Source organism: Vibrio hepatarius, from assembly GCF_001274785.1.
Classification (GTDB): domain Bacteria; phylum Pseudomonadota; class Gammaproteobacteria; order Enterobacterales; family Vibrionaceae; genus Vibrio; species Vibrio hepatarius.
In genome coordinates this window covers 1-82,459 of record NZ_LHPI01000005.1, presented here as the reverse complement: position 1 = coordinate 82,459, position 82,459 = coordinate 1, and the positions used below count along the sequence as shown (strand labels likewise).

The window sequence follows — 82,459 nt, the reverse complement described above, 5'->3', positions numbered from 1 at the left end:
CGACTCGTAAGTCGAGTAGATCACTTTAATTCCAGTCTCTTTGGTAAATTGTTCCAGAAGGCTGCTGTTGATGTACGGCCCCCAGTTCATAAATACCAATTCCTTATTTTCGTCCGCTGCCACTGAACCAGAGAACAGAGAAAGCGCACATGCACTACCAGCTAATAAAGTAGCCCATTTTTTCATTGACGTTAGCTCCAAACCAAACGTTGCTCATTACGAGCGTAGATAGAAAAACAGAATGGCTATTCTTGGCCATTCTGTTTGGTAATTCACGCGGATTCTACTTCACTTTTTCTCTTGCTAGCAACTGAGATATTACTACCAAAATCAAGGAGACAATCAGCATGACTGTTGCGAGAGCATTCACCTCTGGTGATATTCCCACTTTTACCATCGAGTAGATTTTTAATGGCAAAATTTCATATGTTGGTCCCGTCACGAATGAACTGATAATCACGTCATCCAGTGATAGGGTAAAGCTCAATAACCAGCCTGCAGCAACCGCAGGTTTGGCAAGTGGCAGGATGATCTGTTTCAAGATAACCCATTCACTCGCACCTAAATCTTTTGCCGCTTCTAGCATCTTCACATCGAAGCCATTCAATCGACTGTAAACCGTTACGACAACAAAAGGTAAACAGAAGGTGATATGTGCAATCAAGAGTGTAAAGAAGCCAAGCTGTGCGCCTAAAACGAGGAACAGGGCAAGCAACGAAATTGCCATCACAATATCTGGAGACATCATGACTACGAATAGCATGCCATTCACAGCGCCTTTACCTTTAAAGGTATAGCGGAATAGGGCAACAGCAGTAAAGCTACCGATAATTGTAGCGGCTGTTGCAGAAAATACCGCAACATTCAATGAGTGCCACGCAGCTTGCATTAAACTGTCGTTGTTTACTAAGGTTTCATACCACTTGGTGGTAAAGCCACCCCATTTCATACCAAATTTATTAGCATTAAATGAGTTCACAATCAGTACGACGATCGGTAGGTACAAAAATGCGTATACCAACGCCATAAAGCTAAATCTAACTGTACGTCCCATTAGTCTAGCTCCACTTTTTTATTCAAAAGTTTGCCTGCTCGATAGTAAGCGTAAAGCATAATTGCCATAGCAATCGTTAAGGCGATACTCGTTGCCGCGCCAAATGGCCAGTCACGTGCATTCAGTACCTGACTCTTAATCACGTTACCAATTAGGAGGTTCTTCGCGCCGCCTAATAGGTCCGAGATATAGAACATGCCGAGTGCCGGTAGCAATACCAATAAACAACCACCAATGATGCCAGGCATGGTTAAAGGCAGAGTCACTTTAGTGAAGATCTGGAACTTGTTCGCACCTAAATCTTTCGCCGCTTCTACGTAGGTATGGTCAAGTTTCTCAATCGCCGAGTACAAAGGAAGAATCATAAATGGCAATAGGATGTAGACCAGACCGATCATGACTGCGGTTTCTGTGTACATTAAACGAATCGGTTTATCGATGATTTCCATGGCAATTAGAGATTTATTCAAAATCCCTTGTGTACCTAAAACAATCTTCAGACCGTACGTACGAATTAGCGAGTTGGTCCAAAACGGTACAATCACCAAAAACAGCATGATTGGGCGCCATTTCTCGGGCATTTTCGCCACGATATACGCAAATGGATAGCCAATCACTAAACATAAAATCGTTGCTACGATCGCCATGTAGAAAGAGTGCAACAACACTTTTGCGTACAGTGGGTCAAGCAGTCTTAAATAGTTATCAAAGGTGAACGTCAACTCAATCAGATTGGCTTCATCACGAGTTAGGAAACTGGTTCCTATGATCATCACGTTTGGAATTAGGACGAATAGCGTCAACCAACCAACGATGAGAGCAATGATGGCGTTCTGAAGATTAAACTTCTTGCTGATCATTTAGGACGACCTCCCAGCTCTCAACCCAAGTGACCGCCACTTTTTGACCGATAGAGTGGTCTACATCTGGGTCATCTTCGTTGAAGAATTCGCTTACCATTACGCGCATGCCTGATTCGAGTTCAATAACGGAATCTAACGTCATGCCTTTATAGGTGCGCTCAGTCACGTGGCCAACGATACCTTTTTGCTCGGATTCTTTGATCTCTTCGATACGCAAATCTTCAGGACGAAGCAAAACTTGCAGCTTATCACCAGTCTGTGCTGGCTTGTCGTAATAGACGACAGACTCGACACCTTCGATCTCTGCGCGAATACGCTTCTCGTCAATACGTTCAAGCATTGTAGTATTGAAGACGTTGATCTCACCGATAAAGCGAGCAACGAAAAGGTTCTTTGGCTCTTCGTAAATTTCACGTGGCGTGCCGTCTTGTTCGATAACACCGTCTCGCATGACGATGATACGATCAGACATAGACAAAGCTTCTTCTTGGTCGTGAGTAACAAAGATAAATGTAATGCCAAGTTGACGTTGAAGTTGCTTCAGCTCAATTTGCATTTGTTTACGTAGTTTGTAATCCAGAGCAGAAAGAGATTCATCTAGCAGAAGGACTTTCGGTTTGTTCACAACCGCACGAGCGATAGCGATACGTTGTTGCTGGCCACCTGATAGCTGATGCGGTTTACGTTGCGCCATTTTTTCTAGGCGTACCATGCGTAAGGCTTCCATGACTCGCGGCTCGATGTCCGCCGAAGGCACTTTTTGCATACGCAGGCCAAATGCAACGTTTTCAAATACGGTCATGTGAGGGAAGAGTGCATAACTTTGGAATACAGTGTTGACGTGCCTTTGCTCAGCAGGGACTTCAGTAACGGTCTGACCATCAAGAATGATGTCGCCATTATCAGCGGCTTCGAAACCAGCAATCATCCTAAGAACGGTCGTTTTACCACAGCCGGAAGGACCAAGGATGGTTAGAAATTCACCATGGTTTACATCAAGGTTTAGGTTGGCGATGATTTCCTTGCCATCGAAACTTTTGCTGATGCCAGTTAGACGGATAACTGGTTGTCCTGCTTGTTGTTTAGCGTTCAACGTCTGTCTTTCTCCCACATTGGATATTTAACTCGTAAATATACCCGTAGTTATACAAAATAGAGGCGCGCATCATAATCACCAAAATGGTGAATTCAAAGCAATTTCTTAACTTGAAACACAAAAAATTTTGCAGGTAAAAGTAAACATTTCTTACCATACTGTTTCTATGCGATTTATATGCGCAAATAGGGCTTGAATTTCATATCTGAATCAAGAGCCTATACCTTACCAAGCACATGTTTTCGGTCAATTATTAATCATACAGATGAGAAAGCAAGTGATTGGTGGATATCTGATTTTAGACTTTCAAACGTTTAAGTATAATGTCACACAATTACAGCCTGACATTTAAACAACAAGCTAGCTTAGTGAATACTAAGTGCTGGATTCAATAATGAATAATGATATAGAGAAAGATTTTAATTTAGGCGGGAGTGTAGAGCGTGCACTTTCAGGAGACTACGAACTTAAAATAGGTGATGTGCTAAAAGAAGCATGGAACCTAACCATCAAGAACTTCCTTTCATTTTCACCAGCGATAGTTGCGCTGATCGTGATTCAATTTGCCATCTTTTACATCGCACTCAAGTTACAATTGGGTGACCCAGCGATGATCATCGACGCATTTACCAGCGCAGATGCGTTTGATCCTAATATCATCAACGCGATTATGGTGGCGAACTACAGCTACGAAGTCATTAGTGCGCCTATCTATGCTGGCATCAGCCTAATGGCAATGAGCCATGCCGCAGGACTGACGACAAAGTCTCGTCACATTGCGAAAGGTCTTCAATTTACTATCCCGGTGATTCTGGCAACCTTGTTCAGTTTAATGCTTCAAGGCATCGCCGGTTTACTACTGCCATTCATATCGTTATACCTTTCAATCGCGTTCAGCAATTCAATCTTGCTGATTTGTGAAAAGAAAGTGCCACCGATGCAATCGTTGTTGCTATCGCTAAGAGCAGCCAACAAAAAGATTTTTGTGTTAGCTGGTATCTACCTAGTTGTTTCTATCATGTTTGTAATCGGCATGATGTTTTACGGTTTAGGCTTGATCATCGTACTGCCTTTCTTCTTCCATGTTAAAGGTATTATCTACCGCAACATGTTTGGCATTAAATTAAGAATTATCGCTTCAGACCGTCCTAAAAATGATGATGACCATGACAAAAATTCACAAGTGTTCGATGCGTAAGGGCGAGTTCCTTGCAATTGCAGCCGCCGGGATTCTAGCGAGTTGCACAACTTATCAATATGAAAGTACTCAAGAGCGAAAGCAAATTGTCGCTTCTGAGGCTGCCGCGAAAGTCGGTGATGCACCAGATTTCACTGCGTTTACCGATACGCGAGCAAAAAAACAGGCGTTTTTCGATTATTTAAGACCGGGGATTGAGCTTGAAAACCAACGCGTCAAGAAAGAGCGTGAGCGCCTAGATAAAATTCAGACGAATTTACAGCAGAGAAAAGTTACAGAAGACGATCTTGAGACCGCCAAACGTTTAGGGAAACTCTACAATCTTGAATTGGATGAGGGAGAGGTCACCCAAGTTTGGATGGACGAGATGTTACATCGAGTCGATGTCTTGCCTAAGGCATTAGTCATGGTGCAGGGTGCGAACGAATCGGCTTGGGGAACATCGCGATTTGCTACCAAAGCCAATAACTACTTTGGTCAATGGTGCTACAGCAAGGGGTGTGGGCTGGTTCCGTTACAGCGAGTTGATGGGATGAGTCACGAAGTGGCCAAGTTTAGCTCTGTTCAACAGTCGATTAATGGTTACTTTATGAACGTTAACCGTAACGCTGCATACGAAGCGTTACGCGATATCCGTTATCAACGCCATAGCACTGGTCAAAGTTTGACGGACATCGACGCCGCTATCGCATTGACTAACGGTTTGCTTAAATACTCTGAAAGAGGTGAGGCATACGTCAACGACTTACAAACAATGATTCGTCATAATAAGCCGTTTTTTGAAAGCCAGACCACTCAACAATAAGATTATAAATTCAATGAAGAAAATATCGTTTGCCCTCTTGGCTGCTGCTTTGACGACTGTAGCAGCACCTTCATATGCTCAAGAATATATGTTCACTTATAGTAAGCTCTTTACTCACATGAAACAGAATGTGAAGGAAGGGCACGATGATGTGAAAATCGGCTTCTTTTTTCTCGATGCACAAAGCAAACAGCTCTGTCCTATCGATAAAGCTTGGATGGAAAAAGAAGAACATTACGAAGAGTTGAAATCTTCTCAATACAACGAACTGCTTGTACCAATCGATGACAACTTGCGCCAAGCTAACCCACTCGTGTTTGTGCAAACACCGCAAGACCGCCGTTGTGACTTCTCCATGGTTGTTATGACGAAAGAACCATTTGAAGGTAAAGTAGGCTACCAAGACGTTGAAAAACTTATGCCACAAATGCAGGCAATGTTGGAAGACTTAGGTGGTATGTTTGCAAGTTGGTTTACGCCAAATGTTGAAGGCGTCACGCTAGAGTTTGCTGACAAGCTCAACTCGACGATTCAGTTTTCCAACGGTGATGTTAAACCTATCGTTGATGGAAAAGTGCAGGTCGCGCTTTCCGAGATTGGAGAGGGTGGCTATATGACTCTCCCACAACAAACAGCGCGTGTGTTGCCTTATTTGCCAAACGCAAAATAGATATTTGACCCATATCGCTAAAATAGGGCGTCGTTTATATATGACACCCTATTTTTATAATCTCATTATTACTTGATGCTATAAACATTTGCGGTTTTATAATGCGTTTTAGCTAGCTCGATTGCTTCTCGTCGACAACTCACATTTAACTTTTTATACAATTTATATAGATGTGTCTTCACTGTGCTTTCAGCGATATATAAACTTTCCGCTATCTCTAAGTTTGAATTTCCACACACTAAATGATCGAGAATTTGTTTTTCTCGTTTGGTTAATTCGTTGATGCCATCTGGTGTGGATAATATATAAGGACGAATTTGGTTTAACATTTGTGCCATCAAACTCCTTGGTAACCATAGGCCACCATTGAGAATTGCATCGACACAACGAATGAGATGTTCAATTGGAGCATCCTCATAGATCATTCCCTTCACACCAAACCAAGTTGAAAGTTCCACACATTCAACGTGCTTCGGAATGCCGTAAACGACTAAACTCGTATTTAAACTATTCGCGTAGATATCGTTTAAGTATTGCCCCTCTTTAAGGCAGGTAAAAGATACAAGAACAATATCTACGTCGTTATTGTCAATGATTTGATTAACTTCGTCCGCATGGCCAATGATCACATTCAACTTTTCATTTTTACTTAGCTCTCGTTTGATAAGTTGCGAGTGAAAGTTGTTCTTTTCATCCAGTAGAACATTCCAGTGCTTTTTCTTGTCCAGCTTAACTCCCATAACGGACTCCAGCGTATGTATGCATTTATATGAATGTAGGAGCACGAGTATACACCGCACTCGATGCGCTATCGTGTTTCTAAACTGATACAATTCATAATAAATTTCATAAATTTCTAAAACTTCAGCCAAGAACACAGTTTTTATTCTGCAATAAAAACCACATTAATTTTAAGTGTGTTGTTCTACAGCTATTTAAATTCATATCCCCTACAACTTTTTCTACTACTTGTATTTCTAATCCGCCCTAGTTTCATACTTTTTATCTTATTGAAAGCGGTATATTTAATCACATCTCAGATAGAGCAAAGGCCTCTTATGAGGGAGTTAATTAAATATATTATTTTAGTTGTCTTTATATCGCCGAACCTAGCCTTTTTTTCATACTCTGCGAAAGCAGGCGATTTGTCTTTAGATCTGGTAGGACAGATTGAAAGTCGCTGTGAATTAAGTTTGATGGCTGACAACACGATAGATTTGTCAAATATACGCTCAAAAACGTTGCCGTTTAGTGTTTATTGCAACCAACCTTTAAGAATGAGTATTTCCTCACGAAATGGTGGTTTGTTAGCAAGCGATGGCAACCAAGAATTTGGGGTAAATCGGTATTTGTTAGAAATATCGATAGCCAAACTAGGCATAAAAAAACAGATATCCAGTAGTGACTTAACTTCTGAAAATTCTGTAGACAGTTCCGGTGTTATTCCGTTTTCAACGCAAGGGGAAATACGAGTAACCCTAGAAGATGACCTGCTATACGCGGGTAATTACCAAGATGTTATCGAAATTGATGTCTATCCATCAATCAATGACATCAAACAGTAAATCGCTTACTTCATGCGAGTGAGCACGTCAGTCGCAACCTGCCCAAACGTATCTGGGCTACGACATGTAAGTCAGTAAAAACCTTTCTAAGGAGCAATTATGAATAAGTTAACAGTTTGTGCAGTTGTTATTTCTGGTGCGTTTGCCACTCAAGCTCTAGCAGCGCCAACTGCGGTACAAGTTCAAGCAATCAACCCTTCAGTTTGTGAAATTTCTGCAAACCAATTAGTGCTAGATCTTAAGAACCCATCAGTTCAAAACACTGCTACAACTAACTTTACAATGAAATGTAATGACCGCAACGGCGCAACTGTGAAGATGGTAAGTGCTGAAGGTGGTCTTGAAGCAGATGACGCATTCCCAGATGATTTTGCACTTGCATATGAAGCAACATTTACTCCAGATGGCCTAGACCCACTAACTTTTACTCCTCCTGGCGGTACTGGTCCAAACAACTTCGAGTCTGAAGCTAAATCATATGCGGGCACAACAGACCTAGCTGGTGGCATTTCAGCAACTCTAGAAGTAACTAACACTCAAACAGCACCTTGGTCTGGTGGTTACTCAGATACGATCACAATTAGTATCACTTCAAACTAATTGTCTTACGTTAAGGGAGGCTATTCATAGCCTCCCGATTTTTATTTAAGGAGTGAATGAGTGTTTAGAAGCATCGTTACCGTCTTATCCATCATTGTAAGTTTTTCTGTTCAAGCATACCGAGTTGAACCTATGGTTTCTGAAATGGAGCCACTAGGTAAACGTGCACAAATGGTGATGCGCGTGGATAACACTGGCAGCCAACCACTTACCGTCGAGCTAATTCCTAAGTCTATGACTATGGATGAAATGGGCAACGAAACCACTCAACCAGCTGATGATGAGTTACTTGTTATTCCTGTTACGGCTGTAATAGAACCAGGGCGCTCCCAGTCAGTGATGATCCGCTATCTGGGCAATCCATCTATTTCTGAATCGAAAGCCTACCGCGTTACGGTGAAGCAAGTTCAAGTTGAACGCGCGAGTGGGGAAGCTGCGAATGTTGGTTTGCTACTTGAGTTCAATACATTAATCAACGTAAAACCGAAGAACTCTCGACCAGAACTATCAGTAACAAATGTCAAGAAAAATGGCGCCAATTGGCTACTTGAAGTCACCAACACTGGTACAAGTTACGCACGACTAAATAAAACTAACTGGCAAGTAGCAGATAAGGACCATAGTTCTTTTGTTACTGGAACAGAAATACGAGAACTTATTGCGGGTAGCTTAGTACTACCTAACTCAAAGCGTAGCTTTGTAATGAAACCACTTGAAGGTTTTGATGTAGATTCATTGTCGATAGATATTGAACTAGCGGAATAGCAAATAATGCGTTGTAACTACATTTTTGTTTATCTGCTTATGTTGTTTAGCTGGACATCACATGCCATTGTGATGTCCCCGTCGATCGTAGAATTTAACGTCCAAAAAAATAACTCTGCACAAATTGTGGTAACGAACAACACGACTAACAAGTTACCCCTTGAAGCCTCTTTGTTAGAACTTAGCTTTAAACAAGATGGTAGCTTCACTCCTCAACCAGTCAATGATTTAGACCTTTTGGTGTTCCCGCCAGCTGCAATCCTTAAGCCAGGCGCGAGCCAAGTATTTCGCATTCAATGGGTAAGCACTTCTACGCCTCTACAGTCGAGAAGTTATTTCGTTCGTTTTAGCCAACCACCGTTAGAAAGCAGTGATCAGTCAGGAATCGCATTGCAAGTTCACTACAACGCACTACTTCATATCTATGCAAACAACAATCGAGCAAGTGTTGTATTGAAAGTTGAAAAAGATGGTATCGCTACTTTGGTAAACCGTGGCAATAAATACACCTACAGTAGCTTACTGGCGTTTTCTCAACATGATCAAATAATCCAAAGTACCGTTGGCACACTATTTATACCACCTAATACAAGCATAAAAGCTCCATCTGTAGTTAATCTTCCGGCCGGTGAATATGATGGATATGAACGCTAAGAAAAGTCCGTTTTTGTTCCACACTAGGCTAATTGTGCTGGTTGCCTTGATTTACGTAATTGGCAATATTTCAGTTGTCCAAGCCGCCAAGATCAATCCAACAGGCAGAGATATTGAACTAACAACTTTGCTTAGAGTAAGTGATAGTGTACTAGGTGAAGCGTCGGTAACTATTACTGCTGATGATGAGGTATTGTTACCAAAAGAAAGTACTCTCGAGTTGCTTACGTCACTTTTGTCTGAAGAGACTATCGACGATCTTAGAAACACGAATAATAGTTCAGTACTTTCTCAGCAAGACTTCCAAGCCGTCGGCCTAGATATGCGTTTCGATTCATCGTCCTTTGAATGCATTATTTCTATTCCTGCTGATTTAGCTTTTACTCAGCAAATACGCTTTGCCAATCAGAATCCAAATCGGAATCATCTTGAGCCAAAGTTTTTTAGTGGATATATGAATCTCACACTGTCAGCAAATGAAACTCGAGCAGACGAAACAGAGACACAGAACAACTATTATCACCGATTAGAATCCGCGCTTAGTGTAGGGCCTGCAAACATCGAATATGAAGCATCGTATGATTCGAGCGCAGAAAGTAATGAACAATACGTACGTGAAGGAACAAGACTCAACTTAGATTTCCCGAGCCAAGGGACGAGATTAGTTTTAGGCGATATGTATAACAGCGGCAAACTGTTCCAAGATGGCACTGACATACTTGGGGTTGGGTTGACGCGAGATTTTACGCTTATTCCGACAAGAAACGTCAGACCCAAAGCCGCCCAATCTTTTACGTTACAACGAACCTCGAGTGTCGATGTTGTCATCGATGGGGCAGTTGTTCAACGCTTAACGTTAAGCGCAGGCAGTTACAATTTAAGCGATATTCCTCTTGCCCAAGGTAATAATGACGTTGAGCTCATCATTACCGACTCGGCAGGTAGAGAAGAGCGAATCAGGTTTTCAATCGCGACAGGTAATGGATTACTCGCACAAGGTGAGTTTGAATACAGTGTAATGGCTGGGGTGCCGAGTGAACTTCGCGATGGTGAGATAAAGTACCTATCTGAAGAACAAATTTTACACGGTTATTTAGATGTTGGTGTTACGCCGTCACTAACGTTAGGAGTTGATGCTCAAAGTAGAGAAGAACTCTACCAATATGGTGCCTCAATATTGCACGCTTCATCACTGGGTGTAACAGAACTCGTTGCTTCGCAAAGTCATCATCCAGAGCTAAAGGGCGGTGACGCATATCGTTTATCATTCGATGCCGAATTCGATGAGAGCAACGACTTAAAGCCTCAATTGAGTTTTATTTATGAGTACCAATCTGAAGATTTTGTTGGAATAAGCAGCTTTGATACAACTGACTCACCAATAAACACAACTCAACATTACGCATCTTTGTTTAGTTCTATCGCAATAACGCAACGGCTACGTACTGCACTCACTACCACATACAGCTCAGGTGTAGAGGAGAGTAATAATTATTGGTCTGTAAGTCCGAGCCTGTCAGGCCCACTATTTGGGACACCTGCGACGTGGAGTACGCGTCTAAACTATCGCGACTATCAAGATACCGAAAATGAATTTTCTGCCTCTTTCACCATTAGTTGGCCGTTTAGTCGGGAGTTGCGTGCAGTTGGTCAATACTCAAGCCAAAACCAACAAGGCTCATTAGATATGACATATCGTGATGGTATTGGCAGCACTGGTGGTGTATCGGCGTACGCATCGTTAGAAACAAACAAAGAGACCGACGGTAATTTCAATGCAGGCGTTAACTACACCGGTAACCGATTTGAAACGCTTGCAGACCACACAACGCGAGTTGAGAACTTTGATGATAGCAATTTAACGCACAATACCCGTGTCGAGGTTTCAAGCTCAATTGCGTTCGCTGGAAGCGCAATAACCATTGGTCGACCGGTCAAAGAAGCTTTTGCCGTTATCGAGAAGCACCCAAGTTTGGCTGAAAATCGTGTAGCGGTGGATCCAACTTTGAACAGTGATTACGCCCGCGTATTCAGCGAATCCTCCTATGATGTCTTGTTGCCAGATTTAGTAGCGTATAACTCACAGCTCATTGGCTACGATGTAGAAGATTTGCCGCCAGGATATGACTTAGGCGATGGTGCCTTTTCACTCTACCCAGGATACAACCGGGGTTATCGTCTGGTGATCGGCTCTGATGCCGTGTTAACTGCGATGGGTAAAATTTATGACCGGAAATCCGGTGATCCAATTACCTTAGTCGCTGGTAAAGCAATCTATCTAGGTGATAAAGACCAAGAGCCTGTCGAATTTTTCACTAACAGACAAGGGCTATTTGCACTCTCTGGCTTACGCCCTGGTGACTACAAGCTCGAGCTCGACAACAAAGAAAAGCAATCCGTTACCGTCAACCTACCTGAAGATAGTAACGTTTTAGTCATGTTAGGAGACTTATATGTGGATTAACTCATTAACTAGGTATCGGTTACTGCTGTTACCCGTTTCACTAACGTCGTTTTTCAGCTATTCAGCCTGTACTGTCACTTACTTAACAATCGAACCGATTAGTGCATCGAGAAGTTACAACGTTTTTGAATCCGGTACCAATGCGTTAGTGCAAAACTACCGATTGAAGTCTGACGTTATAGGCGAAGGCTGTGAAATTGAGGTTGAGCTCAGCGTTGAGAATGAACTCAACCATTTAGTCAGTGACAGCCTGCAAAACTTAATCTTCGATTGGCATAGTAGCAACGGTTATCAGAGATCTGGGCGTTGGTACACCAAGCTTTCTTCTACTGAGCCTGATGCAACATTTCAACTAAACTACCCAAGCCAGCAAAGAATCGATGCAGGGAGTTACTTTGGGCGACTGCAAGCGACTATTGGTGATCCAGACCTTAACGTGAAACAAGCGTCTTTGGATGTTTCAGTTTCGGTACCACCGACCGCAAAGATACAGTTTTATGGATTGTCCCAAAATCACTATGACCTTGATCTTGGAGTATTAACAACTAACAAAACGATTGGTTATGCACCAAAGTTATGGATTGAGAGCAACTCAGGATACCGAGTGTCTGTCGAGTCACTGAACCGAGGCTCACTTCGTCATCAATCAGAAGATATTCGTTGGGATATAGGATACAGAATGTACCTAGATAGCCAACAAATCGAAATAACAAGTCCAATCGCTTATTGGCGGAGTAGTCAGTCTACTTTTGGTAGACCTGTTTCGATGGAATTTGTCGTAGGTGATGTAGTCGATAAACCTGCAGGGCAGTACAGAGATACTCTGCAAATATCTATCGAGCCGGAGCTAACGGCTCTACCTTAATAACTTGAAGAAAAGGGTCGCTGACAAGCGACCCTTTATGATTTCTTTCAACTAGATATTAGTAACGTTGAGTTGAAGACTTGGGTCGAACTCTTGTACTCTATCATCTGCGTCCAACTCTACTTTTGGCATTTCTTCTTTATCAAAGCCAATATCACCACCGTTGATCACTCCTGAATCTTTGTTGATTGATTTAAAGTCGAACAATTCAAAATCAGCTAAGTGGCTAGGTACGACGTTTTGCATCGCGCGGAACATAGTCTCGATACGACCCGGGAAGCGTTTATCCCAATCATTCAGCATTTGCTTGATGTTTTGGCGCTGAAGGTTTGGTTGAGAACCACACAAGTTACAAGGGATGATAGGGTACTCACGCATTTCAGAATACTTGATGATGTCCTTTTCGCGGCAGTAAGCAAGAGGGCGGATAACTACGTGTTCGCCGTTATCAGAAACCAACTTAGGTGGCATGCCTTTCATTTTTCCGCCATGGAACATATTCAGGAACAGTGTTTCCAGAATGTCATCACGGTGGTGGCCAAGTGCAATTTTGGTCGCGCCCAGTTCTTTAGCCGTACGATACAAAATACCACGACGTAGTCGAGAACAAAGCGAACAAGTCGTTTTACCTTCTGGGATCTTATCTTGAACGATTGAGTAAGTGTCTTCTTCGACAATTTTGTACTCAACACCCAACGACTCTAAGTATTCAGGCAGAATATGTCCTGGGAAACCCGGCTGTTTTTGGTCTAGGTTGATTGCAATAAGAGAGAAAGAGATCGGCGCGCTCTTTTGCAAACTCATTAGGATATCAAGCATAGTAAAGCTGTCTTTACCGCCAGATAGACACACCATAATGCGATCACCATCTTCAATCATGTTGAAGTCTTGGATAGCTTGGCCTGTATTACGGCGAATGCGCTTTTGTAGCTTATTGAAATTGTATTGTTGAGCTTTGGTGCGCTCTTGAGTTTGCTCTGTCATCAGCTTGCGTTCTTTAATCAATCTTCAAAACAAAATGAAGTGCGTATGATACGGATAAATAGCGCAGATGCCAGATCTAATCACTCTCTGAAACAAAAAACCCCCTCGAACGAATCGAGAGGATTTGAGAGACGATACGCCAAATACGTAACGTTTTAGATAGCAGTTGCTGGGTCGAGTGGACTGATGTAACCGCTCGGCTTCAATGCCAATACGTCACAGTTGATCTTATCGATGACGTGCTCAGCTGTATTACCAATAAACACAGCAGACAACCCAGTACGTCCAGTGGTTCCGATGATCACCATGGCAGCATTTAAGCGCTCTGCAACCTCAGGAATTACATCTTCAGGTAGACCTTGCTCAACGATGGTTTGCTCATCATCATAACCGTGTTTCTGACGTAGCGCTTTCATCGCAGTTAAGTGATGTCCTCTGACTGCATCGGTGTAAGTCGCAGGATCAAATTCTGGCAGCTCAATGGTGATGTTTGCTGGAGTGACAGGATAAGCGTTAACGAGGTAAGGGGTAGCTCCCAAGCGTTCTGTCAGGCTCTTCATCTGATCGACCATACTATCGTTTAAGTCCAGATGAGTTTCGTTTTCCGAACCCACATGAACGGAGGCAATGATACTCGCATCCTCTGGCCAATCTTCATTTTTAACAAGCAGAACAGGGCAAGGGCATTTTCTTAACAAGTGCCAATCGGTCGGAGTAAAGATTACCGATTCCAATACATCGTGTTTACGTGTTCCCTTAATCAAGATGTCGTGACTGCCACCAAATACTTCAGCAATGATCGCTTCGTAAGGGCGGTTGTGCCAAACGACCTTCACTTCAAAGTTCACACCTTCAAGTAGGTATTCTTTGGCGACTCGGTGCATCCATTGTTCTCGTTGTCCGATTACGCCACGACGCATCGCATCGCGCTCATCGATAGACAGCATGGATGTCATGTCATAGGAGAAGTCATAAATAGAAAGGAAAAAAGTCACATGGCTAGGCGAGCGACTTTTAGCAGCAAGCTGCATTGCACGTGCTAAAGCGGGTTGGTCATCTTTATTGATGTCCGCCACAACTAAGATTTTATTATAGATGCTCATATCTACTCCTTAAACATGAGGAGGAACATATGATTACTGTAGCCTAGTTCAGGGGGAAATATTAGGAAAAGTTGAAGGAGAGTAGGAGAAGTATGATGTAGCTCAGCTTTGAGCTACACCATTGATGTTATTACGATTCTGCAGAAACGCCAGCCAGTTCCATCAGTGCATCGTGGTCTAAGATAGTGATGTATTTCCCTTTTACACTTAGCATTTCTGCTTTCTGGAAACGACCAAGTAGGCGAGAAATTGTCTCAACCGTAAGGCCTAGGTAATTACCAATATCACCACGAGTCATTGTTAGACGGAATTCGCGAGGACTAAAGCCGCGTTGTGAGAAGCGAGTTGAAAGATTGTAAAGGAACGCAGCTAGACGCTCTTCAGCATTCTTTTTCGAAAGCAGAAGAATCATTTCTTGGTCACCTTTGATTTCATTACTCATCAAACGCATGATTTGCTGACGTAACTTCGGCATTTTACCAGATAAGTCATCCAATGTTTCGTATGGGATTTCACAAACCATTGAAGTTTCAAGCGCTTGAGCGAAACTAGGGTGAGAGTCGCCAGTGATAGCATCGAAACCAACTAAATCACCAGCTAGGTGGAAAGCGGTAATCTGCTCATCACCTTGTTCTGTGATTGTGTAACTCTTAATCGTACCTGAACGAATAGCGTAGAGGGACTTAAGCTCATCACCAGCTTTGAAAAGCTCTTGGCCTTTTTGGATCGGCTTTTTACGCTCGATAATTTGATCAAGTTGATCTAATTCTGACTCATTAAGAGTAAATGGAATACAAAGCTGACTGATACTACAGTCTTGACAATGGATGGCACAACCACCTGATTGAATACGCTTTGTTGCAGGCTTTTCAGAAATCATAACAACCTTTCACTATTTGATATACATCAATATTTTAGCATCCCTTAACTCTAAAGGGTAGTGTAAAAAGACGCATAAAAACATTGGACTATTAAGTCATTGATAAGATGGTAAATGCACCATAGCCAGTGTAAATACCATAAGTTAAGAGCGCTAACGCAACAATGTGTCGAAATATGACATTATTTTTGAGCTTATTTAAAAAATTGGCAGAATGACCGACCAACAACATCGCGGGAAGCGTACCCAAACCAAATGCTAACATGACCAGCGCACCATTAGCTGCGCTGCCCGAGACTGCTGACCACGTAAGAGTAGAGTACACGAGTCCACAAGGTAGCCAACCCCATACAAAGCCGAATGGAATAGCATGAACGGGGGATTTAAGTGGAAGTAACGAATGCCCGGCAGGAGAGATAAACTTCCATAGTGTTTGACCAAGTTTCTCAATGTACACTAATCCATGCCACCAACGTCCGATATAACAAGCGAGAAGTATCATAAAGATCGCCGCCGCAATTCTCAGCCAGACTAAGACGTTGTTGAGTTGACCAACTTCCGAGATCGAAGATACTGCGCCGCCCACCAAAGCTCCGATGATGGCATAGCTAGTTAAGCGTCCAAGATTGTAAAACAGCGGAATAAGTTTAGAAGGTTGGGATTGGCCAATAGACAGCATCGAAGCGATACCACCACACATTCCCACGCAGTGACCGGCACCGACAAGTCCGATAACAAATGCACCAATCCAATCGGGGGTCATTGCTTATCGTTCTCTTTTTTATCTTCTTCATCAAACAGAATATTGTGACCTTGACGTTCAAGATCCTCAAACTGCTCGCTTTTTACCGCCCAAAGAAAGATAGCCACGGCGACACAAACCAAAACTATCGCGATAGGGATAAGAATATATATGCTTTCCATCTATTTACCCTGTTCCTTAAGCAAACGAAGGGAGTTAGATACTACAATAATTGAACTCGCAGACATACCCACAACCGCAAAATACGGTGCAACTAATCCCGCCACGGCAAGAGGCAAAATCAGTAAGTTATAGCCCAGTGACCACGCGAGGTTCTCACGAATGATCTTACGAGTTTGTAGCGCGAGTTTGCGAGCTTCTAAGATACGCTCAAGATGGTCGCCAAGCAGAACCATATCGGCAGAGGCTTTTGCCACGTCAGTACCACCGCCCATAGCGACTGAAAGATGCGCTCCTGCCAAGGTAGGAGCGTCATTGATGCCATCGCCGATCATCATAGTGATATCTTTGCTATCGACACTCTTCAGATAGTTGAGTTTATCTTGCGGTTTAGCACCAGAGACAACATGCTCAATGCCAATCTCTTTGGCAACACTCTCTGCGTTTGTTTGAGAGTCCCCGGTCAGCAGGGTGATTTTAATGCCCGCTTGTTTAAATCGTTTGATAAATGACTTCGCTTCCTTACGAACTGGATCTTGATAACGGAACGTCGCGATATGGACACCGTCCAAAGACATGTAAACGGAGTTAGGTTCTGCCGTTACCGCATCGCCTAAGACATACCTAGCACTACCAATTTTAGCCTCTTGGCCTTGGTACATACCTCGAATACCCGAGCCGATAATGTTTTCAACATCAGTAACTTCGATATCTTGATCGTTATATGTTTTGAATGCACGGGCAATAGGGTGGTTAGCGTGTGACTCCAATGCTGCGGCAATCGCTAAAGCTTGCTGTTCGGTATAGTTTGACGGTGTTGAGACAGAACTGATGACAATATCGCCATGTGTTAGCGTGCCTGTTTTATCGATAATCAGGTGGTTAACTTTGCACAGAGTTTCAAATACGTGGCTCTTGCGTAGCAAAATACCGTAGCTACCCATACGCGAAGTCGCACAAGTCAGCGCAGTGGGCGTTGCCAAAGAAAGTGCACAAGGGCAGGTCGCAACAAGCACAGATAACATAATCCAGAACGCGTCATCTGGACGAGCTTCATGCCAGAAGAACCAGGTGCCTGCAGCAATAATCAAAATGATACCGACGAAGTAACGTGCGACTACGTCGGCGATCTCAGCGATCTTGGGTTTACTTAATTGGGCTTCGTCTTGAAGGCGAACGATATTAGAAATCATCGAGTCAGCTTTCGATGACATGACTTCCAGCTCAAATGCTTCTTCACCGTTCAGTGTGCCTGCGTACACATAGTCATCGATAGTCTTTACTACCGGGACAGATTCGCCTGTTAACATCGATTCATCAATATGCACGCGACCAGAGATAATCTTACCGTCAGCGGGAACGTGTTCACCCGGCAAGACACGGATTCGGTCGCCAAGCACCAATGTCTTGACGGGTACTTGCTCGCCATCGAGCTTGGTCGCGATAGCGGGGATCAGTTTAAGCAAGTTTCCACTCGCAGCTGCGGCTTTACGGCGCGCTCGCATTTCCAGAAAACGTCCAACCAACAAGAAAAACGCAAACATAGAAATGGATTCAAAGAATACTTCGCCCTGTTCTGTAACGGTCGCAACTAAACTTGCGCAATACGCGAAGATCATTGCGATAGAAACTGGCACGTCCATACCAAGCGTGCGGCTACGAATGCTTCGCCAAGCGTTGATATAGAAAGGCAATGCGGAATAGAGCATCACCGGAGTAGCAAAGATTAAACTAACCCAGCGGAAATAATTCTTAAACTCAGGCTCAAGATCACCAAACACTTCAAGATAAAGCGCGACAGCCAACATCATGACTTGCATAGTCGCCAAACCAGCAATCCCCAAACGATAGAGATACTGTTTCATCTGTTGGTGGTAGGCGGCTTCTTGTTTGTCGGCTTCAAACGGTGCTGCGGTGTAACCCAACTTGTGGATAGAAGAAAGGAGTTCACTTAAACGTGTCTTGGTTTTATCCCAAGATAAAATCGCGCGGTTAGTTGTGGTATTGACGCGGATTGAGAGCACGCCATCTTTCTGCGAGACTTGTTTTTCTATCAACCATGCACACGCTGCGCACGATACGCCTTCAAGCGACAATGTGACTTCCGCTTTGTCATCAGAACTTCGTACAAACTCAGACTGGACTTGTTCATTGTCATAATGAATAAGCGCTTGCAGTTGCTCTGGCACCAAATCCGCTTTCTCGGCAGGCGCAGTGCGATATTGGTAGTAAGAGGTCAATCCGCTATCAACAATGGTTTGTGCGACCGTTTCACAGCCTGGACAACACATATCGCGGACTTCACCTAGGATTTCAACTTTAAAATCCGTGTTTACTGGTACTTCTTCACCACAGTGGTAACACGACTTACACATGATTTTGCTTAGTTATCCAATTGAACAGGAGATGACGATGGGAATGTAACGCGACCTTGAACCAACCATTGTTTGTCATGAGGAGTCAGCTCAATAAACCAAGGACCTTGAAGTTCTTTATCTAAGGTGAATCGATAAACACCTTTCGCATCGGAGGTGATCATCTGAGAGAAGTCTCTGTCAGGAAGAGTACGGTGAGCGAACATTGCTGTTATCGCTGGATAATGTTCCAACTGGCCTTTGTTGAACTTGATAACGACGCTATTGCCGTCTGAATAAACGGCCGCACTTAGGCCTAAGTCTTTTGCGACATTCTGTTTGCTAATGTCGACATTAATCCCTTTGCCTTTTTTATAGTAATCCTCAGTCACTAGTGAGACAGAATTTTGCGAGAAAACCACCACAGTGATAATCGTCCACACAACAACAGTAAGTGGCAAAATAATTAGAAACCACGGCCAAAACTGCTTATACCAAGGCTTTACCATAAAAAAGTTCTCAATTTGTAAGATGAAATTAGGGCTTTAACTTTAAAGGAAAGACAGCCCCTTTTTAAAGGGGCTGTTATTGAATAGTTACTTATTATCTGAGTTGCTCAAACTCCAAACGTAAGCAGCAACAAGCTGAACTTTGTCTTCGCCTAGAATATCTTTCCAAGCAGGCATTACGCCAGAACGACCGTTCATTACTGTTTCTGTTACGTCTGCACGAGAGCTACCAAACAACCAGTCTTGGTCAGTCAGGTCAGGTGCACCCACTGCTGGGTTACCTTTACCGTCTGTGCCGTGACACGCTGCACACACGACGAAACGTGCTTTACCTGCTTCTGCATCACGAGCGTTTACACTACGACCAGAAAGGCTAAGAGTGTAGCTAACTACTTCCTCAACGCCTTGCTCGCCAAGAGCATCTTTCCAAGATGGCATCTGACCGATACGACCGTGCATGATAGTCGTAACGATAGCTGCAGGTTCACCGCCGTATAGCCACGCATCGTCAGTTAGGTTAGGGAAACCTTTCTGACCACGAGCATCCGAACCGTGACACTGAGAACAGTTTTGTAGGAACAAACGTTGACCTACTTTAACTGCTTCAGAGTCTGCAGCGATTTCAGGAATCGGACGCAGTTCTGTTGAACCGTTCACATAAGCTAGGCTCTTGAATGCTTCACCAAAGTAAGTGTCTGCATCGTCTAGCTCTTTAGCGTATTGGTCCAGTTGCTTGTTGCTTTGCGCAGCTGCTACTGATGCCTTCGACTCTTCAAGAGAACGTACTGTTTGGTCTGAACTGGTCCAGCCTAGTACACCTTTGAAGTTACCAAGACCCGGGTAAAGAGTCAGGTAAGTCGCCGCGAAAAAGAACGTACCTACGAATAGGTAAGTCCACCATTTCGGCAGTGGGTTGTTTAGCTCGCGAATACCATCGTACTCGTGACCCATATCTGCACTTTCTTCCACGCCCATCTTGTCTTTAAGACACCAGATAAGCAGTGCAGCACAGCCGACAAGAGTACCGACTGTAATGATGATTATCCAAAGACTCCAAAATGTAGTCATTGCTTAGTCACTCCTTGTTCTTTTTCGGGCGTTTTTTCTTCATCAGCAAAAACAAGGTTTGCAGCCTCATCGAAACGTGCTTTGCGACGTTTACCGTAAGCCCACCAAACTACACCCAGAAAGCTAACGAACAGAACTATGGTCCAAATACTGTGAATAGTACCGATATCCATAATTTCACCCCTTTAATTACTTCATTGCGTGACCAAGAGACTGAAGGTAAGCAATGATGGCATCCATCTCTGTTTTACCTTCTACATCTTTAGACGCATTTGCGATTTGCTCATCAGTGTATGGAACACCAAATTGATCACGGAAAAGACGTAGTTTCTTTTCTGTATTCTTGCCGTCTAGAACATTGTCAGCCAACCAAGGGAAACCTGGCATGTTTGACTCAGGAACTAGTTCGCGAGGATCAAGAAGGTGAACACGGTGCCACTCATCAGAGTAACGACCGCCAACGCGCGCTAGGTCAGGACCAGTACGCTTAGAACCCCATAGGAATGGGTGTTCCCATACACTTTCACCAGCAACAGAGTAGTGACCGTAGCGTTCCGTTTCAGAACGGAATGGACGAATCATTTGGCTGTGACATACGTTACAACCTTCACGGGTGTAGATGTCACGACCTTCAAGCTCAAGAGCTGTGTAAGGACGTAGGTTTTCAACAGGTTCAGTTGTTTGCTTTTGGAAGATCAACGGAGTGATCTCAACCAACGCACCCAAACTGATTGCAAAAACAATAAGAATCGCTAGCAAACCGACATTGCGTTCAACAATTTCGTGGCGATTGTTAGAATTAGAACTCATTCTTTAAATCTCCTTATGCCGGTTGCTGGATTGCTTTTAAGCTAGCTTTTGGTGCTGAAAGAGTCTTGTACGTGTTGTATGCCATTAGGAACATACCGCTTAGGAAGATGAAACCACCTAGGAAACGTACAAAGTAGAACGGGTAAGACGCTTCTACTGATTCAACAAAGCTGTAAGTCAACGTACCGTCAGAGTTAACTGCGCGCCACATCAGACCTTGCATAACACCAGAAATCCACATCGCAACGATGTACAGAACTGTACCGATTGTCGCTAACCAGAAGTGAGCGTTAATCAGGCTTACAGAGTACATACGCTCTTGACCGAATAGGCGAGGGATCAAGTGGTATACCGAACCGATAGATACCATTGCAACCCAACCTAGAGCGCCAGAGTGTACGTGACCAACTGTCCAGTCTGTGTAGTGAGACAGCGCGTTAACTGTCTTAATAGACATCATTGGGCCTTCAAACGTAGACATACCGTAGAACGATAGTGATACGATTAGGAAACGAAGGATAGGGTCATAACGTAGTTTGTGCCAAGCACCTGAAAGCGTCATGATACCGTTGATCATACCACCCCAAGAAGGCGCAAACAGAACAAGAGACATAACCATACCTAGCGACTGCGTCCAATCTGGAAGTGCAGTGTAGTGTAGGTGGTGAGGACCTGCCCAAATGTATAGAGAGATAAGAGCCCAGAAGTGAACGATTGACAGACGGTAAGAGTAAACTGGACGCTCAGCTTGCTTAGGAACGAAGTAGTACATCATACCTAGGAAACCAGCTGTCAGTAGGAAACCTACCGCGTTGTGACCGTACCACCACTGTACCATCGCATCCACCGCACCAGCGTAAATCGAGTACGATTTACCCATAGATACTGGGATTGCCATGCTGTTTACGATATGAAGAACCGCAACAGTAATGATAAAGGCACCGAAGAACCAGTTTGCCACGTAGATGTGTGACGTCTTACGTTTCACAAGCGTTCCGAAGAACACGATAGCGTAAGAAACCCAAACAACCGCGATAGCAATATCGATTGGCCATTCAAGTTCAGCGTATTCTTTACCAGAGGTATAACCTAAAGGCAGAGTAATCGCTGCTGCGAGGATAATTGCTTGCCAGCCCCAGAAGGTGAAGGCGACAAGAGGGCCACCAAATAGACGAGTTTGACAGGTACGCTGCACAACATAGTAAGACGTTGCGAACAGAGCACTTGTACCAAACGCAAAAATAACCGCATTAGTATGCAGAGGACGTAAGCGACTGTACGTCAACCACGGCGTATCAAAGTTTAGCTGTGGCCAAACTAATTGAGCGGCAATCAAAACACCAACAGCCATACCGACAATACCCCAGAGAATAGTCACAAGGGTAAATTGACGGACGACTGTATAGTTGTAGTTTTGTTCAAGCTGCTTTTCTTGGCTCATTTGCATGCTTCCAATTTCTAATTAACTACACTTTACTTCCAACACGACACATGTCGTAATGCCACCCAAAACGTAAAGAATTTCATCCCGCGTTTCAGACGGTTAAATATTCTTATCGGTTTTTAAAAAAAGTGGCATTTTCAGCCGCCAACTATACTGCATTTAACAATTCAATGACAGCGTAGTAACCTTACACTTGGTCAGGTTTTGGCCTTTTATTTTAAAACTTTGAAGTTTGTTACACGGAGAAACACCCTTAATGGCAGCCCAAAAACTCACACGCGGTCGTTTTGTTCAAATAATCATCATGTTAACCCTACTGATTACAGCGTTTTTCTGGAGAACGGTCACGCATGAATCGACACTTGAACTGTCGTGTGAGGCAAAAAAAGAGTGTGTTTTTTACGCAGACAACACCCGCTTTTCTGTGCAATTAGGTGAAGGAGATATGTTAATTGAAACGGATAAGGAGGGGTGGATTCTTGAACCAACGTCACCTGAGTCCACGCTCGAAAAAAATGCACTTTCTTGGTCTATTTTCTTTCCAAAATACAATAACGAGATCACAATCAAATTAAGCTCGCCAGAAGGTGAACAAAAAGCAATCACAATTAGAAGAATCTAGATGGAATTTAAAACGCATATTTCTTATCAACTGAAAGAAAAAGATGCCGTCGCAGAAATCGTCAGTGAAATTAGTACCAAAAATCTAGCAAGCATTATTTGCTATTTTACGCAAAACTACGGCTCCGAAAAATTACGGGCGGCATTTAAGAAATCCTTGCCCGACGTATCCATTATTGGCTGCTCGACGTGTAAAGGAATAATGACCGAGCGTGGTGTGCACTTTGGCAATGTGATCGGCCTAATCGCCATCTACGATTCTAATTCACGAGCGTATGGCTCCAGTCTGGTTGAATATGACAACGAGCAAGATTCGAAAATTGCCGCCAGAAGAGCGATAGAAATCGCACTGGAAAAAGCCGACCGTGTCGGGGAAGTCCCCAGTTTTGCCATTATCCATACGACACCAGGCCTAGAAGAGACATTAATCAAATCGATTGATAACTTCTTCCAAACGCCAGTTCCGATAATAGGTGCCACAGCGGCAGACAATGCTGTAAAAGGACAGTGGTCAGTCTTTAACGAAGATGCATCAACACACCAAGGCTTAGCCATTCAACTCCTGTTTCCTTCCAAGCCCTTAGCCGCTGGGTTTAGTGCTGGTTATTCTCCGACGCAGTTCACAGGTAGGGTAACCAAAGCAAAAGGTAGAGAGTTGATGGAGATCGACCACAGACCCGCCCAACAAGTTTACCGAGAATGGTTAGAAAAACACGCCAATATCGACCTTCCAAGTCACTTTATATTTCAACTAGTTACGCAATATCCGCTTGGTAGAATTGCCGGATCACTTTACAATCAACCTTATTATAAATTGTCTCATCCTGTGAAGCTCACCGAAGATGAAGGCATTCTTCTTTTCACCAACATAGAAGAAAACGATAACGTTACGTTAATGTTTGGTGACAAATCGCAGTTGATTTTTAGACCAGCGCGAGTGATAAAAGAAGCAAATAGGCAATCGATTAATAGCTCTAAAATAGCCGGGGCCGTGTGCATTATCTGTGCGGGAGCTATGCTTTACTTAGACGAAGACATTCATAAAGTCTACGAAATAATAAAACAACAAATGGGGAACGTCCCCTTTATTTGCCCATTTACCTTTGGTGAACAAGGGCGCTTTGTTAACGGAGAAAATGGTCATGGTAATTTGATGATCTCTTCCGCTACATTTTACTCTGATTGATTCGACTTATGTGTTTAAAAACGAAAGAACAATTACATGAAGCACTCGTAGAGCTGAAACAAAGCCAAGAGCGCGAAGGGCGTTTAATGGCGGAAAACCGCGCTATTCTGGATGCAATCTCAAGTATTACCAGCGCGTCGAACAAACAACAAATTTTCCAAGAGCTCAAAAACGTACTTTCTCTCTATATAGACTTTTCTGATTTCATCGTACTGAGTAAGAAAAATTGCGAGTTGCACTTCAATACACTGCTTACCTCAAATAAAGAATTTGAAGGCGTTGAGTGGTGCAATGATGGTAAGTTTCCCAGAGTCTTAGAGGGAGACTGCATTCTATTGTTCGAACCCGCCAAACTGCAAGAGTTCGCCTGTTTGGATGATCAGCAAAAGAACACTATGAAGTGCGCTCTAGCTACTGGCGTAAAAGCGACTATTACCGATTCCATCATTTTATTGATAGGGAACAAAGTAGGGCAATTCACACTAGATTCGCGCGAGACACTGTCACGTTTCAGACCCCTTCTTGAACGCGCGTTGATTGATATCGAACACAAAGAGCAGCTTCAACACTTAGTTGATGTTCGCACGCAGCAGTTAAAGCTCGCCCAGATCAAAGCAGAGAAAGCCAACGAAGCAAAATCGCGATTTTTGGCCATGATGAGCCATGAATTAAGGACTCCATTGAATGCAGTCCTCGGCTACATTGATGTGCTGCTCGACGATCTAAGTGTTCCAGAACAACTTGAGATGCTCGAGAAGATGGAGTCGTCCGCAGAACTGTTGCTCGTTTTAATTAACGACATACTCGACTTATCTAGGATTGAAAGTGGCGAGTTCTCCACTAAATATCAGTGGGTTAAGTTAAGAAACGATCTATCTTCAATTCTTGAGCATTTCCAGACCCTCGCAAATGCAAAAGGATTGGACTTCACCGTCGACTTAGAATTTGAGCAGGACTTATTGCTGTGGATTGATCCAACCCGAGTGATGCAAATTGTATTCAATCTTGTTGGCAATGCTCTCAAGTTTACGGAACAAGGCTCAGTTTCTTTAAGTGCTACAATCTCAAACTCAGTACTGAAAATAGAAGTAAAAGATACTGGAATAGGTATCGAACGTTCACGTCTTAACGCAATATTCAGTCAGTTTAGGCAAGCCGATGATTCTATCACGAGAAAATACGGTGGGAGTGGACTTGGGTTAACGATCTCCAAGCACTTAGCTGAGTTGATGAGTGGTAGCATTTCCGTTGAAAGCGTGTTTGGTAAAGGTTCTGTGTTTACGATCAGTTTGCCCGTCAAAACCAAGCTACAAGTCAATCTAAACGAACACCCACATGATTTAACGGTTAACTTCGCTAAGAGCCTTAACATTCTCGTTGTAGAAGACACCGTAACTAATCAAATGGTGATTAAACTAATCCTAGAGAAGCTTGGACATAAAGTGGTAACCCAAAACAATGGTTTGGAAGCGGTGGATTACTTTAAGCAGAATTCAGAGCACATCGATCTTATTTTTATGGATATTTCAATGCCAGTTATGGATGGTTTAACCGCGACTAAACAGATACGACAGTTCTGTAGCGCTACACCCATTATCGCATTAACTGCTCACGCAATGGCTAAAGACAAACAAACATGTATCGATGCCGGTATGAATGCGTTTGTCTCAAAACCAATTCGTAGTAAAGAGATACAAAGAACGCTAAAAACCGTCATCAGTGTTTAAGTGACGGCCTCTAGCATGATTTGAAACTACGATGGCTGAATACGTTCGATCTCAGGATGTTTTAGCAACATAACGCGTATCCAATGGTGCACAACCCACATGACCATTGCTGTAAGCAAAACCGCGACAAAGATTGAACTAAAGCGATACAAGATCGAGAAGAACGCATCTTTTTGTTCTGGAACCAATGACGTAGTCAAAGGTACAGACAAAGCAGACATGGCAGAGAAAGCGATTGCCGCTTTAATTTGCCCTTTAGTCAGCCACAAACAAAATGGTCCCATGGCTATAACAAATGCCAACCAAAACAGTAGGCCGTGCCCGTACCAACTACCTAAAATAAGTTGAACCGACATACCCGCTAAGCACCCAAGAGCCGTACCTATAATACGAATCTTAGCCATCGCCATTGAGCCAGCGAGGGTCATTGGTGTCAGGATAATAAGAATCGAAGCTTGAGCAGATAAGGAATCATATAAGTCAGCTACCTGGAAGACAATAAACGCCGTCATTGCCACAACCCAGCCCATAGCAACTTGACTGATGTAATCTATATCGCTTTTGACCGGAGTCGAAATCTCCGCTTGCTCGCATTGAGATTCAGGCTCAGGAAAGATCCAATATGCTAGTGCGCAAACGAAAATGTTGCTGAACGCTATAACCCACAAGTTAACGTTAAACTCTTCGATATCCATGAAGTTGTAGCTAGCGAAATTCAATACAATCGAACCAACTAGCAGCCCCATATAACCAAATAGGTATGTCTTCTGGTTCATCATTGCAACACACTTAAACAACATCATAATGCCAACAGCAGCGATCATTAGAGTAGGGTGGAACTGTAAAAACTCTACGATATACGTTGCTTGAACGGTGCTCCAAACTGCAGAGAAGAACACCATTAGCAAGCTAGGTAAACTAAAGCGGTCCATTCGTCCAAGTATAAATAGCGGCATCATTATGGCGAAAAAACCATAAGACCAGCCAAATACCATGCTCAGCGCCAGTCCCATCGAGCAACCAAACCAAATACGTAACGTTTTCATTCTGGCACCTGCTAATAAATAAAGTGGAACCAGCTAGCGATATGAATTTGTACCTGCGCCATTAGATGCCAAAACATATTATCTTGTGGATAGACCACGATCGTCGCCCGCGATCCAACAAACAGTGATGATGGCATGTTGTCCTGGCTCGTTAGATTGACTCGCGTACGTTGTGCATCTCGAACCCAACGGTTATTTACTTCAACTTTCGTCAATGCTCCGTTTGGTGTTTGTTGCGCAGCGGCTACGCCATAGTCACGGCTAGAGATATCAAACTCGTATACGCCACCAGGGTTTGCATCAAATGCCACCAAAGCGTGGTAACTTTCGTTCAAGTTAGCGACTGATTTCTCACGAAAATCTGCAGCAACCCACATAGAGCCAGTAGGAACAAAAGTAAGTAGGGGCATATTAGTGTTCGCCATTGTACCGACTTCCAATTGTAGGTTGGTTACCACGCCATCGCTCGGTGCGAGTACTCGAGTATTGGTTAAATCTAGTTGTGCTTTCTCTAGCTTATTTCTCGCGATGCGTACCGCGGTGCTTTCACCTTTTTTATCACCCAGTTGCGCTTCAATGACTTTCAAGTTTTGCTGCTCCGCTTTCAATGTAGCGTGAGCGACTTGGTTTTGCGCAAAAGCGTTATCAACAGACGACTGTGAAATCACTTTTTGTCTCGACAACTTGAGTAAGCGATTGTATTCACGATGCGCGTTATCATAGGTCGCTTGCGCGCGTGCAATATTCGCGACTGCCGCTTCACGCTGAGAATACAAGGTTGCTTCTTTCTCATAGGCTGACTGAAGTGATAGTTCAGCTTGCTCCAGAGCGATGTCATACTTACGCTCATCGATAGTGAACAGCACATCACCTTTGTTAACTGACTGATTATTTACAACTGAAACACTAGTCACTTTTCCGGACACCTCTGGGGCGACTTGCACGACATACCCTTGAACGCGTCCTTCAGTTGTTAGTGGGGCGTGACGGTCAGCAATGATAATGTACAAAAATAGTACGATGAACAGGACAATCAACGTACGCATCCAATGTCTGAATTTTTGATCTGCGGTCATTAGAAGTTCCGAATAACAAATAAGATAGGAGATTATAGAGAACTTCGTCACAGTTAAGTAGAATGACATAAAGCACATGAATGAGCTAAAAGTAGGACAATGAACGTAAATCTCGATGACATTTATTTGTTTACCCAAACCGTTGTACATGGTGGAATCAGTGCCGCGGCCGATGCAAACAACTTGCAGCGCTCTAAAGTGAGCCGTCGGCTTCAAGAGCTTGAAAAAGCGCTGGGATTTCAGTTACTTATTCGAACAACCAGAACCATTGAGTTGACTGAGCATGGCAAACGCTTGTTCGAACTTGTTGGGCAATCAGTCGAGCATATCCAGCAAGGTTTGAACGTTATGTACGAATATCAACAAGAGTTGAGTGGTAGGGTGCGTTTAGCAATTCCTTCCGCATTGATGAGCTCTGCGGCTTTTAACGCCATTATTACTGAGTACACGACACGTTACCCAGATATATCGGTGGAGATTGAAAACCACCAAGAGAGCATCGATTTAAAGCGCCAAGCATTCGATATTCAGCTATTGCCCAGCGTCGTTAAAGTAACAGATGATAGCTACGTTCAGTTTAGTTTGCTTCCATATTGTAGTCATTTCGTCGCTTCTCAGGCGTATCTAGACAAGCATCCACCAATTGCGACAATAGAAGACTTACAACAACACCGACTGCTGACCAATCGATACAACGCAAATTTGCTCGGTCCTGAGTTGCATCTTGCACTCAAATCCGACGATTTGAACTTGTTGCGTTCAATGGCAATAGCAGGGAATGGAATCGCATTTATCCCACAGATACATTCGAAGCCCGCATTGAAAGACGGATTGTTAACAGAAGTCTTGCCTGAATTTACTCATCCTAAACAACACCTGACACTGATTTATCCGTCCTCGTTGTTTTTACCAAACAAGGTCAAGGCACTAATTGAGTTGTTTAGAGAGAAGTTTAAGTAAAACAACATCTGAACATTTGCAGAATGTAAGAAGACAAAACGGTTGTTCTAATAATCAGTTTGTTAATCTCTGATTATCAAACTGATTATTAGGTATTTTATGGTAAATCGATTATGTTCAATCTTTGAGGGAGCTTAAGAGCTAGAGGAGAGGTAAAGGAATATGGACATTAAGATATACGACACCGTATTTAACATAATATACATAATGCGCACTCAAGTATTGAATATAACCTAGGTGTCTTCTTCGTCATTTCTATTCCTGTAGATAAATCTTACTGATTTCTTACGCTAGCAAAACTTTGCATTCACTTTTACGGTGTTTGTACCTAACTCAAAGATGAACTTCCAACACTTATCAAATATCGGACTTGAAACTTACCTCTGTACTAGAGCGCTTGATTTAGCTTACGTGGTCGGTTTGTTTTCTCCAAGCCAAACTATCGATTCATTCGCGCGCGTTACTGATTTCTACTTAGTTACTCGTTGTTTTAATTGAACCAATGGCCAATTGATACAAGCTCATTCAAACTGTTACGTTGTCATTTTGAATGAGCTATATGACTATTACTCTTTTGGAGCGTATTGTTCAAAAACTTCTTGAGCGGTCATTTTGTGTGAGTTTGGATTTAACTCGTAATACTCTGGTTTTTCATCGACAAAAATTTCGCTAGCCAACGTAAAGTTCTCTTCAGGAAAAAGCCCTGCAGACAAAACGTATTCGCTAGCTGGAATCAAATAATAAAACAGATGAGTACCGCATTTAGAACAGAAACCGCGCTCTGCCCAATCAGATGACTGGAATCGCGTGATTTGTTCAACTCCATCAAACTTAATACCTTGTTTGGTGTGGATGGCATGCAATGGACCGCTAGACCACTTGCGACACATACTGCAATGGCAAAGGCCAACTTCATTGACCGATTCGGTTTCCACAGACACTGAACCGCACAAACATTTTCCTTTCATTGTGATTCCCTCTGTTTCTATTTTAAATTCAAAGACATGATGTGCTGAGGTCCAGCTGCACCGCCTAAGTAAAGCTCACCACCATCGACAAATCCTGCTTTTTCATAACACATTTTTGCGATTGGGTTCTTACAGTTTACGGTTAAGTAAATTTTGCACACGTCTGGAAACTGAGATTTAACGTAATCAGGCAATAACTTTACTGCTTGAACTCCGTGTCCTTTACCTTGTTGTCTCGCATCGATCAGGTATCCTCTAAGGCCAATACAAGGTTTGTCACACGCAAACTCATAAGAGTCAGAATAATTAAAATCCAGTAAAAAGAACCCAACGACTTCCTCTCCAAACTTAATGACATGAGCAATGCACGAACTAGGAAGTTCACTGAGTATTTCTTCTGTTGTCCCGACATACTTGAGCTGAGAGTCGTCAACAGATAATGCTAATACCTTTTCACGATCTGGTTCAGTTAGTTTTGCTAAAGATAACATTCTAATCCTTTAAAAATGCCACAGACCAAAAAGTTACACTGTAGCAATGCATTGATATCTTATTGAATCTATTATGTATCTTTCTAGGGAATAAAACCAAGCGACGCTCTCAAAAATTAATATCTTGTAAAATACATATAGTTATAGTGCATTAAAAATACATGCTAACTATTTTAGCTCGTTACATGAATTCGAATGTACTTTTCAGGTTGTTGATACTTAAAACGTTGGCCACGTTTGATGACTTTTTTACCGACTTTACAAACTTTATGGTCTCCAGTCCCGCGAACTTTCTTTACTTTTGCATAGCGATCATCGTGGCTGAGTTCAATAAATAGGTCGCAGTAACCTTCGAGTTCTTGTTTGGATAATTCTTTGACTACTCGTTGCTTAAGCTTTTTCGCAATGGAATTACGCTCTGCATCGTCTATAGCAACCGATGAAGCAGAAAAGAGAGTTAGAAAGATGAGTAAATGTGGTTTCATAGTATTGTCCTCCTATCCCAGAATATCAAAGGGATTTCAGGAGGAAATACATAAACCACATTGCGTCGAGGTAGGTAGAATCGCTAAGTAAGTGATATGTTTATCAGCCTGACTTTTTCGTGCCCTTGCTTTTAAAGCCTTGATGAGGAAAGACATTACGAATACGTTGTTGTACTTTTTTAGGCACTTGTTTAGAAAAGTTAAGCTTCGTCCCTGTTCGCTGTTGATACACCTTTAACTCACCTGAAAATGGTGTATGCTCGGCAATGTCCGTTACGTTGTGACGAAAAGATGGTGGAAAATGCCCTTTTTCAGATACGATTTTGCCATTCTCAAACTTTACCTTTAGTACTGGTCTGTCAACAGCGACGAGCCAAAAGATAACAATAGCGGCAACTAAAATAACGTAGAGCATGGCCTCTCCTTAATCTAACAACTTAGATAAATCTTCTTTTAAGCTACTAACTGTTTTACTGGCCTTCTCGCTACGAGAAGCTTCCGACAACAAGTACTCAATCGCATCTGAAAGCGTACATCCTAACTCATTTGCACGATGTGAAAGCTTCTCCCAAACGCGATAGTCTAGGTCGATGGATTTCTTTTTAGTATGAATTTGCTCAGCGTTAAAATGACGTTTACGCTTCGCTCGAATCGCTTGCTTGAGTTTGTTGTCTAACTCTTGAGCCATATGTTGCTCTATCCACTCAAGCACTTTGGTTGGTTCATGCTCAAGCTTTCTCAACTCAGCGATAGCCGCATCAGCTTCACTTGTATCGATGTGGCGAGTAATAGACTCTCCAGCTTTCCATTTATTTACCAGGTAAGTCCATTTCCAACCGCACTCTAAGTTTTCAAGCTGTTGATATTTCATGGCTATGCAATTTCCGTTGACGTTTAAGGTGACAGCGTAACCCTATCCACTGCAGGTTACAATCCCATTGTAATAGAAAATCGATCAAGATCATTAGAATAAATTACCGGTATCTCCCAATCCCCTTTTTCTATATAATTTCAGCCATTTTGTTATTAACGATTAAATTAAATGAATCAAGAAAACTGGCGTGCTGTCACCCCACAATATTCACAATATGACGAGATATTAAAGCAGTTCTCAACTCTCGAACCTGTCGATTTTCTTGGTATTCAACCTAGATTAAGCCAATCTTTAAAAACATTTTCGTCGCTGAAAGGTTTCACCCGCGCGCTGATTATCAATTCAATTGATAACGTCTTCTATCGCAACCTCATCAAGCAAGCGCTCGAATCACAAATCAGTGACAATGCAGTGTCAGTCACCGAATCTTTGTCAGCCAAGGCCTTGTTAGGCTCCTACATGTGTAATGATGAAGGACAAATCACGACATTCAATGAAGGTTTGTTGCACAAAGCGAATGGCGGATACCTGATCATTCCCGTGAATCTAATCTTAGCCAATCCCGTTAGTTGGCAAGCTTTGAAAACTGTTTTGCTTGGTGAAGCATGTAGCCCAATCAACGTTAACCCTCAAAAGATAGCCAAAGAAGAGCCAAGCCAGTCCTTTGACGTTAAAGTCATTATTGTCGGCGATCGAGACCAGATCTCTGATTTAGAGTGTATTGAACCTGAACTGTATAACGGTTTAGCGCTTTATACTGAGATCGAAAACGAATTGACCCTTAACGAGTCTACGATTACTTCTTACTTAGGCTATATTTCATGGCTGTTAAAGAGCTATGCACTACCCGACCTAACCTTCGATGCGCTTCACCGTTTGATGGTTGCAGGCGCGCGTTATACTGAAGACCAAGACTACATGCCGATCGAAGCTCTATGGTATTTGTCTTTGTTTCAAGAAGCGATGTTAACCAGTGATGGCTCTAACCTGACGGAATCAGATCTAGATACAGCAATCAATCAGAAATACTTCCGTGAGTCTTACCTGCCTGAACGTGCGATAGCCGATATTACAGAGGGACAAGTCGTCATTGAAACCGACGGTGAAATTGTCGGACAAGTCAATGGCTTAACTGTGATTGACGTTCCTGGCCATCCACTATCATATGGCGAACCAGCTCGAATCTCGTGTGTTATCCATTTTGGTGACGGGGATATTTCAGACGTTGAGCGCAAAGCTGAGCTAGGCGGTAATCTACACGCGAAAGGCATGATGATCATGCAAGCATTTGTGAGTAGCGCATTGCAACTAGACGAGCCGCTGCCTTACTCTGCATCCGTAGTATTTGAGCAATCTTACTGCGAAGTGGATGGAGACAGCGCTACGTTAGCTGAGCTTTGTTCATTCGTCAGCGCCCTATCCGAGTACCCTATCAACCAACAAGTCGCCGTGACGGGCGCAGTTGACCAGTTTGGTCGCGTTCAAGCAGTTGGTGGATTAAATGAGAAAATCGAAAGCTTCTATCATGTTTGTAAACATCAAGGTTTAACCGGTCACCAAGGTGTCATCTTGCCGAAAACAAACTTAAAGCATTTGTCGCTAAAACAAGAAGTTGTCGATAGTATCAAAAACGATGAGTTTCATATCTGGTCTGTATCGACCGTGGACGAAGCGATACCACTGATCATGGGTAAACCATTCCGTGGTGACGACGAAGAAAGCGTGATTAGCAAGATCGCTCAAAGAATAGAAAACTTTGAGCGACATGAACAACATCCACACGGAATTGTGGATCGAATCAAAAACTGGTTTTCTTAATCTAACTAATTGATAAAAATCAGACTGGTTGGAGTTGTTTAGCTTACACGTGTTCACTAAGATGCAGCTATCAAAAATTGGAGTAATTGATAATGCAAAACAAACGTGAATCTTACAACCGCGATGATCTTCTAGCCTCTAGCCAAGGTGAGCTATTTGGAGCTGGTTACCCTCAACTACCAGCTCCTAACATGCTGATGATGGATCGCATCACTAAGATGTCTGAGACAGAAGGTGATTTCGGCAAAGGTCTTATCCTAGCAGAACTCGATATTACTCCTGATCTATGGTTCTTTGACTGCCACTTCCCTGGTGACCCAGTAATGCCAGGCTGTCTTGGCCTAGATGCAATGTGGCAGCTTGTTGGCTTCTTCCTTGGTTGGGTTGGCGGCAAAGGTAAAGGCCGTGCACTGGGTGTTGGCGAAGTTAAATTTACAGGTCAAATCCTGCCAACAGCGAAAAAAGTGACTTACGAGATCCACATGAAGCGTGTTGTAAACCGTAAATTGGTTATGGGTCTAGCGGATGGCCGCGTACTAGTAGACGGTAAAGAGATTTACGTTGCTAAAGACCTTAAAGTGGGCCTTTTCCAAGATACTTCAGCTTTCTAAGTTACCTGTTTTCAAAAGCGACTCTCCGGAGTCGCTTTTTTGTATTCAACCTATTTAGTTATAGTGCATAAGGTAGACATTAAAAAGCCCCTTTCGGGGCTTAGTTCCTGACTGTATGTGGATTTGAGTCGTTATTTGTAGAGACCAGAGTGCTTGTCTTCCCTGGCGTCGCGCCAACCACCAAGCCAATAGGATCGAGCATCCATCTGTTGGTACGGACAGGCGTCCATTGAACGGCCATTTAAGCCCGCTTTATATCCTTGAGATTGCGCTCTTTCCAGGCGGTCACGCTTTTGTCTCTTCATAGTGTCGTCCTCATACAAAAAAGTGTTTCTAACGTACTACTATTAAATTTATATGGAGCTTTTGTGACTCCACAATTAAGAATCGATCAAAATCGCTCCGATCTCAAGGTATAAAAAAAGCACAGGCTCAAAAATGTGAGACTGTGCTCTTGTTTAAAATTTAGTCTATTTTCTACGGAACCCGAACAAAGCAAGAATGGTCAGAGCCCATACGCCAATCGAGCCGCCCTGCCTTTCAACTTTGTTTTGATCTACAGTTCGAGCAGAAATATCGCTTGCTGTTGCACCATTGATTGGGACTAGTTTGACCGCCACCAGCGATGCACCAGAAGAACAGCTTGCGTTGATTGCTGAGCTATCATACCCACCATCACAGTAATACGCGGTACCAGCAATAACGCCAGCATCATTGATGTCTGTTGCGTCAATAATACGGAACTGGTTGTTCGCAGCGATACCGTTAGTCAGATCATCTAAATACCACGCTTTGTTACCCAATGGCGCTTTAGCATCCGCTGATGACAATGGAGCAATAAATGCGCGTTGTGCACGAGGTTTACCACCGTTTGATTCTCGGTGACGCTCGTAATCTATTGCACCTACAACTTCATTGTTGTTATTGATTGCACCAGCTTTGCCGTTAGCACTCTTAAAGAATATATCCCCAGAGAAGCTCTTTGAGCTCAACGATGAAGCTGTTACGTCTGGCACGTAAAACAGGCTGTTAGAGTATGCACCGTCATTTGCTTCACGATACTTAGCCGTACCAATCGCAATGCCCTTATCGTTCACTGAAGTTAGTAACGAGTTTAGGTATTTATCATCATCGGTGTATTTAGAAACGAGTGTAGTACTTACACCAGTGACACCAGACAACACTCCAGATAAGTCTACTTTAAACACCGCAGCTACAGGGATTTCATCGCTATTTGCGTTGTAACCTACTGCATAGGCAGTACTTGCTACGCCGATGTCAGCAATATCTCGTGCACTGCCTTGAGGCATACTACGACTTGATTCTGCCGCGCCGACCCAATCAATTGAAGTCAGAGAGGTACCGTCCCAAATGGCTGCTTTAGAAGTATAGTCACTGCTGTAGTTGGTTGATTGGGTAGACACCGAACCAACGGTTAACGAGCCCAACTGCGCGAACGCTTGAGTTCTAACGCCATTTGTTGTGAATGTGGTCGCTCCAGCAAAACCACGTGTACGTTCAGAACTATCAACTTGATAACTGCCCACAAACTCATCAGTATCACTAAAACTATTTATAACGATACTATTCGAAGAGAAGGTTTCTTGATTACCTTCTTTGTATGCAGTCAAATTCTGAAAATCGCCAGACAGCTCTTTAGCATAGCCAGAGTTATATTGGCGGTAAGCCCACTTTTCACAGAGCGAGTCTGAATAGTCTAAATAGCGATTACAGTAATCTTCAAAGCCATCTCGGCCCTCATCTAAGTAATCGTAACCATTTTCGATCAAAAATGGCGCTTCATTGCGATATTCAAAACCCTGAAGGAATCTTTGCTCTTCGTAGCCGATTTGGTGATTTGATGTATGGGTTGTAGAACAATCAACTGTTCCCCAGCAGTCTTCACTAGAGTCCTGAATCGCAGAGCCAAAGGTCTGACTACTCGAGTCCACAGGGCCATACATATGCACGTTATATATTGCAGCGCTTGCACTGAATGACGCGGCAACTGTTGCTGCAATCATTGAAATCTTGAAAATCTTACTACTCATTCGATGTTAACTTTCCTGTTGCATTGCTTCGAGCTCTTCCCATCGCTCAAAAGCAACTTCCAGCTCCTGCTCTATTGCAGTGAGCTTGTCTAAAATCGGTTGTGTCTGTTCTACTGGTTTTGAGAAAAACTCTGGGCTGTTCACTTGCTCTTGCAAGCTTTCAATCTCAGCTTCTAATTCTTCTAGTTTTGCTGGCAGTGCTTCTAACTCACGCAGCAGTTTATAAGATAACTTCTTAGACTTACCCTTAACAGGTGCAGTTTTGGGAGTTTCTTCAACCTGCTCGCTCGACTTTGCTGGTTTTTCAACCGCTCGAGACTTATGAGTCTGCGCTCTTTGGTACTGAGCATCATGATAACCACCAACAAACTCTTCAATGACACCATCGCCTTCGAATATCCAGCTCGTCGTTACTGTATTATCAACGAACTCACGATCGTGGCTAACCAGTAATAAGGTACCCTGATAGTTGGCAAGTAAATCTTCTAAAAGTTCCAAAGTTTCGATATCTAAATCGTTGGTTGGTTCATCAAGCACCAACAAGTTGTTTGGTCGAAGGAAGATTCTAGCCAGTAACAAGCGGTTCTTTTCGCCGCCAGACAAGGCTTTGACTGGTGTTCGAGCGCGTTTTGGTGCAAACAAGAAATCTTGTAAGTAACTCAGTGCGTGACGTTGACGACCACCCACCATAACTTCTTGTTTACCATCGGCGAGGTTATCAATCACTGATTTCTCTGGGTCGAGGATTTCACGGTATTGGTCAAAATACGCCACTTCCAGCTTGGTACCGCAATGCAGCTTGCCGGAGTTCGGTTTGAGTTCGTCAAGCAGCAACTTAAGCAACGTACTCTTACCGCAGCCATTTGGACCAATCAACGCGATGCGGTCACCACGCATAATATTGAAAGAGAAATCTTTAACGATCGATTTATTATCAATGCTGTAGTTGATGTTCTCAGCTTCGAAAACGATTTTGCCTGAGCGCGATGCATCATCGATTTGGATATTCGCTTTGCCTTGTACTTCACGGCGGTTAATTCGTTCTTCACGAAGCTTTTTAAGCGCGCGAACACGACCTTCATTGCGAGTACGACGAGCTTTGATACCTTGGCGAATCCACACTTCTTCCTGAGCGAGTTTTTTATCAAACTCAGCGTTCTGCATCTCTTCTACACGCAGCATCTCTTCTTTTTCAACTAGGTAGTTGTCGTAATTACCAGGGAAAGAAGCAAGCTTACCGCGATCTAGATCGACAATGCGTGTCGCCATCGATTTAATAAAGGTACGGTCGTGCGAGATAAAGATGATAGAACCACGAAAATCCTTCAGGAATGTCTCTAGCCACTCAATAGTAGTGACGTCCAAGTGGTTGGTTGGCTCATCGAGAAGTAATACGTCAGGATCGCGCACCAGAGCGCGTGCCAGTGCCGCTTTACGCTGCCAGCCACCCGACAGATCGGTTAATTTAGTATGACCATCCAGCTTCAACGCAGCGAGCACGTTCTGAATACGGTCTTCAAAACGCCATGCTCCAGTGTGTTCAAGCTGCTCTTGAATCCGAGCCAGTTTGTTGATGTTTTGCTCTGAAGGGTCAACAGCGATGAGATCGAGCTGATCTTGATAGATCTTAAGTTGATGCCCTATTTCAGCTAAACCACCAGCGACGTAATCAAATACTGTACCTTCCTGGTTACGAGGTGGATCTTGCTCTAAGCGAGAAACCACGACATCTTGCGTTACCGTAAGTTTGCCGTCGTCTAAGTGAACTTCGCCAGCTAGCACTTTCATCAGGGTTGATTTACCCGCGCCATTGCGGCCAACCAAACATACGCGTTCATTTTCTTGCAGCGCAAAGTCTGCGTGGTCCAGTAAAGGGTGATCACCGTACGCCAGCAATCCGTTATTGATGGTAAGTAATGCCATTGCTATCTAACCAATGTTGTAATTCTTGTAAATCAAAGGGCCAATTTATCTCGTTTCCTTGAAAATTCAGCACCGGAATAGTTACGCCGTAACGAGAGAATAGCTCATCATCAAAAGCGATATCAATAATCTCTACTTGATTACTGATTCCTGCTTGCTGGCAAAGTTCAAAGGCCATCTCACAGAGGTGGCACCCTTCTGTACTGTATAGAGTGATCACGTCAGTCTACTTAGTCCTTGTGAGTTACGATCCAGCAGTTGTGGATGTGTTTGTTGCGCGAGAAATCCATTGGCAACGTTTGGTGTGATATGTTTTTCGCTTCCAAACCAAGCTCTGCCAGTTGCTCCTCGTCCATCTTAAAGTGACGTTTGTTGTTCGAGAATACAATGGTGCCACCAGCACGTAGCAGACGTTTGAGATTAGTCATTAACTGGATATGGTCGCGCTGAACGTCAAAACTCTGCTCCATGCGCTTCGAGTTAGAGAACGTTGGCGGATCGATAAAAATAAGATCGAATTGTGCAGTCGACTTTTCTAACCATTGCAAGCAGTCAGCCTGCTCGAAACGATGCTGACGACCAACCTGACCATTGAGCTTCATGTTCTCTCTCGCCCAATCTAGGTAGGTTTTAGACATATCAACCGTTGTGGTTGACTTAGCCCCACCACAAGCGGCGTGTACCGTTGCAGAACCTGTGTAAGCGAATAGATTCAGAAAATCTTTGCCTTGCGCCATTTCGCCCAACTTACGGCGGGTAATCTTATGGTCAAGGAACAAGCCAGTATCCAAGTAGTCATGCAAGTTTACAATCAACTTCACGCCGTATTCATTAACGGTCATGGTTTCTGATTCTTGCGAAAGCTTTTGATACTGCGAACGGCCTTTTTGCTTTTCACGAACCTTCAATACGACTTTGTTCGCGTCAGTGTCCGTTACTTGGATAGCTGCTCGGATAATGTCGGTTAAACGGCGCTTAGCTGTCTCTTCTGGAATATTCTTCGGCGCTGCGTATTCCTGAATCACAAGATGATCCAGATAGACATCAATCGCCACATTGTATTCTGGCAAATCAGCGTCGTAGACTCGGTAGCAATCCAGTTTTTCTTTACGCGCCCACTTACCGATCTTCGCGATATTCTTCTTCAGGCGGTTTGAAAAGTCAGGAGCAATCGTTGATTCAGTGACAGCGTCACCTGAACTCTCTACAGGACGATCACTGATTGAGTAATTCTTCTGATGACACAACAACGCACCGTTATTCAGCTTGTATTGCTTGTCAGCACGCATACGGAGGCAGCTTAACAGTTCATCAGAGCTAGAGAAGATAGATGCCTGACAACCGCCAAATTGTGCTTTCAGTTGAGCACCAAACGCAGTATAGAGCGCAATCAAGCCTGGATGTGTACCTAAACGCTCACCATAAGGTGGGTTTGATACGATAACACCGTTGACAAACTCTGCAGGGCGAACAACCTTAGCGGCGTCAGCCTCTTTAAAGTCAATCAGATCTTCTACACCGGCACGACGGGCGTTATCTCGTGCAGTTTGTAGTACTCGAGCATCGTTATCGAAGCCATAAAACTTAGCGTCAACTTTTTTGACGCCGCGTCTCGCTTGTACTGCAGCTTCAGACTTAATCTCTGCCCATAGCTCTGGTTCAAAGTCTTCTAGTGACTCGAATCCCCACTTCTTACGATTAACGCCTGGCGCCATGTTTGCCGCCATCATTGCCGCTTCAATAAGCAAGGTACCTGAACCACACATAGGGTCTAGTAGAGGTTTGGTCTCATCCCAGCCACTGCGGAGAATGATAGCCGCTGCCAAGGTTTCACGTAGAGGTGCTTTACCCGACTCAGGACGATAGCCACGTTGGTGTAAACCGCCGCCAACCATATCGATACCAAGAATGGCTTTATCTCGGTGTAAGCGAACATGAATGCGAAGATCCGCACGATCTTTACTGATCGATGGGCGTGGTAGGTTCTTTTTGTTGAAAGCGTCCACTACCGCATCTTTTACCTTCATTGCGCCATATTGGCTATTGCGGATTTCGCGGTTTGTACCATTGAAGTCAACCACAAAATTCTTCGAGCTATGGAATTGATTCACCCAATTCACCGCTGATGCAGCTAGGTAGAGATCCATATCATCGTTACACGTGAACTCAGAAAGAATGCGCACAAAACGCGAAGCTAGTCGGCTCCATAAACAGCAACGATAGATTTGCTCGTTAGATGCCTTGAATCTAACCCCTGCCTGAACAGGTTTAGCATTGGTAATCCCTAGCTTTGTTAGCTCTTCAACTAACAGGTTCTCCAGCCCATTGGAAGTAACCGCAAGATATTGATGCATAGTGAACTTTTTATTTCTTAGAAAATGACCCCGCATTATACCCGACATTGGTTCAAATTCGTTAACTCAATTACGGTTTCTCACCCCTCACGCCGTCCAACTGAGCATTTATTCACCTAAAAGTGCCTTCTGTCTCTGACTTTCACATCAACACTCACACCAGCTGATTTTTAACCAATTTATAGGCCTCATGGCGATAGTGAATGCTTATTCACATCAAAATTGGTCTATGCCAATACCAAAAATTAGTGAAATTAAATTACAGAATTAGCCTAAATGGGGAATTATGAATGAATTACCCCTCTCAAGCCGGGCTAAAAGTGGAAAAATAATAGGCATTTAATGGACGAAAACTGCACGCTTCTCACAATTGAGCTAGAGTGAACAGCGCAGATAATCGCTAAGCGTCCTGAATTTAGGGCAAAAAAAATCGGCCATAAGGCCGATGGGAAATGAAAAAAGGAACGAAACTTAGCCAACCATCGCAATCGGTTGGACTTGGAAATGGTGATTTACTGGAAGCATGCGGTCATGCATGACTTTAATTGCCTGGCCAAATACCAGTGTTTTAGAGCCACTTAAAACAAACTCTTCCAGCGAAACGGATGCACACAAGCTTGCGCACTCTCCGACTTCTAAAATAATGAATACGCCGCTATGGCTAGAACTGTTTAGCTGAACGAAGTCTCCCTCTTCAACATGGACTGAACCATCAGATAGCGAATCAAAGAACCAGCTCTTTGGTTGAACTGGTTTGTGGAAACGCTTAGCAGCAACGCAATATAGAGCCAGCTCAGCTTGACGCGGTTCCGACAAGTCTAGATATGCAATCTGTTCTTTATAAGTCATAAAGGCAGCAGCATCATCAACTGAGAATTCATTAATGCCAATTGCACAATCCACAATGAGTTTACGAGGAAGGTTTGTCTTGAATACCATGCCATCACCCAAGTCGAGCATTAGGTGCCCTTCTGAGTCATCATAGTACCAAGTCCATTTGTCACTGGGTTTAAGCATTATTCCAATCTCTTCATTAGTTGTGATTCTAGGTAAAACGCTTAATTACCTTTCCAAGCAATAATCTGAATTTTATAAGCTCGTAAACGAAAAAAAAGAGGAAATGAAAACTCATTTCCTCTCGATAAAACGCTATAAAGTTAAAAACATCACCGCGTGACAATGTCACGACAATCAATAACTTATTGTAGAGACCTTAAAGGTTCTTGACGATCTTCGCCACTAGGCCCGGACCGTGGTAAATGAAACCAGAGTAAACTTGCACCAGTTTTGCACCCGCCATCATTTTCTCTTTTGCAGCCACGTACGAATCAATGCCACCTACTCCAATTACTGGAATCTGCTCACCAAGTTGCTCATGCAGTTGGCGAACCACTTCGGTACTTCTTAATTGCACAGGACGACCACTTAGACCACCTGCTTCGTTCGCATGCTTCATACCATCAACCATGCTTCGGTCGAGTGTTGTGTTGGTTGCGATAACACCGTCGATGTTATTTTTGATCAATGATTCGCAGATCTGCTTGATCTCATCATCACTAAGATCCGGTGCGATCTTCAGTGCCAACGGTACGTACTTATCATGCTTCGCCGCCAACTCCGACTGTTTCTGCTTCAGCTCAGCAAGCAGTTCATCCAATGCTTCACCGTATTGTAGTGAGCGTAGTCCCGGGGTATTTGGTGATGAAATGTTTACCGCGATGTAACCCGCATATTGGTAAACCTTTTCCATACAGATCAGATAATCTTCCGCGCCCTTTTCGATTGGCGTGTCTTTGTTCTTACCAATGTTAATACCGAGTACGCAATCAAACTTCGCTTTCTTAACGTTCTCAATTAAATTATCAACACCTAGGTTATTGAAACCCATGCGGTTGATGATCCCTTCTGCTTGCACTAAGCGGAAAAGACGTGGTTTGTCGTTGCCTGATTGAGGACGTGGTGTAACCGTACCTACTTCAACAAAGCCAAAGCCCATTGCATCAAAAGCTTCAATACACTCGCCGTTCTTATCTAAACCCGCAGCAAGACCAACTGGGTTACGGAATGTAAGCCCCATGCATTCTACTGGACGAGCTGGAAGTTGTTGACGATAGAAGAGATCGAGAGGAGTGCCGGTGAAACGTTTGAAGTTTTGAATTGCAAGATCATGTGCCTTTTCGGCATCAAGTTGAAAAAAGCCAGTTCTGGCTAGACGGTAAAGCATCGTGCCTCCGAAAGAAAAAAACCCCGTTATAAACGGGGCTGTATTATCAAATGTTTTACCGAATAATTCAATTAATTATGAGTAATCATTACTCAATAGCTGAACAATTCAGATTTAGTAACATTAGTTCGCGCAATGCAACGGAGAACTTAGCAAACTCGTGAACTGAACCCACTTTGAACTCGTTTAGGATGCTTTCCCAACGTTGAAGTGAAACTTCGTTTGCGTTCACCCAGTCTTCTAGCGCTTGCATTACGTCTAGCGCTTCTGAAGTACAACCGCAACTTAGCACTTGGCCTGTTAGCTGGCGTTGTTGCCAATCGAGATCTTCGCGGAATGCAGCACGAGCAAGCGCTTGCCAGTTGTTGTCTACCGCTTGGTTGTTGATCTGTTTCAAGAACCAATGCAGTGACAAACGATCGCCAAGGTTGAAGTACAGTTTTGCACTTTTCTCAACTGACTTGCCTGTTTCACGAGATACTGTGGAAATATCCAGTACTGAGTATAGACTAGATAAACGAGATACGTAATTCGCAAGTTCAGCGGTCACGCCTTGATCAATCCAAGCTTTCGCCATTTCGTCATGCTCTTTCACTTCTGCAGGAACCAGCATGTTGTCTAGGTCAGCTTTGATTGTTGCAACGTCCGCTTGGTATAGCGCAATCAGTTCGTTGACAGATTGCTTACCGGTACGGTTACGTAGCAACCAACGTGACAGACGACGTAGTGTACGACGAACATAGTACATCATATCGTACTGAGCTTGCGTCGACGCTTGGTTGTCTAACTCACGCAATTCTTCAAACACTTGCCCTAGTCCGTAGATTTCACGAGCAGCAGCGTATGCGTTTGCAATATCAACAACTGAAGCACCCGTTTCTTCTTGTAGACGAGTGACAAAGTTACAACCCATTTCATTAACCATTTGGTTTGCCAGCGCTGTTGCGATGATTTCAACGCGTAGCGGGTGGTTAACCATTTGGTCCATATAGTTACGGCGTAACTCCGTTGGGAAGTACTTAACTAGTTGTTCTGCATGGAACTTGTCATCGGCGATTTCAGCTTGTGCAAGATCTTCTTTTAGTACCATTTTCGCGTAAGCGATCAATACTGAAAGCTCAGGACGCGTTAAGGCTTGACCTTGTTTCTCACGCTCAAGCAAAGTCTCGTCATCTGGGATGTATTCCAGCGCACGGTCTAGGTGACCCGATTTTTCCATCGCGTGAATGAAGCGGATTTGCTCTTTCACTAACGAAGTACCTTGCTGCTCTGTCACAGAGATAGACTCGGATTGACAGTAAGCGTCATCTAAAACGATCTCGCCCACTTCATCTTCCATTGACTCTAGGATCTGGTTGCGTTGTTTGATCGTTAGATCGCCATTTGCCACAAGGCCATTTAGGAAGATCTTAATGTTAACTTCGTTATCCGAGCAGTCTACACCACCTACGTTATCAACGAAGTCCGTGTTAACGCGGCCACCAGTTAGCGCGTATTCAATACGACCTAGCTGAGTCATACCTAAGTTACCACCTTCGCCGACGACTTTAGCGCGTAGGTCACGGCCATCGATACGTAGTACGTCGTTTGCACGGTCACCAACATCAGTATGTGTTTCTGTTGATGCTTTCACATAAGTACCGATACCACCGTTCCATAGAAGATCCACTTTCATGCTTAGGATCATCTTGATGAGCTCGTTTGGCGCCATCGAAGCTTTCTTAGTGCCGATCATTTTCTGGATTTCAGGTGTCAGCTCAATCGATTTTGCACGACGTGAAAATACACCGCCACCCTTAGAAATTAGCTCAGGGTTGTAATCTTCCCAGCTTGAACGCGGAAGATTGAACAAGCGATTGCGCTCTTCCCAGCTTGTTGCTGATTCTGGGTTTGGATCGATGAAGATGTGCATGTGGTTAAACGCAGCTTGCAAACGAATGTGCTTAGAAAGCAGCATACCATTACCAAATACGTCACCCGCCATATCACCCACACCAATTGCGGTGAAATCTGTAGTTTGACAGTCAATGCCCATTTCACGGAAATGACGTTTCACTGATTCCCAACCACCTTTCGCAGTGATACCCATTGCTTTGTGGTCGTAGCCGTTTGAGCCACCAGACGCAAACGCGTCACCAAGCCAGAAGTTGTATTCTGCCGATACAGAGTTCGCAAGATCCGAGAATGTCGCTGTACCTTTATCTGCTGCAACAACCAAATATGGGTCGTCTTCGTCATGACGAACAACGCTCTTCGGTGGTACAACTTCACCTTCAATAATGTTATCTGACACATCAAGCAATGCACGGATAAACCGTTTGTAACAACGTTGACCTTCAGCAAAGATTTCGTCGCGGCCATTCATGGTGTGTTGACGTTTACAAACGAAGCCACCTTTCGCACCAACAGGTACGATTACCGTGTTCTTAACTTGTTGCGCTTTCACCAGACCAAGAACTTCGGTACGGAAGTCTTCTTGACGATCCGACCAACGTAGACCACCACGTGCAACTTTACCGCCACGAAGGTGAACACCTTCGATATCTGGTGCGTAAACAAAGATCTCAAACGCAGGTACTGGTTGTGGAATCTCTGGAATATCGCTTGGTTTCATCTTGAGAGACAACCAAGGTTTCGGCTGTTTGTTCTCATCCAACTGGTAGTAGTTAGTACGCAATGTCGCCGTGATCATGTCCATGTAGCGACGAATGATACGGTCATCATCCAAGCTTTCTACGTGGTCCAACTGCTCAGTAATCTTCTTGATAAGATCGTTTTGGCCTTTTTCGCTACCTTTGAATTTTGGATCAAAGCGTTTCACGAATAGGTCTACTAAGCCTTTCGCCAAATCTGGGTAGTGACTTAACGTATCTTCAATGTATTGTTGACTGAATGGGAAACCGACCTGACGCATGTAACGAGCGTACGCACGTAGAATCGAGATTTCACGGCCAGTCAATGACGCACCAAGTAGCAATCGGTTGAAGCCATCGCTTTCTAGCTCACCTTCCCAGATCGCAGCGAATGCCTGTTGGAAACGATCGCGAGCTTCACGAAGATCCACGGTTTTATCGCTCTTATGCAGCATCGAGAAATCAAGGATCCAGTACACTTGGCCGTTTGCTTTGCGTACTTCGTAAGGAGACTCACCGATAACGCGCAGGCCAAGGTTTTCCAACATTGGCATCACATCAGATAGATGGATTGGCTCGTCGCGATGGTAAAGCTTCAAACGTACTGCTTTTGAATCCGCGCCTAACTCTTGTGGGCGGTAGAACAGCATGCCTAGCTTGTTATCATCGCTCAGCGCTTCTAAACGCTGAATGTCGTCAACCGCAGAACCCGGCATCACATCTTCTTTGTACGAGCGCGGGAATGCACGCATGTACTCTTTCGAGAAAGGCAGACCTTTACTTTCACCAAAGTTTGCTACGATCGCATCAGACAGGCGATCATCCCAAGTTGAAGATGCTTCCATTAAATTTTGCTCAATCGTTTTTACGTCTACGTCGATGTTGTTGTTATCAACACGAACAATATAGTGTGTTCTTGCAAGCGGGCTTTCAGAGAAGTATGTCGTAAACTCTACTTCCTTATCGCAGCCAAAGTACTGCTTGAGAATACGTTGTGTTTGACGGCGCAACTCGGTGTTGTAACGATCTTTAGTCACGTACACCATGCAGCTAAAGAAACGACCGTAAGGATCACGACGAACGAACAAACGCAGCAGATCGCGATCTTGCATTTGTACCACGCCCATACCAACTTCAAGCAACTCTTCTTCTTTTGCTTGCAGCAGCTCATCACGCGGGTAGTTTTCTAAAATATTGTGTAGTGCTTTGTACGAGTAAGAACCTTCACGGTAGCCGCTCGCTTTTAGAATACGTTGCACTTTTTCACGAATCAGTGGAATACCTGCCACGCTCTGGTTGTACACTGCAGAAGTGTAAAGACCAGTGAAGCGGTGTTCACCAATAACTTTGCCTTTGGCATCAAACTTCTTGATACCAACATAGTCCGTGTACGCCGGACGGTGAATACGCGAAGGCACGTTGCCTTTGGTCATATTCAGTAGGAATGGTTTCTTCGCTTCTAGGCGCGCAGAGTCTGGGAACTCAGACAACTTAACTGCACGAACGCGAGATGGGTCTGAGAACAGACCAAGACCTGCCTCTTCGGTTGGACGAAGTTCAGTATCGCCATCGACAGAAACAAGATCGAATTCTTTGTAGCCCATAAAGGTAAAGTTGTGTTGGCCTAACCAACGCAGGAAATTGATCGTTTCTTCATAACGATCACGCTCCACTTCTACTTTGCCTTGCTGTGCTTCTACTTGATTGGTTACCGCTTCAAGTTTTTTAACCATCGGCTGCCAATCTTGTACGACTAGACGAGTATCTTTCAGAATGCTTAGCAGTTCTTCTTTTAATGAACTCATCGCAGCTTTGTCGCTCAAACGGTCAACTTCAATATGGAACAGTGACTGTAACGCACCCTCACCCTGGTTAATGCCAGAGATCTCACCAGTTGAAGAACGAGCAATTTGTGTTGGACCATGTAGCATCAAGTGAGATGCCAAGTCCAAACGGCTAAGTGCCATTTTAATCGAGTCAACCAGGAACGGACTGTCCGGAACTACGATTTCAACAATAGTGTGTGTGGACTGCCAGCCTTGACGGCTAACGGTAGGGTTAAAGACTCGAACAGAAACATCCTCTGCACTCTTTTCACTGATGTGGTGCCAAAGGCTAACAACAGCGCCATAAAGGTCAGATTCGTTACGTTCGATTAAGTCATCTTGTGAGATATTGCTAAATAAATGCTGAGCAAGTTGAGTGACTAAAGGTTGATGAGCAAGCTCGAGTTTGTCTTGAATAAGCTTGTACACTTTTTCAAGAAGAACCGGCATCAATGTTTCACGCGCGGTCATATTCACACTCCACTATTAGAATATTATGTATTTGTAGGGGATGTCGTAAGCATAGTGCTTAACACGGGTAATGCAGGGTTATTGTAAAAGCTTTATTGACAAATAGTTAATTGTTTTGGGAGTGGTATGAGGTGAAATGTTTGATAATGTGACTAAGGTTCTATTTAAACTTCTATAAAATTAGTTTCTCACAGAACTTCTAACTTTATAAACTTATTATTATGGTCAGTTGTTAAGCGAAAACGGCCTTTTACGCCAATTTGGCTCAAGAATGGTCTGAATCTGGATGCGGGCAACTGAAGGCGCAATCCATTGTCTGTATTTACAAGAACGTTACTAGCCGCACCATTATAGTGCGAAAGAAAAGTTTGATATGAGATGTTGAGCGAGAAATAGTAATAATTCATTCTAGTTGTTTAAAAAAGTAGCGTTTTTAGCGAAGCAACAAAAAATACTGTTTAAATATACAGTACCTTTTAACTTCCGCTTGAAGTACATGTCTCTTGTTTTCAGATACCTATTTCATCACAGGTTGCCAATAAAAAAATAGCACCCTGAGGTGCTATTTTTCATTTCTGTCGACTTAAGCTTCGAGAGCTTTAGTCACTTTCTCGAACAAGTCTTTAGCCAAGTTATCCATTGACTTCAGTGCTTCTAGCTCAGCTTTGATTAGAGCTTGACGCTCTTCATCGTATTTGCGGAACTTAAGCAGAGGGTCAATCAATCGTGATGCCACTTGCGGGTTGCTGCTATTAAGCTCGCGTAGAATGTCACCCGCGAACTTGTAACCTTCACCCGACTTCGCGTGGAAACGCACTGGGTTCATATTGAGGAATGAACCAATCAAACTGCGAGTTCGGTTTGGATTCTTGAGACTAAACGCTTCGTGTTCCATGGTCGCTTTGATCACTTGCAATACGTTTTCTGCTGGATTTGTGCCTTGCAGCGCAAACCACTTATCCATCACCAAGCCATCATGTTTCCACTGTTCGCTGTAACTAGCCATCAATGCTTCACGGCAGGCAAGCTGCGCACTATTGGCCGCGCTCATCGCCGCAATGGTGTCTGTCATGTTGTTTGCGTCAGCGTACTGCTTTTCTGCCAACTCATTACCCAGTTCGGTGTGTGCAAGGTAAGCCAAAGCGGTATTACGCAGAGAACGTTGACCAATTGCCGCGTGCTCAATGGTGTAAGCATCTTGCTTTAAGCTATGGTAAATCGCGCTAAACTCGTCGATTAACTCGTTCGCTAATTGAACTTTGATCGCTTTCAATACGTTAGCAACCGCGTCCACATCCACTTGTTTGTACCAACCAGACACTTCATTGTGGCTTGGTAGTGCCAGCATCTCTGCGATAAACGCTGGTTCAAGATCTTGTGATAGCAATACACCACGGAACGCATCGACAACCGCTGCAGGCAACTCAACATCTTGTCCACTTTGAACGCGTGTTACGTTGCTGCGAATGTATTTCGCCAACAGCATTTGTCCAGCATCCCAACGAGCAAACTCATTGCGCGCGTGAACCATCAGGAACACCAGTTCTTCATCACTGTAGTTGTATTCCAATACAACTGGCGCAGAGAACTCACGCAGCAATGAAGGAATTGGCTGCTCAGCAACGTTTTCGAACACAAAGGTTTGCTTCGCTTCGGTCACATCCAGTACATTGCCGACCGCCCTCCCGTTACAGCGTAACTCAATCACATCACCATTTGCTGCGTACAACTCAACGTCGAATGGAATATGCAGCGGTTGTTTGTCTTTCTGATCGTGAGTTGGTTCGGTTGATTGCTCTACCGTTAACGAGTAAGTTTGCTTGTCGGCATTGAACTCACTGCTGACTTTCACCGTAGGTGTACCCGATTGGCTGTACCAAAGACGGAATTGTTTTAGGTCGACGCCACTTGCATCTTCCATTGCAGCGACAAAATCTTCACAGGTTGCCGCCGTACCGTCATGGCGCTCAAAATACAACTTCATGCCTTTTTGGAAGCCTTCCTCCCCAAGCAAAGTATGCATCATACGGATCACTTCACTTCCTTTTTCGTACACAGTCAAAGTGTAGAAGTTATTCATTTCTATTACTTTTTCTGGGCGAATTGGGTGTGACATTGGGCTGGCATCTTCAGCAAACTGAGGACCGCGAATAATGCGAACATTGTTGATTCGGTTAACTGCGCGCGAACCAAGATCTGAAGAGAATTCTTGGTCACGGAATACCGTTAGACCTTCTTTCAAACTTAGTTGGAACCAGTCACGGCACGTCACTCGGTTGCCCGTCCAGTTGTGAAAGTATTCATGGCCGATAACCGCTTCAATACCTAAGTAATCGGTATCGGTTGCTGTCTGCTCGTTTGCCAGTACGAATTTAGAGTTAAAGATGTTCAAACCTTTATTCTCCATCGCCCCCATGTTGAAGAAATCAACGGCAACAATCATGTAGATATCTAGGTCATACTCTAAACCGAAGCGTTCTTCGTCCCACTTCATTGAGTTAATCAAAGACGTCATCGCATGCGGTGCGCGGTCTAAATTGCCTTTATCGACAAAAATTTCAAGCTCAACGTTGCGACCAGATTTAGTCACATAGTGGTCACGCAGCACATCGAAATCACCGGCAACCAGCGCGAATAGGTAAGCAGGTTTTGGATGCGGGTCTTGCCACTGTACCCAGTGACGACCGCCTTCTAGATCGCCTTGCGCAACACGGTTACCGTTACTTAGCAAGAACGGATACGCTGCTTTATCGGCGATCACTTTGGTGGTGTATTTTGCTAAGACATCTGGGCGATCCAGATAGTAAGTAATGCGGCGGAAACCTTCTGCTTCACACTGAGTACAGAATGCACCACCCGACTTATATAGACCTTCCAGTGCGGTGTTCGCTTCTGGGTCAATTTCAGTCACGATTACCAACTCAAACTCTTGCGGAAGATTGTTGAGTTCAAGCATACCCTCGGTTTCTTGGTATTGAGTCCAAGCTTCACCATTCACGGTTACGCTAACCAGCTTAAGACTTTCTCCATCTAGCTGTAGCGTGTTTGAGTCTTTTAGCTGCTTAACTTGTGAAACCGCTGTCACGATGGTCTCGTTATCAAACAGGTCGAAAGTTAAGTCTAGGTCGGTAATAGTGTGAGATGGTGATTGATAATCTTTACGATATTTGGCTTGAGGAGTCTGAGCCATGTCTAAATCCTTCTGACTGAGTGGTGAGTAATGCACGTCGATGCATCAAACCTGAGCATCACTAATAGTGTGCTTGAGCACAAACGCTCCCGTACTGTCACGTTGACCAGGAGTTCGTTTTATTAATGCTGTTTGAATCGAGCCATTGCCTGTTCTAGATCAGCAGTTATGCTTTGTTCACTAGAAAAATAGCCCGAAAATTGGCTACTAGCTTACAACTCCACAAATAAAAAAACGAGGCATTAAAAACAAATACCTCGTTTTTTCTCTGATTCTTGTCTCTACACCAAACAATCTGACTATTAAAGAAGCAAAAATCTCATTAACAATCTACTGAGTAATTGTGTGTTAGCGGATTCTATTTAGGACTGCGTACATACCGCCTTCTTCTTCACCTAAGGTCAACGTGTCTCGGTTGAGCGTATATCGAGTTTCATGCTCACCGTTTTCGTACATCAACACAAGTTGGTTGCCCTCGGTGTAATAAACGCCACTGTGCACCGCTTCTGCGCCATTTTGATTTCTGACTCGGAAGGTAAACAGAAAGTCGGGTTGTAACACGAGATCCATTTTATGGACGTCACTCGCCATCAGGTCGTCACCCGCTAAGTGTTGGCTTGACCAAAATCCAGCCAGAGAGTTGGATAGCGCTTTAGTGAAGGTGACACCATTGAGGTTAAGCAAGTGGTGATTGGCAGAGTATTGATAGACTTGCGGCTCTGATGTGTTCAATCCCAGAATCAAGGTATTGTCGCTAGCGTTGTATTCACCATCCCAGTGGTCGACGGAATAGTCTTTTTTCTGGATGTCGATATTAAAACTGTAGTTGGAATTTAAAGAGAGCTTTATCGCCAGAAAGTTTTCTTGGGACGCTTCTGGGTTTGGGTTGATCAAATACCAATCCCCCAGCAGAAATGGTTGGTCGAACTGGGTTAAGTCCGAGTTATCCCGTACCGGCTCACTAGACGCAGATATACTAAAAATGATGCAAATTAATCCAATCCATCTCATAACATGCCCCTCACTCTTTTTCTAAGCTTAGGCTCTGTCATACGATTTAGCTAAAATTTCGATCTAAATCACATTAATTATTGGCATAAAAAAAGCGAGCTAATCTAGCTCGCTTTTTGTCTGACTTGATGATTATTGAATCATATCCACCGTTATCGCCACGGCTTCATCAAGATACACATCTGGTGCTTCGTAGTCTTTTGGCACATCATCCAAAGACTTAAACTCAGCAGCACCCTGCGCTTTTTGACGTAAGTTAATACGGTCTAAGCGCTCTTGGTCTGCTTTGTCGTTTTCAGCTTTACGCGTTTTCTCGTTCAAAGACAGCAAGTTGTTATCTTTTTCTGCCTTGTATCGTTCGATATCATCAGCAATCAACTTGAATTCCAAGTCATTCGCGATACGAGCTTGGTGTTGAGCATCGAGTTTTGCAATCAACTCTTTGTTACGCTGTAACACGTCATATTTCGCAGGTTCGATACTATCCCACGGCAGTGCGTTATCTTCAACGCTCTCACCCGTTTCACTTGGGTCAACCGCTGTTGGGAAAGCGATGTCCGGAGCCACACCTTTATTCTGCGTACTACCACCATCGATTCGGTAGAACTTCTGGATGGTGTACTGAACATAACCTAAAGGCTTGTCGAACAAATCGTAAATTTTGCTCAACGCTCGGTGTTGTTGAACCGTACCTTTACCAAATGAGTTCTCACCCAAGATGATCCCGCGACCGTAATCTTGCATTGCTGCCGCAAAGATTTCAGATGCTGATGCACTGTAACGGTTAACCAGCACAGTTAGCGGACCAGAGTAACTGATTTCACCGTCTGTATCGGCATTAACACGCACTCGGCCATAACTGTCGCGCACTTGAACCACAGGGCCACTGGTAATAAACAGACCAGACAACGCCGTCGCTTCAGTTAGTGCACCACCGCCATTGTTGCGCAAGTCAACAATAATGCCGTCCACACCCTTTTGCTTAAGCTCGGTGATCAGCTTATCTGTATCGCGAGCTAATCCTACGTAGAAGCTAGGAACTTCTAAAACGCCGATCTTCTTGCCGTCTTTCTCAATGATCTCAGACTTAACCGCTCGGTCTTCCAAGCGAATCTTGTCACGAACAATGGTGATCACTTCTGCTTTACTATCGTTACCTTCCGGTAGGATTTGCAGGTAAACCTTTGTTCCTTTTGGACCTTTGATAAGCTGAACAACGTCATCTAAACGCCAGCCAATAACATCAACGATCTCTGCGCCATCTTGACCTACGCCAATAATGCGGTCGCCTTCAGACAACTGCTTGCTTTTAGACGCAGGACCACCAGCGACCAGTGAGCGAATCACGGTGTAATCTTCGGTCATTTGCAGCACCGCGCCGATCCCTTCTAATGACAGGTTCATTTCTGTCTGGAATTGGTCAGCGCTTCTTGGCGACAAGTAACTGGTATGTGGGTCAATCTCGCGAGCGAAGGCGTTCATGTAGAGCTGGAACGCATCTTCGTTGCGCGCCTGACTCAGACGTTTCAACGCATTGTTGTAACGTTTACCTAAGATCTCTTTGATTTCTTTCCAGTCTTTGCCCGTCATTTTCAAGTTAAGTGCATCGTACTTAACTCGCTTACGCCAAAGCTCATCCAGTTCCGCGTCGTTCTTCGGCCAAGCGGCTTCACTGCGATCTAGTTCAATACTTTCATCCGTATCAAACGTCATTTCTTTATCAAGCAAAGATAATGCGTATTGGAAACGCTCGTAACGGCGCTTCATTGATAGGTTGTAAATATCGAAAGCAATATCGTTCTTGCCAGACTTTAACTGATCATCTAGTTGAACAGCCGATTTGGCGAATGAGTCGATATCTTGCTGGGTAAACACATTACGGCTGTAATCAAGCATCTCGACGTAACGCTCGAACATGGCTTGAGACAACTGATCATCTAAGACGAAGTGTTTGTAATGAGAGGTTCTGAAGAAAGACGTGACACGTTTACTTGCTGTCGCATGCTGTGCTTCTGGGGTTAGAGTCGGTAAGTCATCAAGACTTATCTTTGCTTCAAGAGCGTGAGCTGAAGAAGCTGCTAGCCATAGGCTAGCAGCAATCAGCGACAATTTTGAACGGCATTTCATGCGTAGGAGTATCTCCTTTATGCGCGTAAGTGCTCCGCTTTCACAACCATTTGCAGGCCGTTAGTCAGTTGAACTCGCACATCTTCCTTATTGATTTCTACGATAGTCGCAGCCATGTTGCCTTTGCCCATGTTCACGTTCACTTCTTTACCAACGATCATTTCGTCAGCATTCAGAGCGCGAGTTTCTACTGGCTTAGCAGCTTTTGGTGCTTTGTTTTGCTGTGGGCGACGGGCTTGAGGCTTTTTAGCAGCCGGTTTAGCCTTTGCTTTACCTTCTTCGCGAGCTTTTTGAGCTTGCTCTTTACGACGAGCTTGTACTTTCGCTTTGCTTTCTGCCAATGCAGTTTTCGCGTGCTCTACATGTTCTTCTTCTAGTTCACCCGCTGGGTTACCGTCTAGGTCTACACGAGTTGCGCCAGGCTTAACACCGTGTAGGTAGCGCCATGATGAAGTGTACTGTCTTAACGCTGCACGAAGTTGGGTTTTACTTACCTTTGGATCATCGCTTAGACGATCTGCAAGATCTTGAAAAATACCAATTTTAAGAGGTTTTGCTTCACCTTCTAAAGTAAAGCACTTAGGGAAACATTCAGCAATATATGCGATAACTTCTTTGCTGTTTTTTAACTTTTCAGTGTTTTCCATGAGGATTCCTGGTTATTGCGGCTTGTCCGCGAGCATTAAGATAAATATTTCAGGTATTATAGTGACCTGCAAGGGAAAAACCACAGGGAAGAAGCAATTTATGCCTTGATAGCGTGTGAATTAAGCAGCTTTTCTACTTCATTCATCAAAAATGTTATGCCCTGCTCATCTATCTCACTGAATCTGCCCACTTCTGGACTGTCGATGTCTAAAACGCCAGCAACCTCACCATTGATTGAAAATGGCACTACAATCTCAGAGTTGCTTGCCGCATCACAAGCAATATGACCTTCAAACTGATGGACGTCATAAACACGTTGCACAGTATTTGTGGCGACAGCAGTACCACAGACACCTCGACCAACAGGAATACGAACACAAGCTGGTTTGCCTTGGAAAGGACCTAACACCAGTTGTTCTTCTTTCATTAAATAAAAACCAACCCAGTTGAGCTGCTCTAACTCCATGTTCAATAACGCACTAAGATTAGATAAGTTAGCGATAAGGTCCGTTTCATCTTCTAATAGTGCGACAGCTTGTTTTGTTAAGCGTTGGTATTGTTCAAATGTCATAGTTACTGCTTTTTCCATTTTGAATTTCGAGACTTCCTTAATGAATTTACGTACAATCGTCATAAACCATTAAATAGTAAGCATTCTCATTATAATGAATACTTCTTCCAACACTATTAGCCGTTCTTGGTTGATAACTCAAGTAAAAAAACACAAAGCTAAACTGGTTTTGGCCAATGTGATTGCGATTATCGCCACTTTGGTCAGTGTCCCTATCCCACTTCTTATGCCTTTGATGGTCGATGAAGTATTGCTGAACAAACCGGCAGAAGGCATCGCAATGATGAATGTGGTGCTACCCGCCTCTTTGCAAACTCCGACTGGTTATATCTTCCTCACGCTATTAATGGTGATACTGATGCGCAGTGTCAGCCAAGCGCTGAACATCTTGCAAAACCGACAGTTCACACTGGTGTCGAAAACCATTACCTATCAGATGCGCAGCAAAATGATCGATAAGCTCGGGCGCATCAGTATTCGCCAATACGAAACGCGCGGTAGTGGCAGCATTAACGCTCACCTGATTACTGACGTCGAAACCATCGACCAGTTTATCGGCTCTACACTTAGTCGTTTTCTGATCAGTTTGTTGACCGTGCTCGGCACCGCAGGCGTCCTGTTGTGGCTGGAATGGCGCTTGGGTTTGTTCATCTTGTTGGTGAATCCAATTGTTATCTACTTCTCACGCAAGTTAGGTAACAAAGTCAAACACCTTAAGAAGCAAGAAAACCAATCGTTCGAGAAATTTCAAAATCGGCTGGTGGAAACACTCGACGGTATTTATCAGCTTCGTGCGGCAAATAGAGAGAAAGAGTTTCTTGATCAACTCAAGTTACAAGCTAATGATATTCGCGTAGACGCTGACAAATACGCTTGGCAAACCGAAGCAGTAAACCGCGTATCCTTCTTGCTTTTCTTACTAGGATTCGAGTTATTCCGCGCAGTGGCGATGCTGATGGTGCTGTTCAGTGATTTAACCATCGGCCAGATCTTCGCGGTATTCGGTTACTTGTGGTTTATGTTGACGCCTGTACAAGAGCTACTGGGTATTCAGTTTTCTTGGTATAGCGCTAAAGCCGCGCTGGGCCGAATCAATCTGCTACTTGAGTTAGAAGAAGAGCATCGCCCGCCAAGCAAAGTGAACCCATTTAAAGACGAGCAAGAAGTCGATGTGCAAATCGACGACGTCTGCTTCTCTTATAATGAAGAAAACCAAGTGCTCAACAACCTGAGTCTACACATTCCTGCAGGGAAAAAAGTCGCATTGGTTGGCGCGAGTGGTGGCGGCAAATCGACGCTGATTCAGCTCCTGATCGGCGTATATCGTGCAAATTCAGGCTCAATTCGTTTCAATGGTGAGACTGTCGACGATATAAGCTTTGACGTGATACGTGACCAGATAGCCGTTGTATTACAACAACCTATACTATTTAACGATAGTTTGAGGCATAATCTCACGCTTGGTGCCCAGTATGACGACTTAAAACTCTGGCACGCTTTAGAAGTTGCTCAACTGCAAGATGTAATCAATCAGTTGAATGATGGCCTAGATACGCAAATAGGCCGCAGTGGTATTCGATTGTCCGGAGGCCAACGCCAACGACTCGCCATTGCGCGCATGATTCTAAGCGACCCTAAATTTGTCATTCTGGATGAAGCAACGTCTGCTCTAGATACTGCGACTGAAGCTGCGCTTCACAAAGCGCTAACGGAATTCCTCAAAGGACGAACCACATTGATCGTCGCGCACAGGCTTTCCGCAGTCAAACAAGCGGATCTAATCTATGTTTTAGAAGATGGACAAGTTACGCAAGCGGGTACACATGGAGAGTTGGTTGAACAACAAGGCTTATATCAAACTCTATATGGTAGCGTGCAGTCGCACAGCTAATACCTGCCCTCAGATCTTAGCAGGAGGCTTGCGATGAGCCAGTCTCCTACTTGTTCACATCGTTCACCACTTTCAACCGTTCGCCTATGCCAAGGCTGCGAGTTACCCGTCGATAGCATTTCTATCGCAAAGGGTAAAAGCGCGTATTGTCCACGATGCGGTACCCAACTCTATCGTGGTGGCAATCCTTCGTTATCCGGCAACTTAGCTATCGCTATTACCTGCTTGTTGCTGTTTATCCCGTCACACTTTTTTGACTTCATTAGCATTCGACTTGTTGGCGTAATGATCCCAGCAACGCTACCTGAGGGAATCTGGGCGCTAATTCAAGAAGGTTTTCCGTTGCTCGCGCTACTGATCGTTTTTTGTAGCTCAATCGCTCCCTTGTTAGTCTCTTCGTCTGTGGTCATCGCCCACCTAGCGCTTAAACACCGCTCTTTTAAGTGGTTAAAGTTATCTTTGGCGACCATTCAGCATCTGAAAGCGTGGGTGATGATCGATGTCTTCTTGGTCAGCTTAGCGATCTCTTGCTTTAAGCTCCAAGATTACTCGGATATTTTCATCCGCTCTGGCGCGTTCGGATTGCTCTTGTTGCAGCTATCCACCGTGCTACTAGTGACACGAGTCAGCGTACGTCGTTATTGGGAAAACTATTTACCCGAAAGTCAGCTCAACGCTGGCGTCAAAAAGCTACACTGTCACACATGCCACCTATCTCAACCGGAAGGTGATGCGTGTCTGCGCTGTAAAAGCCCGATTCATCATCGTAAACCCCAGTCGATTCAGAAAACTTGGGCTTACTTGATTGCTGCATCAGTCGCGATTTTTCCTGCGAACTTGATGCCGATTTCGATTTTGATCACCAATGGCCAGCGCCTTGAAGATACCATTTTCTCGGGTGTCGCCTCTTTGGTAAACAGCGGGATGACGGGAATCGCCATCATCATCTTTGTCGCGAGTATTGTGGTGCCTATCGCCAAGATCTTGGGCTTAACGTACCTGTTGCTAGCTATCAAATTTAAACGACGAGTGTTCCACCGACAACGGATGATGATGTACTTTATTATCAAATGGATCGGCCGCTGGTCGATGATGGACTTATTCGTTATTTCGATCATGATGACTTTGCTCGACCGCGGGCAAATTCTTGATTTCACACCGGGTTACGGTGCAGTTGCTTTCGGCCTTGTCGTCGTCTTCACAATGTTAGCCGCTGAAAGCATAGATCCACGCCTAATTTGGGACAATTATGAGAACCCAGAACACAGTAGAGAGTCGTTAAATGAGTAACCCTACTCCTTCGCAAAAGTCATATTCGCCAGATGTAAAAAGCGGTCGTGGCTTATCTCCTTTGTGGTTGTTGCCAATATTGACCTTAGTCCTTGCGGGCTGGTTAGTATTCAAAGCGATCCAAGACGCTGGAGAAAGAGTTCAAATCTACTTTTCGGATGCACAAGGCTTAGTCGCGGGCCGTACCACCATTCAGTACCAAGGTCTGGAAGTCGGGATGGTGCGTGATATCAAGCTTGCAGAAGACTTGGGGAGTATCTACGTTGACGCCGATATTTACCCAGAAGCAACCAAACTATTGGGCAAAGGCACACGTTTTTGGATGGTAAAACCGACCGCAAGCTTGTCCGGAGTCTCTGGCTTAGACGCGTTAGTCTCGGGTAACTATATTGCCATCTCACCTGGCGAAGAAGACACTGAAGCAGAAACGGTATACAAAGCGCTTGAGCGTGCGCCTGCAGATATCCGCGCTCAAAAAGGCTTGAGTATTACACTCACCGCGCGTGACTTGGGCGGACTCTCTATCGGCTCTCAAATTATCTACCGTAAGATTCCAATCGGTGAAGTGTATAGCTACCAGCTCGATGAAGAAGCTAAAAACGTGCTGATTCAGGCGTCTATTCGCGAAGAGTTCCGTCACATCATCACCGACGATAGCCGTTTCTGGAATGTGAGCGGTCTGGGTGCAACCATCGGTTTTGATGGCGTCGATGTGCGTTTAGACAGCTTAAGCTCACTGATTGGCGGGGCAATTGCCGTCGACTCTCCAGACGGCGGTGAGCCTGTTGCCGAGCACTCTGAATTTAGACTCTACCCTGATCTAAAGACGGCCGGTCGAGGTATTGCCGTCAAAGTGACGCTGCCAGATGACAACAACCTCAGCGCATCAGCGCCAATCATGTATCGCGGGATTGAAATTGGTCAGGTGACCGACTTACAGCTACGTGATGAGCGCAAAAACATCGTCGCTTCCGCTGCCATTCAACCAGCGTTTAGCGACATGCTGACTTCCGGTACACGATTTATCCTAGAAGAAGCCAAACTGTCATTTTCGGAAGTTCGCAACTTGTCTAACTTAGTCAAAGGCAACTACTTAACGATCGTGCCAGGGGAAGGCAAACGCGCACGTAGTTTTACCGCGATTAGGCAGAATGACTTCGACCGCCAGCAAGCTCGCTCTATCTCGGTGCAGCTTATCGCAGACAACTCTTTCGGGCTCGATAAAGGCGCCAACATCCTCTACAAAGGCATCACCGTAGGTTCGGTTGACGCAGTGAAGCTTGTCGATGAGCATGTCAGCATCGATACCCTAATCGACGTAAACTACGCTCATCTGATCAAATCCAAAAACCGCTTTTTCGTCACTGGTAGCGCCAGCGCGGAGCTGACCGAGTCTGGTTTAAACATCAATGTACCGCCAGCGAAACAGTTACTGACTGGCTCGATTAGCTTTGTGAGTGAAGGAACAAACGATACGCTCAAGCACTACAAGCTATACCAAAACAAATCTTTAGCTGAGTTAGCAAAATACAACTTATCGGGTTCGACCAAACTCACCATGTATGCCTCGCAGTTGCCCCCTATCAGTAAAGGAAGCCCTCTGCTCTATCGCAACCTGCAAGTTGGTTCGATCTCAGACTTCAGCTTGGTTGATGGTGGCGTTGTCATTACTGCGAGCATAGAAAACCAATACAAATATTTAGTCACCGACCAAACCGTGTTCTGGAATCGCTCAGGAGTTGAGGTCGACGCAAGTCTCACTGGTATCAATGTCACTGCCGCGCCGCTTAAAACACTGGTTCAAGGCGGTATTGCGTTTGATTCCCTACCTGGCGTCGAGAACAAACTCAATGGTAAGTGGCTGTTGTACGAAGACTTCAAGACGGCACGTAAATATGGCCAAGTCATCACTCTGACGTTTGATGGAGAAAATACTCTCGCCAAAGGCACTGCGATCAAATACAACGGCGTACAAGTGGGTGAAGTAACCCTGATCGTTCCAGACTTTAAACGTGAACACGTCGAGGTCAGTGCGCGCATATTGCCAGAGTTTGCTGATAAAATTGCCAAAGCTGATTCCTACTTTTGGGTAGCGAAAGCTGAAGTGGGCCTAAGTGGCGTGAAAAATATTCAAAACCTACTTAGCCAATCGATCAATGTAGCACCGGGAAAAGGTAAGCCCGCGAGTCAGTTTACATTGAATGCCGAAGCCCCTCTTAGCGACAGCGTGACTTTTACTCTACAGAGCGAGAGTCGCGGCTCAGTAAGCAAAGGTACGCCTGTGCTCTATCGTGAGATGGAAGTGGGACGCGTCACATCGGTTGAACTTGGTCAGTTTGCCGACCGCGTTGTCACTACGATAAGCATCAACCCAGACTACGCCTACTTAGTCAGACAAAATAGCGTCTTCTGGAATACCTCCGGTTTGGACGTCTCAATTGGTATTTCTGGCGCAGATATCAAAGCCGGAACAGTTGATAGCCTGATTCGCGGCGGCGTTACATTCGCCACCCCGCAAGATAAACAACTGGCACCGGTTGCCGAGCAAGGTCACTCTTTCTACCTCTATCCAGCGGCAGAACAAGAGTGGAAACAGTGGCGTACCCCGATTCCAAAACCTTAATCGACCACATTTAAACCGATAAAAACGCAGCTCTTCGCTGCGTTTTTTCTATTATTTCGGTATAATCCGTGCCCCTTTATCGCTCCCAGAGAAAGAACATTGCACTCTAACGTTTATTTGCCTCAGGCTTTCCTTGATGAAATCGCTGCAATCCTTCCCAAGCAACTCAACATGGAAGACTTTGTTGCCGCATGTCAGCGTCCGCTAAGAAAGAGTATTCGTGTTAACACGCTTAAGATTTCTGTCGAACAGTTCGTTCAACGTGCGCAAGAAAAAGGCTGGCAATTAAGCCCTGTACCTTGGTGTACAGAAGGTTTCTGGATCGAGGCGGATGAAACAATTGTTCCACTAGGAAATACCGCCGAGCACATGTCAGGCTTGTTCTATATCCAAGAAGCCAGTTCAATGATGCCCGTTTCCGCTCTGTTCAATACGGAAGAAGACCAGTTTGAAAGCGTTCTCGATATGGCGGCAGCGCCAGGTTCAAAGACCACGCAAATCGCGGCAAAAATGGAAAACCATGGAGTGTTGGTAGCGAATGAGTTTTCAGCAAGCCGAGTCAAAGTACTTCACGCAAATATCGAGCGCTGTGGCGTACGCAATGCTTCGCTGAGTAATTACGACGGCCGTGTGTTTGGCGGTTGGCTACCAGAACAGTTTGAAGCAGTATTGATTGATGCCCCGTGCTCGGGCGAAGGAACCGTGCGCAAAGATGCGGACGCGATGAAAAACTGGAGTAAAGAATCTGTCATCTCTATTTCAGACACCCAGAAAGACCTAATTGAAAGTGCATTTCATGCACTTAAGGTTGGCGGCACCATGGTGTATTCAACCTGCACTCTCAGCATCGAGGAAAACCAGCAAGTCTGTCATCACCTAAAAAAGACCTTTGGCGATGCCGTAGAATTCGAAAGCCTTGTGAACCTATTCCCTGGCGCAGAGAAAGCGTTGACGGAAGATGGCTTCTTACATATCTTCCCGCAAGTTTATGATTGCGAGGGTTTCTTCGTTGCACGCATTCGTAAGGTCGGTTCAGCAGCAGCACCGCAAGTGAAAAAGCGTTTGGGTAAGTTCCCTTTTGAGAAAGCTAGCCATAAAGTTCAGGCCGACGTGGCTAAGCAGCTTGAGCAAGCGCTGTCTATTTCGTTACCAAGCGATGCGAGTGTGTGGCTAAGAGACAAAGACGTGTGGCTATTCCCCAACGCGCTTGAACCTATGCTTGGCGAGTTCCGCTTTTCTCGCATGGGGATAAAAATTGCTGAGGCGCATAAAAATGGCTATCGCTGGCAACATCAGGTCGCAACAGCGTTGGCGACGGGTGAACAAGCGGTTTCAGCGTCACTAAGTGTTGATGACGCACGTGAGTGGTTTATGGGACGAGATGTGCGTCCAGAAGGTCAATCAGGTAAAGGTGAAGTGATCGTCAAACTGGGTGACGACGTAATTGGCTTAGGTAAATGGGTAGGTAATCGTATTAAGAATGGCCTACCAAGAGAGCTGGTAAGAGATAAAAACCTTTTCTAAACCGTAGTACACCAGTATGAAATTCTGAGGTGGTCTGGCTAATTGAAATGTATGCACTAGACTTAGAATTACTGAGCTTATAAAGGCTCACACAATTAGCGCAGGCTCTTTTAGAGCCCTTTCCCCTATGCCCAGAGCGCCCAACGCTTTGGGCTTTTTTTGTGTGGGTTAGCCCATAGCTAACCCACACAAAGATAGAGTCGCATTAAGCCAGTCGAATGCCGTCTTGCTCAATCACGATCTTGCCTTGCTTGTACAAGCCACCGATTGACTTTTTAAACGTCCCCTTACTGGTACGAAACGCCGCAAAGATCGCTTCTGGGCTTGATTTGTCATTCAATGGCAAGAAACCGCCTTTCTTTTCTAGCAGTTCAAGGATCGATTCACTCAAATCATCCATTTTCGCCACGCCAACTTTCTGCAGTGACAAATCAATCTTGCCGTCCTCACGAACGCTCTTGATGTAACCTTTAAGCTTCTTACCAATGAACAGTTTACCGAACACGTCTGATTTAAAGATCATGCCCCAGTGCTGACCTTCAACAATCGCTTTGTAACCTAAGTCACTGCGCTCAGCAATAATCAAAGAAACCTGTTGGTTACGAGTGTAGTTCGCAGGTGTCTTATCCAACAATTTGTTGAACTTTGTCGTACCGACAATACGCCCAGACGCTTTGTCTGTGTAGACGTAAACCAATACGTTTTGTCCAGCGGTGAAACGCGCACGTTGCTCACTGAAAGGAATCAATAGGTCTTTGCCTTTGATGCCCCAGTTCGCGAATGCACCTGTGCTGTTCACGCCTTCAATTTTCATTAGACCCCACTCGCCGACTTGCGCGATTGGCGTTTCAGTTGTAGCGACCAGCTGGCTATCAGAATCGAAGTATAAAAATGCATCAATAGTGTTACCTATCTCAGTGCCTTCAGGAACAAAACGGTTAGGTAACAACACGCTACCGTAATCGCCTGCATCCAAAAATACGCCGAAATCTGCCTTTTTTACTACTTCTAAGTGGTTAATCTGACCAACTTTAATCATTTAAACTGTCTCTTGTTAAATTTGCGGTGATTATAGCGAATCTCTGTTATGCTTTCGCCAGTTATTCACACTTTTTTAGGAGCTTTTCATTGATCACCGTTGATAAGCAGGACGGCATCACCTTAAAAGTATCTCACGCGATGGCTTCTACCAAGAAATCGACTGTTGACTTGTACTTTTTCATTCCCGGTGAGTTAGGTCTTTCTGCAGATGTTCTGAAAGAGAGTGAGTTTTACTACGAATCTCTGGTTCAGAAACGGGCTTATTACAGTGACAAAACGCTTCTACCTTTGGTTCACAGCCGCCTAGCAAAACGGGGCCGACTCTCCTCTACTCAATACCGTGTAAGTTTAAGTTTGTTCGCTTACCAGTACGTCATCGCTCTGGATAAAGCAATCAGCCAACTCAACGAAAACAACAAAGAATCCGTAACGATCGATGAAGTGGACGAAGTCATCAACTTGGCGCTCGATATCCTTAAAAAACTCCGTCGTGGTATTCCTTACGAAGAAAGTTTAAAGCGCTACTACGCTAACATCGACAACTATCTCTCTTGGTATACAGGCCAGCGATTGATGTCTTTGGTCGCTCATATGCCACGTGAAGGTGAATATAAGTCGATTAAAGAAAGTCTGTTGGCGATCGTTGAGAAAGAAGCTGCGCACCGCAAGCTTAATAACTACAACTCACAAAGTGTACGTGACGACGTAACGCGCCTTAGTAACAAGATGCGCCTACTGCGCCGTTTGATTGAACACCCTGTCGTGCTACAGGAGAAAACGCAATCACTCGGCAAAAACATGAAACGTATGGTAAAAGGCAGCGCAACCGGATTTGTCATGGTGTTCGTCACCATCACTGCGATCCTGGCACGTGACTACTGGGGCGAAATCACCGTCTCGTTTATTGTTTTAATGTCGTTCGTTTATGCGCTGCGTGAAATCTTCAAAGACGATTTGCGCGATGTAATGTGGCGTTGGCTTCGAAAAGGTCGTCCAAAGTGGCGTAAGCTCTACTTGGACCCAACCACCAAGAAAGCGGTCGGACAGAAGCTCGAGTGGCTTGACTATAAGTCGCTGGAAAAGCTCCCAGACAGAATTAAATTAATTCGCAAAAAACGAGTTGTGCAGAGAGAAGAGAATATTCTTCACTACCGCTCTGCGGTGGAAATGTCGACCTCGAAGTTTATGAGTGGTTATGAGGAAACCCGCGAGTCTTTGCTCGTCAGTATGCGACCGTTGATGCGCTTGATGGATAAAGGCTCCAACAAGGTGTACACCTTAAGTAATAATGGCCAAGTCAGCCGAGAATCGGTGGAAAAACGCCACCTTATCAATTTGATTGCGAAAGAGAACAACCACGACGGCAACCCGAAATACTATCGCTGGAAGATAGTACTAAACCGAAGCAAGATCGTCGCAGTTGAGCAAATCGAAGTGGATGATATCAGCCACCCATTTTCTTCAGTGAAAGAGTAAGCATAAATTCCGCCATCGGTTCGTTACCATGTAAAGACGGACAAATGGCGGTAATTTTAACCGCTTGATTAACCCTTTCTCCGGTCTCAAAAGTTTCGTCTAACATCTTATCGATCAGCGGGCCGTCATCACATACGAAATGTACATCGGCTTCTGGACGTTTTAAAAACTGCCCCTCTACCGCTTTAAACGCAAGCGAGACCTTCTCACCACGCTCTTGCGCTTTACTCATTGCCATAAAGCCGCCAGCTACATCTGCGCCAACTGCAAGCACACCAAAGTACATGCTGTTTAAGTGGTTTTTAGTCTTTCGTTTGAGAGGGATCTTAATCTCAACGCTATTGCGATCCAGTTTGAGAATTTTAGGTCTGCAAATCCAAATTAAAGGGACTTTGAAAAAGCCAAATGACTTTAAATAGAGATTTGCTTTAGTTAAGGGAGAGAGCATAAGGTGGTCCGATTAGTAGTTTTTATCCACCCCAGTTCATAACGAACAAAGGCCAATGTCAACATTTTATTAACATTAGCCTTGGTAAACAGTGATGGTAAACCGAACTTTAGGTTACATTGTCACTACTGCTTCGATTTGTGGGTTTTCCACGATGTACTCTTGAATTTTTGGATAATCAGCTAAGCCACTACTCGCAATAAGCACCGTTTTGTTACTCGCAGAAGCAGCTTTGGCTGCCGTGATAATCAGGTCAAGCACCGCCTCACTTTGAGGGTCAAACAAATAGCTCAGTTTTTCACTAAAGCGGTCGACACCGAGCGTAAACTGCGCCAAATTTTCCAAGTTAATTACTACACCATCAAAGTAGTGCAATAGTCTTTCTGCCAACAGAGCACCAGACGGAACGTCAATAGTGTAGAACACTTTAAGTCCATTCAAGCCACGCGGTAAACCTTGCTCGGCAAGCAGATCGATCACTTTCGCCGCGTCTGATAGAGCGCGAACAAATGGAACGACGATTTCGACCGTGACGCCCTGCTCTTGCAACGCTTTAATCACCTTGCACTCAAGGGCAAAGGTATGACTAAACTGTTCTGACGCAAAACGAGAAACACCGCGTAAACCTAACGCTGGGTTGACTTCTGCTTCTTCTACTTTTCCCCCCAGTAGCGAGCTGAAACTGTAGCTATCAGCATTGCTTAAACTGACGCGAATCGCTTTATGTTCAGGTTTGATGCAACTCAGGATCTGTTGAGTCAATGTCGAGACAAAATGTTCCTCTAGTGCCACCTCACCCAAAATAGCGGCAATCGATGCCGATTCGACGCTATCAAGTTGTTCTGAGATACGACCAAATTCAGGATGGTAAAAGACATGCTCCATAATCATGTCAGATAGGGATACGTATAGGTGGGCGTCACCGCTTACAGAATCAACCGCGGGAAGTGACTCTCCCAAAATAAGTGCTGGATGCAAACCACTTGAAGTTTCTAGACTCATTACTGCTCCGTGCATAGCGTTATTCATTGTTATACAAAACATACCCATTGATATTATCGAGCACAAGAGTAAATAACATTTTTAGTCCATAAAAATGCATAGTTTTTCACTTTACGCTTTAACCACATGAAGAATGTCGATAAGTGGTTTATTCCTTTGAATGTTTCCGTTATCTTTATCGCTTCGCAATAAAAAGAACAGGCTACAGTATGCCACTCAAAACCGATGAATTAAGAACCCAACCTTTGGGTCCAATGCCAACTCCGGCAGAGCTAGGAAGCGCCCACCCCATTACGGACGATGTCGCGGAACGCATAGCTGAGTCTCGTCGTCAGATTGAAAAAATTCTTACAGGAGAAGATGAGCGTCTCCTTGTGATCGTTGGCCCATGCTCAGTACACGATACCAATGCCGCACTCGATTACGCAGAGCGTTTGGCTCACCTTCAAGACCTTCATAAAGATGAATTATTCATCGTTATGCGCACCTACTTTGAAAAGCCACGTACGGTTGTAGGTTGGAAAGGCCTAATTACTGACCCGAATCTAGACGGCTCTTACGCACTTGAAGCAGGCCTTCATAAAGCGCGTAAACTTCTTTTAGACATTAACAAACTTGGTCTTGCCACTGCGACTGAGTTTCTCGATATGATCACTGGTCAGTACATTGCAGACTTGATCTCATGGGGCGCGATTGGTGCCCGTACTACTGAGTCTCAAATCCACCGTGAAATGGCGTCTGCGTTGTCATGCCCTGTTGGTTTCAAAAACGGTACTAACGGCAACATTAAGATTGCAATCGATGCAATTCGTGCGTCAAAAGCCTCTCACTACTTCTATTCTCCGGATAAGAATGGACGTATGACGGTTTACCGTACCAGCGGCAACCCATTTGGCCACGTGATCCTTCGCGGTGGCGACAAAGGACCAAACTTTGATGCGGAGTCAGTCGATAACGCATGTAAACAACTTGCAGAGTTTGGCTTACCGCAACGCCTGATTGTCGATTTCAGCCATGCTAACTGTCAAAAGCAACACAGAAAGCAGCTTGAAGTCGCGCAAGATATCTGTGAGCAAATTAAATCGGGCAAAAACCAAGTTGCCGGCATCATGGCGGAAAGCTTTATTGTTGAAGGCAACCAGTCTATGGCAGACATCAACAATCTAGCGTATGGTCAATCAATCACTGACCCTTGTCTGAGCTGGGAAGACACAGCTAAAATGTTAGACATGTTGGCCGCAGCTGTAAAAGCGCGATAAATACAATCAGAGGAAATTACAATGCCATCTTTTGATATCGTATCTGAAATCGATACTGTTGAACTGCGTAACGCAGTAGATAACGCTTCTCGTGAGCTGTCTACTCGTTTTGATTTTCGTGGTGTAGAAGCATCGTTTGAGATGCAAAAAGATGAATCAGTAAAATTGAACGCTGAAGGCGACTTCCAGCTCAAGCAAATGCGCGATATTTTGCGCTCTCACCTGTCAAAGCGTGGTGTAGACGTTAACGCGATGGAAGCAAAACCTGAAGAAGCGACAGGCAAGAAATGGCACCAAGTCGTTGTGTTCAAGCAAGGTATTGATACGCCAATGGCGAAGAAAGTCGTAAAAGCGATCAAAGATGCCAAGCTAAAAGTGCAAGCATCTATCCAAGGTGAAAAAGTACGTGTTACAGGTAAAAAACGCGACGATCTGCAAGCAACTATTTCAATGATCCGTGAGGCCGAACTAGGCCAGCCGTTCCAATACGAAAACTTCCGCGACTAAGCACTTATTCGTTATATAGAAAAACCGCCTTTTGGCGGTTTTTTTACATTCTAGATGCGAAGACTACTGACTGCCGAGTTTAATATGCAAATCGTTGTTTTTAAGTAAGTTAAACTGCGCAGAATCAGGCGAAACAAACACCACGATTCGCAGTTGGTTTTGCTTTGCTTTACTCAGTTGATCGGCTAGCTCGCTGTCGCTAGCGTACTCGCCTCTCTCAGCATCACGCCTACTCAAATCAATAAATGAGTACGGACACTGTTTTGGAAACAGCACCAATTCCGCTTCCTGCATGATTCTTAACGCTTTAATTGGCAACATCTCTACATCATCGCCAAAATCAATCCAAGTTATACTTCCTTGCTCTGAAACGCCACTTTTCAGTGTGTCTTGATACAGAGCTTCCAGCTCTGCTCGAGTTTCTGCTTTATCACTACGTGGGTCAGCAAAGAAGTTCTCCCAAAACTTGCGTCGAGAGTCCACGCTCGGCAGAGCTTGCTTAATATCGTTGCGCTTAGACGCGCCAAAGTCCGCGAGTAAGGCTAAATTATGCGGTAACGCGGCTTCGAGCTTCTCACGAATGTTTCTGACCAAAACTGGCGAAGCGCCACCGCTTGAGATGGCAAGCTGAATACGACCACGGTTAATTATCGAAGGAGTAATGAAGTCGCAGTACGGTAGATCATCAACCACGTTAACCAAAATGCCGAGCTGTTTTGCGTCTCGGTGAACTTGGTGGTTGAGTTCAGGATTGTCTGTAGTTGCCCAAACTTGCACAAACTTCTTATCAAGCAACTCTTTAGAATAAAAATTCTGGATCCAGATACACTCTTGTGAATCGACAAGCGTTCTCAAATAGTCTTCTATCTGTGGTGATACGATGGTCACCATCGCCCCTGCCCGAACTAGTGTGTCTACTTTACGGCATGCGACTTCGCCACCACCTACAACAAGAACAGGTTTGCCTTTGAGATTCAAAAACAGTGGAAAATACTGCATTTCATTCCTTGAATAATTCGACTGACTAATTGGACGATACTACCAAAAATGGGGCAATAACTTAAATGGGTTAGCCTCCCATATAAAATAATTCACCGAATTTATAACTATCTTTAGCATTAAAAACTAATATGATTCTTATCAACAATTCTTAAACTCGCATTCAGACATTGGTTTAGCGTGTGTATTCTGTTGCACCAGTAATGTGAACCCTTGCACTATTTACATTTCTTTAACACTTCGTCATTCTAATTGCAGATCGGGTTTGTGAGTCCTATCAAAATTCTATTTAAATTATACATTTGAGAATTCACAGATCCTTTCCTACGCTTATAAACGGTTGATTTGTATACAGCGACATTCGACCAATAATGAAGAAACACAACATATTTTCATTCGTTGTATCAGGTGTTACCTGGTTTAACATGGATCATACAGGAAGGATACAGATGACAAATAAACTAACACTCCTTGCTTCAGTTGTAGCTGCATCTACTGCTTTTATGGCAACGAGCGCTTCAGCAGCAGATAGCACGCTTGATAAGGTAACTAAACAAGGATACCTAACTTGTGGTGTAAGTACTGGTTTGCCGGGCTTCTCAAACCCTAACTCAAAAGGTGAATGGGAAGGCATCGACGTAGAATACTGTCAGGCGCTTGCAGCGGCTGTACTAGGTGATAAAACTAAAGTTAAATATGTTCCTCTAACCGCTAAAGAACGCTTCACTGCTCTTCAATCTGGTGAAATCGACGTTCTGTCTCGTAACACGACTTGGACACTACACCGCGATACGGCTCTTGGCCTAAACTTTGTCGGTGTGAACTACTACGATGGTCAAGGCTTCATGGTGAAGAAAGACCTTGGTCTGAAAAGTGCGAAAGAGCTTGATGGCGCTTCAGTATGTGTTCAGTCAGGTACAACAACTGAGCTAAACCTAGCTGACTACTTCCGTAACAACGGTATGTCTTACAAGCCAGTAGTATTTGATACAGCTGCGCAAACGTCTAAAGGTTTCGATGCTGGTCGTTGTGACGTTCTTACCACTGACCAATCAGGTCTATACGCACTGCGTTTAAACCTAGAAGATCCGAAATCTGCACAAGTTCTTCCTGAAATCATCTCTAAAGAGCCACTAGGTCCCGTTGTTCGCCAAGGCGATGACCAATGGTTCAACATCGCTAAATGGACACTGAACGCGATGATTAACGCGGAAGAATATGGCATCACGTCGAAAAATGCTGACGAAATGCTTAAGTCTGACGATCCAAACATCAAACGCATCCTTGGTGTCGATGGTCCTAAAGGTAAAGGTTTAGGTATTCGTGACGATTGGGGCTACCAAGTTATCAAGCAAGTGGGTAACTACGGTGAAAGCTTCGAGCGCACGGTGGGTACAGGCTCTCCGCTAGAGATTTCACGTGGTGTTAACGCACTATGGAATGCGGGCGGCTTTATGTACGCTCCACCTATCCGTTAAGCAATACATAACTACAAAAATGGGCGGTGCTTACCGCCCTATTTACAAAAATGGATTTGAGGTTGTAGCTGTATGAAACCTACTGATACTGCTGCGTCGAAGACGGTTAACGGGCCATCTTCCAACGCAAGCCTAATTTACAATCCCACTTTTCGTTCAGCCGTATTTCAGATTGTTGCGATACTTGCGCTGATCTTTTTCTTTTACACGATTGTCAACAATGCACTAAATAACTTGGAAGCTCGTGGCATTGCCACTGGTTTTGGTTTCCTCAATCAAGAAGCCGGCTTTGGGATTGGCCTTACACTGATTGAATATAATGAAACCTACTCCTATGGACGAACCTTTATTATCGGTTTGCTGAATACGGCATTGGTTTCGTTTTTGGGCATCATTCTGGCAACAGTGATTGGATTTATTGTCGGTATTGCACGCTTGTCGTCAAACTGGTTAGTGAGTCGATTTGCAGCGGTATATATCGAGATATTCCGTAACATTCCCCTTCTTTTACAAATTTTCTTTTGGTACTTCGCGGTACTGCAAGCACTACCTTCCGCAAGACAGAGCATGAGCTTAGGTGAAGCCATCTTCTTGAACGTGCGTGGGTTGTATTTCCCTGCGCCCGTGTTTGGCGAAGGCTCTTCAGTGGTCATTGCAACGTTCGTGATCGGCATCGTAGCTTCGGTCCTAATCAATATTTGGGCTAAAAACAAGCAGCGACTGACTGGTCAGCAAACACCGATGGGCCGGATTATTTTTGGCTTAGTGGTGGTACTACCAACTATCGTTTACTTCGTTATGGGTTCACCAATCTCGGCGGAGTACCCAGAGCTAAAAGGCTTCAACTTCCGTGGCGGTATCAGCATCATCCCTGAACTTGCTGCGCTACTTTTGGCACTAAGTATCTATACCGCTTCGTTTATCGCAGAGATTGTTCGTTCTGGTATTAACGCGGTTAGCCACGGTCAAACGGAAGCAGCAATGTCTTTAGGTTTGCCTCGCACCAGAACATTAAAACTGGTCATCATTCCTCAGGCTCTGCGTATTATCATTCCACCATTAACAAGTCAGTACTTAAACCTGACGAAAAACTCATCGTTAGCAATGGCGATTGGTTATCCAGACCTGGTATCCGTGTTTGCGGGGACAACCCTTAACCAGACAGGTCAGGCGATCGAGATTATTGCGATGACAATGGCGGTTTACTTGACGCTAAGTTTAGTGACATCTGCGTTAATGAACCTATACAACCGTAAAGTTGCGTTGGTGGAGAGATAAGCATGAAAATACATCAATTTCAGCCTGATCTACCACCGCCAGCTAATACGGTTGGTGTGGTAGGTTGGTTCCGCAAAAACCTATTCAACGGTCCGGTCAACTCGGTACTTACCGTGATTATCGCCTACTTTGCGATTTCATTGATTTGGACGGTATTTGATTGGGCAATCCTTAAAGCAGATTGGGTTGGCACAACTCGTGACGCGTGTTCACGTGATGGAGCGTGTTGGGTGTTTATCAGCGTTCGCTGGGAACAATTCATGTACGGCTTCTACCCACAAGCTGAACTGTGGCGCCCTCGCCTGTTTTACATCACATTAGCAATCTTCACTGTGTTACTCGCGTATGAAAAAACACCGAAACGCACTTGGATTTGGCTGTTCTTCGTCAACATCTACCCGTTCATCATTGCCGCGCTTTTGTACGGTGGCGTGTTTGGGTTAGAAGTCGTCGAAACTCACAAATGGGGTGGCCTACTTGTTACTCTGATTATTGCACTTGTCGGCATCGTAGTGTCGCTACCAATCGGTGTTGCGTTAGCTCTGGGTCGACGCTCAGACATGCCGATCATCAGAAGTATTTGTACCGTCTACATCGAGGTTTGGCGTGGCGTACCACTGATTACCGTGCTGTTTATGGCATCAGTAATGCTACCACTGTTCCTATCTGAAGGTTCTGAAACGGACAAACTGATTCGTGCCCTTATCGGTGTGGTGATGTTCAGTTCAGCCTATATGGCGGAAGTGGTACGTGGTGGTCTTCAAGCGATTCCAAAAGGTCAATACGAAGCTGCAGACGCGCTTGGTTTGAGCTACTGGAAGAAAATGGGGTTAATTATTTTGCCTCAGGCGCTAAAAATCACCATTCCATCAATCGTAAACACCTTTATTGGCTTGTTTAAAGATACCAGTCTGGTTCTCATCATCGGGATGTTTGATGTTCTGGGTATCGGTCAAGCTGCGAACACCGACCCTGAATGGTTAGGCTTCGCTACAGAAAGTTATGTATTTGTCGCGTTAGTGTTCTGGGTATTTTGTTTTGGCATGTCGAGATATTCCATCTGGCTAGAAAACAAACTTCATACCGGTCACAAACGATAATCAGAAAGCTCAAGGACGTATTATGACGCAACAGCAAGATTACATGATCCAAATTCAGGATATGAACAAGTGGTACGGTGAGTTCCACGTACTTAAGAACATCAACCTAAACGTGAAAAAAGGCGAGAAAATCGTTATCTGTGGCCCTTCAGGCTCAGGTAAATCGACCATGATTCGCTGTATTAACCGTTTGGAAGAGCACCAAAAGGGACATATTTATGTCTCTGGTAACGAACTAACAGAAGATTTGAAAAACATCGAAGCGGTTCGCCGTGAAGTGGGTATGTGTTTCCAGCACTTTAACCTATTCCCTCATCTTACCGTGTTAGAAAACTGCACTCTGGCGCCGATTTGGGTTAAGAAAATGCCTAAAGAAGAAGCGGAAGCCATTGCGATGAAATACCTTGCGCGCGTTAAGATTCCAGAGCAGGCGGATAAATACCCTGGTCAGCTTTCTGGTGGTCAGCAGCAACGTGTAGCGATTGCCCGCTCTCTTTGCATGAACCCGCAAGTGATGCTGTTTGATGAACCGACCTCAGCGCTCGACCCTGAAATGGTACGCGAAGTATTGGATGTAATGGTTGAGCTGGCGGAAGAAGGTATGACGATGCTTTGTGTGACACACGAAATGGGCTTCGCCAAAGAAGTCGCTGACCGAGTCATCTTTATGGATGCAGGTGAAATCATTGAAGAAAACAACCCAGTTGAATTCTTTGAGAATCCGCAGTCAGACCGTACGCAAAACTTCCTGTCTCAAATCCTCAGCCACTGATACACTCATGGCACTGAGATAGAGAGGCGACTTAGGTCGCCTCTTTTATTTGTGTTATATTGTGTTACACATATATAAATACTTAACATTCTAATTCTATTATTATTTTAAGTACTGCATAACGTTAGGGGGCTTGATCTTTTGATCATTGAACCTCATAAATGTAGTTATAAACATAAAAACCCTTACGAGGAAGATCATGAATAGTCCTATGTTTACCCGCTCTACAAGTGCGCAGAATGTACTTGAGATCAACAAAACGCTTAAGAACACCTATTTCCTACTGTCGATGACATTAGTAACCAGTGCTATCGCAGCTATGGCTACTATGGCAATGGGCATTTCTCCGATGATGGCGCTTGTAATGCAGGTAGCTGCTATCGGTATCCTATTTTTCGCTCTACCACGAAGCATTAACTCTTCGATGGGTATTGTTTGGACTTTTGTTTTCACTACGCTAATGGGTGGTGCGCTAGGTCCAATGCTTAACTACTACGCGTCAATCCCAAGTGGTCCATCTATCATCGCGCAAGCACTCGGCTTGACGGGTATGGTATTCTTGGGTCTTTCTGCTTACACAATCAGCAGTAAGAAAGATTTCTCTTTCATGCGTAACTTCCTAATCGCAGGTCTGATCATCGTTATCGTTGCAGCGATCATCAATATCTTTGTTGGCTCAACCGTTGCTCAGTTAGCGATCAGCAGCATCTCTGCGCTAGTGTTCTCTGGTTTCATCCTGTACGACACAAGCCGTATCGTACGTGGTGAAGAGACAAACTACGTTAGCGCAACAATCTCAATGTACCTGAACATTCTTAACCTGTTCACAAGCCTACTAAGCATCCTAGGCATTATGAACGACGACTAATCTGTTCAGAAACTGATTAAACAAAGCCCGAAAGCAATTGCTTTCGGGCTTTTTCTTTATTGCCGTATTGTGATCTGAGTTATAGCTGCGCTACCCTATCCAATATCAGAGATTTTAAGGTAATTACGATGTTCGAATATAACGGCAAACAAATTGAAACAGATGCTCAAGGCTACCTTCTCGACCATACTCAATGGGAAGAAGGCATGATCTCTGTTTTGGCTGAGCAAGAAGGTATTGAGCTCACCGACGCCCATTTAGAAGTCGTCCATTTTGTTCGTGACTTCTATGAAGAATTCAACACATCTCCAGCGGTAAGAATGCTCGTAAAAGCGATGGAAAAAGCGCACGGCCCAGAGAAAGGAAACAGCAAGTACTTGTTCAAGTTGTTCAAACAAGGCCCAGCAAAACAAGCAACCAAACTGGCTGGTCTACCAAAACCTGCCAAGTGCCTGTAAAACGATTATCGTTATAAGATTTTAAACCCTCTGAATGGTTTAAAAGACATGGGCTCTGAAACCACCGAATCTACCGTCGCGGTTTGAGGGCCTTGTTCCAACCAAACTGCCATTTCGGCCACTTTTTGTTCACTGCCACATACCACTACTTCGACGCTGCCATCCATTAAGTTCTTCGCGTATCCCGTTAAACCGAACTTTAGCCCCTGATGGCAAGTGTGGTAACGAAAGCCGACTCCCTGCACTACGCCAAACACTGTGAACTTCACACATTTTTGCTCCATAGTTAATACCTCATTTCATCACTGAATGTTATATTTGCTCATCTCGGCCTAAACTAAAGAATGACTCGGGCTCCTGTCTTTGGAAGTATCATTATGAAAGAAATACCATTTCGCTGGATTGACAAATATCTCATTCACCTAAAGATTCAAGAAAAGTTCTATCTTCTGTTCTTTTTGCCTGTCATCGCATTGATTGTCTTAACACTCGTGCTTGATAACGCGGCAGATTCAATGCTCAATCAACTGTATCAAGACGAACTGGTACTGATGCGTAACTTAATTGAGACTGGTGGCCTAACGCGAGCACAAGTCGCCGAAATTATTGCTAATTCAGATACCGTCGCCATAGGCAGTGGACCTAGTGCTGTCTCTGTTAACAACGGCGAGTTCAGCTTGGTGGACGTCCATAACCAAGATCTCTGGACTTCACTTTCTGCCACTCATTTTACAATCATAGCAGTTACCCTATTTTTAATCGCGACAGGCGTTTACTACATCATGACCTTCATTGGTGGCGCAATGTTCACCATGAACAAAGCACTTTCCACCCTCGCTGCCGGTGACCTAACCAGCCGTATGAACTTCTTCAAAGTGCGTGATGAGTTTAGTGAGATTGCAATTACTATCGACAGTGTTGCTGAGCGCGAGCAAAACTTAGTTCTATCCATCCAAGAATCGATCGCACTAATGCAGCAAATCAGTTCGGACTTGAATCAAACTAACCAACTTACGGCGAGCACATCCGGCACTCAGCAAGAGCATTTGAACTCACTTGCTAGCGCAACTGAGGAGATGGCATCGACAATCCGAGAAGTGGCTAACTTAGCGCACGATTCAAGTACACAAACCGAAGATGCGCGTATTGTTGCGCAGCAAGGTCAACAGAAAGTCGGCCACACTCTCTCCTCTATCTCGCAACTCTCTGTTGAAATTCAATCTGCGTCAGAAGCCGTAGCAGAGCTTGATGCAAATGCTGCACAAATTGATGAAGTCGTCGCAACGATTAATGCGATTTCAGAGCAAACCAACCTACTCGCGTTGAATGCCGCAATCGAAGCCGCACGCGCTGGTGAGCAAGGCCGTGGCTTTGCGGTCGTTGCCGACGAAGTTCGTGCTCTTGCTGGTCGCACCCAAACTGCAACGGTAGAAATTCAGTCAATGATCGAGGCACTACAACGTAACAGCCAGTCGCTCACCAAGCTGATGGAAACAACGGTCACTAACGCTAACGAAGGTCAAACATTGATGTCTGAAGTCAACGCCGAAATTGGTTCTTTAGCCGATAAGAACCAATCTATCTCAGACAGTAGCGTTCAAATCGCGACAGCAGCCGAGGAGCAAGGCGCAGTAGCAGATAACATTGCCGCAAGTGTTGAAGAAATCCGCGTACAGTCAGATCAGGTTTGCGAAATGATTGACGCGACCAACAGCAATATTGAGCAGCTCAGAAGGCAAAGTGACTCAATGGAAACCCTGTTGACAGGATTGAAAGCCTAACCCATACCGAGCCGCCAAAGAGCGGCTCTTTTATTTGATTTTCCATACGACTTCCCCGACAATACCCGTCCTTTCCAAACTATCAATTGAGTAATTTAATGACTCCAGCAATCTATCTTGTAAAAGGCCGTGAAAAGTCCCTTCGTCGCAAACATCCATGGGTATTTTCTCGTGGTATTAGCAAAGTTGAGGGCGAACCATCGCTCGGCGAAACAGTAGATGTTTTTACTCATGATGGAAAGTGGCTGGCAAAAGCGGCTTACTCACCTAATTCTCAGATTCGTGCCCGTGTTTGGTCTTTTGAAAAACAAGAGATCAACAAAGCGTTTTTCGTAAAGCGAATCAAAGATGCGCAGCTTCTTCGTGAAGACATCATCGAGCGTGATGGTCTGACAGGTTATCGTTTGATTGCCGCTGAATCTGACGGTTTGCCTGGAATTACGATTGATAAGTACCAAGATTACTTAGTTTGCCAGCTATTAAGTGCCGGCTCAGAATTTTACAAACAGACATTGGTTGAAGCATTGCTGGAAGTTTTCCCAGATTGCAATATCTACGAACGCTCTGACGTTGCGGTACGCAAGAAAGAAGGCTTAGAAGAAATCACTGGCGTGCTACACGGCGAAGAGCCGCCAAAATCAGTTGTGATTGAAGAAAACGGCATAAAGATCTGTGTTGATATCGTTGGTGGTCACAAGACAGGTTTTTACCTAGACCAACGTGATAGTCGCCAGCAAGCAATGAAATACGTGAAAGACAAAGAAGTCCTTAACTGCTTCTCATACACTGGCGGATTTGGTCTTTACGCGCTAAAAGGCGGAGCAAAACGCGTCATCAACGCGGATGTATCTCAACCAGCGCTAGACACCGCTAAATTCAATGCTGAGCTTAATGAGTTCGATATTTCCAAGAAGCGAGCAGTTTTCTTAAATGCAGATGTGTTTAAACTTCTTCGTGAATACCGAGATCAAGGCACTAAGTTCGATGTCGTTATCATGGACCCACCAAAGTTTGTTTCAAGCAAAAACAACCTAACGTCGGGAGCTAACGGCTACAAAGACATCAACATGCTCGCGATGCAAATTCTAAAACCTGGTGGCACATTGCTGACCTATTCATGTTCAGGACTAATGAGTGCCGATCTGTTCCAGAAAGTCATTGCCGATGCAGCAATAGATTCTGGCCGTCAGGTGAAGTTTATCGAGCGCTTCGAGCAAGCCGCGGATCACCCAACAGACAGCGCATACCCGGAAGGTTTTTACCTCAAAGGTTTCGCTTGTAAGGTTCTATAAGTCAATAAAAAGCCCCGCTCAGTTAGCGGGGCTTTTTATTTATACCGATTACGTAATTCAATTGTTGGGAGTCATCACTGACTCCCAAATTGAACTAGTCTTTCAGTTGTAGCTGGTTGAGGTTATCAAGCAAGCTCGTCGTAACATCTGCTGCAGAAGCGCCATCAAAGTCGACCGTTAATGTCTGACCGTCTTTATTGATCGTCAATGTTGAAGAGCCCGAAGTATCATCGACTACAGAAACAGATACGCCAGCGGCACTACCTTGGTGGTCACCACTACCCAAATCATTGAGTAGCGCACTGATATCGTCTTGCTTCATATCAACAAACAACTCGCTTAGATCCAACGTATCACCTTCGGTGACGTTAAAGTCAGTGACCGTGTCTGTAGCGTGCTCCATATCTACCCACTTAAAGATGTCCGCGTCGTCACCACCCGTTAGGATGTCGTTACCAAGGCCACCAATCAGTGTATCGCTGCCTTCGCCACCGTCTAGGGTATCTGCACCACCTTGACCGTAAAGTACATCATCACCACGACCGCCAGACAAACTATCATCACCACCACGAGCCTCATCGAATAAATTCAGCGTTTCGTGGTTAGCTTTAATGAACTCGTATAGCTCAAGCTGAGACGGTTCAGAGCCATGATTCTTAAGCGTTAAGAACTGTTTAACGCCCTCTAGCCCTTGTCCATCTTGCCAGTCCTCAGGTTGTTCAGGGTTGCCATTAATACTACCCCACGGCAAGTTATCCGAGTTGACAGCATCACCAAATAAGATGTCATCGCCGTCATTACCCAACACTACGTCATCTCCAAGTGGAGCGAACTTAATCGACTGACTAGCTTCTTGAAGAGCCGCGTCCAACTCACCCGCACCGTGAACAATTTCAACAACACCAGTTGGAGCGGTAACTGTTTCTAATACGAAGTTATCTAACTTGATATCTGCGTTATAACCCCAGTGGTCTTCGTGAACCCACACAGTCAATCGATAAGTGCCCGCAGCTAGAGCTTGTGTCTCAACAGAACCATACTTAGAACTAGATTGTATATCGACCCATTGATTTCCCTCTAGTTTCTGTACAATCCACCCATGACGATCACCACCGCCATATTCAGAACCTAGATACAAATTAAAGTTAAGCGACACCATTGTTCCGCCAGCGACTTCAAACTCGGGGCTTTGGATATAACTATCACCATCGCGTTCTTCGTAGTTTGTTAAGCCATCGCCCTTGTCTGTTAAAACAATTTCACCTTTATCTAGGACAACTGTCACACCGCTATCATTCTGACCAGTTTTGCCGAATGTCCAGTTGTTTAAACTCCATGCTTCACCGTAGCCAGTATTAAAGTTAGCTAACGTAGTTTCTGTCTTGGAGAAATCGGCGCTATTTGCAGATGTGTTGTCGAAGAACTGAAGCACATCGCTTTCAATGCCATCACCGATACCGATGGCACGTACTGTCGACACTTTAGACAACTCTTCAAACGCTCGAACAGAATCAACAAATTCGTCAAGCTCGGTTGTCGAACCATTGTTGCTGTGCGAGTTACTTATCGTTGGCACGCCGTCAGTTAAGAAGAAGGTTAAGTTTTCAAAGCCATCGCTTGGTTGCGCTGCGAACCAGCTTTGCGTTGTATCAAACGCACTCTCGTAGTTGGTTGCACCGTTCGCCTCAAGATTACGAATAGCGTCATCAATACCGTCGTAACCTGAACTCTCGAGATCCGAAAGGCTCAAATCGTCTAGATCAAACTTCAGTGTTGCTTCGTAATCAAAACCAATAAGCGCGACATTGATTGTTCCTGAGTGATCCGCCATCTCTGTCAACATGTTAATCAATGCGGACTTAACGGCATCAATGCGTTTTACTGCGCCCTGCTCATTACTGATGGCCCAATCCATACTGCCTGAAGTATCAACAACCAATGCGATGTTATAGTTCGCAGCGGCTTGAGTCTCAGTGACAATACCGCCGATATCGCCCGTAACTACGTCATCGCCCTTACCACCTTCAACTTGGTTATCACCATTAGGGTTAGCAACAGGGAAATGGACATTACCAGTGTCAGTTTCTGCATACTTCGGCAAATCAACTGGGTTACCGGATTCGTCGACTTCTTGAGCTCCAACCGTCACCGTAAATGTCGGTGCCGAAGTTGAACCAGCTGGTGTTTCAACGGTTAAAGATAGCTTACCATCTGCATCCAACAAATCTGCAGGTAATGTCCATGTACCATCGCCGTTATCAGTACCGACGACCTCTCCACCAATTAGCAAAGAGGTACCATCAGGAACACCGCTGATCACAACATCAGTAACAACTTCACTGCCATCATCATCGTTTAGAGCGACATCGATATTTAGCTCATAGAAATCAGATACCTTCGTCAAAGAGCCGTCAATGACTTCATACTTTCCGTCATTGAAGTAAACGGTATTTACGTTGTAGAAGTCATGGTATGCACCATTCTCATTATTCTTAAACGTGAAATCAGCTTGAGGAGCAAGAGGATTATCGCCTCCTGCAATAAACTCCATCTCACCAGAATTTATCGGCAAATAAGCAATGTTAGAGCCACCGCCACCGTAGTAAGTCGTGGTAGATTCAATAGAGGTCGATACAAAGACATCGTTCCCATCACCATGTTGATCCCCGTGCAGCACGATATTACTCGCTGCAGTCCCCCCGACGAGTATATCGTCACCTTCGTTACCAAAAAGCTCTTGATTATTAGAAGCTTCACCGAAAATGATGTCCTTACCTGAACCACCACTCAGGTGATCGTTTAGGGAATTAGCGTCTCCTAGAAGAACGTTGTTGCCGCTATTACCGTTACCTGTAGGTGCAGTCGGTTTCTGCTCTAAGATGGTGTCAATATAGTCATTAACAAAGCTACTAGAACTGACAAGTTCAGCTGCGACTTCTAATCCACTAGAAATTGGCTCAACATGAACCGTTACTGTCGCGGTATCACTGGCGCCATGAGCATCCACTACAACGTATTCGAACGTTGCATCACCGCTAAAGCCTTCCTCAGGAACGAATTCGATACTGCCATCTGCGTTAAGCGTAACCGTTCCGCCGGTAACACTTTTGACTGATTGAATAGACAGCGCGTCGCCTTCTGGGTCGGTATCATTCGATAACAAAGACAGTGCTGAAATCGTTGTTGACTGCCCTTCAACAGTACAAAGCTCGTCATTTAGCGTCGGAGCGTCTAGTAGAGGGTTAAAGTCACCGACTAGATCACCTTTTGAATCGAATTGGCCAATATCGATATCAAGAGCAGCCACACCACCTTGATCCCAGTAGACAATTTCAATGGTGTGATAACCTGAACTATCGATATCAAATACATCGCCTACTCGCTCGTGAGCTGACTGGTTCCCATCGAAAACGGCAACAACATTGCCATCAATCTTTATCATGTAACCGTCGTCTGCGTTTACTCTCAAAGCAAACGAACCAGCTTCCAGATAAATAGCACCAGTCATCTGGAAGATACCATCCGTCGTACCAGCAGGAACTTGTCCGGAAATGCTAGATGCGTCGTCACCCAGGAACTCAGCCACATTCTCTTTTGATGTAAGGCTTGAATCCAAACGGTAATCCAAGTCAGTCGACACAAACGTTAAATCAGGAGAACCCGACCCAATAATCGCCTCAGCATCTGCTACAGAATCAATGTTTCCATAGTTACCGCTGTTTTGATCGTAAGCATAGAACTTACCCGTTAGCCCGTGAGAATGGGTGTAGTTGTCGTCTTTAGCAATCGGCGCTTCGTTTACGTCGG

The 82,459-nt window shown here is 44.4% G+C and carries 72 protein-coding genes and 1 pseudogene; 30 read left to right on the top strand and 43 right to left on the bottom strand.

Features of this window, described 5'->3' with window-relative positions; translation table 11 throughout:
- The 4 genes and pseudogenes from potD to potA all read right to left on the bottom strand — a co-directional run.
- Positions 1–186 (bottom strand): annotated as a pseudogene (potD, locus tag AKJ31_RS08350) (spermidine/putrescine ABC transporter substrate-binding protein PotD); the annotation flags it as partial.
- Positions 187–283: 97 nt separating this feature from the next.
- Positions 284–1,054: a spermidine/putrescine ABC transporter permease PotC gene (gene potC / locus AKJ31_RS08345; protein ID WP_053408651.1), complete on the bottom strand. Its 771-nt coding sequence runs from the start codon at positions 1,052–1,054 to the stop codon at positions 284–286.
- Positions 1,054–1,914 (bottom strand): spermidine/putrescine ABC transporter permease PotB, encoded by an 861-nt coding sequence (gene potB, locus AKJ31_RS08340; protein WP_053408650.1) that lies wholly within the window; start codon positions 1,912–1,914, stop codon positions 1,054–1,056. The genes potC and potB overlap by 1 nt, the downstream gene beginning before the upstream one ends.
- Complete coding sequence (gene potA / locus AKJ31_RS08335) at positions 1,895–3,028, bottom strand: spermidine/putrescine ABC transporter ATP-binding protein PotA (RefSeq protein ID WP_053408649.1); 1,134 nt, start codon at positions 3,026–3,028, stop codon at positions 1,895–1,897. The genes potB and potA overlap by 20 nt, the downstream gene beginning before the upstream one ends.
- A 379-nt stretch (positions 3,029–3,407) precedes the next feature.
- On the opposite strand from potA, the gene AKJ31_RS08330 reads away from it, so the two are divergent.
- Genes AKJ31_RS08330 through AKJ31_RS08320 form a run of 3 tightly spaced genes read left to right on the top strand, consistent with a single transcriptional unit; the run spans position 3,408 to position 5,686 of the window.
- The gene (locus AKJ31_RS08330) at positions 3,408–4,211 is read left to right on the top strand and encodes a DUF2189 domain-containing protein (protein ID WP_053408648.1); all 804 of its coding nucleotides are present in this window, start codon (positions 3,408–3,410) and stop codon (positions 4,209–4,211) included.
- Positions 4,204–5,016 (top strand): glucosaminidase domain-containing protein, encoded by an 813-nt coding sequence (locus tag AKJ31_RS08325; RefSeq protein ID WP_053408655.1) that lies wholly within the window; start codon positions 4,204–4,206, stop codon positions 5,014–5,016. The genes AKJ31_RS08330 and AKJ31_RS08325 overlap by 8 nt, the downstream gene beginning before the upstream one ends.
- 13 nt (positions 5,017–5,029) lie before the next feature.
- On the top strand, positions 5,030–5,686 hold the full coding sequence (locus tag AKJ31_RS08320) for a DUF2987 domain-containing protein (RefSeq protein ID WP_053408647.1): 657 nt from the start codon (positions 5,030–5,032) through the stop codon (positions 5,684–5,686).
- A 68-nt stretch (positions 5,687–5,754) separates the two neighbouring features.
- Here the strand turns inward: AKJ31_RS08320 and AKJ31_RS08315 are convergent, their stop codons facing one another.
- Positions 5,755–6,426 (bottom strand): response regulator transcription factor, encoded by a 672-nt coding sequence (locus AKJ31_RS08315; protein ID WP_053408646.1) that lies wholly within the window; start codon positions 6,424–6,426, stop codon positions 5,755–5,757.
- 318 nt (positions 6,427–6,744) lie between these two features.
- Between AKJ31_RS08315 and AKJ31_RS08310 the strand changes: the two genes are divergently transcribed.
- The 6 genes from AKJ31_RS08310 to AKJ31_RS08285 all read left to right on the top strand — a co-directional run bounded on the left by AKJ31_RS08310 (position 6,745) and on the right by AKJ31_RS08285 (position 12,599).
- Positions 6,745–7,251 carry a hypothetical protein gene (locus AKJ31_RS08310; RefSeq protein ID WP_245639038.1) on the top strand — a complete coding sequence of 169 codons (507 nt, stop codon included), beginning with the start codon at positions 6,745–6,747 and terminating at the stop codon, positions 7,249–7,251.
- Between the two features lie 99 nt (positions 7,252–7,350).
- Complete coding sequence (locus AKJ31_RS08305; RefSeq protein ID WP_053408645.1) at positions 7,351–7,851, top strand: hypothetical protein; 501 nt, start codon at positions 7,351–7,353, stop codon at positions 7,849–7,851.
- Between the two features lie 132 nt (positions 7,852–7,983).
- The gene (locus tag AKJ31_RS08300) at positions 7,984–8,616 is read left to right on the top strand and encodes a fimbrial biogenesis chaperone (protein ID WP_157052335.1); all 633 of its coding nucleotides are present in this window, start codon (positions 7,984–7,986) and stop codon (positions 8,614–8,616) included.
- Between the two features lie 6 nt (positions 8,617–8,622).
- A complete protein-coding gene (locus AKJ31_RS08295) occupies positions 8,623–9,270 on the top strand; it encodes a fimbrial biogenesis chaperone (RefSeq protein ID WP_053408643.1) in 648 nt (215 codons plus the stop codon).
- A complete protein-coding gene (locus AKJ31_RS08290; protein ID WP_053408642.1) occupies positions 9,251–11,734 on the top strand; it encodes a fimbria/pilus outer membrane usher protein in 2,484 nt (827 codons plus the stop codon). The genes AKJ31_RS08295 and AKJ31_RS08290 overlap by 20 nt, the downstream gene beginning before the upstream one ends.
- The gene (locus AKJ31_RS08285) at positions 11,724–12,599 is read left to right on the top strand and encodes a hypothetical protein (protein WP_053408641.1); all 876 of its coding nucleotides are present in this window, start codon (positions 11,724–11,726) and stop codon (positions 12,597–12,599) included. The genes AKJ31_RS08290 and AKJ31_RS08285 overlap by 11 nt, the downstream gene beginning before the upstream one ends.
- Positions 12,600–12,650: 51 nt before the next feature.
- Here the strand turns inward: AKJ31_RS08285 and ttcA are convergent, their stop codons facing one another.
- The 11 genes from ttcA to ccoN form a co-directional block, all read right to left on the bottom strand.
- Positions 12,651–13,583, bottom strand: a complete 933-nt coding sequence (gene ttcA, locus AKJ31_RS08280) for a tRNA 2-thiocytidine(32) synthetase TtcA (protein ID WP_053408640.1) — start codon at positions 13,581–13,583, stop codon at positions 12,651–12,653.
- Between the two features lie 155 nt (positions 13,584–13,738).
- Positions 13,739–14,686 carry a universal stress protein UspE gene (gene uspE, locus AKJ31_RS08275; RefSeq protein ID WP_053408639.1) on the bottom strand — a complete coding sequence of 316 codons (948 nt, stop codon included), beginning with the start codon at positions 14,684–14,686 and terminating at the stop codon, positions 13,739–13,741.
- 130 nt (positions 14,687–14,816) lie between these two features.
- On the bottom strand, positions 14,817–15,566 hold the full coding sequence (locus AKJ31_RS08270; RefSeq protein WP_053408638.1) for a fumarate/nitrate reduction transcriptional regulator Fnr: 750 nt from the start codon (positions 15,564–15,566) through the stop codon (positions 14,817–14,819).
- A gap of 91 nt (positions 15,567–15,657) precedes the next feature.
- Positions 15,658–16,329 (bottom strand): sulfite exporter TauE/SafE family protein, encoded by a 672-nt coding sequence (locus tag AKJ31_RS08265; RefSeq protein ID WP_053408637.1) that lies wholly within the window; start codon positions 16,327–16,329, stop codon positions 15,658–15,660.
- Positions 16,326–16,490, bottom strand: a complete 165-nt coding sequence (gene ccoS, locus AKJ31_RS08260) for a cbb3-type cytochrome oxidase assembly protein CcoS (RefSeq protein ID WP_053408636.1) — start codon at positions 16,488–16,490, stop codon at positions 16,326–16,328. Before ccoS ends, AKJ31_RS08265 begins: the two co-directional genes overlap by 4 nt.
- Complete coding sequence (locus AKJ31_RS08255; protein ID WP_053408635.1) at positions 16,491–18,863, bottom strand: heavy metal translocating P-type ATPase; 2,373 nt, start codon at positions 18,861–18,863, stop codon at positions 16,491–16,493.
- Positions 18,864–18,871: 8 nt separating this feature from the next.
- Positions 18,872–19,351: a FixH family protein gene (locus AKJ31_RS08250; protein WP_053408634.1), complete on the bottom strand. Its 480-nt coding sequence runs from the start codon at positions 19,349–19,351 to the stop codon at positions 18,872–18,874.
- Positions 19,352–19,438: 87 nt separating this feature from the next.
- Complete coding sequence (ccoP, locus tag AKJ31_RS08245; RefSeq protein WP_053408633.1) at positions 19,439–20,419, bottom strand: cytochrome-c oxidase, cbb3-type subunit III; 981 nt, start codon at positions 20,417–20,419, stop codon at positions 19,439–19,441.
- Positions 20,416–20,592 carry a cbb3-type cytochrome oxidase subunit 3 gene (locus AKJ31_RS08240; RefSeq protein WP_053408632.1) on the bottom strand — a complete coding sequence of 59 codons (177 nt, stop codon included), beginning with the start codon at positions 20,590–20,592 and terminating at the stop codon, positions 20,416–20,418. Before AKJ31_RS08240 ends, ccoP begins: the two co-directional genes overlap by 4 nt.
- Positions 20,593–20,608: 16 nt before the next feature.
- Positions 20,609–21,229 (bottom strand): cytochrome-c oxidase, cbb3-type subunit II, encoded by a 621-nt coding sequence (gene ccoO / locus AKJ31_RS08235; RefSeq protein WP_053408631.1) that lies wholly within the window; start codon positions 21,227–21,229, stop codon positions 20,609–20,611.
- A gap of 13 nt (positions 21,230–21,242) precedes the next feature.
- On the bottom strand, positions 21,243–22,670 hold the full coding sequence (gene ccoN / locus AKJ31_RS08230) for a cytochrome-c oxidase, cbb3-type subunit I (protein WP_053408630.1): 1,428 nt from the start codon (positions 22,668–22,670) through the stop codon (positions 21,243–21,245).
- Between the two features lie 259 nt (positions 22,671–22,929).
- On the opposite strand from ccoN, the gene AKJ31_RS08225 reads away from it, so the two are divergent.
- The 3 genes from AKJ31_RS08225 to AKJ31_RS08215 are packed head-to-tail and all read left to right on the top strand — an operon-like array spanning position 22,930 to position 26,207.
- Entirely contained in the window at positions 22,930–23,295 is a 366-nt protein-coding gene (locus tag AKJ31_RS08225; RefSeq protein ID WP_053408629.1) for a hypothetical protein, read from the top strand.
- Positions 23,296–24,480: an FIST signal transduction protein gene (locus tag AKJ31_RS08220; protein WP_072161278.1), complete on the top strand. Its 1,185-nt coding sequence runs from the start codon at positions 23,296–23,298 to the stop codon at positions 24,478–24,480.
- An 8-nt stretch (positions 24,481–24,488) separates the two neighbouring features.
- Entirely contained in the window at positions 24,489–26,207 is a 1,719-nt protein-coding gene (locus tag AKJ31_RS08215) for a response regulator (RefSeq protein WP_053408628.1), read from the top strand.
- A gap of 26 nt (positions 26,208–26,233) precedes the next feature.
- On the opposite strand, the gene AKJ31_RS08210 is transcribed toward AKJ31_RS08215, so the two are convergent.
- Both AKJ31_RS08210 and AKJ31_RS08205 read right to left on the bottom strand, forming a co-directional pair.
- A complete protein-coding gene (locus AKJ31_RS08210; protein WP_053408627.1) occupies positions 26,234–27,253 on the bottom strand; it encodes a DUF2955 domain-containing protein in 1,020 nt (339 codons plus the stop codon).
- Between the two features lie 11 nt (positions 27,254–27,264).
- Positions 27,265–28,329 (bottom strand): HlyD family secretion protein, encoded by a 1,065-nt coding sequence (locus AKJ31_RS08205; RefSeq protein WP_053408626.1) that lies wholly within the window; start codon positions 28,327–28,329, stop codon positions 27,265–27,267.
- 99 nt (positions 28,330–28,428) lie between these two features.
- On the opposite strand from AKJ31_RS08205, the gene AKJ31_RS08200 reads away from it, so the two are divergent.
- Positions 28,429–29,289, top strand: coding sequence for a LysR family transcriptional regulator (locus AKJ31_RS08200; RefSeq protein WP_053408625.1), 861 nt, complete (start codon positions 28,429–28,431; stop codon positions 29,287–29,289).
- Between the two features lie 566 nt (positions 29,290–29,855).
- Here the strand turns inward: AKJ31_RS08200 and AKJ31_RS08195 are convergent.
- The 5 genes from AKJ31_RS08195 to matP form a co-directional block, all read right to left on the bottom strand.
- Positions 29,856–30,257 (bottom strand): GFA family protein, encoded by a 402-nt coding sequence (locus AKJ31_RS08195; protein WP_053408624.1) that lies wholly within the window; start codon positions 30,255–30,257, stop codon positions 29,856–29,858.
- Between the two features lie 17 nt (positions 30,258–30,274).
- The gene (locus AKJ31_RS08190) at positions 30,275–30,748 is read right to left on the bottom strand and encodes a GNAT family N-acetyltransferase (RefSeq protein ID WP_053408623.1); all 474 of its coding nucleotides are present in this window, start codon (positions 30,746–30,748) and stop codon (positions 30,275–30,277) included.
- Between the two features lie 173 nt (positions 30,749–30,921).
- Complete coding sequence (locus AKJ31_RS08185) at positions 30,922–31,233, bottom strand: hypothetical protein (protein WP_053408622.1); 312 nt, start codon at positions 31,231–31,233, stop codon at positions 30,922–30,924.
- 103 nt (positions 31,234–31,336) lie between these two features.
- A complete protein-coding gene (locus AKJ31_RS08180) occupies positions 31,337–31,648 on the bottom strand; it encodes a DUF3634 family protein (RefSeq protein WP_053408621.1) in 312 nt (103 codons plus the stop codon).
- 9 nt (positions 31,649–31,657) lie between these two features.
- Entirely contained in the window at positions 31,658–32,104 is a 447-nt protein-coding gene (gene matP / locus AKJ31_RS08175) for a macrodomain Ter protein MatP (RefSeq protein WP_053408620.1), read from the bottom strand.
- A gap of 171 nt (positions 32,105–32,275) precedes the next feature.
- Here matP and AKJ31_RS08170 point away from each other — a divergent pair, with 171 nt between their 5' ends.
- Both AKJ31_RS08170 and fabA read left to right on the top strand, forming a co-directional pair.
- Positions 32,276–33,925: an AAA family ATPase gene (locus AKJ31_RS08170; protein WP_053408619.1), complete on the top strand. Its 1,650-nt coding sequence runs from the start codon at positions 32,276–32,278 to the stop codon at positions 33,923–33,925.
- Positions 33,926–34,017: 92 nt separating this feature from the next.
- Positions 34,018–34,536: a bifunctional 3-hydroxydecanoyl-ACP dehydratase/trans-2-decenoyl-ACP isomerase gene (fabA, locus tag AKJ31_RS08165; protein ID WP_053408618.1), complete on the top strand. Its 519-nt coding sequence runs from the start codon at positions 34,018–34,020 to the stop codon at positions 34,534–34,536.
- A gap of 131 nt (positions 34,537–34,667) precedes the next feature.
- On the opposite strand, the gene rmf is transcribed toward fabA, so the two are convergent.
- The 14 genes from rmf to AKJ31_RS08100 all read right to left on the bottom strand — a co-directional run bounded on the left by rmf (position 34,668) and on the right by AKJ31_RS08100 (position 55,565).
- Positions 34,668–34,841 (bottom strand): ribosome modulation factor, encoded by a 174-nt coding sequence (rmf, locus tag AKJ31_RS08160; RefSeq protein ID WP_053408617.1) that lies wholly within the window; start codon positions 34,839–34,841, stop codon positions 34,668–34,670.
- Between the two features lie 165 nt (positions 34,842–35,006).
- Entirely contained in the window at positions 35,007–36,587 is a 1,581-nt protein-coding gene (locus AKJ31_RS08155) for a DUF3466 family protein (protein ID WP_053408616.1), read from the bottom strand.
- 6 nt (positions 36,588–36,593) lie between these two features.
- Complete coding sequence (locus AKJ31_RS08150; protein ID WP_053408615.1) at positions 36,594–38,510, bottom strand: ABC transporter ATP-binding protein; 1,917 nt, start codon at positions 38,508–38,510, stop codon at positions 36,594–36,596.
- Positions 38,488–38,730, bottom strand: coding sequence for a glutaredoxin family protein (locus AKJ31_RS08145; RefSeq protein ID WP_072161276.1), 243 nt, complete (start codon positions 38,728–38,730; stop codon positions 38,488–38,490). Before AKJ31_RS08145 ends, AKJ31_RS08150 begins: the two co-directional genes overlap by 23 nt.
- 10 nt (positions 38,731–38,740) lie before the next feature.
- Positions 38,741–40,864, bottom strand: a complete 2,124-nt coding sequence (gene rlmKL, locus AKJ31_RS08140) for a bifunctional 23S rRNA (guanine(2069)-N(7))-methyltransferase RlmK/23S rRNA (guanine(2445)-N(2))-methyltransferase RlmL (protein WP_053408613.1) — start codon at positions 40,862–40,864, stop codon at positions 38,741–38,743.
- A gap of 471 nt (positions 40,865–41,335) precedes the next feature.
- Positions 41,336–41,881: a cell division protein ZapC gene (locus AKJ31_RS08135; RefSeq protein WP_053408612.1), complete on the bottom strand. Its 546-nt coding sequence runs from the start codon at positions 41,879–41,881 to the stop codon at positions 41,336–41,338.
- Positions 41,882–42,077: 196 nt separating this feature from the next.
- Complete coding sequence (gene pyrD / locus AKJ31_RS08130) at positions 42,078–43,088, bottom strand: quinone-dependent dihydroorotate dehydrogenase (protein ID WP_053408611.1); 1,011 nt, start codon at positions 43,086–43,088, stop codon at positions 42,078–42,080.
- An 88-nt stretch (positions 43,089–43,176) separates the two neighbouring features.
- Positions 43,177–48,018, bottom strand: coding sequence for an NAD-glutamate dehydrogenase (locus AKJ31_RS08125; protein ID WP_053408610.1), 4,842 nt, complete (start codon positions 48,016–48,018; stop codon positions 43,177–43,179).
- A 188-nt stretch (positions 48,019–48,206) separates the two neighbouring features.
- The gene (locus tag AKJ31_RS22545; protein ID WP_072161274.1) at positions 48,207–48,425 is read right to left on the bottom strand and encodes a DUF2835 domain-containing protein; all 219 of its coding nucleotides are present in this window, start codon (positions 48,423–48,425) and stop codon (positions 48,207–48,209) included.
- 176 nt (positions 48,426–48,601) lie between these two features.
- Positions 48,602–51,208 (bottom strand): aminopeptidase N, encoded by a 2,607-nt coding sequence (gene pepN / locus AKJ31_RS08120; RefSeq protein WP_053408609.1) that lies wholly within the window; start codon positions 51,206–51,208, stop codon positions 48,602–48,604.
- A 348-nt stretch (positions 51,209–51,556) separates the two neighbouring features.
- Positions 51,557–52,219 carry a hypothetical protein gene (locus AKJ31_RS08115; protein WP_053408608.1) on the bottom strand — a complete coding sequence of 221 codons (663 nt, stop codon included), beginning with the start codon at positions 52,217–52,219 and terminating at the stop codon, positions 51,557–51,559.
- A 132-nt stretch (positions 52,220–52,351) separates the two neighbouring features.
- The gene (prc, locus tag AKJ31_RS08110; protein ID WP_053408607.1) at positions 52,352–54,346 is read right to left on the bottom strand and encodes a carboxy terminal-processing peptidase; all 1,995 of its coding nucleotides are present in this window, start codon (positions 54,344–54,346) and stop codon (positions 52,352–52,354) included.
- A 17-nt stretch (positions 54,347–54,363) separates the two neighbouring features.
- The gene (gene proQ, locus AKJ31_RS08105) at positions 54,364–54,993 is read right to left on the bottom strand and encodes an RNA chaperone ProQ (RefSeq protein ID WP_053408606.1); all 630 of its coding nucleotides are present in this window, start codon (positions 54,991–54,993) and stop codon (positions 54,364–54,366) included.
- Positions 54,994–55,091: 98 nt separating this feature from the next.
- Entirely contained in the window at positions 55,092–55,565 is a 474-nt protein-coding gene (locus tag AKJ31_RS08100) for a GAF domain-containing protein (protein WP_053408652.1), read from the bottom strand.
- A gap of 94 nt (positions 55,566–55,659) precedes the next feature.
- Between AKJ31_RS08100 and AKJ31_RS08095 the strand changes: the two genes are divergently transcribed.
- The 4 genes from AKJ31_RS08095 (at position 55,660) to rsmF (ending at position 62,893) form a co-directional block, all read left to right on the top strand.
- Entirely contained in the window at positions 55,660–57,456 is a 1,797-nt protein-coding gene (locus tag AKJ31_RS08095) for an ABC transporter ATP-binding protein (protein ID WP_053408605.1), read from the top strand.
- A gap of 33 nt (positions 57,457–57,489) precedes the next feature.
- Positions 57,490–58,746: a paraquat-inducible protein A gene (locus tag AKJ31_RS08090; RefSeq protein WP_053408604.1), complete on the top strand. Its 1,257-nt coding sequence runs from the start codon at positions 57,490–57,492 to the stop codon at positions 58,744–58,746.
- Positions 58,739–61,369, top strand: coding sequence for an MlaD family protein (locus AKJ31_RS08085; RefSeq protein WP_053408603.1), 2,631 nt, complete (start codon positions 58,739–58,741; stop codon positions 61,367–61,369). Before AKJ31_RS08090 ends, AKJ31_RS08085 begins: the two co-directional genes overlap by 8 nt.
- Positions 61,370–61,468: 99 nt before the next feature.
- Positions 61,469–62,893 carry a 16S rRNA (cytosine(1407)-C(5))-methyltransferase RsmF gene (gene rsmF, locus AKJ31_RS08080; RefSeq protein WP_053408602.1) on the top strand — a complete coding sequence of 475 codons (1,425 nt, stop codon included), beginning with the start codon at positions 61,469–61,471 and terminating at the stop codon, positions 62,891–62,893.
- A gap of 205 nt (positions 62,894–63,098) precedes the next feature.
- Here rsmF and AKJ31_RS08075 read toward each other — a convergent pair whose 3' ends face one another.
- The gene (locus tag AKJ31_RS08075) at positions 63,099–63,932 is read right to left on the bottom strand and encodes a CvfB family protein (RefSeq protein WP_053408601.1); all 834 of its coding nucleotides are present in this window, start codon (positions 63,930–63,932) and stop codon (positions 63,099–63,101) included.
- Positions 63,933–64,021: 89 nt separating this feature from the next.
- Between AKJ31_RS08075 and AKJ31_RS08070 the strand changes: the two genes are divergently transcribed.
- Positions 64,022–65,410 (top strand): hypothetical protein, encoded by a 1,389-nt coding sequence (locus AKJ31_RS08070; RefSeq protein ID WP_053408600.1) that lies wholly within the window; start codon positions 64,022–64,024, stop codon positions 65,408–65,410.
- On the opposite strand, the gene AKJ31_RS08065 is transcribed toward AKJ31_RS08070, so the two are convergent.
- Together AKJ31_RS08065 and AKJ31_RS08060 are read right to left on the bottom strand one after the other, a co-directional pair.
- On the bottom strand, positions 65,379–65,858 hold the full coding sequence (locus tag AKJ31_RS08065) for a PaaI family thioesterase (RefSeq protein ID WP_053408599.1): 480 nt from the start codon (positions 65,856–65,858) through the stop codon (positions 65,379–65,381). The two genes, AKJ31_RS08070 and AKJ31_RS08065, sit on opposite strands and share 32 nt — an antisense overlap.
- Before the next feature lie 114 nt (positions 65,859–65,972).
- Positions 65,973–66,860 (bottom strand): putative PEP-binding protein, encoded by an 888-nt coding sequence (locus AKJ31_RS08060; protein WP_053408598.1) that lies wholly within the window; start codon positions 66,858–66,860, stop codon positions 65,973–65,975.
- Positions 66,861–67,069: 209 nt separating this feature from the next.
- Here AKJ31_RS08060 and AKJ31_RS08055 point away from each other — a divergent pair, with 209 nt between their 5' ends.
- Positions 67,070–68,119, top strand: coding sequence for a 3-deoxy-7-phosphoheptulonate synthase (locus AKJ31_RS08055; protein ID WP_053408597.1), 1,050 nt, complete (start codon positions 67,070–67,072; stop codon positions 68,117–68,119).
- 21 nt (positions 68,120–68,140) lie between these two features.
- Positions 68,141–68,626, top strand: coding sequence for a YajQ family cyclic di-GMP-binding protein (locus AKJ31_RS08050; protein ID WP_053408596.1), 486 nt, complete (start codon positions 68,141–68,143; stop codon positions 68,624–68,626).
- Between the two features lie 63 nt (positions 68,627–68,689).
- Here AKJ31_RS08050 and AKJ31_RS08045 read toward each other — a convergent pair whose 3' ends face one another.
- Positions 68,690–69,625 carry a precorrin-2 dehydrogenase/sirohydrochlorin ferrochelatase family protein gene (locus AKJ31_RS08045; RefSeq protein WP_053408595.1) on the bottom strand — a complete coding sequence of 312 codons (936 nt, stop codon included), beginning with the start codon at positions 69,623–69,625 and terminating at the stop codon, positions 68,690–68,692.
- 449 nt (positions 69,626–70,074) lie between these two features.
- Here AKJ31_RS08045 and AKJ31_RS08040 point away from each other — a divergent pair, with 449 nt between their 5' ends.
- The 6 genes from AKJ31_RS08040 to AKJ31_RS08015 all read left to right on the top strand — a co-directional run bounded on the left by AKJ31_RS08040 (position 70,075) and on the right by AKJ31_RS08015 (position 75,579).
- Entirely contained in the window at positions 70,075–71,103 is a 1,029-nt protein-coding gene (locus tag AKJ31_RS08040; RefSeq protein WP_053408594.1) for an amino acid ABC transporter substrate-binding protein, read from the top strand.
- Positions 71,104–71,175: 72 nt separating this feature from the next.
- Positions 71,176–72,381, top strand: coding sequence for an amino acid ABC transporter permease (locus tag AKJ31_RS08035; RefSeq protein ID WP_053408593.1), 1,206 nt, complete (start codon positions 71,176–71,178; stop codon positions 72,379–72,381).
- 2 nt (positions 72,382–72,383) lie between these two features.
- Positions 72,384–73,481, top strand: a complete 1,098-nt coding sequence (locus AKJ31_RS08030) for an amino acid ABC transporter permease (protein ID WP_053408592.1) — start codon at positions 72,384–72,386, stop codon at positions 73,479–73,481.
- 22 nt (positions 73,482–73,503) lie between these two features.
- A complete protein-coding gene (locus AKJ31_RS08025) occupies positions 73,504–74,253 on the top strand; it encodes an amino acid ABC transporter ATP-binding protein (protein WP_053408591.1) in 750 nt (249 codons plus the stop codon).
- Between the two features lie 199 nt (positions 74,254–74,452).
- Positions 74,453–75,121 (top strand): Bax inhibitor-1 family protein, encoded by a 669-nt coding sequence (locus AKJ31_RS08020; RefSeq protein WP_053408590.1) that lies wholly within the window; start codon positions 74,453–74,455, stop codon positions 75,119–75,121.
- A gap of 128 nt (positions 75,122–75,249) precedes the next feature.
- Positions 75,250–75,579 carry a TusE/DsrC/DsvC family sulfur relay protein gene (locus AKJ31_RS08015; protein ID WP_053408589.1) on the top strand — a complete coding sequence of 110 codons (330 nt, stop codon included), beginning with the start codon at positions 75,250–75,252 and terminating at the stop codon, positions 75,577–75,579.
- 11 nt (positions 75,580–75,590) lie between these two features.
- Here AKJ31_RS08015 and yccX read toward each other — a convergent pair whose 3' ends face one another.
- Positions 75,591–75,863, bottom strand: coding sequence for an acylphosphatase (yccX, locus tag AKJ31_RS08010; RefSeq protein ID WP_053408588.1), 273 nt, complete (start codon positions 75,861–75,863; stop codon positions 75,591–75,593).
- Positions 75,864–75,956: 93 nt separating this feature from the next.
- On the opposite strand from yccX, the gene AKJ31_RS08005 reads away from it, so the two are divergent.
- A complete protein-coding gene (locus AKJ31_RS08005; protein WP_053408587.1) occupies positions 75,957–77,360 on the top strand; it encodes a methyl-accepting chemotaxis protein in 1,404 nt (467 codons plus the stop codon).
- Between the two features lie 98 nt (positions 77,361–77,458).
- A complete protein-coding gene (locus AKJ31_RS08000) occupies positions 77,459–78,652 on the top strand; it encodes a class I SAM-dependent methyltransferase (RefSeq protein WP_053408586.1) in 1,194 nt (397 codons plus the stop codon).
- Positions 78,653–78,746: 94 nt separating this feature from the next.
- Here AKJ31_RS08000 and AKJ31_RS23440 read toward each other — a convergent pair.
- Positions 78,747–82,459 (bottom strand): Ig-like domain-containing protein (locus tag AKJ31_RS23440; RefSeq protein ID WP_053408585.1); only part of this gene is annotated, 3,713 nt, incomplete at its 5' end.

Excerpts from the sequence above, each read along its gene's own strand:
- potC (WP_053408651.1), bottom strand. The coding sequence starts at position 1,054 with ATGGGACGTACAGTTAGATTTAGCTTTATGGCGTTGGTATACGCATTT.
- potB (WP_053408650.1), bottom strand. The coding sequence starts at position 1,914 with ATGATCAGCAAGAAGTTTAATCTTCAGAACGCCATCATTGCTCTCATC.
- AKJ31_RS08330 (WP_053408648.1), top strand. The coding sequence starts at position 3,408 with ATGAATAATGATATAGAGAAAGATTTTAATTTAGGCGGGAGTGTAGAG.
- AKJ31_RS08325 (WP_053408655.1), top strand. The coding sequence starts at position 4,204 with ATGCGTAAGGGCGAGTTCCTTGCAATTGCAGCCGCCGGGATTCTAGCG.
- AKJ31_RS08320 (WP_053408647.1), top strand. The coding sequence starts at position 5,030 with ATGAAGAAAATATCGTTTGCCCTCTTGGCTGCTGCTTTGACGACTGTA.
- AKJ31_RS08315 (WP_053408646.1), bottom strand. The coding sequence starts at position 6,426 with ATGGGAGTTAAGCTGGACAAGAAAAAGCACTGGAATGTTCTACTGGAT.
- AKJ31_RS08310 (WP_245639038.1), top strand. The coding sequence starts at position 6,745 with ATGAGGGAGTTAATTAAATATATTATTTTAGTTGTCTTTATATCGCCG.
- AKJ31_RS08305 (WP_053408645.1), top strand. The coding sequence starts at position 7,351 with ATGAATAAGTTAACAGTTTGTGCAGTTGTTATTTCTGGTGCGTTTGCC.
- AKJ31_RS08300 (WP_157052335.1), top strand. The coding sequence starts at position 7,984 with ATGGTTTCTGAAATGGAGCCACTAGGTAAACGTGCACAAATGGTGATG.
- AKJ31_RS08295 (WP_053408643.1), top strand. The coding sequence starts at position 8,623 with ATGCGTTGTAACTACATTTTTGTTTATCTGCTTATGTTGTTTAGCTGG.
- AKJ31_RS08290 (WP_053408642.1), top strand. The coding sequence starts at position 9,251 with ATGATGGATATGAACGCTAAGAAAAGTCCGTTTTTGTTCCACACTAGG.
- AKJ31_RS08285 (WP_053408641.1), top strand. The coding sequence starts at position 11,724 with ATGTGGATTAACTCATTAACTAGGTATCGGTTACTGCTGTTACCCGTT.
- ttcA (WP_053408640.1), bottom strand. The coding sequence starts at position 13,583 with ATGACAGAGCAAACTCAAGAGCGCACCAAAGCTCAACAATACAATTTC.
- uspE (WP_053408639.1), bottom strand. The coding sequence starts at position 14,686 with ATGAGCATCTATAATAAAATCTTAGTTGTGGCGGACATCAATAAAGAT.
- AKJ31_RS08270 (WP_053408638.1), bottom strand. The coding sequence starts at position 15,566 with ATGATTTCTGAAAAGCCTGCAACAAAGCGTATTCAATCAGGTGGTTGT.
- AKJ31_RS08265 (WP_053408637.1), bottom strand. The coding sequence starts at position 16,329 with ATGACCCCCGATTGGATTGGTGCATTTGTTATCGGACTTGTCGGTGCC.
- ccoS (WP_053408636.1), bottom strand. The coding sequence starts at position 16,490 with ATGGAAAGCATATATATTCTTATCCCTATCGCGATAGTTTTGGTTTGT.
- AKJ31_RS08255 (WP_053408635.1), bottom strand. The coding sequence starts at position 18,863 with ATGTGTAAGTCGTGTTACCACTGTGGTGAAGAAGTACCAGTAAACACG.
- AKJ31_RS08250 (WP_053408634.1), bottom strand. The coding sequence starts at position 19,351 with ATGGTAAAGCCTTGGTATAAGCAGTTTTGGCCGTGGTTTCTAATTATT.
- ccoP (WP_053408633.1), bottom strand. The coding sequence starts at position 20,419 with ATGACTACATTTTGGAGTCTTTGGATAATCATCATTACAGTCGGTACT.
- AKJ31_RS08240 (WP_053408632.1), bottom strand. The coding sequence starts at position 20,592 with ATGGATATCGGTACTATTCACAGTATTTGGACCATAGTTCTGTTCGTT.
- ccoO (WP_053408631.1), bottom strand. The coding sequence starts at position 21,229 with ATGAGTTCTAATTCTAACAATCGCCACGAAATTGTTGAACGCAATGTC.
- ccoN (WP_053408630.1), bottom strand. The coding sequence starts at position 22,670 with ATGAGCCAAGAAAAGCAGCTTGAACAAAACTACAACTATACAGTCGTC.
- AKJ31_RS08225 (WP_053408629.1), top strand. The coding sequence starts at position 22,930 with ATGGCAGCCCAAAAACTCACACGCGGTCGTTTTGTTCAAATAATCATC.
- AKJ31_RS08220 (WP_072161278.1), top strand. The coding sequence starts at position 23,296 with ATGGAATTTAAAACGCATATTTCTTATCAACTGAAAGAAAAAGATGCC.
- AKJ31_RS08215 (WP_053408628.1), top strand. The coding sequence starts at position 24,489 with ATGTGTTTAAAAACGAAAGAACAATTACATGAAGCACTCGTAGAGCTG.
- AKJ31_RS08210 (WP_053408627.1), bottom strand. The coding sequence starts at position 27,253 with ATGAAAACGTTACGTATTTGGTTTGGTTGCTCGATGGGACTGGCGCTG.
- AKJ31_RS08205 (WP_053408626.1), bottom strand. The coding sequence starts at position 28,329 with ATGACCGCAGATCAAAAATTCAGACATTGGATGCGTACGTTGATTGTC.
- AKJ31_RS08200 (WP_053408625.1), top strand. The coding sequence starts at position 28,429 with ATGAACGTAAATCTCGATGACATTTATTTGTTTACCCAAACCGTTGTA.
- AKJ31_RS08195 (WP_053408624.1), bottom strand. The coding sequence starts at position 30,257 with ATGAAAGGAAAATGTTTGTGCGGTTCAGTGTCTGTGGAAACCGAATCG.
- AKJ31_RS08190 (WP_053408623.1), bottom strand. The coding sequence starts at position 30,748 with ATGTTATCTTTAGCAAAACTAACTGAACCAGATCGTGAAAAGGTATTA.
- AKJ31_RS08185 (WP_053408622.1), bottom strand. The coding sequence starts at position 31,233 with ATGAAACCACATTTACTCATCTTTCTAACTCTCTTTTCTGCTTCATCG.
- AKJ31_RS08180 (WP_053408621.1), bottom strand. The coding sequence starts at position 31,648 with ATGCTCTACGTTATTTTAGTTGCCGCTATTGTTATCTTTTGGCTCGTC.
- matP (WP_053408620.1), bottom strand. The coding sequence starts at position 32,104 with ATGAAATATCAACAGCTTGAAAACTTAGAGTGCGGTTGGAAATGGACT.
- AKJ31_RS08170 (WP_053408619.1), top strand. The coding sequence starts at position 32,276 with ATGAATCAAGAAAACTGGCGTGCTGTCACCCCACAATATTCACAATAT.
- fabA (WP_053408618.1), top strand. The coding sequence starts at position 34,018 with ATGCAAAACAAACGTGAATCTTACAACCGCGATGATCTTCTAGCCTCT.
- rmf (WP_053408617.1), bottom strand. The coding sequence starts at position 34,841 with ATGAAGAGACAAAAGCGTGACCGCCTGGAAAGAGCGCAATCTCAAGGA.
- AKJ31_RS08155 (WP_053408616.1), bottom strand. The coding sequence starts at position 36,587 with ATGAGTAGTAAGATTTTCAAGATTTCAATGATTGCAGCAACAGTTGCC.
- AKJ31_RS08150 (WP_053408615.1), bottom strand. The coding sequence starts at position 38,510 with ATGGCATTACTTACCATCAATAACGGATTGCTGGCGTACGGTGATCAC.
- rlmKL (WP_053408613.1), bottom strand. The coding sequence starts at position 40,864 with ATGCATCAATATCTTGCGGTTACTTCCAATGGGCTGGAGAACCTGTTA.
- AKJ31_RS08135 (WP_053408612.1), bottom strand. The coding sequence starts at position 41,881 with ATGCTTAAACCCAGTGACAAATGGACTTGGTACTATGATGACTCAGAA.
- pyrD (WP_053408611.1), bottom strand. The coding sequence starts at position 43,088 with ATGCTTTACCGTCTAGCCAGAACTGGCTTTTTTCAACTTGATGCCGAA.
- AKJ31_RS08125 (WP_053408610.1), bottom strand. The coding sequence starts at position 48,018 with ATGACCGCGCGTGAAACATTGATGCCGGTTCTTCTTGAAAAAGTGTAC.
- AKJ31_RS22545 (WP_072161274.1), bottom strand. The coding sequence starts at position 48,425 with ATGAATTATTACTATTTCTCGCTCAACATCTCATATCAAACTTTTCTT.
- pepN (WP_053408609.1), bottom strand. The coding sequence starts at position 51,208 with ATGGCTCAGACTCCTCAAGCCAAATATCGTAAAGATTATCAATCACCA.
- AKJ31_RS08115 (WP_053408608.1), bottom strand. The coding sequence starts at position 52,219 with ATGAGATGGATTGGATTAATTTGCATCATTTTTAGTATATCTGCGTCT.
- prc (WP_053408607.1), bottom strand. The coding sequence starts at position 54,346 with ATGAAATGCCGTTCAAAATTGTCGCTGATTGCTGCTAGCCTATGGCTA.
- proQ (WP_053408606.1), bottom strand. The coding sequence starts at position 54,993 with ATGGAAAACACTGAAAAGTTAAAAAACAGCAAAGAAGTTATCGCATAT.
- AKJ31_RS08100 (WP_053408652.1), bottom strand. The coding sequence starts at position 55,565 with ATGACATTTGAACAATACCAACGCTTAACAAAACAAGCTGTCGCACTA.
- AKJ31_RS08095 (WP_053408605.1), top strand. The coding sequence starts at position 55,660 with ATGAATACTTCTTCCAACACTATTAGCCGTTCTTGGTTGATAACTCAA.
- AKJ31_RS08090 (WP_053408604.1), top strand. The coding sequence starts at position 57,490 with ATGAGCCAGTCTCCTACTTGTTCACATCGTTCACCACTTTCAACCGTT.
- AKJ31_RS08085 (WP_053408603.1), top strand. The coding sequence starts at position 58,739 with ATGAGTAACCCTACTCCTTCGCAAAAGTCATATTCGCCAGATGTAAAA.
- AKJ31_RS08075 (WP_053408601.1), bottom strand. The coding sequence starts at position 63,932 with ATGATTAAAGTTGGTCAGATTAACCACTTAGAAGTAGTAAAAAAGGCA.
- AKJ31_RS08065 (WP_053408599.1), bottom strand. The coding sequence starts at position 65,858 with ATGCTCTCTCCCTTAACTAAAGCAAATCTCTATTTAAAGTCATTTGGC.
- AKJ31_RS08060 (WP_053408598.1), bottom strand. The coding sequence starts at position 66,860 with ATGAGTCTAGAAACTTCAAGTGGTTTGCATCCAGCACTTATTTTGGGA.
- AKJ31_RS08055 (WP_053408597.1), top strand. The coding sequence starts at position 67,070 with ATGCCACTCAAAACCGATGAATTAAGAACCCAACCTTTGGGTCCAATG.
- AKJ31_RS08050 (WP_053408596.1), top strand. The coding sequence starts at position 68,141 with ATGCCATCTTTTGATATCGTATCTGAAATCGATACTGTTGAACTGCGT.
- AKJ31_RS08045 (WP_053408595.1), bottom strand. The coding sequence starts at position 69,625 with ATGCAGTATTTTCCACTGTTTTTGAATCTCAAAGGCAAACCTGTTCTT.
- AKJ31_RS08040 (WP_053408594.1), top strand. The coding sequence starts at position 70,075 with ATGACAAATAAACTAACACTCCTTGCTTCAGTTGTAGCTGCATCTACT.
- AKJ31_RS08035 (WP_053408593.1), top strand. The coding sequence starts at position 71,176 with ATGAAACCTACTGATACTGCTGCGTCGAAGACGGTTAACGGGCCATCT.
- AKJ31_RS08030 (WP_053408592.1), top strand. The coding sequence starts at position 72,384 with ATGAAAATACATCAATTTCAGCCTGATCTACCACCGCCAGCTAATACG.
- AKJ31_RS08025 (WP_053408591.1), top strand. The coding sequence starts at position 73,504 with ATGACGCAACAGCAAGATTACATGATCCAAATTCAGGATATGAACAAG.
- AKJ31_RS08020 (WP_053408590.1), top strand. The coding sequence starts at position 74,453 with ATGAATAGTCCTATGTTTACCCGCTCTACAAGTGCGCAGAATGTACTT.
- AKJ31_RS08015 (WP_053408589.1), top strand. The coding sequence starts at position 75,250 with ATGTTCGAATATAACGGCAAACAAATTGAAACAGATGCTCAAGGCTAC.
- yccX (WP_053408588.1), bottom strand. The coding sequence starts at position 75,863 with ATGGAGCAAAAATGTGTGAAGTTCACAGTGTTTGGCGTAGTGCAGGGA.
- AKJ31_RS08005 (WP_053408587.1), top strand. The coding sequence starts at position 75,957 with ATGAAAGAAATACCATTTCGCTGGATTGACAAATATCTCATTCACCTA.
- AKJ31_RS08000 (WP_053408586.1), top strand. The coding sequence starts at position 77,459 with ATGACTCCAGCAATCTATCTTGTAAAAGGCCGTGAAAAGTCCCTTCGT.